The following is an 88,964-nucleotide window of genomic DNA, read 5'->3' as shown; positions in this document are numbered from 1 at the left end:
ATGGACGAGCCGGAGCTGAAGATCATCGACGTCTTCATCTGCAAGCTGCGCAAGAAGCTCGCCAACGCCAGCCAGGGCAAGAACTACATCGAGACCGTCTGGGGCCGCGGCTACGTGCTGCGCGAGCCGATGGACGGCGAGGAGCGCATGGCGGTCTGATCCGCCGGTCGCACCGTCTCCTGAAAAACCCCGCGCGGTCCGGCCGCGCGGGGTTTTCGCGTTCCGGCGGTATCCGCAGCCCTCACCGCGTCCCGGTGGCCGAGAAGACCTGCGCGGCGGGCGCGATCACCACGTAGCCGCCGCAGGGCGCGGCCCGGCTGATCACCGCGCTGGCGACACCCCAGATGTACGTGCCGCGGCGATCCTGCGCGACGACCGGGCCGCCGGAATCGCCGAAGCAGACCCGGGCACCGTTGGCCCGCGCGATAGTCAGCCCGGTGCTGCTCGCCGCGACCGGCGTCAGCGTGGCGGTGCGCAGGCGCCCGACCGTCCGGCCGGAGAGGCCGGCGCCGGCGATGCGCAGGCTCTTGGGGACCCGGCCGGGATCCGCCGCCAACGGAACCGGCCGCCGGTCGCGCACCGGCTCGGTCAGGCGCAGGACCGCGAGGTCGAGGGAGAGGTCGGAGAGGCTGACGCCCGACGCCTCATTCGGCAGCATCTCACCAGGATCGGGACTGTAGCGGGCCGCGACCCGCGCCCCGTAGACCGGCCGCGCCGGCTCGCTGCCCCGGAAGAACACCACGAGCGCGCCGAGCGGATCGCCGTTCACGCAATGGGCCGCGGTGAGCACGAGATCCGGCGCGATGAGCACGCCGGTGCAGCGGGTCAGCTTCAGCGCCTCCTCGGGCTGGGTGATCGTGCCGATCGCCACGGTGGCCTGCGCCAGGGCATCCCGGCCGGCGGCCGAGCCGCCGTCGATCGCGGCGGCCGGGCCCGACAGGCCCAGACCGAGGGTGAGCGCCGACGCGGCGGCGGCGCGTCGCGCCCCGATGGTCGCGAAAGTGGTCCCGAAGCTGATCACGTGCTGCTCATCTCCGCCGCGAGCCCCCGGACCACAGATGCCGCACGCGCCGCGCCGCGCAAGCGGGCGCGAGGACGCGGCCGCCGTCACGTCCGTGTCATCGGCAGCCGGCTCGGCGATCAGCGCGCCACCGTCCAGGTCGTGGTGCCGTCCTTGTTGTCCTTCACGGCGACGCCCATCCCCGCGAGAGCGTCGCGCGCCCGGTCCGAGGCGGGCCAGTCCTTGGCGGCCCGCGCCGCCCGGCGCTCGGCGATCAGCGCCTCGACCGCCGCGACGTCGACCCCGGACGCCGCGACCTGATCCTGCTCGCGGTCGCTGCGGGTGCGCGCGAGGAAGCCCAGCAGGTTCGCGCCGGCGCGCAGCGCCCCGGGCTGCGCCTCCGCACCGCTCCCGAGCCGGTGCAGCTCGTTGATCGCGGCCGGCGTGTTGAGGTCGTCGCAGAGCGCCTCGACGACCCCGGCGGGGATGTCGGGCGCGGCGGGCGCGTCCCCGGCGGCGTTGTACCAGCGGTCGAGCACGCGGGCCGATTCCTCGAGGCCGCGCAGGGTCCAGTCGATCGGCTGCCGGTACTGGGTCTTGAGCATGGTGAGGCGCACGACCTCGCCCGGCCAGTCCTTCAGAACGTCGCGGATGGTGATGAAGTTGCCGAGCGACTTCGACATCTTCTCCCCCTCCACCTGGAGGAAGCCGTTGTGCAGCCAGACGTTGGCCATCACCGGCGTGCCGAAGCAGCAGCGGGACTGCGCCACCTCGTTCTCGTGGTGCGGGAAGATCAGGTCGATGCCGCCCGCGTGGATGTCGAAGGTCCGGCCGAGATGCTTGGCCGACATGGCCGAGCACTCGATGTGCCAGCCCGGGCGGCCGGCGGCGGCGAGGCCGGCCGGTGACGGCCAGGACGGCTCGCCGGGCTTCGCCGGCTTCCACAGGACGAAGTCGAGGGGCGAGCGCTTGTAGGGGGCGACCTCGACCCGGGCACCCGCCTCCATCTCGTCGAGGGGCCGCTTCGACAGGCCGCCGTAATCCGGCATCGAGGGGACGTCGAACAGCACGTGGTCCTCCGCCACATAGGCGTGGCCGGCCCGGACCAGGGCCTCGATCATCGTCACCATCTCGGCGATGTGGTCGGTGGCGCGGGGCTCGACGAAGCGGGCTCGCGCGCCCGGCACGTTCACGTCCTCCGGCATGAGCACGCCGAGGTCACGCACGTCGCGGTGGAACTGCGCCAGCGTTCCGTCGGTGAGTTCGCGGATGGTGATGCCGCGCTCTGCCGCCCGGGCGTTGATCTTGTCGTCCACGTCGGTGACGTTGCGCGCGTAGGTGACGTGCTCCGGCCCGTAGAGGTGGCGCAGCAGGCGGAACAGCAGGTCGAAGACGATGATCGGCCGAGCGTTGCCGATATGGGCGGCGTCGTAGACCGTCGGGCCGCAGGCGTAGACGCGGACATGCTGCGGGTCGATCGGCGCGAACGCCTCCTTGGCGCCGGTGAGCGTGTTGTAGAGCCGCAACATCGGCGCCATGAAACCCATCCCTTCTCCGGCGCCGGGGATGACGTCCGGCCCGGAGCCGTGGCCGGAAATCCGGCCCTGCCTTCAACGACCTGAGGGCCCCGCGCGGCGAAGAGCGGCCGAAACGTGGCGGATCGGCCAGCCCCGGCACGGCACCCTGTTGCATCGCGGCGACGGCGCGGCCCGCGCGATGGGGCTAACCCAAAAGCGTGAGGAATTCGAGATGGCCTGCGCGCCATGCGGGTAAGGCTTCCTTAACCGCGCCGTCGGACCGTCCGGGCCACGATCCTCACGCCACAGATCCTGTGCCCAAGGACAATCCATGCGACGCTCGGCCGTTGGTTCCCTCGCTCTCGCCACCGTTCTCGCCTGCGCGGGCCTGACCCACGCCGCGCTGGCCGGCACCGACGGCGAGACGCCCGCGAAGGCGCCGGCCCGTGTCGAGAAGACCTTCCTGATCCCGTCGAGCGACGGCTACGGCGTCGGCGAGTGCCTGACGACGCCGGGCAGCGCCTGCGGCCAGGTGGTCGCCAACGCGTGGTGTGAGGCCCAGGGCTACGCCGCGGCGAACTCCTACGGCGTCGCCGCCGCCGACGAGTATACCGGCGCGATCAGCCAGCCGGTCCCGGCGCCGTCCGAGCGCCCGATCCGGATCACCTGCCAGGACTGAGCCGACCGCGGACGGCCCGTCGCCGGGCCGCCGCGCGGAAAGCTCGCGTCACCGGGTGCCGCTCACTTCATGAAGTCGGCGCATTTCTGCGCCGGTTCGGTGCCCCAGGGCGCCAGCGGCACCGCCGAGGTCGAGTTCTTCGGCGAGCCCTGAATGACCTTGTCCGAGTAGACCATGTAGATCAGCGTGTTGCGCTTCGCGTCGCAGCCGCGGACGATCTGCATCGACTTGAAGATCAGCGACCGGCGCTCGCTGAACACCACCTCGCCCTGGCTGAGCTTGCCCTTGAAGGCGATCGGCCCGGTCTGCCGGCAGGCCAGCGAGATGTCCGAGACATCCTCGGCCAGGCCCAGTGTGCCCTTGATCCCGCCCTTCTCGGGCTGGGTGTACCAGCACGACACGCCCGAGACCGCCGGATCGTCGACGCCGTAGACCACGAGCTTGTCATTGGGCGTCAGCGGGCGCCAGACCGTCGACTTGTCGAAGATCCGATCCGGCTCCTGCGCCGCGGCCGGACCGGCCGCTGCCAGGCCCAGTGCGAGAAGCCCAACATAGGTGAGACTCCGAAACAACATCGCCGGTCAATTCCCCCTCACGCTTGCGGGCCGGATGTAGGAGGGGTGTCGCGGTCTTGCGAGGGGGCGTAGAATGGCCCCGCTTCCGTCCCGAAGCGCGGATGCGCGCGGGCTCCGGATACTCCGGATCGCCGCGCACCCGATCAACGCGATGCAGCCTATGCCTCACCGCCCGATCGTCCGTACGCTCGGCCGCCTCATCCTGAGCGCGGCCATAGCCCTCGGACTGTCCTCTCCGCTCGCGACCTCCGCCAGCGCGCAGGAGACCGCGCCCGCCCCGGCGCCCGCCGAGGCGCGGCCGGCGCCGCAGCTGCCGTCGCCGCAGTGCCGGCGCTACCGGGCTGAGCTGGCCTCGCTCCAGAGCGGCGCCAGCACGACGCGCGCGCTCAACGACGAGATCGGTCGGCTCGAAGCCTATTTCCGCGGCCTGAACTGCGAGGGCGGCAAATTCCTGTTCTTCGACACCCGGCCGCCCCAGTGCGGCGCGGTGGAGCAGCGCATCCGCGCGCTCAAGGCCACCTACGGCGGCGCCGTGATCGACGACAGCGGCGCCCGGAAGCGGGAGCTCCAGGGGCTGGTCGCCTCCACCTGCCCGCCGCGCGAGGCCTATGCCGGCTCCGGTGAGGCCTACGGCCGGGGCGGCCCGCAGATGGTTTGCGTGCGGACCTGCGACGGCGGCTACTTCCCGATGAAGAACCTGCCAGAGGGCCGCGGCGGCGCCGACGAGATGTGTCAGGCGCTCTGCCCGGGGACCGAGGCGCAGGCCTATTCCATGCCGTACGGCGACGACGCCCTGAAGCACGCCGCCACGGTGAAGGGCAGCCGCGCCTACACGAACCTCGCCAACGCCTTCAAATTCCGCAAGGAATTCGTGCCGAACTGCTCCTGCAAGCCGGAGGGCAAGTCCTGGGCGCAGTCTCTGGTGAAGGCCGAGAGCATGCTGGTCCGGCACAAGGGCGACATCTTCGTGACGCCGATGCAGGCCGAGGCCCTGTCCCGGCCGAAGGTGCGCCTGACCCTTGTCGGCCGGGCCGACCGGACCGCGGCGGAGCTCGCCGCCGACGCCGCCGGCCGCGCGGGCGTCGACACGAAGGGCAGCGCGGGACCCGGCCGCGACGATGCGGCGAAGATCCAACCTGCCGCGGCCGACGGCACGAAGGCCGCGGAAGCCAAGCCGGATCACGTTGCCGTGCGCATCATCGCGCCCGACGTCATCGCGGTGCCCCAGCGCCTCACCCCCTGAGACTGGTTTCGCGCCGACGGGCGCGGAACCATACGCGACGTCCGGTGTTCGGCTCGGCCTGAACCGACACGAGACCGCGATGCGCCTGCTCCGCCTGATCCTCCTCACCGGCACGGTGCTGCCGGGCCTGACGCTCGTGCAGCTCGCAGACGCCGCGCCGGGCCGGATCCAGGTGGCGCAGGGCGGACCGGAGGAGCGCGGCCCCCGCGGCGGCGAACCCCCGCACGGCGGCCCGCGCCCCGAGCGGCCGCCGCAGGAGCGTCCCGGCCCGCCGCCGGGCCCACCGGCCGCGCGCGAGCGGCCCGAACCCCGGCCGGAGCGGGCGCCGCCGCCCCCGCGCGAGCGGCCCGAACCGCCCGCCCAGCGCCAGCCGCAGGCCGAACCGCCTCCGCGGGAGCGCGCGCCCGAGCGCCGGCCGGAGCCGCCGGCGGCCCGTCCCCCGGCGCCGGACCGGCAGGACCGGCAACCGGAGCGGCAGCAGGACCGGCAGCAGGACCGGCGGGATCAGCAGCCGGACCGTCCGGACCGCGGGCCGCAGGATCGGCCCGGCCCGGGGCGGTCCGAGCGTCAGCAGGCGCCGGATCGCGATCAGGCTCCGCCGCCCCAGGGGCGGCCCGCGCCGGAGCGTCCGCCGGCCCCGCCGCATCAGCGCCAGGCGCCCGACCGGGATCGCCCCGGTCCCGACGACCAGCCGAACCGTCCCGCGCAGCGCGACGCGGCCCCCGACCGGTCCGCGCCGGATCGCGGACCGCCGGGTCAGCGTCCGGGCGGTCCGGGTGCGCCCGGCGACCGGTCTCAGCCGCCGAACGCGCCCCCCGGCGCACCCGGTCGACCGGCCCAGCGCCCAGACGCGCCGCCCGACAACCGCCTGCCCGAGAACCGCGCCCAGCCGAATGGCGGTCCCGGCGCCGAGCCCGGCCGGCCGCAGGCGCCCAACGCCGCTCCGGGCGTTCCGGGACGACCGTTCCAGCCGCAGGGAGCCCAGCCCGAGGGACGGGCGCCGGCCCAGCCCAACGGTGCTCCCGGCGCCGAGCCCGGACGGCCGGTGCCGCCCAACATGGCCCCCGGGATTCCGGGACGGCCGTTCGTGCCGCCGGGCCAGGCTCCCGCCCCCGGACAGGCCCCGCCGCCCGGCGGCCCGCAGCCCGGGACGGCGCCGGCACAGCCGGGACAGCCGCCCGCGGGCGGCCCGGGCCGTCCGGCCGACCCGAACGCCTTCAACCGGCCGGGACAGCCCGGCTACGTCCCCGGCGGTTTCCGCCAGAACGACGGCGTGCGCGACTTCGATCAGGTCCGCACAGACCGGCGCGAGTTCCGGGAGGATGGCCGGACCTATTACCGGGAGCCGGGCCGCATCATCGTGCAGGACCGCGACGGCTACCTGATCCGCCACGACGAGAACGAGCGCTTCCGCACCCTCGACCCGCGCGGCTACCGGTTCGAGCGGCAGGGCGCGGACTTCTACAGCTACGTCGACCGGCCCGGCGGCGAGCAGATCGTCACCGTCACGAACGACGACGGTCGGATGCTGCGCCGCTACCTCCGCTACCGCGACGGTCGCGAGCTCGTCCTGATCGACAACAGCTACGCCGGCCCGCTCCGCCCGATCTACGAGGACGTGGTGGTGCTGCCGCCGCCGGAGATCCGCATCCCGCGGGACCGCTACATCGTGGATTACGCCCAGGCCGACGAGGCGGAGGTCTACGAGGCGCTGACGGCGCCGCCCGTGGTGCAGGTCGACCGCCGGTACACGCTGGACCAGATCCGCTACAGCCCGGACCTCCGCGCCCGCCTGCGCTCGGTCGACATCAACACGATCACCTTCGACACCGGCTCGTTCACCGTCACGCCCGATCAGGCGGCCAAGCTGTCGGTGATCGCCGCCGCGATGAACCGCGCCATCCAGGCCAACCCCCGGGAGGTGTTCCTGATCGAGGGCTTCACCGACGCCGTCGGCTCCGCGCTCGACAACCTGTCGCTGTCCGACCGGCGCGCCCAGTCGGTGGCGACCGTGCTGACCGAGCAGTTCCGCGTGCCGCCGGAGAACCTGACTACCCAGGGCTACGGCGAGCAGTACCTGAAAGTGAACACGCAGGGTCCGTCGCGGGAGAACCGCCGCGTCGTCGTCCAGCGGATCACGCCGCTGCTGCAGCAGGGGCAAGGTCAGGGGCAGGGCCAGGCAGCGCCTCCGCCGCCTCCGCCGCCGCGCTAGGGCGGCCGCCGCGCGGGCCTGTCCTGCGCGGCAGTTGACCGTGCGGCCACAGCGCCTCACCACCGGTTGAGGACAGCGGCGCGGGACGGTCATGAACAGCGAGGCGGAGGACGGGCTCATCCGGTCGGGCACACCGGTCTTCCGCCGCACGGCTCTGGCCCTGGCGGCGGCCGGCTTCTCGACCTTCGCGGTGCTCTACGCGGTCCAGCCGCTCCTGCCGATCTACGCGGAGGATTTCGGCGTCTCGCCGGCTGCGAGCAGCCTCGCCCTGTCGCTGCCCTGCGGGCTGCTGGCGGTGGCGCTGCTCGTCGTCAGCCCGCTCTCGGAGATCTGGGGGCGCAAGCCGGTGATGCTGGCCTCGCTGGTCGCCTCGGCGGTGCTCACGGTCGTAGCCGCCCTGGTCCCCGGCTGGTACGGCTTCCTGGCGCTGCGCGCGCTCACCGGGCTGACGGCCAGCGGACTCCCGGCCGTCGCCATGGCCTATCTCGCCGAGGAGATGGACGCCAAGGCCATCGGCCTGTCGATGGGCCTGCTCGTCGGCGGCAACGCGCTGGGCGGCATGTCGGGCCGCCTGATCAGCGGCGTGATGGCGGACTTCGTCAGCTGGCGCGCCGGGCTCGCGGTGATCGGCGGCCTCGCGCTCGCCGCCGCGCTGGCGTTCTGGCGCTGGCTGCCGCCCTCGCGCCGCTTCGTGCCGCGCCGGCTGGCCTGGGCGGAAGTCCCGGGCAGCTTCGCCCACCATTTCCGCGACGCCGGCCTGCCCTGGCTCTTCGCCGAGGCGTTCCTGCTGATGGGCGGCTTCGTCTGCATCTACAATTACATCGGCTTCCGCCTGCTCGACCCGCCCTACGCGCTGAGCCAGGCGGTGATCGGGATGATCTTCTCGGTCTACCTCGCCGGTATGGTCAGCAGCCCTGTCACCGGCGAGTTGGCGAGCCGCTTCGGCCGCCGCCGTGTCCTCTGGGTCGCCACCGCCGTCGGCCTGGCCGGCATCGTGATGACGCTCTCGGACCGCCTGCTGGTGATCCTGGCCGGCATCGTAGTGACGACGGTAGGCTTCTTCGGCGCCCACGCGGTCGCGAGCAGCTGGGTCGGGCGGCGGGCGCTGCGCGACAGGGCCCAGGCCTCGGCGATCTATCTCGGCCTCTACTATCTGGGCTCGTCGGTCCTCGGGACCGCGGGCGGCTGGTTCTTCGCCCATTCCGGGTGGAACGGCGTGGTGCTGTTCGTGGGCGGGCTGTACGGTCTGGCGCTGATGATCGCCCTGCGGCTGTCCCGCCTGAAGCCGCTCGCGACCTGATCCGGGAGATCCGCCGATGAACGCCCGCAGCCACGCCCGACACGTCGTCGACCAGTTCGGCGCGCAGGCCTCCGCCTACGTGACCAGCGCCGTGCACGCCGCCGGCGCCGATCTCGACCGGATCGGCGAGCGGGTCCGCGCGCGACCGGGTCTGCGGGTGCTCGACCTCGGCTGCGGCGGCGGCCACGTCGCCTTCGCGGCGGCCGCCACTGGCGCCGCCGTCACGGCCTACGACCTGTCGGCCGAGATGCTGGCGGCGGTCGCGGCCGAGGCGGCCCGGCGGGGACTCGACCGGATCGAGACCCGTCAGGGCGGCGCCGAGGCCCTGCCCTTCCCGGACGCGGCTTTCGACGCGATCCTGACCCGCTACAGCGCCCACCACTGGCGCGACGTGCCGGCCGCCCTGGCGGAGGCGCGGCGGGTGCTGCGGCCGGACGGGTTCCTCATCGTCAGCGACATCGTCGCGCCCGAGGATCCGCTGCTCGACACGCACCTGCAGGCGGTGGAGCTGCTGCGCGACCCCTCGCACGTCCGCGACTACCGGGTGTCGGAATGGCGGGCCCTGCTGGAGGCGGCCGGATTCGCGCCCGGCGACGCGACGCCGAGCCGGCCGCGCATGGAGTTCGCGAGCTGGATCGCCCGGATGCGGACGCCAGAGACCCACGTCGCGGCGATCCGGGCGCTGCAGGTCACCGCGCCCGCGGAAGTCGCGGCGCATTTCGCCATCGAGGCCGACGGCAGCTTCCTGCTCGACGCCGCGCTGATCGAGGCGCGCCCGAAGCCCGGCCGCTGATCGCTCAGGCGGCGGCGCCGGAGAGCCGGCGCGCCGCCCGCTCCCGCCCGATCAGCGGCAGCAGGCCGGCGAGGTCCGGCCCGTGCTCCAGGCCGGTGAGGGCGAGCCGGAGCGGCCTGAACAGGCCGCGGCCCTTGGCCCCGGTGCGGGTCCGGATCTCGGTCGTCCACGCCTTCCAGGTTTCCGGGTCGAACGGCTCGGGCGGCAGGGTCTCGCGGGCGGCCGCGATCACGGCGGGCTCGGTGAGCACCGGCTCGACGGGACCGGCCACGACCCGCCACCAGTCGGCCGCCTCCGCGACGCGCCCGAGATTGGCCCGCACCGCGATCCAGAACGCCTCGGCCCGATCCTCCGGGATCCCCAGAGCCGCGAGGCGCGTGGCCGCCTCCGCGTACGGCATGGCGTGGACCAAGCGGGTGTTGAGGCCGTCGAGCTCCGCCGGGTCGAACCGGGCCGGCGCCCGCGAGATCTCGCCGAGATCGACGAGGCTCGCGAGGGTGTCGAGGTCGGGCACCGCCCGCACCGATTCGGCCGAGCCGGTGAGCACCGCCAGCGAGCGCACCGCCGCGGGCTCGTAGCCGGCCTCGCGCAGGCCGCGCAGCGACAGGTGGCCGAGGCGCTTCGACAGCCCCTCCCCGTCGGCCGTCGTCAGCAGGTTGTGGTGGCCGAAGACCGGGACGGGCGCACCCAGGGCCTCGAAGATCTGCACCTGCACGCCGGTGTTGGTGACGTGGTCCTCGCCGCGGATGACGTGGGTGATCCCGAGATCGGCGTCGTCCACCACCGACGGCAGCGTGTAGAGGTAGCTGCCGTCGGCGCGGATCAGCACCGGGTCCGATAGGGACGCGCAGTCGACATGGGCCGGCCCGCGGACGAGGTCGTCCCAGCCGACGGTCCGCGCCTCGAGCAGGAACCGCCAGTGCGGCCGGCGGCCCTCGGCCTCCAGCGCCGCCCGCTCCTCGGCGGTCAGCCGCAGCGCCGCCCGGTCGTAGATCGGCGGCTGGCCGCGGCCGAGCTGACGCCTGCGGCGGCGCTCCAGCTCCTCCGGCGTCTCGTAGCAGGGGTAGAGCCTCCCCGCTGCGCGCAGGCGGCCGGCGGCGGCGTCGTGCTGCGCCGTGCGGTCGCTCTGCCGGGCGAACAGGTCGGGCACGATGCCGAGCCACGCGAGATCCTCGCCGATCGCCTGGGCGAAGGCCTCCGTGGAGCGCTCCGCGTCGGTGTCGTCGAGGCGCAGCAGGAAGCGGCCGCCGGTCCGGCGGGCGAACAGGGCGTTGAGCAGGGCCGGCCGGGCGTTGCCGATATGGAGATACCCGGTCGGCGAGGGTGCGAAGCGGACGAGAGTCATGGCCCGCTCTCTAGCCGATCTGCGCGGGAATGTGCGCGGGACTTCGCGATCACACCGGCCGGATGCGTCCCCCGCAGCGCCCGCTACCCAGGACGCGGGAAACCCGGCAGAAGGGCGCGCGTGGTGCGGTGCAGGATGTGAGCGGCATGGCGACGGACGAGACGGCCGACATCGTGGTGGTCGGCGGCGGGATGGTCGGCCTCGCCAGCGCCATCGCGCTGAGGGACCGCGGGCTCGACGTGGTGCTGCTGGATCCCGGCGAGGCGCGGGCCCGGACCTCCTACGGCAATGCCGGCGTGGTCAGCCGCGGCTCGATTCTGCCGATGTCGAGCCCGGCCCTGTGGGGCAAGCTCCCGGCCTACCTGCGCAACGCCGATCGCGGCCTGCGGCTGCACTACGGGCATCTCCCGCGGATCGTGCCCTACACGGCGCACTTCCTCGCCGCCGCGCGCGCCTCGCGCTGGCGCCGTGCCGCGGAGGCGCTGCTGCCGCTGACCAGCGCCGCCTATCCGGCCCACGAGCGGCTGGCGGCCCGGGCCGGGACCGGCGACCGGCTGCAGCGGACGGGTTGGATCAAGGCCTACCGCACCGAAGCGGCCTTCGCGTCCGCCGCCCTCGAGCGCGAGATCCTGGCCGGGCACGGGGTCGCCTTCGACATCCTCGACACCGCGGCGCTGCGCGCGCTCGAGCCGGCGCTGGTGCGGCCCTACGCGCGGGCCATGCTGCTCACCGAGACGGGGTCGGTCCGCGAGCCCGGCCGGCTCATCGAGGCGTGCGAGGCCCTGTTCACCGGTCTCGGCGGCCGCCGCCTGCGGGGCAGCGTCGCCCGGCTGGAGCCCCAGACGGACGGCTGGCGCGTCGATCACGACGGCGGCGCGGTGCGGGGCCGACAGGTGGTCCTCGCGGCCGGCGCCGCGTCCGGGGCGATCGCCCGGACCCTGGGCTACCGTTTCGCCGTTGCGGCCGAACGCGGCTACCACCGCCACTACGCCCTGCATCCGGACAGCCCGCCGCTGACCCGGCCGATCCTCGACACGGGCGCGGGCTCGATCCTGTCGCCGATGAGCGAGCACCGGGTCCGGGTCCTGTCCGGTGTCGAGCTCAACGCGCGCGCCGCCGCGCCCGACCACACCCAGATCGATGCGGCGTCCCGGGAGGCGGCCTCCACCCTTCGGCTCGGCGGCCCGCTGGACAACGCGCCGTGGCTCGGCTCCCGGCCGTCGACCCCCGACGGGATGCCGGTGATCGGCAGCGCCCCCCGGCACGACGGCCTGCTCTTCGCCTTCGGCCACGGCCATATCGGCCTGTCCACCGGCCCGATCACCGGCGAGATCGTCGCCGACCTCGCCACCGGCCGGGAACCGGCCGTGCCGGTCGCGGCCTTCGCGCCGGAGCGGCTCCTGCGCTGGCCGCGGCTGCTCTGAGAGCCGCCTCCCTCAGCGCCAGTCGTAGGGGTTGTAGGGCTCGAGCGCGGCCTCGACCTTCCGCAGGACGTCCGGCTGGTGCTGAAGGTCGGCCTCCCGGGCGAGTGCCCGGAGGAAGGCCTGCGGGCCGTGCTCCAGGTCGCGCGTCAGGCCGCTGTAGCGATCGGCCGGCTCGACATGGGCGGGATTGACCGCGACGCGGTAAGCGAGGCCGCAGGTCGGCGGGTCGATCCCCAGGCGATAGCAGATCCGCACCCGGGCGAAGGGGACGTCCGGGCGGTAATCGACGCGGTAGCCGCCGAGACGGAAGGCGCCGCCGGTCGCGCGCTCGGCATAGGCCAGCGTCCGCGCCACCGTGGTGAAGCCGGCGGTGCGCCGGTCGCGCACGAGGTCGATCGCCGCCCGTTCCGTCGGCACGAAGGATTGCGCGCAGGCGGGGCCGGACACCAGCGCGACCAGAAGAGCGGGGACGGCGAGTCTCATGGCTTCTTCATGCAGACCGCGACGGGCTGGGCATCCTTGGCGGCCTTGGCGGTCATGTCGAGGCAGCCGACCGTGGACACGCCCTCCGTGACGGTCACCGACGGCACCACCGCCATGCCTCGGCAGTAAGCGCCAATCAATTCCTCGTCACGGCGGCACGCCACGTCGAGGCGCACCTGGCTGTTCAGGGACGGTCCCGGCGGACCGGCCGGTCCGGCCGGGCCCGGGTCGCCCGCGGGGCCGCGGGCGCCGGTGGCGCCGTTCACCCCCGCCGGCCCGGCCGGCCCCGCCGGTCCCCGATCACCCTTCGCACCGGGAGGTCCGGCCGGTCCCGGCTTCGGGGCATCGCAGGCGGCGAGCGCGAGCGCCACCGCGCCGACCACGAGCGCGATCAGGGGGGATCTCATGGGGTTCTCCGGCACGCTGCGCGGGGAACTGGCGCGCGCAGGCGGTGCGTCAACACCGCGTCGCCGACACGCCGGCGCTATTACAACCGAAAGTAGTGGCCCTTTGATAACCCTGGTCTAGTCGATTGGATTAAGAGTTTCGCAAAAGCTTGGCGTCACATCGGATGAGATGTCTACTTCCGAGTGATCTGCTCGCATATGAACAGCCGAGGACTTGTAGGAACGCAGGTCAGAGTGACGCCAGGTTGCCTTCTGGCGCGCCTCGGGCGCGACACCGGGGGCGCGGCCGCGGTGGAGTTCGCCCTCGTGGCCCTGCCCTTCCTGGCGCTGTGCGGCGCGATCATCCAGATCGTGTTCCAGATGTGGGCGACGCAGAATTTCGATCGCGCGCTCCAGAACGCGGTCCGGACGATCTTCACCGGCCAGTTCCAGCTCGACACCGCGGGCCAGACCAATCCGGGGACCGTGCTCGCGACCCTGAAGGCGCGGATGTGCGGATCGCCCGTCAGCCCCGTGCCCACCGTGTTCAACTGCCAGAACGTCAAGATCGACGTCGCGACCTCGAGCAGCTTCGCGAGCGCGACCGCGAACAAGCCGATCGACACCGCCACGGGCACGTGGAGCACGAGTTTCGGCTCCAACTACAAATGCGCTTCGCCCGGGACGATCGTGATCGTCACCGCGGCGGTGCCGTTCCCGACCTTCTTCAACCTGATGGGCCTCAACACGAAGCAGTTCACCAGCGGATCCGCGGAGGGATCGAGCCTGCTGACCTCCACGGCGGTGTTCCGCACCGAGCCCTACCAGATCGTCGGAGCGAGCCCGTGCCCGTCCTCACCGTCCTGACCCGGCGGGCGGCGCGGCTCCGGCACGACAGGCGCGGCGGCGCGGCCGTCGAGTTCGCCGTCATCCTGCCGATCCTGCTCGCGATCTGGGCGGGCATGACCGAGGTGACGCACGCCATCGACGAGTGGCGCAAGCTGACGCAGCTCGGCCGCACCGTGGCGGACCTGACGGCGCAGGGCGACACACAGAACCCGATCAGCACCACCGTGATGAACGACATCCTCGCCTCCGCCACGGCGGTGATGCGCCCGTTCGACACGTCGAAGGTCAAGATCGTGGTCAGCGCGATGGGCACCGACGCGAAGGACCCGAGCGGTCCTCCGGTGGTCTGCTCCAGCGTCGCCAACACCAACGGGACCGCGCGGAGCCCGGGCCCCGCGCCCAGCCTGACCGTGCCGGACGGCTATCGGATGCCGGGCATGCGCTACGTGCTGGCTGAGGTCAGCATCAGCTACACGCCGATGATCGGGAGCGCGCTGGTCAAGCTCGCCAAGGGCGTGAGCAACACGATCACGTTCACCAGCAGCGCGCCGTGGCCGACCCGCGGCGGCCAGGCCTACGGCACCAGCACCTACACGGAAGTCGTCCTGCCGGACGACAAACAATCGAACTGCGATGGCACGAAGATCGTTCGCAAAACCTGACGGCCGCCCCGAGCGGCGCCGCGACATCCTGCGCGACCGCGGCGGCAACGTCGCTCTGCTGTTCGCGTTCCTGAGCGTGCCGATGGTGATGGTCGGCGGCGCGGCGATCGATTACGGCTTCGCCACGCGGCTGGAGACGAAGCTCCAGGCCGCGGCCGACGCCACGGCGCTGCTGCTCTGCCAGACGCCGCTGACGACGTCCGAAACCGAACTCAACGCCCTGGCGCAGACGACGATGACCGGTGCCATGGGGGCGGCGAGCCTCGTGGTCGACCGGCTGGCCATCACCAGCAGCCCGCGCAAGATCACGCTGACCGCTCACAAGCAGTCGACGACCTTCTTCGGCGGCCTGACCGGGACCCAGCGCATCAACCCGGGCGCCGTCTCGCAATGCGCCACGCCGCTGCCGAAGACTTTCGAGATCGCGCTCGTGCTCGACAACACGGGCTCGATGGCCGCCTCGAGCGGGGGACAGTCGAAGCTTCAGGCCGTCCAGACGGCCGCGACCGACTTCGTCAACTACGTCTACACCAGCCCGGCCTTCTCCAGCGCGAGCAAGATCTCCATCGTGCCGTTCGCCGCGTCTGTGGCTGTCAATCCAGCCACCTATCGTTACGCGACCTGGATCGATCAAGCTGCGCAATCCAGCTATCACTGGCTCAACGTCAACGGCCTTCAGGGCACGGGCATCACCAATCGCTTCGACATCTTCTCGAAGTTGCAGGCGGCCAACTCCGGCTGGGCCTGGGCGGGATGCCTCGAAACACTGCCCTATCCCCTGAATGTTCAAGACGGCGCACCGACCGCGAGCAACAAGGATTCTTATTATCTCCCGCTCTTCGCCCCCGACGAGCCGGGTGACGGCTCGTCGGAATATAGCGAATACTCGACTAAAAACTCATCGAGTATCAGCTTTAACAGCTATATCGACGATTATACGAACAGCCCCGATTGCCCCAAGCCGACCCGGGACACGTCATTCTCGACGGCCGAGGCGCGTGCATGCAAGTATCTCAGCCCCCGCGATCCGTCACCCACCTCGCGAAACCGCTACACGGGTATTCCCAACGGGCCGAATTTCGGCTGCACGACCCAGCCGCTTCAGCGACTGACCAGTGATACCACGACGCTCAAGAACCTGATCAACCTGATGGTAGCCTCAGGCTCGACCAATATTCATGAAGGTTTCATGTGGGGATGGCGCACGCTTTCCCCGAACAGCGTGTTCGCAGACGGCGCGCGCTACTCCTCGAACAGCGCCAATTCCGACCTCAGCACGATCAACAAGATCATGATCCTCATGACAGACGGGGAAAATACCTGGCCCGTAAATTCGAACCCGTCCTACAATAAATCCATGTACTTTCCCTTCGGCTATTTTACGAACGCCGATGGATCGAACCCGAATTCGCGGCTTCCGCCCAGCAATCAAAATATTTCGAATGCCCGCACAGCGCGGGATGCGCTCGACAAACTGACAGCCCTCGCGTGCAGCAACGCGAAGACAAATAATATATCGATCTACACGATCGGCTTCAGCGTCCCGGCGGATCCGATCGACTCGGCCGGCCAGACGCTGCTGCGGAACTGCGCCTCGTCACCGGACCAGTTCTACCTCGCCAACTCGTCCGACGACCTGATCAAGGCCTTCAAGTCGATCCAGGCCAGCATCGGCGCGCTGCGGCTGACGCAGTAGGCGCCGCGCCGGCGCTGCGCGGGATCCGGCGCGCGGGCCGGACCCGGTCAGTCGTCGCGGTAGACCCGCTCGCGGCGCTCGTGCCGCTCCTGCGCCTCGAGGGACAGGGTGGCGATCGGGCGCGCGTCGAGGCGGCGCAGGGAGATCGGCTCGCCGGTCTCCTCGCAGAACCCGTAGGATCCGTCCTCGATTCGGGCCAGCGCCGCGTCGATCTTGCCGGTGAGCTTGCGCTGGCGGTCCCGGGCCCGCAGCTCGATCGCCCGGTCCGTCTCGGAGGACGCGCGGTCGGCGAGGTCGGGGTGGTTCTCGTTCTCGCTCTGCAGAGCCACCAGCGTATCCTGCGCCTCGCGCAGGATGTCGTTCTTCCAGCTCAGCAGCTTGCGCCGAAAATATTCGCGCTGCCGGTCGTTCATGAAGGGCTCGTCGTCGGACGGGACGTAGCCGTCCTCCAGCTGCACCTTCGCCATGCGTCACCCTCGCTGGATGGTAAACCGCCCACCAGGGGATGGCCGGTGTGCGGCGATAACGTGAGGTGCCGTATAGTCGAGGTGCCTCATCGCCACAACGCACACGGATGCAGGGGCTGTAACTGGCTGTCACTGCATCGCCGCGTGCGGCAAACAGGCCACGGTACAGATGTTTTACGCTGTCATCTGGTCCGCAACCGTACGATCGCCTCGGCGATCTCGGTCGTCAGGCTCCGGGCGATCGGCAGCCTGTAGTGGGTCTGGTCGAAGAACTGGTCGGGATCGGCCGCCGCGGGGCGGCCGTCGCGCCAGTCGACCACCGTGCTGAGCGCGTGAGTCGCCAACACCGTGCGCACCTCGGCCCGGCAGGCGGCCTCGGCCCGCGCCCGAGGGCTGCCGGGCGGCGGCTCGCCGCGGGCGTAGACCGGCGGGAACACCACCACGACCGGCGTCTCCGCCGGGATCCGGGTCAGTTCGGCGCGCAGGCGCGCCGCGATCGGGAACGGCCCGCCGTGCCGCGGCTCCGGCTCGGGCCCGACCGGCTTCTCCAGCGCCGCCTTCTTGGCGGGATCGACGCCGAAGCCCTGGCTCAGGTAGTTGCGCTCGTAATCCCACCAGCCGTCGGCCGCGGCGGTCTTGCGGCGCGGGTTCAGGAGCCAGCCGATGCGGTTGACCGTCTCCTGCGCGGCCGAGAAGCGGATCAGCCCGCGCAGGTAGGCGGGCCAGTCCCCCACGAGCCAGTAGGGAAAGCCGTGCTCGCTCGGGAAGGACGGGTCGTCCGCGCACCAGAACGCGTCGGCCGAGAGCACGATCGCGGCGGGGCGGGCGTGGTGCTGCAGGTACCATCCCAGCAAGGCGAACTGCTCGGACGGGCCGGTGGCCGGCACCGAGAGCTGGAGGAACGGGATGCCGGTGAGCCGGGTCAGTGCCGCCGGCTCGATGAGTTGGATGTGCGAGTTGCCGATCACCACGCCCGCATAGGCCGGATCGCGGCCGCGGACGGCCGAGGCCGTGCGGGGCCCCTGCGGCCGCACGGCCCCCCGGGACAGCAGCGTCGAGCGGCCGGTATCGTAGGGGTCGACCAGCACCGCGAGGGCCAGGTAGCCCGCGAAGAGGCCGACCATCGACAAGGCCAGGGTGCGGGCGAAGCCGCGCCAGTCCCTGTCGGTCGTGGGGGGTGCGGGCGCCATCCTCAGAACTGGAAGTAGATGAACTCGTAGTTCGCATCGTCGCCGATCTTCAGCAGGACGAGCACGAACAGCAGCGCGAAGCCGAAGGCGAGGAGCCGGCGCGGCGGCAGCCGGTGCACCGCGTTCCAGGCGGTGGGCCCGACCGTCGCGACCAGGGCGGCGATGGCGATGGTGCGCCACTTGAAGCCGGAGCCCTTCGGCGCGAGCCCGAAGAGTCCTTTGAAGATCGCGAGGGCCGCTTCGAAGCTCGTCGCGCGGAACAGAACCCAGGTCAGCACGACGAACAGGCTGGTGAGCACCCAGCCCAGCGGCGCGGGGATCGCGATCCGGGCCCGGCGCGCCAGGACACCGGCCCCGAGGCCGATCCCGTGCAGCGCCCCCCAGGCGAGGAAGGTCAGGCCGGCCCCGTGCCAGAGGCCGCCGAGCGTCATCGTGGCGACGAGCGCCCCGACCTGCCGCGGAAGCCCGCGGCGGTTCCCGCCCATCGGGATGTAGAGGTAGTCGCGCAGGAAGCGCGACAGGGTCATGTGCCAGCGCCGCCAGAAGTCGCGGAGCGACGTGGCGCGGTACGGCGCGTCGAAGTTCTGCGGCAGGACGAGGCCGAACAGCAGCGCGATGCCCAGCGCCATGTCGGTGTAGCCGGAGAAGTCGAAGTAGATCTGGAAGGTGAAGCCGAGCGTCGCCTGCCACGCCTCGACCACCGTGACGGCCTTGCCGGCAGCGGCGGCCTGGAACACCGGGTTCACGTACTCCGCGAGCGGGTCGCCGAGGAACACCTTCTTGGCGAGGCCGACGGTCAGCAGCATCAGCCCGCGGGCGAAGCGCTCGGCGGCGTCGGGCCGCGCGTAGGGCGCCTCGTCGAACTGGTGCATGATCTCGCTCCAGCGCACGAGCGGGCCGGCGAGAACCTGCGGGAAGAACGCGATGTAGAGGGCGTATTTCACGAGCCCGAAGCCCGGCGCCCGGCCGGCCCGCAGGTCGGCGAGATACATGATGTGGTGGAAGGTGAAGAACGAGATGCCGAGCGGCAGGGCGAGGCCGAGCCGCTGCGCCTCCAGGCCGGGGATCAGGTTGGCGAGGTCGGCCGCGAAGTCGAGGTACTTGAACACGCCGAGCAGCGCGAGGTTGGCGGCGATCGCCGCCGGGATCAGCCAGCGGCCGGGCCACCGGCGGTAGGCGCGCGCCACGCACCAGTTCGCCAGGATAGAGCCGGCCAGCAGCGGCACGAACCGGACGTCCCACCAGCCATAGAACACGAAGGACAGGGCGACGAGGAGCGGCAGCCGCCACGCGGGCGCGGCGCGCGCCACCAGCCCGTGCAGGATCAGCGCGGCCGGCAGGAAGGCGAGGAGGAAGACGAAGGAGTTGAACAGCATCGGGCGAGGCGGCGCGGAGGAGCCCGGATGGGCCGCCGTTGTCTCCGAGCGGGAGGGACCGCCTTGTCGAGGATCAGGGCCGGCCCGTCAATCGTCGCAGAGGCGGCGCGCCCGGCCGGGCGCGGCCTCACGCTCCGCGGCTGGCCGCCTCGATGGTCAGGCCCAGCCCCACCGAGCCGAACGTGTCGCCCTCCACCACCCGGGCGGCCGGCAGCGCGGCCGTCAGCGCGGCGCGCAGGTGCGGCAGGCCGGTGGAGCCGCCGGTGAGGAACAGGGCGTCGACCCGGTCGGCCGTCAGTTCCGCCTGCGTGAGGCAGCGCGCGATCCGGGCCGCGACGGCGCGGGCGAGGTCCCCCGTCTGGGCGGACAGGGTCGCGCGATCCACCGGGACCGCGAGCCCGGGCTCCAGGAGGCCGAGGTCGAGCAGGGTCGCGTCCTGTTCGGACGCCGCGATCTTGGCGCTCTCCACTGCCCCGGCCAGGGCGTGACCGCGCTCGCCCTCCACCGCCTCGCGCAGCCGCGCGAGCAGGTCGGGCCGGGCGCCGTCGCGGATGACCTCGTCGATCTCGCGCAGGGTCTTCTGATTGTAGAGGCGGTTGATCGCCGACCACGTGGCGAGGTCGTGGTAGTAGGCGTTCGGCACCGCGAGGTCGCCGCGGCGCATCGGGCTTCCGAGGCCCAGGAGCGGCATCACCGTTCCGAGGCTGAGCTGTCGGTCGAAATCGGTGCCGCCGATCCGCACCCCGTCGTTGGCCAGGATGTCGCCGGCCCGGTCCGGCCGCCCCCGCCGCTCCGGCGCGAGGCGCACGATGGAGAAGTCCGAGGTGCCGCCGCCGATGTCGGCGACGAGGGCGATCTCCTCCGCGCGGACCTGGCGCTCGTAGTCGAGTGCCGCGGCGATCGGCTCGTACTGGAACGAGACCTCCCGGAAGCCGACGTCGCGGGCGATGTCGCGCAGCGTGTCCTCCGCGCGGCGATCCGCTTCCGGGTCGCCGTCGACGAAGTGGACCGGGCGGCCGTGGACCACCGTGTCGAGGCTCTGGCCGCTGGCGGCCTCCGCCCGCGCCTTCACGGCGGTGAGGTAGCGGGCGATGACGTCGCGCAGGCGCAGCCGCTGGCGGCCGACCGGGGTCGCCTCATCCATGAGCGGCGTGCCGAGCACGGATTTCAGCCCGCGCATCAGCCGGCCGGACCGGCCCTCGACATAGGCCGCCGTGGCGGCCCGGCCGATGATCGGCTCCCGTCCGAGCTCGAAGAAGATCGCGCTCGGTATTGTCCGGTGCGCGCCCTCCAGGGGCAGCAGCGTCGGGCCGTCCGGGCCGATATGCCCGAGCGTGGTGTTCGACGTGCCGAAATCGAGGCCGCAGGCCGCCATCGTGTCGTGGATCCGGGAGTGGAGAGAAGGGCCGTGGGCCTACAGGGCCGCCATGCCGGGGTCCAGGGCGGAAGAGCGGGGCCCGGGGCTCCCGGACGGGGGTTGACGGCCCGATCGCGCACCGGCGGCGGAGCCACGCCTCGGACCGACGCCCACATGCGGCCCACACGCGGCCCATATGCGGGAAGCGTGGACAGTGCCGCGGCGGCACACCCGGACCCGCCGGGCCGTGCTATGAGGCCCCATGCGTTCCGACATCGATCTCGGCCTGACCGGCGAGCGCCCCGCGCTCCTCGACCTCACCGAACTGCTCGCCACGCGGCTCCTGGTTCAGGGCAATTCCGGGTCCGGCAAATCGCACCTGCTACGGCGGCTGCTCGAGCAGAGCGCCGGCCTCGTGCAGCAGGCGATCATCGATCCGGAGGGCGACTTCGCCAGCCTCGCCGACCGCTACGGCCACGTCGTGGTGGAGGCCGACGGCGACGACGTCGCCCTGCAGCGGATCGCCGCCCGGGTGCGGACCCACCGGGTCTCGGTGGTGCTGTCGCTGGAGAATCTCGACGCCGACGGCCAGATGCGGGCCGCCGCCGCCTTCCTGGGCGGCCTGTTCGACGCCGACCGCGACCATTGGTACCCGATGCTGGTGGCCGTGGACGAGGCGCAGCTCTTCGCGCCCGCGGCCGCCGGCGAGGTCTCGGACGAGGCCAGGCGCCTGTCGCTCGGCGCGATGACCAACCTCATGTGCCGCGGCCGCAAGCGCGGGCTCGCCGGCATCATCGCCACGCAGCGCCTCGCCAAGCTCGCCAAGAACGTCGCGGCCGAGGCCTCGAACTTCCTGATGGGCCGGACCTTCCTCGACATCGACATGGCACGCGCCGCCGACCTCCTCGGGCTGGAGCGCCGGCAGGCCGAGACGTTCCGCGACCTGCCGCGCGGGCATTTCGTGGCCCTGGGACCGGCCCTGTCCCGGCGCCCGCTCACCATCGCGGTCGGGCCGACCCAGACCGTGAGCCGGAGTTCCTCGCCGGTCCTCGTGCCCCTGCCCGACGCCCTGGAGGATGCCCGCGCGCTGATCCTCACAGCGAGCCCCGCCGAGATCGTCGCGCCGCTGGCGCCGCGGCCGAAGCCGCGCCCCGCGCCGGCGCCAGACGTGCTCGTCCAGCTCGCCAATTACCGTCCGCCGGCTCCGGCGGAGGAGGTGGAGGAGGAACCCATGGACCCGGAGGCCCGCGAGGCGGCGCTCGCCGAGGTGCTGGCCTCCGTGCTGGCGGATGCCGACGCCGCCGCCTGCACTCCCGCCACGCTCTACCAGGACTTCACGGTCCGCTGCCGGATCCGGCGCCTGCGCGGCGACACGATGGGTCTGCCCGAGTTCAAGCGGCGCCTCGCGGTCGCGCGGGCCGAGGCCGGCGGCGCGGTCGCGGACAATTCCGGCTGGGAGCAGGCCCAGGCGATCGCGGCCGGCCTGCCGGACGACCTCGCTGGCCTGTTCCTCGTGGTCGCGCGGGCTGCCATCGAGGGCGCCCCCTGCCCCACCGACACCGTGCTGGCCGAGGCCTACGGCACCAGCTCGGGCGGCCGGGCGCGGCGGATGCTGGCCTATCTCGAGGAGCGCGGCGCCATCGTCACCCGCAAGGACCTGCGCGGCGCACCGATCATCGCGGTGCCGGATCTCGGCGTCGAGACCGGACCGGGCGAGCCGCAGATGTTGCCGACGGGTCCGAAGCGGCGGGCGGTGTAGCGGGCGGGGTAGCGGGATCGGGCGCTCGCCGGGCGCAGTACCGGGATGCGCCCAGGGTGAGGTGCGGAAGCCCGGTCAGACGCGCCGGGCCATCTCCAGCTTGGCGAGTTCCACCGCGGCGCGCAGTTCGATCTCGGCCATCAGGCCGTCGAGCCGGGGATCCCCCGAGAGGCCGGCACGCTCGTTCAGGCGGCCGGCGATGGCGCGCAGATCCTGCGGCGCGACGCGGCCGCCGAGCAGTGCCGCCTTCAGCCGGTCGAGGCCGTCGAGGAGGTCCTGGCCGCGCTGGGCGGAGCGCCGGCGCCGCTCCTGGGGCGTGTCGGCCTCGGCCTGGAGAAGCAGGACCGCGTCGAGCCCGGCGAGCGTCGCGGCGGCGGCCGGCGCGCCGGCAGACGTCGTCGACGACGGGGCCGCGCCGAGGCTGAAGGCTGCGCCGCCCTCGGGCTTCCGGGCGGACGCGACACCGCCGGCGCTCTGGATCGGCTGGCGAGTCTCGACACGCATGATCCGGTTCGCGTTGCTCCAAGCGCCCCCGCGCAGAACCGGAAATTCGGCCGCCAGGGTTAAGCGCGGGTAAACAAGCCGGCAGAAGCTGCCGGGTCGGCAGGTTCGGTGCCGGCACCGCGAGGCGCGGGGCCAGACCTGGCCCGGAAAAACTTTGTTTTCTTCAATGGCTTGCACAGATCGGGCGGCTGGCACGACCCTGGCAGGATGGGGGCAGGTCCGTCACGGTCGAAACACGGCATGCGCCCGCGTCACGCGTTCAGTCCTCTCCGGTCTCTCTCGGTCGCCCTCGCGGGCGCCCTGCTTCTCGCCGCGCTGTCCGTGCCGGCGCTCGCCCTGTCGCGCGTCAAGGATCTCGCCTCCATCGAGGGCGTTCGCCAGAACCAGCTCGTCGGCTACGGCATCGTGGTCGGCCTCAACGGAACCGGCGACACGCTGAACAACATCCCGTTCACCAAGCAGTCGCTCCAGGCCATGCTGGAGCGCCTCGGCGTCAACACCCGCGGCGCCACGATGCGCACGCAGAACCTCGCCGCCGTGATGGTGACCGCGAGCCTGCCGCCCTTCGCCGCGCAGGGCACCCGGATCGACGTGACGGTCTCGTCGCTGGGCGACGCCAAGTCCCTCCAGGGCGGCACCCTGCTGGTGACGCCGCTGCTCGGCGCCGACGGCGAGGTCTACGCCCTGGCGCAGGGCTCGGTGGCGATCGCCGGCTTCGCCGCCGAGGGCGATGCCGCGAAGATCACCCGGGGCGTGCCGACCAACGGCCGGATTTCCAACGGCGCCAATATCGAGCGCGAGATCGCCTTCAAGCTGAACGACGCCCGCTCGCTGCGTCTGTCGCTGCGCAACCCGGATTTCACCACCTCGAAGCGGATCGCCGCGGCGATCAACGACTTCATGGGCGCCGACACCGCCGAGCCCACCGACCCGGCCACCGTCACGATCCAGATCCCGTCCCGCTACAACGGCAACATGATCCGCCTCATCACCGAGGTGGAGCAGCTGAAGGTGGAGCCTGACCAGACCGCCCGGGTCGTGGTCGACGAGCGCTCCGGCATCATCGTCATGGGCCGGGACGTGCGCGTGTCGACGGTGGCCATCGCCCAGGGCAACCTCACCGTCACCATCACCGAGCAGCCGCAGGTCAGCCAGCCGGCGCCGTTCTCCGACGGACGCACCGTCGTGGTGCCGCGCACGGGGGTGAAGGTCGATACCGGGGACGGAAACAAGCTCGCCCTGGTGAAGGAGGGTGTCAGCCTGCGCGAGTTGGTCGACGGTCTCAACGCCCTGGGCGTCGGCCCGCGGGATCTCATCTCGATCCTCCAGGCGATCAAGGCCGCTGGCGCGCTCCAGGCCGATATCGAGCTGATGTGACCGAACGGACGCGAAGGGACGATCCATGCTGCAACTCGCCAGTCTCGCGGCCAGCGCCGCCGCCAGCGTCGGAACCTCGGTGGCCGGGAGCGCCGTCGACGGGATCATCAAGACCGCCAACAAGGCCAAGGCCTTGAAGACGGCGACCGAGTTCGAATCGATGTTCCTGGAGAACAGCCTCGACCGGCTGACCCAGTCGGAGGGCACCGACGGGCCGCTCGGCGAGAACGGGACCGGCGGCGGTGTCTACCGCTCGATGCTGACCAAGGAATACGCGAAGCAGATCGTGAAGAGCGGCGGAGTCGGCATCGCCGATTCGGTTTTCCGTGAGATCATGAAGATGCAGGGCGCGGCGAGCGAGGGAGCGATCCATGCAAAGGGCTGAACCGCTGCGCGTCGGGGACCAGATCACCGCCGAGGCCCTGGTGGCGGGCGTGCTCGGCAACATGGCCGCGCTGGAAGCCGTGCTCGCCGAAGAGGCGGCCTACGTCCGGGAAGGGCGACTGCAGGAGGGCGTCGCCGCGGCCGAGCCGAAGGCCGCGCTGGCCGCCGCCTACATGCAGGGTCTCGAGGTCGCGAAGGCGAACGCCGTCGCACTGAAGCGCTTCCATCCCGACGGGGTCGAGGCCCTGCGCACCGCCCACCGGCGGTTCACCGCGGCCGTGGAGGCGAACCAGACGGTGCTCGCCAGCGCCAAGACCGTCTCGGAAGGGCTGATCAAGACCCTGGCGGAGGAGATCGGCCGGGCACAGCTCCCCTCCGGCTACGGGCGGCAGACGCCAGCGCCGTCCCCGTACGGCCGCGGCGTGCGCAGCGGGCCGCTGGTCCTCTCGCGCAACCTCTAGGGCCCGCCCGGACGGCGGCCGGCGCCGATCCGGACGTAGGTCCGCACCTCGCCGAGATCGGTGTCGACGCGGTTGTCGACCGCGATGCGGCCGGCGACAACTGGCGCTGCCGCGACGCCGCTCCCCGCGGCCAGATCCGCCCCCGCGACGACGCGGCCCGAGACGCGGAGGCAGCTGCCGCTCCCCGGCAGCCGCACGAAGCCCTGGCCCTTGGACGGGCACGGCACCGGCCCCGGGATCACGGGCAGATCCCGCAGGTCGAGGGCCTCGGCCGGGCCAGCGCCGGCCACGATCGCCGCGAGGGCAGCGCAGACCGGGATCCGGCCGCGCATCTCAGGCGGCCTGGCGGGCGAGATCTCGGTGGAGCAGGTCGATGTAGTGCTCGACCTCGCCGACGAACCCGTCGAGGTCGGGCTCGTGGATGCGCAGGCGGGCGAGGTCCCGCAGCAGGATGTCGAGGGCGATGGCGCGCTCTTCGGGATGCGCGTAGCCCGCGAGGTAGGTGTCGACGGCCTGCTCGACCAGGACGATCGCGCCGCTACGCGGGACGGCTCCCAGGCGGAGGACGAGTTCGATGGGTCCGGACAGCGCCATGCCGACCTCTCCTCAATCGAATGACGGCGCGTGGGCGCGACCGCACGCTGCGCTTCATTCCCGGAAAGCGGCAAGACTATGGTGAACCCGACACGTCGCGAGATTTTTCGAGCGTCAGGCGCGCGTTGACCGGTCTCGGCGATCAGCTCAGCTGATGTAGTTCACGAGGGAGAGCTTCGAGAGCGTCGCGGTCACCTGATAGCTGGCCTGAAGCCGGTTCTGCACGTCGAGCAGCTTGGTGATGACCTCCTCGGGGGAGATCTGCTCGATCCCGTCCAGGGTGTTCTGGACGGTGTTCTGGAGCGCCTTGTTGGTCGTGCCGGCATTCGAGAGCCGCGTCGACGCGACGGTGAGCTGCGTGACCGTGTCCTGGACGCTGGGGGTCTGGTTGGCGGACGAGAGCAGGCTGCCGGCCTTCGTCGCCACCGTCTGGTAGGTGTTGTAGGTGTTGGCGTCGTTCGTGGTGGGCAGGCCGAAGGCCATGGTCGCCAGGCCGGCGAGCACGTTCTGGACCGCGGGATCGTTGGCGCGGGCGCCCGTCCCGACGCTCCCGGTCGCGCTCACCTGGACCGACTGCGTGTCGATCGCCGAGGTCGGCTGTGGCACTGCCGGCGGCGCGGGCTGCGTGTAGGTGTTCTCGCCCTGGTACCACAGCACCGTGTCCTGGGGCGTGGCCGCCCTGTAGCCGACCGGGGTGGTGCCGTCGTACAGGATGCGCTGCGGCATCACGCCGGACCCCGACGGGCCGCCTTCCGCCGCGCCCGAGAAGAAGTTCGACGCGGTCGCCGCGGTGGCGTTCACCGCCAGCGTGCTGTTGGCCGCACCGGTCAGCGCGTTGCTCAGTGTCGCCGACAGGTTGGCCATCGTCTGGGCGGGCGTCGAGCCGATGGCGAAGTTGGTGATCGATTTCGGGTCCGCGCTCGTCGCGGCCGTGAGCGTGATCGTCGTGGAGGTGCCGTCGGCCATCTTCAGCGCGAACGACACGGTATCGCCGGCGCTCGGCTGCGTCGTCATGCTGAGGCTGAAGCTGCCCGGGCTCGTAGCCGTGCCCGCCGTATAGGTCGCGCCGATCGCCGAGCCGGTCGTGGTCGGCGCGCCCGCCAGGGTGAAGCCGAATTGCCCTCGGGTCAGGTTGTTCGACTCTTCGGTGACCTGCACGCTCGTGGCCGGGCTGGCCAGAGTCTGCGTCAGGCGGCCGTTGCCCCCCGCGCCGAGCTCGGCGGTGACCCGCTGCGAGATCAGGGTCGAGAGGCCGTCGAGCGTGTTGCCGCTCGCGTCGGTCGTGCCGTTGAGGATCTTGCTCGAATCGACCACCGGCTGGGTCGTGGTGTCGGTGCCGCCGAACAGGTAGTTGCCCGCCGCCGATTCGTTGAGCGTGTCGAGCGCCGTCTGCAGGTTGGCCAGCGCCGTCGACCGGCCGGAGACCGAGTTCGCCGCCACGCTCTGCAGGCCGTTCTGGAGCATCGTCCCGGTGGAGGTGCCGAGGGTCGCCACCTGCGTCAGGCTCGTGACCGCGAGGTCGGTCCGGGTCTGCGCGGCGGTGATGCCGGCGGCGTAGCCGGAGAGCGCGCTCAGGGCGGCCTGCGCGGACAGAGCCGTCGACCGCCCGGAGCCGAGGCCGCCATAGGTCTGCGAGACCTGACCGCTCGAGAGCTGGTTGGTCAGGTCGTTGAGCTGGCTCTTCAGCGCCTGGAGCTGCGAGGCGTTGCGGTTGGTGATGTAGGAGCCGGCCGCGAAGGGCGTGATCGTCGTCATGATCAGATCTGCAGCAGCTGGTTGAGCATGTCGCGGGCCGCGGTGAGCACGCGGGCGTTGGCACCGTACGCGGTCTGCAGGGCGATCAGGTTCGACATCTCCTGGTCGATGTTGACGCCCGCCCCGGCGGAGAACCGGCTCTGCGCGGTGGAGAGCGCCGTCTGCTGGGTGGCGTCGAGGGCGGCGGCGTTCGACGCGTTGGCCCCCTGCGTGGACACGATGTCCTGCGCGAAACCGATCACGGTGGCGCTGTAGGGGGCCGAGACGCCGCCGATACCGCTCGACGACGAGAAGGTCTGCTGGTTCGCGGTGAGCGCCGTGAACAGCTTCTGGGCGCGGGCGCCCGACGTGCTCGTGTCCGTGGCGCTCGTCGCCGTCAGCGCGGCGGTGTTGCCCGCCAGCGCGCCGTTGACCGTGATGCGCTGGGCGAAACCGGTGAGCTGCGAGCCGCCGTCGAACGTGCCGGTGTAGAGCTTGTTGCCCGTACCGTCGACGAACATCGCGATCGACGGGTTGCCGGTGTTCAGGTCCGACGCCGAGACGGCCGTGACGCTGGCGCTCGCCGCGCCGGCGACCTTGCCGGCCGCCCCCAGCGTCAGCGTCGCGCTGGTGGCGGTCGAGGAGACCGGACTCGCCGACAGTGTCGGCAGCTTGTAGGTGCTGCCGGAGGCGTTGAACGTGGCGAAGGCGGACTGGATCGCCGCCGCGTAGGTGCCGGGCCCGACGCTGGCGTTGAAGGTCAGCGTGAGGCCGCTGGCATCCGTGGTCTGCGCGGCGGGCACGACCGCGCCGCTGGAGGTCGCGGACGCCACCAGCGTCACGTTGCGCACGGCCCCGGTGTTGTCGGTGACCGGGAAGGTGATCGTATTCCCGGGCTGCATCGTCGAGACGCTGATCTGCGTGTCGGTCCCGCTGTACGTCCCGGTGGTCGCGGTATTCGTGAGCGCCTTCGAGAGGCCGGCCGCGAGATCGTCGAGCTGCCGCTGCGCCTGCGGCAGGGTCTGGTCGCGCATCTCGATCTCGGCGGCCAAGCTGCCGGACCGCAGCACGCCGGGGGCGCCGAGGTCGATCTTGCCGCCGCCCGGCAGCGTCGCCGTGATGGTTCCGACCGTCCGCTGGGCGGGGTCGGTCGAGTAGCTCGCGGTGGGGCTGAGCACGCCGCGTCCATCGAAGGTCAGGGTCGCGGCGTTCCCGCGGTCGACCAGCGTCACCCCCGACTGGGTCATGACCGAGACCGTGCCGTCGCGCTGCTGGACCGTCTGTACGTCCATGTAGCTCGACAGGCTGTTGATCGCCTGGTCGCGCTGGTCCTGAAGATCGGTCAGCGAGGTGCTGTCAGTGGTGTTCTGGATCTTGCCGTTGAGCGTCGCGATGTTGGACAGGATGGTGCTCGCCGCGCTCGTGTCGGTGCCGAGCTGCGACTCGAGGCCGGTGCGCAGGTTCTGCACCGTTCCGGCGGCGCTGTTGATGAGGCTGGCGACGGCCGCGGCATTGCCCAGCACCGTCGTGCGGGCGGCCGCCGAGGTCGGGTTCGCGGCGAGTTCCTGGAGCGATTGGGTGAAGGTGTTCAGCGTCCCGTCGAGGGAGGTGGAGCTGCCGGGCACGCCGTAGAGGGCGTCGAGCTGGGCGGCGATGCCGGACTTGGTGCCCGTGTAGGCGGCCCCCGAGGTCTCCAGCCGGAGCTGGTTCAGCGCCGCGGCATCGAAGCTGCGGGTGATGGTGCCGGCGGCCACGCCGGAATTGTTCGTCCCGGTGGCCACCGTCGAGAGCGTGCGCTTGACGTAGCCCGCCGTCCCAGCATTGGCGACGTTCTGCGAGACGATGTTGATCGCCGCCTGGGTGGCGGCGAGGCCTGCGCTCGAGGTGGAGATCGCATTCAGCGACATGTCACGGCCTCCGCGGCTCGAATCGCACCCTCACTCAGCGGATCACGTTGAGCAGATCAGACATCATCGTCTGGGCCGTCGACATGACGCGCGTGTTCGCAGAGTAAGCCTGCTGGGTTACGATCATCTTAGAGAATTCGGTCGCAATGTCGGTGTTCGATTGCTCGTTGCTCGCGCCCGAGATCGTGCTGCCGTTGAGGCCCGCGAGCGGAGGCCCCGAATCGACCGTCTGGAGATAGTTCCCGTTCGTATCGGCCTTCAGACCGTCGGCATTGGCGAACTGGACGACGCCGACCGAGGCGAGAGCCACGACCGAACCGTTGGAGAAGGTGCCGTTGACCTTGCCGTCCGGACCGACGGCCACGCTTGTGAGCGTCCCGGAGCTGTTGCCGTTCTGCGTCAGCGCGTTGGTCGTCGCCGCACCGGTCGTGTCGGCATACTGCGTCAGGCCTGAGGCGCTGAGATTCATGTTGAGGCTGGGGAATGTGTAGTCACCCATGGTGATCGGCCCCAGCGGGATCGGGTTCGTCGAGGGCGAGGTGAGCTTCCCGGTGGAATCGAAGGTGAAGGCCGTGCCCACGTTGTTCCAGTCGGACGTCGTGAGCGCGCTCGGGTTGGTGGAGTAGTACAGGTTCCACACGGCCGGCTGAGCCGGCGTGGTCGTCGCGTCCTGGACCTTGGCCCAGCGGGTCGTCAGCGTGAGCGGCGCGCCGGTCGACGTGTAGACCGGCAGCGACGGGCCGGCGATGCTGTTGCTCATGAAGGTCGAGACGGCACCGGTCTGAGTCGAATCGACCTTGACGCCGGTCTGCCCCGATCCGGAGGTCACGACGGCCGCGGTATTCTGATTGTAGAGATCGGATCCCGACGTCGCCGAGGCCGACGTGCTCGGCGTCGAGGGCAGGTTGGCGGCGTAGGTGATCGTCGTGGTGGCCTGCGCCGGCAGCGCCGAGTTGCCGATCTTGATCGGACCGATGCTGGTCGTCTGACCGGTGATCGGATCGAGGTTGGATCCGGTCAGGTATCCGCCGGCGCCGTTGACGAGATAGCCGTCCTTGTCCTGGGCGAAATCGCCCCGGCGCGTGTACAGGCTCGTGCCGCCGAAGGATGTGGCGCCGTTCGCGTCGCCGGTCTTCTGCACGACGGTGAAGAAGCCCTGGCCGTTGATGGCCATGTTGGTGGGCACGCTCGACGAGACCACGTTGCCGGCCAGGGTGTTGGTGAGCTGCGACTGGGGCAGCACCGAACCCGCGACCTCGCGGCCCGGCGTCTTCTCGGACATCAGGTCGACGAAGCTGGTGTCGATGCGCTTGTAGCCGGTCGTCTGCGAGTTCGCGATGTTCCCGGAGATGTTGCTGATGGCGTAGGACTGCGCCTGGAGTCCGGAGACCGAGGTCTGCAGGGCGGTGAAAAGATCCATTGCGAACGATCCCGATGCGCGCCGCACTGGCCCGCAGGCCGGACCGGCCGCAACCGGCGTGCCAGGGCTAAGTCCTTGAGAATCCTGGACCGGATTGTCGACGACCCGGCAGGGTTGACCGGTCATGGCCGCGCGCCCGGCAGATCCTGCCGGGTCGGTAACGCAGGCGCGGAGATCCGGACCGGAAGTCCCGTCCGCCGCGTTTACGCGGTGTTATTCGACACGCGCGAAGATGCCGCCGGGCCGGGGCCACGCGCGGTGCGTCCTGTCCGGAAGCGCTCAACGGGTACGGATTGCGGATCTCGGGATCATGCGGGCGAAACGGACAAGCCTCGTCCACATCATCTACTTCTCGCGTCTCAACCTGTCGTCGGACGCGGCGAAGAGGTCCGAGCAGATCAGCGATATCGGTCGGATCGCTCAGAAGAAGAACGAGTTCGCGGTGATCACGAGCTTTCTGGTCATCGAGGGGAACTTCGCCTGCCAGGTCATCGAGGGCGAGCGCACATCCGTGCACGAGACCTTCGACCGGGTGAGTGCCGACAGCCGGCACCGCGAGGTCCAGATCAGCGAGTGGCGGGAGATCACCAAGCGCGAGTTCGTCCACTCGTTCAAGAGCGCGCAGCGCACGGCCGGGAACGACACGCTGTTCGCCAAGGCCAACCTGCTCCCGATGCTCCAGCGCGGAACGCCGAAGGCGTCCGCGATACACGGGCTGTGCCTGTCGCTGCAGTCCGACGCGATGTCCCGTCAGGGCATCGACCACCTCTTCATCTGAGCCGCCGATGTCCGAGAGCGATACGCCCCCGATTCTCATCGTCGACGATCAGGAGAAGCTCCTGCGGCTGATCGTGATGCTGATGACCCGCATCGGCTTCCCGGATGTCGAGGGCGTCACCAACGCGCCCGAGGCGCTGGAGCGGATGCGGCAGCGCCGCTACGCCCTGGTGATCTCCGATCTCGACATGGAGCCCATGGACGGGCTCACCCTGCTGCGCGAGATCCGCGCCGACGACGCGCTGATGAACACGCCCTTCATGCTCACCGAGTCGTCCTTCGACTTCGAGGACATCAATCTCGCCCACCAGGCGGGCGCGGACGCCTTCATCCTCAAGCCGTTCGACATGGCGGTGCTGAAGACCAAGCTAAAGCAGGTCCTCAACCGCAAGCCGCGCAAGCGCGAGGCGCCGATCGCGTCCGAATCGACCCTGAGCGTCGAATTCCCGATGCTCGGCAAGTTCTGACGCCGCGCACCCCTCGCGGGCCCGGCGACGCGGAGGCGCCGCCGAAGCGCGTCACGCCGCCCGCTTCTGGTAATCCTTCACGTCGGTGAAGCGCACGGCCGGGTAGCGCTCCTCCTCGTAGCGGAGCGAGAAGGCCGTGGTCGCCATGAAGACCGGGGCACCGTCGAGGTCCTTGGCCATGGCCGAGCCGTGCGAGTCGATGAACTTGTCGAGCTCGGCCTCCGAATCGGACGACACCCAGCGGCAGACCGAGAATCGCGAGGTCTCGTAATCCACCGGCAGGCCGTACTCGGCCTGGAGCCGCTCCTTCAGCACGTCGAGCTGCAGCGCGCCGACCACGCCGACGATCGCCTGGCTGCCGTCCTGCGGCACGAACACCTGGACGACGCCCTCCTCGCCCATCTGCTGGAGCGCCTCACGCAGCTTCTTGGCCTTCATGGCGTCGGTCAGCTTGATCCGGCGCAGGATCTCGGGGGCGAAGCTCGGGACGCCGCGGAACACGATGTCCTCGCCCTCGGTGAGCGTGTCGCCGATGCGCAGCGTACCGTGATTCGGGATGCCGACCACGTCGCCCGCGTAGGCCTCGTCGGCGATCGCGCGGTCCTGGGCGAAGAAGAACTGCGGCGCCGAGAGCGAGATCGGCTTGCCGGTGCGCACCAGCCGGGCCTTCATGCCCCGGTTGAGCTTCCCCGAGCAGACCCGCATGAACGCGATCCGGTCCCGGTGATTCGGGTCCATGTTCGCCTGGATCTTGAACACGAAGCCGGTCATGCGCGGCTCGGTCGGCTCGACGAGGCGCTTGTCGGCGTCCTGGCCGCGGGGTGGCGGCGCCACCTTGGCGAGACCGTCGATCAGGTCGCGCACGCCGAAATTGCGCAGCGCCGAGCCGAAGAAGACCGGCGTCAAGTGGCCCTCGCGGAACGCGTCGAGGTCGAACGGCTTCAGGCCGCCCTCGGCGAGTTCCACCTCCTCGCGCCACGCGTCGGCCGCGCCGTCCTCGGTGAGCAGCTCGTCGAACAGCGGGTCGTCCGGGCCGGTCACCGCGACCATGCCGGCATCCTCGGCCGCGTCGAGGCGCCGGACGCGATTGCCGCCGAGCTCGTAGGTACCGGAGAAGTTGCGGCCGGTGCCGATCGGCCACGTGACCGGGGCGACGTCGAGCGCGAGCGTCTTCTCGATCTCGTCGAGCAGCTCGAACGGGTCGCGCGCCTCGCGGTCGAGCTTGTTGACGAACGTGACGATCGGGATGTCGCGCAGGCGGCAGACCTCGAACAGCTTGCGCGTGCGCGCCTCGATGCCCTTCGCAGCGTCGATCACCATGACGGCCGAATCGACCGCCGTCAGCGTCCGGTAGGTGTCCTCCGAGAAGTCCTCGTGGCCTGGCGTGTCGAGGAGGTTGAAGACGCAGTCGCCGTACTCGAAGGTCATCACCGAGGTGACCACCGAGATGCCGCGCTCCTTCTCGATGCCCATCCAGTCGGAGCGGGTCGAGACCCGGTTGCGCTTGGCCTTCACCTCGCCGGCGAGCTGGATCGCGCCCCCGAACAGCAGCAGCTTCTCGGTGAGCGTGGTCTTGCCCGCGTCCGGGTGCGAGATGATCGCGAAGGTGCGCCGCCGCGACACCGGATCGGCCGGCCTCGCCTCGGTCTTGGTCTGCATCAGCATGGAGCGAACGCTCTGGGTCGGCGAAACGTGGTGGTGCGCGGCGCGGCACTCGCGCGGTCTCGGGATCGTGTAGCGGCAAGCCCCGATATTGGCAAAGACGGCGGCAGAATGGGGCCGCCTTTCAGGCACCGTACAGGGGCGTGACACCACGCTTCCCCGGTCGATCCACGCTTCGCGAGGCCCCGATGTCGCGCGCCGCAGCACGCTGCTGTCTGGTCACCGCTCTGCTGTTCGCCTCCGCGGGCCCCGGGCCCCGCGCGGCCGAGGCGCTGCAGCGCGCCGCAGCGGCCGACGCCGCCTTCCTCGATGCCCTGACCTGGGGCGCCACGCCCTCGGCCTTCGCGCAGCTCACCTCGGAGGGGCGGACGCGCTGGCTACACGATCAGCTTCACCCGCCCGCCGAAATGCGCCTGCCCCCCGACGCCCAGGCGCAGGTCGACGCGCTGACCCCGCCGGGCAGCCTGTTCGAGCGGGCCCAGGCCCTGGACGCGCAGGCCAAGGCGGCGAAGGACATCGCCGATCCCGAGGCCAGGAAGGTTGCGCAGCAGGCTTTCCAGGCGGCGCTCAACGCGGCCGCGCGGAACGCCGCCTCGGTTTGGGTGCTGCGGGCGCTCTACAGCCCCGACCAGCTGCGCGAGCGGCTGACGTGGTTCTGGTTCAACCGGCTCAACGTCCACCAGGGAAAGTCGATGCTGCGCGCCGCCGTGGGCGACTACGTCGAGACGGCGATCCGCCCGCACGTCCTCGGGCGCTTCCGCGACCTGCTGATGGCGAGCCTGCGCCACCCGGCGATGCTGCGCTACCTCGACAACGACGCCAACGCCGCCGGTCGCCCGAACGAGAACTACGCCCGGGAGATCATGGAGCTGCACACGATGGGTGTCGGATCCGGCTACACGCAGGGCGACGTCGAGGCCCTGGCGCGGATCCTGAGCGGGGTCGGCATCGACCTGAAGCCCGAGAACCCGAAGCTCCGCCCCGAGCGCGCCGCCGACTTCCGCCGGGACGGCCTGTTCGCGTTCAACCCGAACCGGCACGATTACGGCGACAAGGTCTTCCTCGGCACGCGCATCCGGGGGCGCGGCTGGCCCGAGGTCGAGGAGGCGGTCGACCTGATCGCCCGCAACCCCGCCACCGCGACCAACGTCTCACGGGCGCTGGCGACCTACTTCCTCGGGCAGGCACCCGACGACGCCCTCGTCGCCCGGCTCGCCGCCGTCTTCACGCGGACCGACGGCGACATCGCCGCGGTGATGGAGGCGCTGGTGCGCGAGCCGGCCTTCACGGCCGAGCGCGGCGGCGCCTTCAAGGACCCGGTGCGCTATGTCTTCTCGGCCCTGCGCATGGCCTACGACGGGCGCGTGATCCGCAACGCCGGCCCGGTGCTCGGCTGGCTGAACCGCCTCGGCGAGGGCCTGTTCAACCGCTCGACGCCGGACGGCTACCCCCTCGACGCGGCCGCCTGGAACGGACCCGGGCAGCTCGCGACGCGGTTCGAGATCGCCCGGCAGATCGGATCCGGCTCGGCCGGCCTGTTCAAGCCGGCGCTGCCCGATCAGGCCGAGGAGCCGGCCTTCCCGGTGCTCGCCAACGGGCTCTATTTCTCGGCGCTGTCCGGCACCCTGTCGGCGGCGACGCGCGCGGCGCTCGCCCAGGCGGTCTCGCCGCAGGACTGGAACACCCTCTACCTCGCCTCGCCGGAGTTCATGCGATGAACCGTCGCGACCTGATCCGCGCCTCGGCGGCGCTCGGCCTGTCCACGGTGGCCGGCCGCGTCTGGGCCGCCCCGAAGGCCGACGCGCGCCTCCTCGTGGTGTTCCTGCGCGGCGCCTACGACGCCGCCAACGTGGTGATCCCGACCGGCAGCGACTTCTATTACCGGTCGCGGCCAAACCTCGCGATCCCGAAGCCCGACGCGTCGGACCCGAAGGCAGCGCTGGCGCTCGACGCCGACTGGAGCCTGCACCCGGCTTTGCGCGACACGCTCCTGCCGCTCTACGCCAAGGGTCAGGCCGCCCTCGTGCCGTTCGCCGGCACCGACGACCTGACCCGGAGCCATTTCGAGACCCAGGACACGATCGAGATGGGCCAGACGGTCGGCGCGGCCCGCGACTACAATTCCGGCTTCATGGCCCGGCTCGCCGCGGAGCTGACCCGGGTCCGGCCGATCGCCTTCACCGACCAGATGCCGCTCATCTTCCGGGGCGGCGAGACGGTGCCCAACATCGCCATCAACGGAGTCGGCAAGCCCGGCATCGACGACCGGCAGGCCCGCCTCATCGCGGCGATGTACAGCGACACCAAGCTGGCCGCCGCCGTGACCGAGGGGTTCCGGGTGCGCGACGCGGTCTACCACACGATCTCCGATCATGCCGGGCAGGCCGACCGCGGGGCGGTCTCGCCCAAGGGCTTCGAGCTGTCAGCCCGGCGCATCGGCCGCCTGATGCGCGAGACCTTCAACCTCGGCTTCGTCGATGTCGGCGGCTGGGACACGCACGTGAACCAGGGCGCGGGCACCGGCTACCTCGCCGACCGACTCGGCGAGCTGGGGCGCGGACTCTCGGGCTTCGTCGAGGAGATCGGGCCGGGCTGGTCCGACACGGTGGTGGTGGTGCTGTCGGAGTTCGGACGCACCTTCCGGGAGAACGGGAGCCGCGGCACCGATCACGGCCACGGCAGCGTCTACTGGATCCTCGGCGGCGGCGTCCGGGGCGGCCGGATCGCGGGACCGCAGGTGCGGGCCGACGAGGCGCACCTGTTCCAGAACCGGGACTATCCGGTGCTCACCGACTATCGCGGCCTGCTGGGCGGCCTGTTCCGGCGGCTCTACGGACTCGACCAAGCGATCCTGCGGCGGATCTTCCCCAGCGCGGACCCGGCGGATCTCGCGCTGCTGTAGGGAGCGGGCCGTCGCAGCGTCGCGCCGTCCCAGCACTCGCGAGCCCGGGCTCTCAGCCCCTCCGTCATCGCGAGCGCAGCGAAGCGACCCAGGGCCGCACGAGTTCGGCAGGCGTCGCGCGACGCTGGGTCGCTTCGCTGCGCTCGCAAGGACGACCAAGCGCATGTCGTGCCGACGTATCGATGCTCCTCAGCGGATCCCGACATCAGCGCGCGAAACACCTTCGACGGGTTGGCTCCGCGCCCCTCTGTCCGCGCGCTCAGGCCGCGGCGGCCGCCAGGGTGCGCAGGTCGCCGACCAGCTCGTCGACCCGTTCCGTCCGGGCATCCCAGGCGAACATGAAGCGCGCCCCGCCGCCGATGAAGGTGTAGAACCGCCAGCCCCGGGCGCGCAGGCCCTCCATCGTGGCCGCCGGCATCGTCAGGAAGACCGCGTTCGCCTCGACGGGAAACAGCGCTCGCACCCCCGGCAGCCCGCCGACCGCCTCGGCGAAGCGGCGGGCGCAGGCGTTGCCGTGGGCCGCGTTCCGCAGCCACGCGCCGCTCTCCAGCATGCCGACCCAGGGGGCCGCGAGGAAGCGCATCTTCGAGGCGAGCTGGCCGGCCTGCTTGCAGCGGTAGCCGAAATCCTCCGCGAGCTTGGCGTCGAAGAACACCACCGCCTCGCCGGCATGCATACCGTTCTTGGTGCCGCCGAAGCACAGGACGTCGATGCCCGAGCGCCACGTCATGTCGGCGGGGCTGCACCCGAGGCTCGCGCAGGCATTGGCGAAGCGCGACCCGTCCATGTGCAGGGCGAGGCCCAGCTCGCGGCAGGTCGCCGACAGGGCCCGCAGCTCGGCGAGGCTGTAGACCTGCCCGGTCTCGGTGGGCTGCGTGATCGTCACCACGCGCGGCCGCGGGAAGTGGATGTCGCTGCGGTTCTGCGCCAGCCCGCGGATCGCCTCCGGCGTCAGCTTGCCGCCCTCGGTCCGGACGGTCAGCAGCTTCGAGCCGTTCGAGAAGAATTCCGGCGCGCCGCACTCGTCGGTCTCGACATGGGCCGAGTCGGCGCAGATCACGCTGTGGTAGGACTGGCACAGCGCGGCCAGCGCCAGCGCGTTGGCGGCCGTGCCATTGAAGGCGAAGAACACCTCGCACGGGGTCTCGAACAGGTCCCGGAAGGCGTCGGCCGCCCGGGCGGTCCAGGTGTCCTCGCCGTAGGCCTGGGCGTGGCCGCGATTGGCCGCCTCCATCGCAGCCCAGGCCTCCGGGCAGATGCCGGAATAGTTGTCGCTGGCGAATTGCTGCGAGTCGTCGTGTCTCATCCGCGCAGCCTAGCACGGCGCAGGCGCGGATGGATCGCGCGGACAGGTTGGAACTGGTGCGCGCTTGGTGTAATAGCCCCGTCAAGGCGTGAGCTCCACGCCGATTCGGAAACCGACGTTCCCGTCCCTCCCGGGTTCAAACCGGGCGAGGGACGTTGCCGGTTTCCAGATCGGCGGCGGGCCGCGTGAACCCAGAACTTCAGGTCCAGAGGATCAAGTCCGTTGCAGGTACTCGTTCGCGACAACAACGTCGATCAAGCGCTCCGCGTCCTCAAGAAGAAGATGCAGCGCGAGGGCATCTTCCGCGAGATGAAGCAGCGCAAGGCTTATGAGAAGCCGTCCGTGCGCAAGGCTCGCGAGAAGGCCGAGGCCGTCCGCCGCGCCCGCAAGCAGGCCCGCAAGACCGCGATCCGCGAGGGCCTGATCGCCGCGCCGAAGCCGAAGCCCCGCTTCCCCGCCGGCGGCCGTCGTCCCGGCTTCCCGTCGCCGTCCGCCGCGCAGGGCCAGGGCGGCAACGCCGCCGGCCAGACCCCGGTCAGCCCGGCTCCCGCCGCCTGAGCGACACCACGTCAGTCATGAGAGAGCCCGGCCTGCGCGCGCAGGCCGGGCTTTTTCTTTGCGTCGCGTCCGGATGAAGGCGCCCGGGCACGCGAGCCGCACGCGGCGCGGGTTCCCTCTCCACCCGAGTCGAGCTTGCCCCGAGTCGGGCTTCTCAGGACGGATCTCGGGCAGGCCCGAGATCCGTCTGGAGAGGGGGAAGGTCGCGCCTGTAGCGCCGAGCCGGGGCTCTGCGCTCGCGATGACGTGAAGAGCTTCGAGCGCCGGGCGCTCAGGCCGCCAGCTCAGGCCGCTAGCTCAGGCCGCCTTGGCGGCCATGGTGGCGTGCTCGGCCTGGACCAGCACGTCGAGGGCCCGCCAGGGCTTCTGCATGTAGACCGCCTGATCGGGGAGACGCGCATCCCGGCTCGCGCCCGAGGTGACGACCACGCGCACGTCCGGCCACCGCCGCTTGACCGCCTGCGCCAGCGACACGCCGTCCATGGCGCCCGGCAGGCGCACGTCCGCGAAGAGCAGCGCCACGGTCACGTCGGACCGCTCCAGCACCGAGAGGGCCGCCTCGGCGCTCTCGCAGGCGATCACGCCGAGATCGGTCTCCTCGAGCACCGCCGTCGCGAGATCGCGCACAGCCGCATCGTCCTCCACGACGAGCGCCACGGGGGCGGAACTATCGGGCGTTGCGCGATCCATCAAAGTCTCCTGCTGCCGGTACCTTGCCCCGCGTCGGGTGGCCGCCTGTGCGGCGAGCTTCTGATTCCCCGATTCGGCCATGCTGACCCTTCATGAGGCGGCTCACAAGAGTCGCGTCGCTCCGGAGGCGAATGCCTGCCCTGCGGACAGGCGGCGCCATTTTCATGCGGAACGCACGAAAATGGCGCAGTTTCCGGGCGGTTAAGAAACTGTTCACCGGAGTGGACCGACTGTTAACGTCCTGCGGCGGAACGTCTCCACCCGCGCGGGGCGTTTCGCCGGATCGAACGCGGCCCAGAGCTGAAGGATCATCGTCCGACATGTGCCGTTTCCTCGCCTACAGCGGTGAGCCGGTCTTCCTCTCCGACCTCGTCTGCGCGCCGACCCACTCGCTGGTGCACCAGTCGCTGCACGCGGACGAGGGGAAGACCGAGACCAACGGCGACGGTTTCGGCATCGGCTGGTACGCCGAGCGGCCCGAGCCGGGTGTCTACCGCGACATCTCCCCGGCGTGGTCGGACGAGAACCTCGTGAACCTCTGCGGGCAGGTGCGGGCGCGGACGTTCTTCGCGCACGTGCGCGCCTCGACCGGGACGGCCACCGCCCGAGCCAACTGCCACCCCTTCGTGTTCGGCCGCCACCTGTTCATGCACAACGGCCAGATCGGCGGCTACCACCGGATCAAGCGGCGCCTCGAGGCGCTGATCCCGGATTCCTACTACGACCATCGCCGCGGCAGCACCGACTCGGAGGCGATCTTCCTCCTGGCGCTCGCCAACGGCCTCGAGGCGGACCCCGTCGGCGCGATGGCGCGGACGCTGAAGACCGTCCGCGAATTGATGGAGTCGGCGAATGTCTGCGAGCCGCTGCGCTTCACCGCGCTTCTCACGGACGGCGAGACGCTGACCGCCTATCGCTGGGCCTGCGACGGCCGGCCGCCGAGCCTGTACTATCGCGAGGGGCCGGGCGGCATCGTCGTCGTCTCGGAGCCCATCGACGGCTGCCGCGAGGGCTGGCGGGTGGTTCCGAAGGGCGCGACACTGCGCGCCCGCCACGGGAGCGCGACCCTCGTCGAGGCGCCGGAGCCCGCGCGCGCCGCCGCCTGAATACAGACGGCCCCAGCCATGCCGCCGCGGGGATTGCCGGGGCGCGCCACATCGCCACATTCCGCCTGCGGCCGATGGTGCGGCCGAGCGGGAATCGACCGATGTATCCGGATACCGAGCTTCACATCGCCGGGCGCTGGCGCGCGGGTGCCGACCGGGACACCCTGGGGGTCCTGAACCCCGCCACGGGCGAGACGATCGGCCAGTGCGCGGTCGCCACCACGGCGGATCTCGACGAGGCCCTGGCGGCCGCCGCCCGCGCCTTCCCGGCCTGGCGCAAAGTCGCGCCCTTCGAGCGCGCCAAGGTGATGCGCAAGGCGGCCGACCTGCTGCGCGCCCGGGTCGACGAGATCGCCCGGATCATGACGCTGGAGCAGGGCAAGCCGCTCGCCGAGTCGCGGGTCGAGACCCTGGCGGCGGCCGACATCATCGACTGGTTCGCCGAGGAGGGTAAGCGCGCCTACGGCCGCGTCATCCCGGGCCGCGCCGACGGCGTGCTGCAGGCGGTGGTCCGCGAGGCGGTCGGGCCGGTGGCCTGCTTCACGCCCTGGAACTTCCCGATCAATCAGGCGGTCCGCAAGATCTCGGCGGCGCTCTGCACCGGCTGCACGGTGATCCTGAAGGGCCCGGAGGACACGCCGGCGAGTTGCGCCGCCCTGGTCCGCGCCTTCCTGGATGCGGGCATCCCGGGCGATGCGCTCTCGCTGGTCTACGGCGATCCCGAAGCCATCTCGACCTACCTGATCCCGCACCCGGTCATCCGGAAGATCTCGTTCACCGGCTCGACCGTGGTCGGCAAGAAGCTCGCGGCGCTCGCGGGCGAGCACATGAAGCGCGCCACGATGGAACTCGGCGGCCACGCCCCCGCGATCGTGTTCGGCGACGCCGACGTGGAGAAGGCGGTGGCCGTCCTGGCCCCGTCGAAGTTCCGCAATGCCGGCCAGGTCTGCGTCTCGCCGACCCGCTTCCTCGTGCACGATTCGGTCTTCGACCGCTTCGTCGAGGGCTTCACGACCTTCGCCAAGTCGGTGAAGGTCGGCGACGGGCTCGATCCCGAGACCAAGATGGGCCCGCTGGTCCACGGGCGGCGCCTCGACGCCGTCACGGCGCTGGCGGCGGACGCCGAGTCCAGCGGGGCGACGCTGCGGGCGGGCGGCAAGCGCCTCGGCAACCAGGGCAACTTCTTCGAGCCGACGGTCTTCACCGAGGTGCCGCTGACCGCCCGGATCATGAATGAGGAGCCCTTCGGCCCCGTGGCGATGATCAACCGGTTCTCCGACGACGAGGAGGCGCTCACCGAGGCCAACCGCCTGCCCTACGGGCTCGCGGCCTACGCCTACACCCGCTCCGCCGAGCGCGCGGCGCGGGTGTCGAACGCGGTCGAGAGCGGCATGATCTCGATCAACCACCACGGCCTCGCCCTGCCCGAGACGCCGTTCGGCGGCGTCAAGGATTCGGGCTACGGCAGCGAGGGCGGCCCGGAGGCCCTCGACGCCTACCTGGTCACCAAGTTCGTCACGCAGGCGAATTTCTGACGCACCGGCCGGCGCGCCGCGGCGCGCCGGCCCCTTCCCTCAGTAATGCGGCGGCGGCGGTTCCGGCCCGCGCGGCGCCGCGCGGGCGGCCGCCTCCTCCACCTGCTCCCGCAGCGCGTCGAGCTGCCGGACGAGCCGGTCGATCACCCGCCACTGCTCGGTCACGGTCCGGTTCAGATCCTCGATCGTCGCATCCTGCTCGGTCAGTCGCATCTCCAGGCGATCGATCCGTGTCGCCTCGTCCATGTCGGGTCTCCAGGCAGTGCCGTGTCGCGAGCTGTCCCCGACCCGATCGTCTCGGACCGCCGGCGCTCGACGCTCCTCCTAACGCAGGCCGCGCGCCGAACAACCCGACGGACCGCCTACAGCCATGACCAGTCGAGAACGTCCATCAGTGATGTATAGACTCGAAGACCTATAATTGCGCGAAATTGATTTATATCTCGCGTGTCTTTGCAGTCTGAATAAATGCATTTTGCGATGATCGACAGCGCTCCTACAACTTTCTCGCGCTCTCATTGAGCCTTTTTCATGACGAGAGCACGCCATTGACGGTTTTTTAAGCGCGTCTCCTCATGATCGTCCGAATTTTACAGATCAGTCGGGCACGGGCTCCGATGGCGATGTTTGGTTCACGCGACGACGCCCTCCTCGCGGCGATCGACCGGACGATGGCGCGGGTGGAATTCGACCTCGACGGCACCGTCACCGACGCGAACGCCGTGTTCCTTGACCTCGTCGGCTACACGCTCGACGAAGTCCGGGGCCAGCATCACAGAATGTTCGTGCCTGAGGCCGACAGGTCCGGTCCGAACTACAGCGCCTTCTGGGACCGGCTGCGCGCCGGTCAGCACGAGGCGCGTGCCTTTCCGCGGGTTACGAAAGCCGGCCAAACCGTGTGGATCCAGAGCTCCTACAACCCGATCCTCGACCGCCGCGGCAAGCCCACCAAGGTCGTCAAGCTCGCCACCGACATCACCGCGGAACGCGCCCGCAACGCGCTCCACGCCGGTCAGGTCGAAGCGCTCAACCGTTCGCAGGCGGTGATCTGCTTCGCCCTCGACGGGACGATCACGGACGCGAACAGCAACTTCCTGTCCACGATGGGCTACACGCTGGAGGAGATCCGCGGGCGGCATCACCGCATGTTCATGGCGCCGGCGGAGGCGGCCAGCCCGAACTACACGGCGTTCTGGGCCGCGCTCGGCAACGGCCAGTACCAGGCCGGCGAGTTCCGGCGCGTCGGGAAGGACGGCCGCATCGTCTGGATCTTCGGCGCGTACAATCCGATCCTCGACGCCGACGGCAAGCCCTGCGCGGTGGTGAAGTTCGCTACCGACGTGACCCGGCAGGTCGAAGACCGCCAGCGCCGGGCCGAGGGGCAGCGCGCGATCGACGCCGACATCGCGGCGATCCGCGATTCGATGAGCCGGGTGGTCCGGCAGGCGGACGAGACCGCGGAGGCCTCGAGCCGGACAAGCCGCAACGTCGATGCGGTCGCTGCGGGTTCGGAGGAGTTCGCCGCCTCGATCGAGGAACTCAGCCGTCACGCGATGCAGGCGAAATCCTCCGTCGATCTGGTCGTTTCCCGCGCCGAGGAGGCGGGGGCGATCGTCGTGGGGCTGACCGGCGCCGCGGACCGGATCGGGGCGGCGGTGAGCCTGATCCGGTCCATCGCCGACCAGACGAACCTGCTGGCGCTGAACGCCACGATCGAGGCGGCCCGGGCCGGAGCGGCCGGCAAGGGCTTCGCGGTCGTCGCCGCCGAGGTGAAGGCGCTCGCCGAGCAGACCGCCAAGGCCACCGGCGAGATCGGAACCCAGATCGCCGCCGTGCAGGCCGAGACCTCCCGGGCCGTCTCGGCGATCGACGGGATCGGCGCCACGATCGAGCAACTCAGCGCGATCTCGCTCAGCGTCTCGTCGGCCGTGACCGAGCAGGCCGCGGTGACCCGCGACATGACCGAGAACATGCAGTCGGCGGCGCAGGGCGTCGCGGCGATCCACACCGCCATGGCGGAGATCGCCTCCTCGGCGAGCGTCGTCGACGCCTCGGTGCGCAAGGTCTCGGAGGCGGCACGCGCCCTCGCGTGAGCCGGCCCGGCAGGGCCTCAGGCCGCGCGGGTGGCGACCGGATCGGCCACGGAGATCCGGTCCCGTCCGCCATTCTTGGCGGCGTAGAGCGCGGCGTCGGCCCGCTGCATCAGCAGGTCGAACGCGATGCCGGGGCGCGCCTGCGCGATCCCGATACTGACGCTGACGCGCAGGGCCGGAAGCTCGGGAACCGCGAGTTGCGCGAAGGTCTGGCGCAGCTCCTCGGCCCGGGCCAGAGCCTCGGCGGGCGAGACGTCCGGCAGGAGGCACGCGAACTCCTCACCGCCGAGGCGGCCCAGCAGGGCCTCCCGCGGCAGCAGGGTCGACGCCATGGTGCAGAAGCCGATGAGGACCGCGTCGCCGACCCCGTGGCCGAAGCGGTCGTTGACGGCCTTGAACCGGTCGAGGTCGAACAGCAGCAGGGCGGCGTCGCCGTGCCGCGCCATCGCGTCCGCGGCGGCCCTGGCGAAGGCCCGGCGGTTGCGCACGCCCGTCAGCGCGTCGGTGGAGGCGGCGATGCGCTGCTCCCGCTCCGCCCGCTCCTTGACCAGCGCCATGAAGGTGAAGGCCGAGGCGATCGAGAACATCAGGGTGACGAAGCACAGGATCGCCACCCAGTGCGACGCGAGCGGGCTGAGACCCGGCTGCGGGGGCGCCACCAGCGTCGCGGGGATCCGCACGATGTAGAAGCTGCCGTGCAGTCCCAGGATGGTGGCGGCGGCGATCCGGGAGGCGAGCCGCTCGGCGCGACCGCGCCAGATCTCCGCGGCCGCGGCGCAGCAATAGAGCGCCGCGGTCCCCGAGGCGTAGATGATGCGGGCCTCGATCGACGCGTAGAAGGTCGGGATCAGGCACAGGACGCACCAGCCGAGGGCGCCGGCCATGGCGATGCCCACCCGCGGCTCCCGATGCTCGAAGGAGCGGACGCCGCTCCAGATGAGGCCGTAGGCGGCGAGCACCACGGCATTGGCCAAGCCCACCGAGATCAGGTCGGGGATCTGGTTGCGCAGCGCGAGGCCGGCCGATCCGGCCGCGCCCACGAGATGCGCCGCGCCCCAGTAGGCGAGCACCCGGGATTCGGGCGCCTGCCGCCACGAGGCCATGAAGAGCGTGCCGACCAGGAAGGTCGTCGCCGCGCTGACGACCAGCAGGGTGGCGGGATCGAGTTGCACGGACGCCTGTCTATCCTCGACCCGGACGTTAGCCGCCCCCGCCCCGCGTCGCGCCGCACTATGGCCGAGCAACGATACGAGCCGGCAGAGTATATCGCTCTATCTTGCCGGAAGCCACTGTAAGCTAGATTAGAACGACCAACCGGGACGAGGGTGCTAGTACACCGGCATATTCGTCCCGGAGCCTGCCGGGTCTCTCGTGCTGAGTGCCGCAGAGTCGCCGACTCTGACCTCGGCGCGGGCCCGCCCCCGCACGGTCCCGGGACGCCGGGGCCGGAACGCGCGGTGCGGCCCGCCCGTCAGGCGCGGTGGATCACCGGGACCGCGGGCGCGCCCTCCCACTCGGTGTTGGCGGGGATCGACTCGCCCTTCATGACGATGGTGAGCGGGCGCAGCCGGGCGAAATCGCCCACCTTGGTGTCGTAGAGCACGGTCGAGAACGCACCCACCGAGACGCCGCGCCCGACGACGACGCGGCCGATCTTCATGATCCGGTCCTCGTAGAGGTGCGTCTGCAGTGCCGAGACGCGGTTGATCGTGGCGTAGTCGCCGATGGTGACGCAGTCGAACTCGGTGATGTCGGTGGTGAGCATGCAGACGCCCTTGCCGACCTTCACGCCGAACAGCCGGAGCACCCAGGGCAGGAAGGGCGTGCCCTGGAGGTGCTCGAGCAGCACCTTGCCGGCGAGCCCCCAATAGGCCACCGCGATCGCCTCGGTGCGCATCGCCCACCACGACCACATCGGCTGCATGCCGGGCTTGTAGACGCCCATCAGCAGCCACTTCATCGCGATGACCGCCGAGGACTGGATCAGCGCGATGGCGACGCTCGCACCGACGAAGCTGTAAGCCAGACCCCACCAGTCCTGCTCCAGGATGGCCGGGTAGAAGTACCAGTCGATCGCCGTGATCGCGAGGGTAATGTAGAGCATCGGCGAGAACGAGGTCGCGAAGGCCTCGAAGACGCCGCGCCGGATCTTCGGCCACGCGCCGGGCTCGTAGGTCTGGGCGGTCGAGCCGAGATCGACCTTCTGGCGGGCCGGCAGCCGGATCGGCGGCGAGCCGAACCATGTCTCGCCGGGGCTCATCGCGGCGTTCTCGGGCGGCTTCGACTTGATGCCGATGAGAACGTCGTCGGGGATGACGGCGCCGGGCGGCACAACGGCGTCGTTGCCGACGAAGACCCGGGCGCCGGTGCGCACCGGCTCCAGGTGCATCCAGCCGCGCCGGATCTCCTCCTCGCCGTACACCACCTCGTCGGCGATGAAGTTCTTCGCGCCGACCTCGGCGAGGTCGTAGCGGCCCGCGAGGTTGGTCGAGATCTCGGCGCCGTGGCCCATATTGGCGCCCATCAGCCGGTACCAGGCCCGCATGTAGACGGTCGCGAACAGCGACGAGAGCGTCTCCAGGGTGACCTCGACGGCGAGCGCCAGCGACCATTTCCGCAGGTAGAACAGCGAGTGGACCGAGTAGGTGCCGGAGCGGGTCCGCGGCAGCACCACCCAGCGGATGCCGGCGATCAGCAGCACCGTGCCGGCGGTCATCAGCATGGCGGTCGGCCAGGTGAGGATCGGCAGGTACCAGTGGTAGTCGATGTCGGTGATGTCGGAGAGCGAGTCCGAGATCTGGTCGAAGATGAAGAAGGCTGGGAAGATCGGCAGCAGACCCACCGCGGGGATCGCGCCGAGCAGCACCACGTAGGCCGCCATGAACGCCGCGCGGCGCGCGAAGGAGGCCTCGGCGGGCGCGGGCAGTTCCGCGGGGTCGGCCATCCCGACCTTGCGGCCGGGCGAACCGTCCCACCGCTCGGCCGCGCCCACCCGCGAGCCCGTGGGGATCGTGGTGAGGTCGGCGATCTCCGCCTGCGGCCCGATCACCGCGTCGTGGCTGATCACGCAGGAGGTGCCGACCGCCGCGTCCGCGCCGATCTCGACCCTGCCGATGACCAGCTCGTTGCCGACGATCTCCGCGTTGGCGATGACGAGGCGGCCGCCCAGGGACGCGCCGTCCCCGATGGTCAGGAGGTCGGCCGCGCCGATCTCGATGTCGGAGATGAGCGTGTCGCGTCCGACCTTCGCACCCATCAGCCGGAGGTAGACGGCGATCGCGGGCGAGCCCTGGAGCCACTTCACGTGGACGAGGGGCGCCAGCCGCTGCGCGAGCCACCAGCGATAATAGTAGGTGCCCCAGAGCGGGTACCGGCCCGGCTTGGTCCGGCCGAGGATCAGCCACTTGCCGGCGACCGCCGCGACCGCGGTCACGCCGTTGATCGCCACGTAGACGAGGAGCAGCACGCCGAGTTCGGCGAAGAAGCTCAGGCCTCCGCCGGTGAGCAGCAGGTAGGTCACGAACATGCCGAGCCACTGCGCGGTGGCCAGCGCGATCACGAATGGCAGCGCGACGAGCTGCCCGAGGCCGCACAGCGCCCGGCGCAGCAGCGGCGGCGGCGCGAAGCTCAGGTCGCGGGTCGCGGCCCCGGCGCCCATGCCGCCCGTCCGGGCGATGAGCGCGTCGGCCATCGCCCGCACGGTGCGCAGGGCGTAGACGTCCGGCAGCGTGATCCCGGCCAACGGCGGGTTCTCGCGCACCGCCGAGACGAAGCGCGCGGCGAGCAGCGAATGGCCGCCGAGATCGGCGAAGAAGTCGCCCTCGAGGGCGATCGGCTGGTTGCCGAAGATCTGCTTGGCCGCGGCGACCAGGGCCGCCTCGGTCTCGTTGGCGGGCGTCTCCTGCTCGCCGTCGGCGGCGACCACCGTGAGCGGGGCGACCTTGAGTGCCTTGCGATCGACCTTGCCGGACGTGAGTCGGGGCAACGTCTCGGCCACCTCGAAATGGCCGGGCACCATGTAGGGCGGCATCTGCCCGGCGAGGGTCCGGCGGAGGGCGGCGGCGTCGATGGACCGGCCGCGCTCCGGGATCAGGAAGGCGACGAGGCGGTCGACGCCGTCGTCGTTCCGCAGCACGACGGCGGCCTGGTTGATGTCGGGCGCCGCCCGGATCCGGGACTCGATCTCGCCGAGTTCCACGCGGAAGCCGCGGATCTTCACCTGGTCGTCGATCCGGCCGTGGAACACGATCCGGCCGTCGGCGTCGAGGGAGACCGCGTCGCCCGAGCGGTAGAGCACCGGGTCGGTCCCGTCCGACGCGAACGGGTTGGCGATGAACTTCTCCGCCGTCAGCTCGGGACGGGCGAGGTAGCCCCGCGCCACGCCGGGACCGCCGATCAGCAGCTCGCCCTGCTGGTCTCGGCCGAGCAGGGTCAGATCCTCGCCGGCGACGTAGACGGAGTAGTTCGGGATCGGGCCGCCGATGGTCACCGGCTCGCCGGGCCGCATCTCGGCCGCGGTGGCCACCACGGTGGCCTCCGTCGGGCCGTAGGTGTTGAACAGCTGGCGGCCGCCGGTCGCCCAGCGGGCGATCAGCGGCTCGGGCAGCGCCTCGCCGCCGAGCAGGACGAGGCGCACCCGCGGCAGGTCGCCGGAGATCATCGCCAGGAGCGTCGGGACGGTGTCGAGCACCGTGATCTTCTCGGCCTCCAGGATGCCGGGGAGCGATTCCAGGTCGCCCATCATGGCGGGGCTCGCCACGAACAGGGTCGCGCCCACGAGATACGGCACCCAGATCTCCTCCATGGAGAGATCGAAGGCCACCGAGGCGCCCTGGAAGACCACGTCGTCGGCGCGCATTCCGTAGAGGGCGTTCCCGGACCGCAGGAAGTGGCAGATGTTGGCGTGGCTGATGACGATGCCCTTGGGCACGCCGGTCGAGCCCGAGGTGTAGATCAGGTAGGCGGGGTGCTCGGGCGTCAGCCCGGCCGCGCGCGGATCGGGCAGCGGCGCGCCGGCGGGCGTCCCGGAGTCGAGATCGGCGGGCGTCAGGGCCGGGGCGGCGTCGGGCGCCGCCGCGGCGAGCGCCGGGGAGACCAGCAGCGCCTTCGCGCCCGCGTCGGCGAGGCACACGCCCACCCGGTCCGCCGGCGCCTCGGCGTCGAAGGGCAGCCAGGCCGCGCCCGCCATCGTGATGCCGATCTGCGCCACGAGGAGGTCCGGGCCACGGGCCATCCAGAGGCCGACGATGTCACCCGGCCCGATGCCGCGATGGGCGAGGCCGGCGGCGATCCGGCCGGCCCGGGCGGCGACCTCCGCGTAGGTCAGGTGCGGGTGGACGCCCCCGGCGCCGACGCTGGCGCCGTCGACCAGGCAGGGATGATCGGGCCGGGTCTCGGCCGCGTGCAGGAAGATCTCGGCCAGGACCTCGTCGCGGATGAGGTCGGGCCGGTGGTCGCCGCGCAGGATCGCCGCCGCGGCTCCGAGAGGCGCGGGCTCCCCGGCCGTCGGTCCGGGCCGGGTCTTCTCGGCGACGTCGCTCATCCGCTGCTCCGCTGGCCGCCCGCTCGGGCCGGCGCCTGTCCTGGCCGCCGCCCTATAGCCTGCCGATCATGCCGTTATCGAGGCGGCTTTGCACTGCGCCGGCGCACGGGATCAAGCCCAGCGCCAGCCACCGGGCTCGAGGATCAGGACCTCGCCCTGGCGGATGCCCAGGCGGGGCGCCGCGTAGACGTCGAGGTGGCCGAGGGCGACCAGCGCGGCCCGCGCGACGCCGCCATGGGCGACGATGACCGTGTCCCGCTCCAGCCCCGCGATCATCGGCCCGACGCGCTCGACGAGGCCGGCATAGCTCTCCGCGCCGAGGCCGGGCGGGCGGTAGTGCCAGCGGTCCCGGTCGCGGCCGGCGGCCCCGGCCGGGTCGCGGCGGCGGATCTCCGCCCAGGTGGAGCCTTCCCAGCTGCCGAAACCGATCTCCCGCAGGCGCGGGTCGACGCGGTACGCCTCGGGCGGCAGGCCGAGGGCGCCCCGCAGGATCTCCATGGTGCGCCGGGTGCGCTTGAGCGGGCTCGCGACGAAATCGGCCTCTGCCAGGGCCGGCCCCGCCGCGGCGGCGAGGCGCTCCGCCACGGCCGCGGCCTGTGCCTCCCCCTGGGCATTGAGGTCGGTGTCGCGCCCGCCCTGGAGGCGCCCCTCGGCGTTCCAGGCGGTCTGGCCGTGCCGGATGAAGTAGATCGTACCCAACCGTCTCAACCCCGTCCTGCACAGGCGTCCGGAACAGCCTGGACTACCGGCCGTTCTCGCCGGCGGTCGGCAATATCCGGAACTAGGTCCTGCCCCATGTCCAAGAAGCACGGCAAGCATCATCGCGGCCACAAACGCGGTGACGGCATGACAGGTGAGGCCGATCTGCATGGCGCCACCGTGGATCACCGCCCGTCGACGGCCCGCTGGGCCGGCAGCGTCGACAGCGTGGCCGAATCCGTCCCGGCGGCGCTCGGCCGGCACGGGCCGGTACCGATCCGCCCGGCGCCCGGCATCGTGGCGGTCGAACCGGGGGCGCCCTTCGATCTCGGCTCGGTCGATCCCGACGACGTCGGCGGCCTCGAGAAGGACTGGGCCAAGGACGCCCTCGCCCAGGAGCGGGCGCGCATCGTCGCCCTCCAGGAGCGCCTCTACGCGGAGCGCGCCCGGAGCCTCCTGCTGGTGTTCCAGGCGATCGACACGGGCGGCAAGGACGGCACGATCCGGTCGGTGCTCAAGGGGGTGAACCCCCAGGGCTGCGCGGTGGCCTCGTTCAAGGTGCCCTCGAGCGAGGAGCTCGATCACGACTTCCTGTGGCGCTACCACGCCCGGGTGCCGGGGCGCGGCATGATCGGTGTGTTCAACCGCAGCCACTACGAGGACGTGCTCGTCGTGCGGGTGAAAGGCCTCGTGCCGGACGCGGTCTGGCAGAGCCGCTACGGCCGGATCAACGATTTCGAGCGCCTGCTCACCGAGTCGGGCACGACGGTCGTGAAGTTCTTCCTGCACATCTCCAAGGCGGAGCAGAAGCGGCGCCTGGAGGCCCGGATCGCCGACCCCGAGAAGCACTGGAAGTTCGACCCGGCCGACCTGGTCGAGCGGAAATCCTGGGACGCCTACCAGCAGGCCTTCGCGGACGCCCTCGGCCGCTGCTCGACGCCCGAGGCGCCCTGGCTGGTGGTGCCGGCCAACCACAAGTGGTTCCGCAACTACGTGATAGCCCGGACCGTGGCGGATACGCTGGAGGCCATGGACCCGCGATTCCCCGAGGCCGCCAAAGGCATCGCGGATCTGACGGTCCCCGACTGACGCGGGAGAATCCGGGATGCTGGTGGTTCGAGAGGTCGCGGTCTCGGGCTACCGCTCGCTGCGGCGGATCGGCTTCCCGGTCGACGCGCTATCGGTCTTCGTCGGCGGCAACGGCACCGGCAAGACCAACCTCTACCGGGCCCTGGAGTTGCTGCAGGCCGCCGCCCGGGGCACCCTCACCCGCGACCTCGCCGCCGAGGGCGGCATGGACTCCGCCCTCTGGGCCGGCCGCCGGCGGCAGGGCGAGGCCGCACGGATCCGCCTGTCGGCCACCCTGCGCCACGACACGATCGGGCAGGAATTCGTCTACGCCGTCGAGATCGGGCTGGTGCAGCAGGTCGGCGGGACGACTTTCGGTGCCGCCTTCCGGAAGGAGCCGCAGGTCAAGGCCGAGCGCCTGACGGTCCGCACCCGCGGCCGCGCGGCCGTGATCCTCGATCGCGACGGGCGGAGCGGCTTCGTCCGGGACGCGGAGGGCCGCAAGCGCACCCTCGGCGGTGACCTGCTGCCGACCGAGACCGCCCTCGGCAGCCTCCTCGACGCCACCGGCCATCCCGAGATCGCCGTGGTCCGCCTCGCCCTGGCGGGGTGGCGCTTCCACCACGATTTCCGGACGGATGCCGAGTCGCCCCTGCGCCGGCCCTGCCTCGCGGTGACGACGCCGACCCTCGCGTCCGACGGCGCGGACCTCGCCGCCGTCTTCGCCACCCTGGCGCATATCCGGGAGGACACGACCGAGATCGACGAGGCCGTCGACGGCGCCTTCCCGGGCGCGGCGCTCGTGCTGCCGGAGCCGGGCCGTCACGCGCGCTTCGGCCTGCGCTTCCCCGACTTCCCGGGCCGGACCTTCGATCCGCCGGAACTGTCGGACGGCACCCTGCGCTACCTCGCCCTGGCCGGCGCGCTGCTCGGCTACCGGCTGCCGCCGTTCATCGCGCTGAACGAGCCCGAAACCAGCCTGCATCCCGATCTCATGGATCCGCTCGCGCGGCTGATCGCGCGGGCCGCGGAGCGCACGCAGGTCTGGCTCGTCACGCACTCGGAGCGGCTGGCGGCCGGCATCGCGGAGCACGGGAAGGTCCGGCCGCGCACCGTCATCAAGCGCGACGGCGAGACCTGGATCGACGGGCTCACGCTCTCGGGAGAGTTCGACGAGGCGGAAAACGCGTGAGCTACGCCGGGCCGCTCACGCCTCAGGTCCGGGCCGCCGCGACGACCGACCCGTCTCAGTCCTTGTCGAGGGTGAGATCCGGTGCCTCGGGATTCTTCATGCCGACGACGTGGTAGCCGGCATCCACGTGGAGGATCTCGCCGGTCATGCCGGCCGCCATGTCGGAGACGAGGTAGGACGCGGTCTCCCCGACCTCCCCGATCGTCACTGTCCGACGCAGGGGCGCGTTGTACTCGTTCCACTTCAGGATGTAGCGGAAATCGCCGATCCCGGAGGCCGCGAGGGTCTTGATCGGGCCGGCCGAGATGGCGTTGACCCGGATGTTCTTCGGGCCGAGATCGGCCGCGAGGTAGCGCACCGACGCCTCCAGGGCCGCCTTGGCGACGCCCATCACGTTGTAGTGGGGCATCCACTTCTCGGCGCCGTAATAGGTCAGCGTCACCAGCGAGCCGCCCGGGCGCATGATCTTCTCGGCGCGCTGGGCCACGGCGGTGAACGAGTAGCAGGAGACCAGGAGCGACTTGGTGAAGTTGTCCTCGGAGGTCTCGATGTAGCGGCCGGTCAGCTCGTCCTTGTCGGAGAAGGCGACGCAGTGGACGACGAAGTCGATGCCGTCCGGGAAGACCCTGGCGGCCTCCGCGAAGACCGCGTCGATCGTGGCCGCCTCGGTGACGTCGCAGTGCCCGATCACGTGGGCGTCGAGTTCCTTGGCCAGGGGCTCGACACGCTTGCGCAGGGCGTCGCCCTGGTAGGTGAACGCCAGTTCGGCCCCGTGGGCGCGGGCGCTGCGGGCGATGCCCCAGGCGATCGAGCGGTTGTTGGCGACCCCGAGGACGATGCCCCGCTTGCCCGCCAGAAGGCCCTGCCCGTGTTCCGCCATGATCGATCCCGAAGCCGCGCGACCCCTCTCGGGGCCGGGGGGCCTCCTTAGCGGAGGCGGCCCGGCGACGGAAGTCCGGGACGCCGCCGAGCACCTTCATGCGCGCCCCGGTGGCTACGCCGGCGCGTCAGGCCGCGTTGGCCGCCCGGCGGCCGCGGGCGAATTCGGTCAGTGCCGCATCCTCGCCCTCCGGCAGGACGATCGCCGTCGTGGCGAACAGGTCGCCGCGGGTGCCGTCCTTCTTCGGAAGCCCCTTGCCGCGCAGGCGGAAGGTGCGGCCGGAACTCGTCATCGCCGGGATCTTCATCTCGACGGCGCCGGTGAGCGTCGGCACGCGGATCGTGCCGCCGAGCACGGCATCCTCCAGCGGAACGTCGACGCTGGTGCGCAGGTCGGCCCCCTCGACGGTGAAGCGCGGGTGCGGCCGGATCCGGATGGTGAGGAGGGCGTCGCCCGGCTCGGCCCGGAGGCCGCCACTCTGGCCGAGGCCGCGAAGCCGGATGGTCTGGCCGTCGACCACGCCGCGGGGAATCACGACGTCGACCTCGCGGCCCGTGGGCAGGGCGAGGCGCAGCTTCTCCTCGCTGGCGACCTGCTCCAGCGTCACCAGCAGCTCCGCGGCGACGTCCTCGCCCCTGGCCGCTTGACGCTGGCCGCCCGGACCGGCCCCGCCGGCGCGGAAGGCCTCCCCGAAAATGTGCGAGAAGATATCCTCGCCCATTCCGCCACCGCCGCCGCGCTGCGCGCGCGCCATGTTCTCGAAATCGAAATTGCCCCCGCGCCCGCCGCCGAAGCCGCCGAACCCCTCGAAGCCGGTCGCGCGCGGCTTGCCCTCGGCGTCGATCTCGCCGCGGTCGAACTGCTTGCGCTTCTCGGAATCGCCCAGGATCTCGTAGGCCGAATTCGCCTCGGCGAACCGGTCCTTGGCCTTGGCGTCGTTCTTGTTGCGATCGGGGTGGAAGTCCTTGGCGAGCTTGCGATAGGCCTTCTTGATCTCGGCCTCGCTCGCCCCCTTGGCCACGCCCAGCACGTCGTAGGGATTGCGCATGGATCTCTTGGCTGTGCGGTTGCCTGTGCGATGTGGGTACGCAACCGGGATGTGGGATGGATGTTGCATCCCTGCAACGGTTCTGGCGGCGAAAGTCTGCGGGTTCGGGCCGAACGTCAAGCGGCCGATCTCGCCGCGGCTCCGCGCCGGCCCTATCGTCGGACACGGCGCGGAACGGCGCCTCCGGGCCGAGGGCCGCGCCCGTCTGGATCACCTGAAACCGGAGAGCCGATGCACTACGCCTGCGACCACCTCCACCTGCGCAGCCGCGACGCTGTCGCGGCCGCCTCCTTCTACGTCGACACCTTCGGGGCCCGGGAGGTGAAGCGCGTCGGCGCGGACCCGGTGCAGCGCGTCGTGCTCGACCTCGGCGGCCTCGCCGTCTTCATCGAGCAGGCCCCGGACGAGATCGCGCCGGCGACCGCCACGCCCTGCCTCGGAATCGAGCATTTCGGGCTGCGCGTCGCCGACATCGAGGCCGCGATGGCCGATCTCACCGCCCGGGGCGTGCCCGTGCGGACCGGCATCACGGAGCGCGGCCCCGGCCTGCGGATCGCCTTCGTGGAGGGCCCCGACGGGGCGCTGATCGAGATCCTGGAGCGGAAATCCGCCTGATGGCGCCGCGACCCGCGCGCCGCCGCGCCCTTACCGCGGCGCTGATCCTGCTGCTGGCGGCGTCCGGCGGGGCGGCGGCGCGCCCGTTCACGGACGCGGCCGGCCGCACGGTCGAACTCCCCGAACGGGTCGGGCGGGTGCTCGCCGCGGGACCGCCGGCCGCGGTGCTGCTCTACACGCTGGCGCCCGACCTCATGGCCGGCTGGGTGAGCGCCCCGCATCCCGAGGCGCTGCCCTTCCTCGCGCCCCGGACCCGGGCCCTCCCCGCCTACGGCCGCCTGACCGGGCGCGGCGGCACGGCGAACGTCGAGGCGGTGCTGGCCGCCAAACCGGACCTGATCGTGGATTCGGGCAGCCTCGGGCCGACCTACGCGTCGCTCGCCGACCGGGTCCAGGCGCAGACCGGGATCCCCTACATCCTGCTCGACGGCAGCTTCGCGAAGACCCCGGAGGCGTATCGGCAGCTCGGCGCGGCCCTGGGCCGTCAGTCCGACGCGGACGCCCTGGCGGCGGAGGCCCAGAGTCTCGCCGACACGGTGGACCGCGCCGTCGCGACGGTCCCGGAGGACAAGCGGCCGCGGGTCTACTACGCGCGCGGGCCGCGCGGGCTGGAGACGGGGTTCGCCGGCTCGATCAACACCGAGCTGGTCGAGGCCGCCGGCGGCCGCAACGTCGCGCAGGACGGGGGCGGCCGCCTCGGCAACGTCTCGCCCGAGCAGGTTCTCGCCTGGAACCCCGACGTGATCGTCACCCTCGACCCGGCCTTCGCGGCCGGGCTGCGCGCCGACCCGCTGTGGCGGGACGTCCGGGCCGTGCAGACCGGGCGGGTCTACGTGGCGCCGCTCCAGCCTTTCCCGTGGTTCGACGCCCCGCCGGGGGTCAACCGGCTGATCGGCCTGCGCTGGCTGGCGGCCCGGCTTCATCCGGACCTGTTCCCGCAGCCGATGCCCGAGGTGGTGCGCGCCTTCTACGGCCGCTTCTACCATGTCGACCTCGATGCCGGTCAGGCCGACGCCCTCCTCGGCCCGACGCCGCCGGGCGGCCCCCCGGGCCCGGCGCGGTGAGTCGCGTCCCGGCCGCCGCCGAGACGATCCGGGCGCGCAGCCGCCTCCGCCTGCCCGCGGCGCTGCTGGCCGGCCTCGCCCTGCTGACGCTGACCGCCGTCGCGCTGGCGGTCGGCAAGTACCCGGTCGCGCCCGCCGACCTCGCCGCGATCCTCGGGCACCGCCTGCTCGGGCTGCCCCTCCGGGTTCCGGCGACGGCGGAGACGGTCGTGATGCAGGTGCGCCTGCCCCGGGTGATCGCCGCGCTGGTCGTCGGCGCGGCCCTGTCGGCCGCGGGGGCGACCTACCAGGGCCTGTTCCGCAACCCGCTGGTCTCGCCCGACATCCTCGGCGTCTCGGCCGGCGCCGGGCTCGGCGCCGTCCTGGGGATCTATCTCGGCCTGCCGGTGGCACCGATCCAGGCCCTGGCCTTCCTGGGCGGGCTCGGCGCCGTCGCGGCGGTCTACGGCGTCGGCCTCGCCGTGCGGCGGCACGACCCGGTCCTGACGCTGGTCCTCGCCGGCGTCGCGGTCGGCGCGGTGCTCGGGGCGGGCATCTCGCTCCTCAAGGTGCTGGCCGATCCCTACAACCAGCTGCCGGCGATGACCTTCTGGCTCCTCGGCAGCCTGTCCTCGGTCACCCTCGGCGACGTCGCCGCCACCCTGCCGATGCTGCTTCTCGGCCTCGTGCCGCTGGTGCTGCTGCGCTGGCGCATGAACCTGATGAGCCTCGGCGACGCGGAGGCGCGGGCCCTCGGCGTGGAGACGCGGGTGCTGCGGCCCGTCCTGATCGCCGGCGCGACCCTGATCACGGCGGCGGCCGTGGCGATGACCGGGGTCATCGGCTGGATCGGGCTGATCGTGCCGCACGTCGCCCGGCTGCTGGTCGGGCCGGATTACCGCCGCCTGCTGCCCGCCTCGCTGGTCCTCGGGGCGGGCTACCTCGTGCTGGTCGACCTGATCGCCCGCAATCTCGGCACCGTCGAGGTGCCCCTCGGCATCCTGACGGCCCTGGTCGGGGCGCCGTTCTTCCTCTGGCTGCTGGCGTCCGGGCGCCGGGGCTTCAGCTGATGCTGCTCCGGGTCCGGGACCTCGCCTTCGGCTACGGCAGCCGGATCGTCGGCCACGACGTGTCGTTCGACCTCGCCGCCGGCGAGGTGCTGTGCCTCGTCGGGCCGAACGGCGGCGGCAAGACCACGCTGTTCCAGACGCTGCTCGGCCTGCTGCCCGCCCGCGCCGGGCGGTTAATCCTCGACGGCACCGACCTGTCGCGCCTGTCGCGGAAAGCCGTCGCCCGCACCATCGCCGCCGTGCCGCAGGCGCACGCGGCGTACTTCCCGTTCACGGTGCGCGAGGTCGTGGTGATGGGCCGGGCGAGCCGGCTCGGCCCGTTCGCCGCCCCCGGCCCGTCGGACGTCGCGGCCGCCGAGCGGGCGCTGGCCGCGCTCGGGATCGGGCATCTCGCCGATCAGGTCTACACCGAGATCAGCGGCGGCGAGCGCCAGCTCGCGCTGATCGCGCGGGCGCTCAGCGGCGAGCCGCGGCTCCTCGTCATGGACGAGCCGACCGCGAGCCTCGATTTCGGCAACCAGGCCCGCGTCCTCGGGCAGGTCCGCCGCCTCGCCGAGGCCGGCATCGCCGTGCTGTTCTCGACGCACGATCCCGGGCACGCCCTGCTCTGCGCCGACCGCCTCATCGCCCTGCACGCGGGCCGCCTCGTCGCCGACGGACCCGCCGCCGCGACGGTCACGCCGGAGCTGCTGCGCCTGATCTACGGGATCGACGTGGTGGTGGCGCCGGTGCCGGGCCTCGCGGCGCCGGTCTGCGTGCCGGTCGTTGCCTGACGTGGTCGACGGATCGCGGGCCGGTCCCTCACCCGGCGCGCGACAGCGTCTCGACCGGCTCGGTCCGGCGGGGCTCCTCGGCCCGGAAAACCGCGCCGAGCACCGCCTCGCACTGCATCCGCACGCGGGCGTGGCACTCGCAGGCGGCGTTCGAGACCGCCCGGCGGTCGAGGATCGTGATGCGCCCGCGGCCGACCCGGATGAGGCCCTGCTCCTGCAGCACCCGCAGGATCCGCGTGAGGTAGGTCCGCTGGACCCCCAGCATGGAGGCCAGGACCTCGTGCGTGATCGGGAGGGTGTCGCCGCCCGTCCGGTCCTGCAGCGACAGCAGCCAGCGCAGGCAGCGCTGCTCGATCGGGTGCAGGGCGTTGCAGGCCGCGATCTGGAACAGCTGAGCCAGGAAGCAGTCGGCGTAGCGCGCGAACAGGTCGCGGAGCGTCGATGACTCGAGCTCGGCCTGCCGGAGCCGCGCCGCGTCGAGGCGCAAAGCCGCGCCGCCGATCTGCGCCAGCCCGCTGACCGCGGGCGGCAGCCGCCCCTCGCCGATGATCCCGCCGATCGCGCCCTCGTGCCCGACGCTCGCGACCTCGGCCGTCCGGCCGTCCCGCGTGGCGACGATCAGCGCCACGACGGTCTGGTCACGGGGAAAGATGACGTGGCTCGCCGCGGCGCCCGCCGCCAGCGCCGTGTCCCCCTTGGCGAAGGTCACCGGCTCCAGGTGGGGGGCGATCAGGGCGCGATCCGAACCCGGCAGCGCGTCGAGGAGCAGGTTGCCGGTGGAGGCGGCAGAGTCGATCGGCATGGGGGACGGAGAGGTGCGGGAGGAGAGTCTCCCGTCAGGATCCTCTCGGGCTCGCCCGCCGGTGCGCGGGCCCGTCAGCCATACCCCGCGCTCTACGTCCTTGAACTAACCTAGGTTTCGCCGACGCCTTTCATCTACTTGTCCGTGCAGAGCCCCTGCTCGGAGAGCCGCTTGTGCTCGCGCGGGTCGCAGTCGGTCGTCAGGAACGAGGCCCATTCGGACGGGGTGCCGTAGAAGGCGTTGCGGTCGACGTCGCCGCGCACGCCCGGAACCCGGCCCGTGGACGTGAACTGCCACAGCATCCACTTGCGGTTGACGAAGCGCTGCTCCGGCTCGGCCGCGGTGGAGCGCAGCCAGTGCGGGTAATCGGGGAGCTCGCCCTCCAGGACGTCCTTGTGGAACGTGATGTCGGTGTAGATGATCGGGCGCTTGCCGGTGTAGCGCTCCATCTCCTCCAGCATCTCGGTGACCATCGCCAGGGCCTGGGCCTTGGGCAGCTTCTTCGGGCAGGTCTGCGAGTGGCCGTTCCACTCGACGTCGAGGACCGGCGGCAGGGCGGTGGGGTCGTTGGGGACGTTCTTCTTGAACCAGTCCATCTGCTCCCGGGCGGAGCGGCACCAGAACACGAAGTGGTAGGCCCCGCGCGGCACGCCGGCCCGGGCCGCGCCGTCCCAGTTGGTCCGGAAGCGCTCGTCGACGTGGTCGCCGCCCTCGGTGGCCTTGATGAAGGCGAACTGGGTGCCGGCGGCGCGGACCGAGGCCCAGTCGACGTTGCCCTGCCACTTCGAGATATCGATGCCCTGGATCGGGTGAAGCTTGGCCTTGGCCACGCCCGGATGGGGCTTGGCGTCGCCCTTCGTCGGGTAGAAGTCGTTGTTCGACGCGCAGGCGGCGAGGCCGGCCAGGATCGCGGCGGCGGCGAAGCGCCCGGCGAGACGCCGGGCCGGCTTGAGGCGACTGATCAGGCCCCGAGCGAGATCTTCGATCGGTGACCGCGAAGGCGTGTAGATCCGCGACATCAGTGTTTAGCCCGCCACCGAAGATGCGCCACAGACAGGCGTATTCGATGGCCCTGGCGCGGTTAACGGAGCTTTGCGATCATTGCGGCGGAATTCCGGGACGCGTTGCATCCCCGCGACATACGGCGTCGATCCCCGGCTGGTTCACAGGGCCGCATACGGCTAAGTCGCGGTCCCGCAACGCGAGTCCGGACGGGGCACCGTGAGTAAGCAACTCTTTACCATAGGCTATGAAGGCCTCGACTCGGAGCGCCTCGTCGGCGTCCTGCGCTCGGCCGGGGTCGCGGTGCTGGCGGATGTCCGGGCGGTGGCGAACTCGCGCAAGCGCGGCTTCTCGAAGGGCGCACTCGGCACCTCCCTGCGCGAGGCCGGGCTCGGCTACGCGCATCTGCGCAGCCTCGGCACCCCGAAAACCGGCCGGCAGGCGGCGCGGGCCGGGGACGCGGCGCTGATGCGCCGGATCTACTGCGAGGAAGTGCTGGACACCGCTGCCGGGATCGCGGCGCTCGACGAACTCGCCGCGCTCGCCGAGGCGTCGCCGATCTGCCTGCTCTGCTTCGAGCGCGATCCGGCCGGCTGCCACCGGCGCGTGCTGGCCGAGCGCCTCGCGCCGCGGGGCTTCGTGGTCAGCGATCTCTACGGCTGAAGCGTCTCAGCGCCCGGGCAGCGGTCGCGGCTGCGGCTGCGCGCGCATGCCCAGCGCGCCGGCGAGGCGCCGGACCGGGCCGAGGGCGGCCGTCAGTCCCCGCGGCGCGGCCCCGCGGGGCGTGCGCGGCCGGCGCCGGTCGGCGTCGGGCACCGGCTCGACCGGCAGGTACAGCGTGTCGAAGAAGGACATCTCGAGCAGCATGGCGCCGTCGTCGCCGGTGATCACCATCGCGGCCTCCATGAGGCGCGGGTCGCCGCCGTGCTGACGCATCAGCCCCTGCACGATCGTGCGCGCGGTCGACCGGGCGGCCTCGACATCCTCGACCCACTGGGCCGCCGAGGCCGGGAGTGAGGCGTTGCCGAGGCGGATGGTGAAGTGCGCGCGGACCATGGAGCGCTCCTGGGAGGGGACCGGCGGGGCGCCGCCGGCAACGGGTGTCAGGCGGCCTGGGCGTCGTCGACCGCTTCGGCGACGCTCGCGCCGTCGGCCTCGGATCTCTCGGCCGCGGATTTCGGATCGAAGGCGTCCGCGAGCAGGCCGAGGCGCCGCGCCATGTCCCGCACCTCGTTGAGGGCGATCGACTTCTGGCCTTCCTTCACCGCCCGCGTGATGTCGCTGACCTGGGTGGTGGCGATCCGCTTCAGTTCGTCGGCGAGCTGCTGGCTGGTCATCATCGCATCCGGACTCGGCTTGTCGGGCTGAGCCGGGACCGTGGGGCGGCGGGGCTTACCAAGGCGTTTCGCCGGGGATCGACGCCTGTGGACAAGCTTGGGGATCCGCGGCCGGCGCAACCCTGCCGACCGGCCTCCGCGCGGGCTCAATCCTGCAGGTGCCGCGCCGCGATGATCGAGGCGGCCGTGCGGTTCTCCACGCCGAGCTTCGCGTAGATGCTCTCGAGGTGCTTCGTCACGGTCCGGTGGCTGAGCCCGAGGATCTCGCCGATGTCGCGGCTCGACTTGCCCCGGGACAGCCAGAGGAGGACCTCCGCCTCGCGCCCGGTGACCGGCAGGCGCACCCGCAGCCGCTCGACCCCCGCCGACAGCGCGTCGCGCGACAGGCGGAGCAGGATCTCGTCCGGGGTGCGGCCGATGAAGCTCAGGGCGTAGGCGACGCCGTCGCGATCGGTCAGCGCGAGGGGCTGGGCGGCGCCGGCGAGGCAACCGCGCAGCCACTCGCGGGCGCCGGCGGGCAGCGCGGGGGCGCCGGAGGGTACCGCGCCGAGCCCGGCGAGCAGGCGTCCGGCCTGCGGGGTCGACCACAGGATCGTGCCATCCTCGGCGACCGCGAACAGGGTCCGCCCGGCCGTGTCGAGGGCGGTCCGGGCGCTCTGCGCGGCGCGGGCGCTCGCGAGATGCACGCGGATCCGGGCCAGGATCTCGTCGGGGGCGATGGGCTTCGTGACGTAGTCGATCCCGCCGGCGGAGAGCCCCTTCACGATGTGCTCGGTCTCGCTCAGCCCGGTCATGAAGATCACCGGAACGCCGGCGAGCTGCGGCTTGGCCTTGAGCCGCCGGCAGGTCTCGAACCCGTCGAGGCCCGGCATCACCGCGTCGAGGAGGATCACGTCGGGGGTGATCTCGTCCACCAGGGTCAGGGCGAGGTCGCCGCCGACCGCGACCAGCACGGTGGCGCCGGACCGCTCGATCGCCTCGGTGAGGAAGCTCAGCGTGTCGGGCGAATCGTCGATCACCAGGACGATGTCCCGGTGCGGCCGGACCTTCGGCGCCTCAGTCATGGCGGGCGAGTTCCTGCAGGACCGCGAGGTAGCGGCGAAGGTCGTATCCCTCGACGAGCCCGCGCATCCGGGCGACGAAAGCGGGCGGCACGGTCGGGTCCTGCTCCATCTGGGTCAGCTTGGCCTCGATGGCGCGGATATGCCCGATCCGGCCGAGGCGCAGGAGCTCGCCGACATGCTCGGGCCCCGGCCCCGGGACGTCCGCCGTGGCCGCGGCCGCCCCGGACCGCCCCGGCGCGGCGCCCTCGGTCCATTCGAGGTGCAGGAGCTTGCCGATCCGCTCCATCACGTCGCGCAGGTCGAAGGGCTTGGCGAAGATCGCGTCGTGCGGGGCGTCGTCGCCCCGGGTCGGGCTGATCTCGTGGACGTTGGCGGACATCATGGCGATCGGGCCGGTATGCCCGGCCTGCCGCAGGGCCGCCGCCGCCGCCCAGCCGCTCATCCCGGGCATCGCGATGTCGAGGAGGACGAGGTCGACGCCGCCTTGCGCGACCGTCGCGAGGCACTCGGATCCGGAGCCGGCCTCCCGCACGGAGATGCCCTGCGGCTCCAGGATCGCCCGCATCAGCGCGCGGTGAGCGCTGTCGTCGTCGGCGACCAGAACGGTGCGGCGCGCGCCCGCGTAGGCCCGCTCCGGGGGTGCGGCCGGCGCGGCCGGGGCGATCGGCGCGGGCTGGGCCACGGAGGCCAGCATCAGGCGCAGCCGCGCCTGCGTGCCGCCGCCGGGGGCGGCGGTCACGGTGATCTCGCCGCCCAGGAGCTGCGCCAGCAGGTTGGCGATGGTGAGCCCGAGCCCGGTCCCCGGCGTGCTGCGGGCGGCCGGGGTCGAGCCGCGCTCGAACGGCTCGAAGATCCGCGCGAGGTCCGCCTCCGGGATGCCCGGCCCGGTATCGCGGATCGTGAACACCGCGATCTGGCTCCGGTAGCTGAGGTCCAGCGAGACGGTGCCGGCTTCCGTGAACTTGATGGCGTTCGACAGGAGATTGAGCAGCACCTGTCGCAGGCGCTTCTCGTCGGTGGCGACCACCGCCGGCAGGATCTCGGGCCGTGAGAACCGGAACTCCAGTCCGGCCTCCCGCGCCTGGAGGCGGACCATGTCGACCAGCTGGTCGAGGAAGTCGGTCAGCCGGACCTCGTCGCGGTGGATCTGGAGGCGCCCGGCCTCCATGCGCGAGATGTCGAGGAGGCCGTCGATCAGGCCCGACAGGTGCTGGGCGCTGCGCCGGATCACCCGCAGGCCGTTGACCCGGTGGGCCGGGATCGCCGGGTCGGATTCGAGGAGCTGAGCGTAGCCGAGCACCGTGGAGAGCGGCGTTCGCAGCTCGTGGCTGATCCCGACCACGTAGCGGCTCTTGGCCTGGTTGGCGGCCTCGGCCCGCTCCTTGGCCTCCTGCAGCTTGGCGTCGGTGATCTTATGGGCGGCGATCTCGGCCTGGTAGAGCGCGGTCTGGCGCATCGTCTCGGCCTGGGCGACGCGCCGGCTCTCCTGGGCGAGCACGAACAGCCACGCCACGACGCCGAGGATCACCACCAGGGTGAAGAACACGCTGGTCAGCGCCGTGCGCAGGAACGCGCGATTCTCCGGGTGGGCGATCGTCGCGCCCGCGTGCACGATGCCGAGGATCAGGCCGATCACCGCGCAGAGCGTCAGCATCACCGCGAGGTAGCGGCCCAGCGGCGCGCCGATCCAGGCAGCGGTGCGGCCCGGCAGGATCCGCGCGACGGCGGCCTGCGCCTGCACCTCCAGGCGCCCGTGGGGCTTGCACAGGTCGCCGCAGCGGGCGTCGAGCGAGCAGCAGAGGGAGCAGATCGGGGCGTCGTAGGCCGGGCAATGGGCCATGTCCTCGCCCTCGAAGGGCAGCTCGCAGACCCGGCAGACCACCTCGGCCGCGCCCCAATCCCGCTTCGGGACCCGCGCCAGGTACCAGCGCCCCGCCGTCGCCCAGGCGATCGCCGGCGCGGCGCAGAACGCGATCGCCAGGGTCAGCAACGGCGCGAAGGGCTGCAGGGTCGCGCCGAGCCAGCCGACATAGGCCGCGCCCCCGGCCGCGAGGGCCAGCGCCATGGCGCCGGTGCCGACGGGGTTCACCGCGTAGAGATGGGCGCGCTTGAACTCGATGCCCGGGGGCGAGAGGCCGAGCGGCTTGTTGACCGCGAGGTCGGCGGCGAGCGCGCCGACCCAGGCCGAGACCACGGAGGCGTAGAGCGGCAGCGTGCTCTCGATGGTCTTGTCGATGCCGAGCTCCATCAGGAGCACCGCGATGGCGACGTTGAACACGAGCCAGACCACCCGTCCCGGATGGCTGTGGGTCAGGCGCGAGAAGAAGTTCGACCACGCGATCGAGCCGGCATAGGCGTTGGTCAGGTTGATCTTGAGCTGCGACACGAGGACGAACAGCCCGGTGAGCAGCAGCGCCGCCCGGCTCCCCTCCCCCGTCAGGTAGCCGAAGGCCACCGCGTACATGCGGGTCGGCTCGGCGGCGTGCTCGGCGGGGACGCCGTGCCCCAGCGCAAGGACCGCCAGCGCGGCGCCGAGCAGGATCTTCAGCATCCCGGGCAGGATCCAGCCGGCGCCGCCCGAGAGGACGGCGAGCCACCAGCGGCGGTCGCGCGGGCCCCGCGGCTCCGGCACGAAGCGCAGGAAGTCGACTTGCTCGCCGACCTGGGCGAGCAGCGCCAGCAGGACGCCGGTGGCGAGACCGAAGCGCGCGAGGTCGAAGCCGCTCCCGCCGCCGTCGAGCCCCGGGTAGCCGGCGAGCGCCCGCAGCGGCCCCGCGCCCTGCGCCGCCACGAAGATCAGCGGCAGCAGGCTCAACCCGATCCAGATCGGCTGCGTCCAGATCTGGAACCGGCTGATCAGCCGGATCCCGTAGACGACCAGGGGAATCACCGCCCCGGCGCAGAGCAGGTAGCCGACGCCGAGCGGCAGCCCGAAGCAGAGCTGCAGCGCCAGCGCCATGATCGCCGCCTCGATGGCGAAGAACAGGAAGGTGAAGCTCGCGTAGATCAGCGAGGTGACGGTCGAGCCGAGATAGCCGAAGCCGGCGCCTCGGGTGAGCAGGTCCATGTCGACGCCGTAGCGGGCGGCGTAGACCGTGATCGGCGCCGCCGTGGCGAAGATGATCAGGCCGACGACCAGCACGGCCGCCACCGTGTTGGGAAATCCCGCTGTGAGCGCCAGCGTCCCGCCGATCGCCTCCAGCGCGAGGAACGAGATCGAGCCGAGGGCCGTCTGCGCCACCTCAAGGCTCGACCAGCGCCGCGCCTTCTTGGCGGTGAAGCGGAGGGCGTAATCCTCCAGTGTCTCGTCGGCGACGAAGCGGTTGTAGTCCCGGCGGATGGGGATGATGCGCTGCGGACCGCTCATCGGGCCCCGGCCGGGACGATCAGCCCGTCGTGCCCGGGCAGCGTCGCGCACGGGCGGCCGCGCGACGCGCGCGCGCGCGAAAGACCGGGCACCGGAGCGGTGCTCCCACTATTCGCGCTCTCAGCCACCCCGACCTCAAAGTATTCCGCCGCGATGGTGCGGCGCATGCAAGACCACGGCCATACGCAAAATCGCGTATAGGCCGCACTGCAACCCAGGACCTAGCCTGCGCTCGTCGATCCGGGCCGCCTCTCAAGGCCCGGACGCGAACAGGGTCAGGCACATGGCAGACGACACCGAGACCGGCGCCGATCACGGCTTGCGCTCCCCGCTGCGGCGCAGGCTGCTCATGGGATTGGCCGGCGCCCCGGCGCTGGCGCTGTTGCCGCGCACCGCCTGGGCGGCGCCGCCGACCGCGGCGGTCAACACCACGGGCCTCGCGGTGACCGACAGCGAGGTGACGGTCGGCATCCTGCACTCGGTCACCGGCACCATGGCGATCTCGGAGACGGGCGCGCAGGAAGCGGAGAAGCTGGCGATCCAGCAGATCAACGACGCCGGCGGCGTGCTCGGCCGCAAGATCAAGATCATCCAGGAGGACGGCGCCTCCGACTGGCCGACCTTCGCCGAGAAGGCCAAGAAGCTCCTCGTCAACGACCACTGCGCCGCCGTGATGGGCTGCTGGACCTCGGCCTCGCGCAAGGCGGTGCTGCCGGTCTTCGAGCAGTACAACGGCCTGCTGTACTATCCGACCTTCTACGAGGGCCTGGAGCAGTCGAAGAACGTCTTCTACACCGGCCAGGAGGCCACGCAGCAGATCCTCGCCGGCCTCGACTGGGTCCACAAGGAGAAGGGCGGCGACAGCTTCTACTTCATCGGCTCCGACTACATCTGGCCGCGCACCTCCAACAAGATCGCCCGCAAGCACGTGGAGAACGTGCTCAAGGGCAAGGTCGTCGGCGAGGAGTACTTCCCCCTCGGCCACACGCAGTTCAACTCGGTCATCAACAAGATCAAGCTCACCAAGCCCAAGGTGATCTTCGCCGACGTGGTCGGCGGCTCGAACGTGGCGTTCTACAAGCAGCTCAAGGCGGCGGGCATCGACCTGTCGAAGCAGGTGCTGATGACGATCTCGGTCACCGAGGACGAGATCGACGGCATCGGCGGCGAGAACATCGCCGGGGCCTACGCCTGCATGAAGTACTTCGAGTCGATCCAGAACGAGAACAACAAGGCGTTCGTGGCCGCGTTCAAGAAGATGTGGGGCGAGAAGACGGTCATCGGCGACGTGACGCAGGCGGCCTATCTCGGCCCGTTCCTGTGGAAGATGGCCTGCGAGAAGGCCGGCTCGTTCGACGTCGACAAGGTGGTGGCGGCCTCGCCCGGGATCGAGTTCAAGGGCGCGCCGGAAGGCTACGTGAAGATCGACGAGAACCACCACCTCTGGTCGAAGACGCGGGTCGGCCGGGCCAAGCCCGACGGCCAGTTCGAGATCGTCTACACCAGTCCCGAGCTGATCAAGCCCGACCCGTTCCCCAAGGGGTACCAGTAGTCACCTCGTTCGGAGGGGCGAATTCGCCCCTCCCCAGCGTCATCGCGAGCGCAGCGAAGCGACCCAGGGCAGCGAGACTTTCCGGGACGTAGTGCGACCCTGGATTGCTTCGCTCCGCTCGCAAAGACGGTTCCGTCTGTCCCAGGGGCCGTGACGATCCGGCACGAACCACATTCGCTTTGCGGAAGACCGAAACCATGCTCGGCGACTACTCCCTCGGCGACCTCGGCGCGATCTTCGCCATGCAGGGCTTCGCAGGCCTGATCCTGTTCTCCGTCTACCTGCTGATGGCGCTGGGGCTCGCGATCATCTTCGGGCAGATGGGCGTGATCAACATGGCCCACGGGGAGTTCATGATCCTCGGCGCCTACGTCACCTATCTCTGCTCGACCTTCTTCCAGACCTACCTGCCGGCGCTGTTCCCGATCTACTTCTTCATCGCGATGGGCTTGGCGTTCCTCGCCTCCGGGGCTCTGGGCATGCTGGTGGAATGGGGCCTGATCCGGTTCCTCTACAAGCGCCCGCTCGACACGCTGCTCGCCACCTGGGGCCTGTCGCTGATCCTCCAGCAGGCCTACCGGTCGATCTTCGGCGCACGCGAGGTCGGCGTCGAATTGCCGTCCTGGCTGATCGGCTCGGTGCAGGTCACCGACACGATCGAGATCCCGATCAACGGCCTGTTCGTCATGGCCGTCACCATCCTGATCACCGTCAGCGTCGCGCTGCTGATCTTCCGCTCGCGCTTCGGCCAGCAGGTCCGCGCCGTGATGTCGAACCGCGCCATGGCGGGGGCGGTCGGCATCGATACCGAGAAGGTCGACCGCTACACGTTCGGCCTCGGCTGCGGCATCGCGGGCATCGCCGGCTCGGCCTTCACGATGATCGGCTCGACCGGGCCGACCTCCGGCCAGCTCTACATCGTCGACACCTTCCTGATCGTCGTGTTCGGCGGGGCCGCGAGCCTGCTCGGCACCATCGCGTCGGCCTTCTCGATCTCCCAGACGCAGTCGACCCTCGAGTTCTTCCTCTCCGGCTCGATGGCCAAGGTCATCACCCTGCTCGCGGTGGTCGGCATCCTGATGCTGAGGCCGCAGGGCCTCTTCACCCTCAAGGTCCGGCGCTGAGGATTTTCGACCATGACGAACCCGGTCCAGACCCTCACCAAATCCGTCACCGTCAACGATAACCCGTTCATGAAGCCGGTGGAGTGGCTGAGCCTGCTCCTCCTGGCCGGGGTGATCCTGGTCGTCCTGCCGCTGGCGCTCGACAGCTTCCGCCTCAACCTCGTCGGCAAGTACCTCACCTACGCCTTCGTCGCCCTCGGACTGGTGATCTGCTGGGGCTACGCGGGTATCCTCTCCCTCGGCCAGGGCGTCTTTTTCGGATTGGGCGGCTACGGCATGGCGATGTACTTGAAGCTGGAAGCTTCGAGCATCGAGAATACGAAAATCCAGTCGACTCCCGGCATCCCGGACTTCATGGACTGGAATCAGATCACCGCCCTCCCCTGGTTCTGGCAGCCGTTCAAGAGCCTGCCGCTGACGCTGATCCTGGCGGTCGCCGTCCCGGTCCTGTTCGCGATGCTGATCTCCTTCGCGATGTTCAAGCGCCGGGTCGGCGGCACCTACTTCGCCATCATCACCCAGGCGATCGCCGCGATCCTGACCATCCTGATCGTCGGCCAGCAGGGCTACACCGGCGGCATCAACGGCATCACCGACCTGCGCACCCTCCACGGCTGGGACATCCGCACCGACTCGGCGAAGTTCATCCTGTACTTCGTCAACGGCGGCCTGCTGATCGCCTGCATCCTGGCGGCGCAGTACGTGAAGAAGTCGAAGCTCGGCCGCATCCTCGTCGCCATGCGCGACAAGGAGGACCGGGTCCGGTTCTCCGGCTACTCGGTGGCGGGCTTCAAGGTCTTCGCCTTCTGCTTCGCCGCCGGGTTGGCGGCGATCGGCGGCGCGATGTTCACCCTGCAGGTCGGGTTCATGTCGCCCTCCTTCGTGGGCATCGTCCCCTCGATCGAGATGGTGATCTACGCCGCGGTCGGCGGGCGCCTGTCGCTGTTCGGCGCGGTCTGGGGCACGCTCTTGGTCAACTGGGCCAAGACCAGCTTCTCCGAGAGTTTTCCGGACCTCTGGCTGTTCGGCCTCGGCGCCCTGTTCATCGCCGTGGTGCTGGCCTTCCCGAACGGCCTCGCGGGGATCTGGCGGGAGCACATCGAGCCCCGCCTCACCCGCCGCGCCAAGAGCCTGCAGGCGCCCGCGCCCGCCATCGCCCCCCACGGCGCCCCGGCCGAGTGAGTCCCCCATGAACGCCGCGATCCTCTCCTCCCCCGTGGTCGGCGCCGAGGCGGCCCCGCCCGACTACCTCCTCGCCGTCGAGGCGCTCACGGTCTCGTTCGACGGGTTCAAGGCGGTGAACGACGTGTCGTTCTACGTCGACCCGGACGAGATCCGGGTGATCATCGGCCCGAACGGCGCCGGCAAGACCACGGTCCTCGACCTGATCTGCGGGCGCACAAAGGCCAGCGGCGGCTCGATCAAGTACAAGGGCCAGGAGCTGACCAAGCTCTCCGAGAGCGCGATCGTGCAGGCCGGCGTCGGCCGCAAGTTCCAGACGCCGTCGATCTACGACGACCTGACGGTGTTCGAGAACCTGGAGATCTCGTTCCCCCGCGGCCGCTCGGTCTTCGGCGCCCTCACGTTCAAGCGGGACGCGGAGGTCCGCGACCGGATCCACAGCATCGCCGAGACCATCTTCCTGAAGGACCAGCTGAAGGAGCGGGCCGAGTTCCTGAGCCACGGCCAGAAGCAGTGGCTGGAGATCGGCATGCTGCTGATCCAGGACCCGGAGCTGCTGATGCTCGACGAGCCGGTCGCCGGGATGAGCGTCGGCGAGCGGATCAAGACCGCCGAGCTGCTCAACCAGATCATCAAGGGCCGCTCGGTGCTGGTGATCGAGCACGACATGAAGTTCGTCGAGGACATCGCCCACCGGGTGACCGTCCTGCACCAGGGCAAGGTGCTCTCCGAAGGTTCGATGGAGCGGGTCAAGAACGACCCGAAGGTCATCGAAGTGTATCTGGGACATTGACGATGGCCTCGCTCCAGACCGCGCACACGCCCGGGATCCAGGCGCCCCCGCTCGCCGCGATCCCGTCCGCGACGCCGGCGCTCGCCGTCGAGGACCTGCACGCCGCCTACGGCCAGAGCGAGGTCCTGCACGGGCTGACCTTCTCGGTGGCGCCCGGCGAGATCGTCGCCGTGATGGGCCGCAACGGCATGGGCAAGACCACGCTGATGAAGACCCTGATGGGCCTCGTGCCGGTCAGGGCCGGCTCGATCCAGGTCGAGGGCGCGGACGTCGCCGGGCTGAAGAGCCACGCCCGGGTCGCCAAGGGCCTCGCCTACGTGCCGCAGGGCCGCATGATCTTCTCGACCATGACGGTCCAGGAGAACATCGAGACCGGCCTGACGGTCACCGGCACCCGGAAGGTGCCGCAGGACCTGTACGACATGTTCCCGGTGCTCCTGGAGATGAAGGGACGGCGCGGTGGCAACCTCTCGGGCGGGCAGCAGCAGCAGCTCGCCATCGCCCGGGCCCTGGCGAGCCGCCCGAAGGTCCTGCTCCTCGACGAGCCGACCGAGGGCATCCAGCCCTCGATCATCCGCGAGATGGGCCGGACCCTGAAGGCGATCCGCGACGCGCGCGGCCTCTCCATCGTCGTGTCCGAGCAGGTCCTGAGCTTCGCCCTCGACGTCGCCGACCGGGTGATCGTGCTGGAGAACGGCGCCATCGTCCACGAGGCCCCGCGCGACGGGATCGACGAGGCGGCGGTGGCCCGGTTCCTGTCGGTCTAGCCGCCGACCGTCCCACGCGGTCCGTCATCGCGAGCGCAGCGAAGCGACCCAGGGCAACGCGAGGCCTCAGGACGGTGCGCTGCTGGATCGCTTCGCTGCGCTCGCGAAGACGCCGACGCCAAAGATTTGACCATCGTAATCGCAGCAGGGAGTCGAAAAGAATGCCCGAGACGCTGATCAAGGTCGATCTCACGCAATCGGCCTACGACAACGACATGGTGCACAACCGCTGGCACCCCGACATCCCGATGGTGGCGTACGTGAAGCCGGGCGCCGACTTCATCGTCGAGACCTACGACTGGACCGGCGGCTTCATCAAGAACAATGATTCCGCCGACGACGTGCGCGACATCGACCTGTCGATCGTGCACTTCCTCTCGGGACCGATCGGCGTCGAGGGTGCCGAGCCCGGCGACCTGCTGGTGGTCGACCTCCTCGACATCGGCGCCAAGCCCGAGAGCCGGTGGGGCTTCAACGGCTTCTTCTCGAAGAAGAACGGCGGCGGCTTCCTCACCGAGCATTTCCCGCAGGCCCAGAAGTCGATCTGGGACTTCGAGGGCATGTTCACGAAATCCCGCCACGTCCCGGGCGTGCGCTTCCCCGGCCTGATCCATCCCGGCCTGATCGGCTGCCTGCCCGATCCCAAGATGCTGGAGACCTGGAACACCCGCGAGAAGGCGCTCTACGACACCGATCCGGAGCGCGTGCCGGCGCTCGCCACCCTGCCCTTCGGCCCGACCGCCCATATGGGCCGCCTGAAGGGCGACGCGAAGGACGCGGCCGCCGCCACCGGCGCCCGCACGGTCCCCCCGCGCGAGCACGGCGGCAATTGCGACATCAAGGACCTGTCGCGCGGCTCGAAGATCTACTTCCCGGTCTACGTCCCCGGCGCCGGCCTCTCGATGGGCGACCTGCATTTCAGCCAGGGCGACGGCGAGATCACCTTCTGCGGCGCCATCGAGATGGCCGGCTGGGTGCATCTCAAGGTCGAGCTGATCAAGGACGGCATGGCCAAGTACGGGATCAAGAACCCGATCTTCAAGCCGTCGCCGATCACGCCGAAATACGACGATCATCTGATCTTCGAGGGCATCTCGGTCGACGAGAGCGGCGGCCAGCACTACCTCGACGTCCATATCGCCTACCGGCAGGCCTGCCTGAACGCGATCGAGTACCTGAAGAAGTTCGGCTACTCGGGCGCGCAGGCCTACTCGATCCTCGGCACGGCGCCGGTCCAGGGCCACATCTCGGGCGTCGTCGACATCCCGAACGCCTGCGCGACGCTCTGGATCCCGACCAAGATCTTCGAGTTCGACATCAACCCGGGCGCCGACGGACCGACCAAGTTCCTCGACGGCTCGATCCAGATGCCGCTCTCGCCGGATCTGTGATGGTTCGTTTCCCTGCCGGTCGCGGCTGACGCGACAGGCCTCCTCTCCCGTGCGGGAGAGGGGGCCCGCGATCCTTCGGAACCGTTCGTACCTCTCAAGTTCATTCCGGGAGCCTCCCATGCCCGTCTACGACTACGCCTGCGAGGCCTGCGGGCCCTTCACGGTGATGCGGCCGATGGTGGAGTTCCGCGAGCCGCATGCCTGCCCGGATTGCGGCGGGGACAGCCCGCGCGCCTTCCTCACCGCGCCGCGCATCGCCGGCATGGATGCGGGCCTCAGGACTGCCCACGCCACCAACGAGCGCAGCCGCCACGCGCCCAGGCGCTCGGGCAGTCACGGGGCCGGGTGCGGCTGCTGCTCACCCAAGAAAGCGAGCGCCGCTCCGGCCGCCGCCAAGAGTTTCCCGAAGGCGCGGCCCTGGATGATCAGCCACTGAGCCGCCCTCAACCGGGGGGACGATCAAGGTCAGGAGGACATCACGCCATGATGCACGGAGACATCTCGTCCAGCCAGGACAGCGTCGGCGTCGCCGTCGTGAACTACAAGATGCCGCGCCTGCACACCCGCGCGGAGGTGCTGGAGAACGCCAAGGCGATCGGCAAGATGATCGTCGGCATGAAGACCGGCCTGCCCGGCCTCGACCTCGTGATCTTCCCCGAATACTCGACCCACGGCATCATGTACGACGCCGCCGAGATGTACGAGACCGCCTCGACGGTCCCGGGCGCGGAGACCGAGGTGTTCGCCGCCGCCTGCCGGGAGGCCAAGGTCTGGGGCGTGTTCTCGCTCACCGGCGAGCGCCACGAGGAGCACCCGCACAAGGCGCCCTACAACACCCTGATCCTGATGAACGACCAGGGCGAGATCGTGCAGAAGTACCGCAAGATCATGCCCTGGACCCCGATCGAGGGCTGGTATCCGGGCGACCGCACCTACGTGTCGGACGGGCCGAAGGGGCTGAAGATCAGCCTGATCATCTGCGACGACGGCAACTATCCCGAGATCTGGCGCGACTGCGCCATGCGGGGCGCCGAGCTGATCATCCGCTGCCAGGGCTACATGTATCCGGCCAAGGAGCAGCAGGTCGTCATCTCGAAGGCGATGGCCTTCGCCAACAACACCTACGTGGCGGTGGCCAACGCGGCCGGCTTCGACGGCGTCTACACCTATTTCGGCCACTCCGCGATCATCGGCTTCGACGGCCGCACGCTCGGCGAGTGCGGCGAGGAGGAGATGGGCATCCAGTACGCCGCCCTGTCGAAATTCCTGATCCGGGACTTCCGCGCCCACGGCCAGTCGGAGAACCACCTCTTCAAGCTGCTGCATCGCGGCTACACGGGCATGATCAACTCGAAGGAGAACCGGCACGGGATGTCGGAATGCCCCTACGACTTCTACCGGCGCTGGATCGAGGATCCCGACGGAACCCGCGACGCCGTCCGGGCCATTACCCGCCAGAGCGTCGGCACGGAGGAATGCCCGATCGAGGGCATCCCGTTCGTGGGCAAGGGCGCGGGCGCGCCCGACCCAGCGCGCTGACCAGCCGGCCGGCCGCGCGACCAGGAGGACCATGGACACGACTCCCCTCGGCCCCACCGCCTTCCGGGCCCCGGCCGTCCTGCTCTCCGGACCGGTCGACTACGACATGTACAAGGACTTCCGCCGCCAGCTCGACGCGGCGGGGGACCGCGACCTCGTCGTCGTCGAGCTGACGACGCTCGGCGGCGACCCGGAGGTCGCCCGGATGATGGGCGAGGACATCCGCTTCAACAGCGCGATGGATCCGAACCGGCGATTCGTCTTCCTCGGCAAGGCCGCGATCTACTCGGCCGGCACGACCTTCATGAGCTTCTTCGCCCGGCCCAACCGATATCTCACCTGCGGGACGCGGCTGATGATCCACGAGCGCAAGATGAACAAGCAGCTCCAGGTCGAGGGACCGCTCACCACCTGCATCGCCTCCGTGAAGGCGACGCTCAACGAGATCCTGTGCTCGATCGAGATCCAGAACGAGGGCTTCGCCAACCTGATCCAGGGCTCTGACGTCACCCTCGACGAGGTGCTCGAGAAGGCACCGTCGAACTGGTACCTCGAGGCCGAGGAGGCCAAGCGGCGCGGCCTGATCGAGGCGGTGATCTGAGCCGCGTCTTTGCCAACGCAGTGAAGCAACCCAGGGCGGCGCGACACCGGCGCGCGCGGCGCTGCTGGATCGCTTCGCCCCGCCCGCGAGGACGATGAGATTTCACAGCGCCGGGTAACAGGGCCCGAGGCTGACCAAGACCGGGGTGAGGGTCCGCGACATGGGAGATCCGGCTCGCGGGCGGCGCGGTCAGGGCGTCGCGGCCGGCTCCGTCAGGCGATCGACCGAGAGCAGGTACGCGATCAGCGCCGTCTGCTCTTCGCGCGAGACGCCCGAGCCGGCATCCACCCAGTAGGCGTGCCCCTTGCCGGTCACGCGGGCGATCCGCGCCGTGTCCGAGGCCGCGTTGGCGGCGATCACCTTCGCCCGGAGATCCCGGTCGACCAGGGCGCGCAGGCTGTTGGCGGGATCGGGGGTGACGCCCCGGTACAGCGTGCCCGGGACGCCGAGCTGGCCCTCGGCATCGGGACCGACCGCGACGCCGGAATCGTGCAGGTACGGCGCCGTCCAGGCGAGGCCCACGAGATTCGGCACCTTGTAGCCGCCCTCCGTGCCCCCCTGCCCCCAGGCGAGCTGCACCTGGGCGAGGGCGTCGCCCGCGAGCGGCACCGGGACGATGACCGGGTCGGCCGGGGTCGGGAACGGCGTGTCGGCGGCGAACATCGCCGGCGCCGACAGGCGCGCCTCCATCTTGGCGCCCGCCCGCGCCCGGGTCGGCTCGGTACCGATCTCGGCCTCCGGTACGACCCGGTGGTTGGTGAGCGCCGGGCCGGAATGGCAGCTGCCGCAGCCGGCCTTCTCGAACACCGCGCGGCCCGCGCGGACCCGGTCGGGATCCTGCCCGGCGGCCGGCGGGTGCAGCAGGTTCTGGAAGGCCGACATGGCGTTGTTGGCGTGGTTGACCGGCTCCCCGGGCACGGACGTGAACAGGCCGTTGTCGGTGACGTAGTTGGTCGCCGGATAGGTCGGCAGGACCGCGTAGCTGTTCAGCCCCGGCGAGGCCGGGGTCGGATCGACGCTGCGCAGCACCTCCGACGGGCTCCGGCCGCCGTCCGGCCTGTAGCGGAACGCCTCCGTGGCCGACCCGCGCAGCACGATCCCGAGATACGTCTCGGGATCCATGCCGAACAGCCAGGGCGCGGCGGCGGCGAGCTGGGTCGTGTCGGAATTGGCCGCGTGGACGTTGTTGTTGAGCGAGGACAGGCCCGCGAAGGGCCCGATCGCCTCGCGCCCGCTCCAGCTGTAGGGCTCGCCGTGGGCCGAGAAGCTCGACGGGATCGAGGTCGGGTTGGTGACCCGGTCGGCGGACGAGTCGAAGCTGCCCGGCGGCCAGCTCGCCACCTGCACCTTCGTGGCCGCCTCGACGGAAGCGGCGTCCGGGAGCGCCGGCCCCGTGCCGGTCGAGCCGGTATGCTGCGGATCGGCGGGGGGCTTGGCATCGGCCTCCGGCACGCTGGCGTGCATGAAGTAGGCCGAGGAGTTCTTCGCGAGCGCCATCAGCAGCCCGGCATTGAGGTCGGTGTTGGGCGCGCCCTCCACGACCCTGCCGGTGCCGGGATCGACCGCCGCGTGGCACAGGGCGCAGGTGATCCCCATGCGCAGGTGGCCGCGGTCGTAGAAGGTCTTGATCCCGATGATGAAGGCGCCGCCCTTCGGCACGTCGAGCCCGGTCGGGACCAGCTCGCCCGCCCGGTAGACGCGGTCGCCGACGCGCACGTCCCTGGCCATGGCAACTTTGAGATCGGTGGTGCCCTGGCCACCGAGCTTGGCCACCGCCAGGGCGACCTGCGTGGGAGTCAGGCCGCCGTCGAGCATGCCCGTGACGTCGGTGAGGAAGACCTCGTTGCCGAACGTCTCCTGATAGAAGGCCTGCCGGCCGCGCTCGACCATCGCGGGATCGATCGCGACCGCGCCGCTCTTCGGCGAGAGCGCCTTCCGTCCGGCCTCCGTGCCGGTGAGCCCATCGGCCTCCGCGCGCGAGACGCGGCGGCCGAGGATGTCGAAGGCGGTCTGGATCGGGTAGCGGTCCGGGTTGAGCAGGTCCGCCCGGTCGGGCATCGGCGCGTAGCTGAAGCGGCCGACGCCCAGGGCGACGCCGGCCGCGACGGTCGCCAGACCGGCGGTGATCAGGATGCGGCGCGGCCAACCCATGGAAACCTTTTGTCCTTCCCGGCGCCCGCCCGCGAGGAAGCGGGACCGGAGGGCCGGGCCTTTAACCGCCGGCCATTGCCAGGGTTCACGGGGGCGGCCGGGACCGGGTGTCGCGTCCCGGCCGCCCCGGATCCTCAGATCTGGACCTGCCCGCCGTCGGCGAACAGCTCGACGCCGTTGACGAAGCTCGCCGCGTCCGAGGCGAGGAACAGGACCGCCTGGGCGATCTCCTCGGGCCGGCCGACGCGGCCGGCCGGGATCTGGCCGGCGAGGACGTCCTTGGTGGCCGCCGCCTGATCGCCGCCGCCGAAGAGCTCGTCGAGGCCGGCGGTCTCGGTCACGCCCGGGCTGATCGTGTTCACCCGGATGCGCCGGTCCTTCAGGTCGAGGATCCAGTTCCGGGCGAAGTTGCGCACGGCCGCCTTGGTGGCCGAGTAGACGCTGAAGGCCGGCGTGCCCGAACTGCCGGTGGTCGATCCGGTGAGGACGATCGCGGCTCCGTCCCGCAGGAGCGGCAGCGCCTTCTGGACGGTGAAGAGCACGCCCTTCACGTTGGTGTCGAAGATGCTCTGATAATGCGCCTCGGTGATCGCGCCGAGCGGCGCGAAGCTGCCGCCGCCGGCATTGGCGAAGACCACGTCGATCTGCGCGTGCTTCTGCTGGACCGCGTCGTACAGGCGGTCGATGTCGGCGAGGTTCGCCATGTCGCCGCGCACGCCCGTGATCCGGCCGCCGATCCGCTTCACCGCCGCGTCGAGCGCCTCCTGGCGGCGACCGGTGATGAACACCGAGGCCCCCTCGGCCACGAAGGCCTGGGCGGTCGCGAGGCCGATGCCGCTGGTGCCGCCGGTCACCACCACGACCTTGTCCTGAAACCTGCCGGTCATCGTCGTTCTCCGCTGTTCGGCGCCGTGCGCGCCGCTGGTCGGAGAGATGCCGCCGGAACGATGGTGCGGGTAGTCGGCGAATGTGGCACTCAGCGTTCCACAGGAGGAACGATGGTCCGCGCCGATCTCAACGACTACGTCTACTTCGCCGAGGTCGTCGCGCATGGCGGCTTCGCCGCGGCCGGCCGGGCGCTGCACCAGCCGAAGTCGAAGCTGAGCCGCCGCATCGCGGCCCTGGAGGCGCGCCTGGGCGCCCGCCTGATCGAGCGGTCGAGCCGGCGCTTCCGCGTGACCGAGGTCGGCCAGGGGTTCTACGAGCGCTGCCGGGCGATGATGCTCGAGGCGGAGCGGGCCGAGGCGCTGGTCGCGGAGGCGCAGACCGAGCCGCACGGGCGGATCCGCATGAGCTGTCCCACGGGCCTCACCGACATCGTCGCGGCGCGCGTCCGCGGATTCCTAGTCCGATACCCGAAGGTGCGGCTGCAGCTGGTCGTGACCGACCGGCCCGTCGACCTGATCGAGGAGCGGATCGACGTGGCGCTGCGGGTCCGACGGGACCTGACGAGCGACGCGTCGCTGACCATGCGCACGCTCGGAACCTCGCGGTGGATCCTGGTCGCCGCGCCGCGGATCGCGCGCGGCCTCGGCCCCGACATCGCCGCGCTCGGCGCGGTCCCGACCCTCGGCACACGCGACGATCCCGGCGAGGCGGAGTGGCGGCTGGAGCACCGGGACGGCACGATCTTCACCCTGCGCCACGAGCCGCGCCTGACCTGCGGCGACTTCGCCGCGCTGTGCGACGCGGCCGCCGACGGCCTCGGGGTCGCGTTCCTGCCCGACCACGCCTGCACCGATGCCGTCGCGGCCGGCCGGCTCGTGCCCGTCTACCCGGACTGGCAGGGTCAGCCCGGGATCGTGCACATCGTCTTCACGACCCGGCGCGGGCTGCCGCCGGCCGTGCGGGTGCTGATCGACCACCTCGCGGCGACATTCCCGAAGCTGTGAGGCGCGCGCCCTAGTATCCGCGCGCCGAGTCGACGCCGTCCGGCACCTGGCCGGTCCGCCGATAGGCCCTCAGGTTGGCCGCCACCGTGGCGGCCGCCGAATCCATGTCGGTCGGCCCCGAGACGTGCGGCAGCACCGTCACGCCGGGATGCGACCACAGCGGCGACTCCGCCGGCAGGGGCTCGACCGCGAAGACGTCGAGCACGGCGTGGGCCAGATGGCCCTTGTCCAGGGCGGCGATCAGGTCCTCGGTGACGACGATCGGTCCGCGGGCGAAGTTGATCAGCGCGGCGCCGGGCTTCAGGGCGGCGAGGCGCTCGGCGTTCACGAGGCCCCGCGTCTCCGGCGTCAGCGGCACGAGGCAGACGAGGATGTCGCACCGGCCGAGCATCGCCGGGAGGTCGTCAGCGCCGTGGAACGTCTCGAGGTCCGGCACCGCCTTGGGGCTGCGGCTCCAGCCGACGACGCGGAAGCCGGCTCCAGTGAGCCGCTCCGCCGCCGCGGTCCCGAGCGCCCCGAGGCCGAGCAGGCCCACCGTCGTCTCGGACGGCTTGCGGTAGGCGTGCGGGCGCCAGACTCGGTCGCGCTGCTGGCGGGCGTAGGCCGGCATGTCGCGCTGGAGATAGTAGGTCCAGGCCAGCACGGCCTCGGCCATGGTGCGGGCCATCTCGCGGTCGACGAGGCGGACGATCGGCAGCGGCCGGTCGAAGGCACCGACGAGCTTCTCGACCCCGGCCCACAGGCTCTGCACCCAGACGAGGCCCGGCAGCGCCGCGACCTCGGCCGGATCGGGGTTGGCCACGACGGCGACCCGCGCCGCCGCCCGGGCCGCGTCGTCCATCGACCGGAACGGGATCAGGCGTTCCTCGGGCATGGCCGCCGAGAGGATCCGCAGGTACTCCGCCTCCTGATCCGGCCCCTTGCACCCGACCAGGGCGATCGCCTCCGCCATCTAAATCCTCCGCACCGTACCGCTCGGCCCGTCCACGCGCGGGCGAAGCAGGCGCTGTGCCTGACGGGATCCGGATCGTCGAGATGGGTCGGGCGCCGGCTCCGTCAGCGCGCCTCGATCAGCGCCGGGTAGACGAGGCGGACGTTGCGCCGATCCTCGGGGATCGCGGTCTCCGCCCGCTTGCGGATGCTGCCGGTCGTCGCCGCCACGACGGGCTCGGTCGGCCGCAGGCGCCAGCGCTCGGCCGCCTGGATCGCGACGCGGGGCTTGGGCCGTTCGAGGTGCCGGTCCGCGCCCTCGGTGGGGGCGGTCGCGAGCCCGCCGAGCGTCATCGCGGCCAGCAGGGCGTAGCGGGGCCAGGATCGGCGGGGACGGGCGGGACTGGAAGGCATGGGAGGGGCACCGCGTGGACCTCCCTGTTCTGCGCCGCGCACGTGAAGACGAAATCGAACCGAATCGATTTCCAACCCGTTCCCAACACCTGCCTACAGTCGCGGTAAATGCCCGCTGTCCAGGCACGGTTAAACAGGTGAATTGGGAGGACACGCGGACATGGCGAGCAAGGTCGAGGGGGGATCCGGGACGCCGGAGCGCGCGGAGATCGGCCGCGTGATCGACACCGACATCTCCGCGCGCCTGGACCGGCTGCCCTGGGGCCGCTTCCACGTCCTCGTGATCGTGGCGCTCGGCATCACCTGGGTGCTGGACGGCCTCGAGGTGACGCTCGCCGGCTCCCTGGTGGGCGCGCTGCGCCAGCCGCCGATGTCGTTCTCGGAGTTCGACGTCGGGCTCGCCGCCTCCTGCTATCTCGTGGGCGCCGTGACCGGCGCGATCGGCTTCGGCTGGCTCACCGACCGGATCGGCCGGAAGAAGCTGTTCTTCATCACGCTCGCCCTCTACCTCGTCGCCACGGCGGCCACCGGCCTGTCGTGGAACATCTGGAGCTTCTGCTTCTTCCGCTTTTTCACGGGCGCGGGGATCGGCGGCGAGTACACGGCGATCAACTCGACCATCCAGGAGCTGGTCCCGGCCCGGGTGCGCGGGTGGACCAACCTCGTCATCAACGGCTCGTTCTGGATCGGCGCGGCGCTCGGCTCGTTCATGTCGATCGTGCTCCTGAAGCCCGAGGTGATCGACCCGGCCTGGGGCTGGCGCGTCGCCTTCTTCACCGGCGGCGCCATCGGCCTCGTGATCCTGCTCCTGCGCACCTGGATCCCCGAGAGCCCGCGCTGGCTCGCGACCCACGGCTACGCGGCGGAGGCCGACCGCGTCGTCACCGGCATCGAGAAGCGCTTCACCGACGAGGGCGTGACCCTGCCGCCGGTGGACGAGAGCAAGCGCATGAAGGTCCGCACCCGCGACCACACCCCGCTCTCCGAGGTGTTCAAGGCGCTGTTCGTGACGAGCCGCAAGGAGACCATGGTCGGCCTCGCGCTGATGATCGCGCAGGCCTTCTTCTACAACGCGCTGTTCTTCACCTACGCGCTGGTGCTGGAGCGCTTCTATCAGGTGCCCGGCAACCATGTCGGCTGGTACCTGCTGCCCTTCGCGCTCGGCTCGTTCCTCGGCCCGCTGCTGCTCGGGCGGCTGTTCGACACGATCGGTCGGCGCAAGATGATCGCCTTCACGTATGGCATCTCCGCGCTGCTGCTCGCCGGCGTCGGCCTGCTGTTCCGTCTTGAGATCCTCGGGCCGGTCGGCCAGACCGCGGCCTGGATGGTGGTGTTCTTCTTCGCCTCGGCGGCGGCGAGCTCGGCCTATCTCACGGTCTCCGAGACGTTCCCGCTGGAGATCCGGGCGCTCGCCATCGCGGTCTTCTACGCGGTCGGCACCGGCATCGGCGGCGTCTCGGGCCCGCTCCTGTTCGGCACGCTGGTCGAGACCGGCTCGCGCGACTGGGTGCTGTTCGGCTACGGCCTCGGCGCAGTGCTGATGCTCATCGCGGCGGTCATCGGAGGCATCTGGGGCACCGCCGCGGAGGGCAAGTCCCTGGAGGAGGTCTCGAAGCCGCTGGCGGCGGCCTGAGGGCGGGCCCGGCGCGACAGCGGGACGCGCGCGGAGCGGAGCCGTCCGGCCTCGCTCCGCGCCCGGCCGACGCCGCGGGCGCTCACGCCCCCTTCCGCCACACCTGCCCGTGGTAGACGAACTTGGCGCCCTCGTTCGCCAGGGCCGCCAGGCCCCGGAAAGCGGGGTCGTGGACGGTGATCACGCTGGTCGGGATCTGGCGCATCATGGCGGCGAAGGGCGCCTTCTTCTCGAAGGCGTCGCGGAAGCCGCTCTCCTCCAGCACCTTGAGGATCCGGGGCGCGATGCCTCCGCCGATATAGACCCCGCTCGTCGCCAGGAAGGTCAGAGCGAGGTCGCCGCAGACGCGTCCGAGCACCCGGCCGAACAGCGCGAGCGTCTCCGCGGCGTGCGGATCGGTGGCGTTCAGACCGGCCTCGGTGACCGCGGCCGGCTCGATCTTCTCGTGCGGCTGCCCGGTCCGGACATGGGCGACGGCCGCGTGGAGCCGCGACAGGCCCGGTCCCGACAGCACCGTCTCCACGGTGATCCGGTCCTCGACCCGCTCCAGCGCGTGCCAGACCTTCTCCTCGAAGGCGTCGGCCGGACCGATATCGGTGTGGCCGACCTCGGTGGAGACGATGGCGAGATGGGCCGCATAGGGGACCAGCGCGGCCGCGCCGAACCCGGTCCCGGGGCCCAGCACCACGCGGGCGCCGCCGGGCACGGGGGGACAGGGGCCGACCGGCGTGAGGTCGTGGGGCGCGATATCGGCGGCGCCGGCCGCTACCGGCACGTAGTCGTTGACCACCGTCGCCGAGGAGAGCCCGAAATCCTCGGCGATGCGCTGGCCCGCGATCTTCCAGTGCGCGTTCGTCAGCTGGATCTCCGGCCCGTCGACCCGGCCGGCGATCGCCAGGATCGCCGAGCGCGGTGCCGGGCCGCCGCCCTTGGCGAGCGACGCCTTGATGGCGCTCGACGGATCGGGATGGTCGGCGGTCGCCTCGTGCGCGAGGAGGCGGGGCTGGTCGCCGGACGTCTCGATCAGACCGAACCGCGCGTTCGTCCCGCCGATGTCGCCGACCAGAACCGGAAACTCGAACATCGCAACTTGCCCCTGCTCTCTGGCCCGCCGCGACGGGACTCGCGTCCAGCACGGCTCCGGCGATTCATCGGCCGCGCGACACCGCGCGGGCAAGTCCCAATCGGCGGCATCCGCCGCTCAGGATTGCGCGATCGTCTTGTCACGCGCCCGGCCGATCACGCCGAGATGGGTATCTCCGAAGCCGCTGCCGTATTTGAGACCGTAACCGAGGGCGCGGTCGAGGCCGATATGGGCCAGCCAGATGAGGACCGGCCCGACGGCCTCGGGGCGGCCTGAAGCGATCGCCAGGGACAGGCCGACGAGCGGCAGCGCGAGCGTGTGGGCCGCGTTGTAGAGCACCGCGCCGACCACGGGACCGGCCGCGTAGCTCAGCATGCTCAGGTCGGGGACGAAGAGCAGCGCCGCGAAGAGCCACCACGACGGCCCGAGCCAGCCATAGGCGAGCAGGGCGGCGACGAGGATGCAGGCTCCCTCCAGCCGCAGCAGCAGGCGCGGCCAGCCCGTGACGGAACGCCCCGACATCGCGATCTCCCCTGAACGGCGCGGCGCGTCAGGCCGGCGGCAGCGCGTCCGGGTCGATCGCGCCCCCGGCAGCCCAGTTGCTGAGCAGGGCACGGACGGCGGCGGGGTCGGGCAGGCGCCGCCGGGCGACGGTCTCGCCGTCACCGACGCGCACCGCGACCCCGCCGTCCTCGTTGATCGACGCGAAGGCGATCTCGTCGGTGCGGTCGTCGCCGAAGAAGACGGGGACCCGTCCGGCGTAGGGCGCCTGCGCCATGAAGGCGCGGATCGCGTGGGCCTTGGTGGCCTGCGCGGGGACGATCTCGCCGACCGCCTTGCCGAGCTGCAGGCGGTACTCGGCGCCGAGCGCCTCCGCCGCGCCCTTCACCAGCGTCTCGGCCCGCAGGGCATCGTCCGGGTTCGCGAGCCGCCAGTGGACCGCCACCGAGGCGCCCTTGTCCTCGATCAGGACCTGCGCGAGCGCGGCGGTCTCGGCCTGCAGGCGCGCGACCTGCCGGCGCAGATCCGGATGGTCCTCCGCGCGGCCGCCCGTGAGCGCGCCGGCGACCCGGCGCTCGACGCCGTGGAGACCGGCCGCATCCAACCGGGACGGCGCCAGGAAGCCGTCGATCACTGTGACCGGCCGGCCGGTGACGATGGCGAGGGCGCCGTCGAGTCGCGCCCGGAGCCGCTCCAGATCCTCCACGAGGCCGGGCTCGACCCGCACGGCGTCCGGACGCGGCGCGATCTCGGCGAGCGTGCCGTCGAAGTCGAGGAAGAGGGCGATGTCCATCGCGGGGGATCCCGGGCTCGAGTGTCGGCGACGGGCTAGCACGGGCGCGCCGGACGACAAACGCCGGCAGCACTGCCCTATCTGGATCCGAAGCGGCACAGCACGAGGTTCTCCATGCGCGGATCGCCCTTCCGGCCCGTCCCCGATCCGGTCAGACCCGGCGAGGAGAGCGTCTGGGACTATCCGCGGCCGCCCCGGCTCGAATCCGTCCCGGACCGGCTGCGGGTCGTGCTCGGCGGCCGCGTCATCGCCGAGACGGGCTCCGGGTTCCGGGTGCTCGAGACCTCGCACCCGCCGACCTACTACCTGCCGCCCGCCGACATCGCGGACGGGACGCTCGTGAACCGGCGGCGCGGCGGGATCTGCGAGTGGAAGGGACAGGCGGTCCTGTTCGACGTGCGCGGCGGCGACCGTCTCGTGCCCGGGGCGGCCTGGGCCTACCCGGATCCGACCCCGGATTTCCGCGCGATCGCCGGCTACGTCGCGTTCTACGCCGGCCCCATGGACGCCTGCTTCGTCGGGGCGGACCCGGTGACCCCGCAACCGGGAAACTTCTACGGTGGCTGGATCACGCCCGGCATCGTCGGCCCGTTCAAGGGCGGTCCCGGAACGATGGGCTGGTGATTTCGTCCACCGCCCCTTCTACGTTCGCGGAAAGCCACCACGAGGAGACCGCATGACCGCGCTGACCGAGACCGATCCGACCGGCGCCGGGTTCAGCCCGGAGGGGCTCGCCCGGATCGTGCCGTGGATGGACCGCCTCGTCGGCGACGGCCGGCTGGCCGGACTGTCGGTCACCGTGGCGCGGCGCGGGCGCATCGCCTTCGCGCGCGCCTGCGGGCAGGCCGACCTCGCCCGGGCAACGCCGTTCACCCTCGACACGGTCACCCGGATCTACTCGATGACCAAGCCGCTGACCTCGGTGGCGGTGATGCAGCTCTACGAGCAGGGCCTGTTCCAGCTCGACGATCCGATCGCCCGGGTCCTGCCCGAGTTCGCCGAGATGCGCGTCGCCGTGGGCGGCAACCGGGCGAAGCTCGAGACCGAACCGGCCCGCCGGGCGATCACCGTGCGGGACCTGCTGACCCACACGGCCGGGCTGACCTACGGCTTCATGGAGGCGACCCTGGTCGACGCGCAGTACCGCGAGCAGGGCGCCGACTTCCTGGCGCGCGAGGGCACCCTCGCCGAGATGACCGCGCGGGTCGCGAAGCTGCCGCTCCTCGCCCAGCCGGGCAGCGCCTGGAACTACAGCGTCGCCACCGACGTGCTCGGCCAGTACGTGGCCGCGCTGACCGGCCGCCCGTTCGCCGACCATCTCCGCGACGCGGTGATCGGGCCCCTCGGCATGGTCGATACCGACTTCCATGTGCGGCCCGAGCTGATGCCGCGCTTCTGCGCCACCTACGCGTACGACCGCGCGCGGCAGCTGCGCCTGTTCGACGATTCCGTGGACACGGCCTTCGCGCGCCCGCCCGCCATCGCGTCGGGCGGCGGCGGCCTCGTCTCGACGGCGGCGGACTATCAGCGCTTCTGCCGGATGATCCTCAACCGGGGCACCCTCGACGGCGCGCGCCTGCTGGGCCGCAAGACGGTCGACCTGATGCTGGCGAATCACCTGCCGGGCGACCTCGCGGCGATGGGCACGCCGCGCTTCGCCGAGACCTCCTACACCGGCATCGGCTTCGGCCTGGGCTTCTCGGTGATGCTCGACCCCGCCCGGGCCCAGATCCTCGGCACGCCCGGTGAGGTCGCCTGGGGCGGCCTCGCTTCGACGGCGTTCTGGATCGACCCGGCCGAGGACCTGTCGGTGGTGCTCATGACGCAGCTCGTCCCGTCCTCGGCCCTGCCGATCCGGCGCGAGCTGCGCGTCCTGACCTACGCGGCCCTGGCCGAGTGAGGGCCGGCCACGCGCGGGTCCGCGCCGGTCACTCCTCCTTGGGCGCCTCGGCGGCCGGCTTCTGAGCCGGCTTCGCGCCGGCCTTGGCGGTCGGCTTCGGGGCGGCGGTGGCGTATTCGGGATCGCTGCGCGGACCGTTCGCACCGTTGGTCGGGCCGGGGAGCTGGCCCGGCGCGAGATCGGTCACCTTGGTCCAGGTCTGCGACTTGCACAGGAACGCGATCAGGCAGCCGCGCACCGTCAGCTCGCCGGCCGTCTCGGTCCAGATGGTGACGTCGTAGGACTTGCCGTCCTCGGAATTGTAGATCTTGCCCTCGTAATGGGCGTCGGCATTCGGCTTCAGGCCCAGGATCAGCTGGTGTCCGAGGGACGGCCGGGCCTGCTTCTTGGGATCGGGGTTCTTGAAGTCGATCCGCGGCTCGCCCTTGTCGTTCAGCGGGACCTTCAGCCAGACCACGTATCCGCACAGCCGGTCACCCGCGGTCCCGCACTTCTCGAGGCGCACGCGCGCGCGGCCGTCCTCGGTGAGATAGGTGCCGCTGGGATCGGTCGGCGTCTTGGCCTGGGCCGTGCCCGCCAGCGCCGAGAGCGCCAGGATCGCGAGCGGCGCAACCCGGCGACCGATCGATGTAAACCGCATACCCGAACTCCCATCCCTCGCGAGTCGTGATGGAGCCTTGACCGCCCGTCCTCGCGTGTGCCGCTTCCGCGCAGGAAGGATCGCTCCCTCCGCGTCATCGCGCCCGCGCCGAGAACCGGACGGCGTGCGCGTCATGCCCGCCCTCTCCCGCGCGAAGTTGTCCGCATCATGACAACTCAGCCGGGGCTCTGGACGGGAATCGACCCGGCGATACTGGGATCGGTGCGCGTTGAACGGTCAGATCCGGGTCGGCGGAAGGCTGCGGCCGGGTCCGAGGCTGCGCTGCATGAGCGTCACGTCGAGCCAGCGCCCGTGCTTGTGGCCGACTCCCGCGAGCGTTCCGACGGGCGTGAAGCCGAGGCTCGCGTGCAGCGCGATCGAGGCGGGTGAGCCGCTCTCGGCGATGATGGCGACCAGGGTCCGGCAGTCGATCTGCTCGCTCGCCGCGATCAGGGCGGCGAGCAGGCGCCGGCCGACTCCGCCGCCGCGGGCCGTCCGGGCGACGTAGATCGAATCCTCGAGGGTCGAGCGATAGGCGGCGCGCTGGTGATAGGGGCCGGCATAGGCGTAGCCCGCGACCGCGCCGTCCCGTTCGGCCACGAGGTAGGGAAAGCCGCCCGCGCGCAGCACCTCGAAGCGGCGCGTCATCTCGGCCAGCGTCGGCGGCTCCGTCTCGAAGCTGGCCGTGCTGGAGGCGACGGCGTCGCCGTAGATCGCCGCGATGGCGGGAAGGTCGGCCTCCGTGGCCGGGCGTATCACGTCTGTCACGGCCGCAGGTTACGCGAGGCGGCGCGGCTCCGGCAATCTGCCCGCACGAGCCGGGCGCGGCTCGATCCCGTGGACGGTGGCGGAGCCTCGGCGGGACCGGCGCCTCGGCGCAGATCCCGCACGGCTCGAGGATGCGATGACTTACTCGGCGGCAGACATCTCGGCCGTGAAGTGGCCGCACCAGTCCTTCGAGGCCACGACCGGCCAGAGACCCTTCGACTCGGGGGCCGGCTGGCTGACCGGCGGATTGAAGCGGCAGAGGCCCTCGTCACCCTGCGCCTGGGCACCGTTGAGCTTGTGATCGTCGAAGAAGCGGCAGCTTTCGCAAGCGGCGTTCGCGGAACCGGCCATCGGGTCTCTCCATCGGGTATCTCGGAGGGAGGGGACCGCATCGGCGGCGCGCCCTCCACAGTTCTTAATTAGAATAGCTCGAAAGTAAGGTCAACGGCCGGCTTGCGCGGGGCTTGCGGGCGGGGGGCCGAGCGCGACGCGGTGCGAAAGGGTGGAGCGAGGGCGACTGGAGACGTGGACGCGCGGGCGGTCCGGGTCGGCGGTCGCCGCGCCGACGGTCCCGTCATCTGGGTGAGAAGGTCAGGTGCCGCGCGAACCGATCTCGCTGGCGCCATGGCCCGGAACGCAGCGAAGCCGGATTCCGCTGGGAATCCGGCTTCGGAGAAGCGGCGATGACTTGGTCATCACCCTTTAGCCGATCCGATCGCCGTCAAAGTAGACGGCGTCGGGACGGTCAGCCCTGCTTGGCCTTCTTGTTGGCGTTGTGGTGACCGATCGCGCAGCCCGCGGCCGCGCCCATCTTGCCGTGTCCGGCCATGTGCCCGGCGACGCCGCCGACCACGGCGCCCTTGAGGCAGCCCTTCGCCTGGGCGGGCGCGCCGGCCAGCAGGCCCGCGACGGCCAGGGCGGAAACGAGTGCGATCCGATTCGTCATCGAGACATCTCCTGTCGTTCCTGCGGCAACCGGCGGCCGGCCCCACCCGTTCCGGCGCCGACGCGACAGGGCCGCGCGCCTCTCGGAACCGTGACCCCTCAGCGCGCGAGCCCGGCCACGAGCCGCACGAGATCCGACTGGCGCGTCGCTCCGGTCTTGGCGAAGATCGCCTTCAGCTGCGAGCGCGCGGTCGCGGCGGTGATCGCGAATCGCGAAGCGGCTTCGGCCAGCGAGATTCCGCTCGACAGCGCCTGGGCGAGGCGCGCCTCCGCCGGGGTCAGCCGATAGGCCGCCTGGAGGATCGCGGTCGCGGGCGCGGCCGGGGCCCCGGGCACGCTCCCGAGGAGCAGCGTGCTCGCCCCGGCGAACAGACCGCGGCTCGGCCCGACCAGCGGCACGACGTGGATCACGAGCGGCGGCCCGTCCCGTCGCGCGGCGACGACCGCCGAGATCGGCGGGCGGCCGGAGGGCCGCGCCAGGGCTTCGAGCTGCCGCGCGGCGTCCGGATCCTCCGCGGTGAGGCGGCCGCCCGAGAGCTTCAGGTCGCGCCCGAGGAGGGCGCCGAACGCGTCGTTCCAGCGGAGCGCCCGCCCGTCGGCGTCGAGGATCAGGGCGGCGCGGTCGATCAGCTCGAAGGCCTGCGTCAGCCCCGCGAGCCGGGCCCGCTCGACCATCGACGTCAGCAGGCCCGCGCGCTGCAGGAGCGGCGACAGGGTCGCGAGGCGCCGCTGCTCGTGCAGCTCGTACGGTCCCTGCTCCACGGTCCGCTGCAGGGAGAGGCACCACAGGCGTCCCTTCACGGAGAAGCCGATCCCGGCGAACCAGCGCAGGCCGCGGGAGGCCAGCAAATCCTGGTAGAAGGGCAGGCGCGCGATCTCCTCCGGCGTGGTGAAGTCCTGATCGACCGCGATCCCGCGCGTCCGCATGAGCGGGATGCCGCGGAGGCGATGGTCGTCGCGGTGCCAGCCCTCGTCGAAGTAGCGGCGCGAGGCGTCGGCGAGGGAGGCGGTGCAGAGCGATTCGAGGCCGGTCCGGTCGGAGCGCAGCAGCAGGGCGCCCTCGCTGCCGGAC

Annotated in this window: 85 protein-coding genes (1 of these 85 only partly in view); 42 read left to right on the top strand and 43 right to left on the bottom strand. The window is 71.3% G+C overall.

The annotated features are described in order from the left end of the window. A partial coding sequence (locus ACQKQD_RS03155) for a winged helix-turn-helix domain-containing protein (RefSeq protein ID WP_427507465.1) occupies positions 1–159 on the top strand: 159 nt, incomplete at its 5' end. Between the two features lie 82 nt (positions 160–241). Here ACQKQD_RS03155 and ACQKQD_RS03150 read toward each other — a convergent pair. Next, a complete protein-coding gene (locus ACQKQD_RS03150; protein ID WP_427507457.1) occupies positions 242–1,021 on the bottom strand; it encodes a trypsin-like serine protease in 780 nt (259 codons plus the stop codon). A 119-nt stretch (positions 1,022–1,140) separates the two neighbouring features. Then, complete coding sequence (gene cysS, locus ACQKQD_RS03145) at positions 1,141–2,538, bottom strand: cysteine--tRNA ligase (RefSeq protein ID WP_427507456.1); 1,398 nt, start codon at positions 2,536–2,538, stop codon at positions 1,141–1,143. A gap of 310 nt (positions 2,539–2,848) precedes the next feature. Between cysS and ACQKQD_RS03140 the strand changes: the two genes are divergently transcribed. Further along, a complete protein-coding gene (locus ACQKQD_RS03140) occupies positions 2,849–3,196 on the top strand; it encodes a hypothetical protein (RefSeq protein ID WP_042672904.1) in 348 nt (115 codons plus the stop codon). A 62-nt stretch (positions 3,197–3,258) separates the two neighbouring features. Here the strand turns inward: ACQKQD_RS03140 and ACQKQD_RS03135 are convergent, their stop codons facing one another. Continuing rightward, a complete protein-coding gene (locus ACQKQD_RS03135; RefSeq protein WP_020092910.1) occupies positions 3,259–3,771 on the bottom strand; it encodes a CreA family protein in 513 nt (170 codons plus the stop codon). A 160-nt stretch (positions 3,772–3,931) separates the two neighbouring features. Between ACQKQD_RS03135 and ACQKQD_RS03130 the strand changes: the two genes are divergently transcribed. The 4 genes from ACQKQD_RS03130 to ACQKQD_RS03115 all read left to right on the top strand — a co-directional run bounded on the left by ACQKQD_RS03130 (position 3,932) and on the right by ACQKQD_RS03115 (position 9,319). Then, on the top strand, positions 3,932–5,014 hold the full coding sequence (locus ACQKQD_RS03130; RefSeq protein WP_427507455.1) for a DUF2865 domain-containing protein: 1,083 nt from the start codon (positions 3,932–3,934) through the stop codon (positions 5,012–5,014). 79 nt (positions 5,015–5,093) lie between these two features. Further along, entirely contained in the window at positions 5,094–7,226 is a 2,133-nt protein-coding gene (locus ACQKQD_RS03125; protein WP_427507454.1) for an OmpA family protein, read from the top strand. A 91-nt stretch (positions 7,227–7,317) separates the two neighbouring features. After that, positions 7,318–8,526: an MFS transporter gene (locus ACQKQD_RS03120; protein WP_100250752.1), complete on the top strand. Its 1,209-nt coding sequence runs from the start codon at positions 7,318–7,320 to the stop codon at positions 8,524–8,526. Between the two features lie 16 nt (positions 8,527–8,542). Then, positions 8,543–9,319, top strand: a complete 777-nt coding sequence (locus ACQKQD_RS03115; RefSeq protein ID WP_427507453.1) for a class I SAM-dependent methyltransferase — start codon at positions 8,543–8,545, stop codon at positions 9,317–9,319. A gap of 4 nt (positions 9,320–9,323) precedes the next feature. Here the strand turns inward: ACQKQD_RS03115 and ACQKQD_RS03110 are convergent, their stop codons facing one another. Further along, on the bottom strand, positions 9,324–10,664 hold the full coding sequence (locus ACQKQD_RS03110) for a glutamate--tRNA ligase (protein ID WP_427507452.1): 1,341 nt from the start codon (positions 10,662–10,664) through the stop codon (positions 9,324–9,326). Between the two features lie 146 nt (positions 10,665–10,810). Here ACQKQD_RS03110 and ACQKQD_RS03105 point away from each other — a divergent pair, with 146 nt between their 5' ends. Then, positions 10,811–12,088 carry an NAD(P)/FAD-dependent oxidoreductase gene (locus ACQKQD_RS03105; protein ID WP_427507451.1) on the top strand — a complete coding sequence of 426 codons (1,278 nt, stop codon included), beginning with the start codon at positions 10,811–10,813 and terminating at the stop codon, positions 12,086–12,088. A 12-nt stretch (positions 12,089–12,100) separates the two neighbouring features. On the opposite strand, the gene ACQKQD_RS03100 is transcribed toward ACQKQD_RS03105, so the two are convergent. Both ACQKQD_RS03100 and ACQKQD_RS03095 read right to left on the bottom strand, forming a co-directional pair. Beyond that, a complete protein-coding gene (locus tag ACQKQD_RS03100) occupies positions 12,101–12,571 on the bottom strand; it encodes a hypothetical protein (RefSeq protein WP_427507450.1) in 471 nt (156 codons plus the stop codon). Further along, positions 12,568–12,978, bottom strand: a complete 411-nt coding sequence (locus ACQKQD_RS03095) for a hypothetical protein (RefSeq protein ID WP_427507449.1) — start codon at positions 12,976–12,978, stop codon at positions 12,568–12,570. The genes ACQKQD_RS03100 and ACQKQD_RS03095 overlap by 4 nt, the downstream gene beginning before the upstream one ends. A gap of 234 nt (positions 12,979–13,212) precedes the next feature. On the opposite strand from ACQKQD_RS03095, the gene ACQKQD_RS03090 reads away from it, so the two are divergent. The 3 genes from ACQKQD_RS03090 to ACQKQD_RS03080 are packed head-to-tail and all read left to right on the top strand — an operon-like array spanning position 13,213 to position 16,164. Then, on the top strand, positions 13,213–13,824 hold the full coding sequence (locus ACQKQD_RS03090; protein ID WP_427507448.1) for a TadE/TadG family type IV pilus assembly protein: 612 nt from the start codon (positions 13,213–13,215) through the stop codon (positions 13,822–13,824). After that, positions 13,803–14,468 carry a TadE/TadG family type IV pilus assembly protein gene (locus ACQKQD_RS03085; protein WP_020092920.1) on the top strand — a complete coding sequence of 222 codons (666 nt, stop codon included), beginning with the start codon at positions 13,803–13,805 and terminating at the stop codon, positions 14,466–14,468. The genes ACQKQD_RS03090 and ACQKQD_RS03085 overlap by 22 nt, the downstream gene beginning before the upstream one ends. Continuing rightward, positions 14,440–16,164 (top strand): pilus assembly protein TadG-related protein, encoded by a 1,725-nt coding sequence (locus ACQKQD_RS03080; RefSeq protein ID WP_081636474.1) that lies wholly within the window; start codon positions 14,440–14,442, stop codon positions 16,162–16,164. The genes ACQKQD_RS03085 and ACQKQD_RS03080 overlap by 29 nt, the downstream gene beginning before the upstream one ends. A gap of 47 nt (positions 16,165–16,211) precedes the next feature. Here the strand turns inward: ACQKQD_RS03080 and dksA are convergent, their stop codons facing one another. The 4 genes from dksA to ACQKQD_RS03060 all read right to left on the bottom strand — a co-directional run bounded on the left by dksA (position 16,212) and on the right by ACQKQD_RS03060 (position 20,572). After that, the gene (gene dksA / locus ACQKQD_RS03075) at positions 16,212–16,631 is read right to left on the bottom strand and encodes an RNA polymerase-binding protein DksA (RefSeq protein ID WP_012322444.1); all 420 of its coding nucleotides are present in this window, start codon (positions 16,629–16,631) and stop codon (positions 16,212–16,214) included. A gap of 182 nt (positions 16,632–16,813) precedes the next feature. Continuing rightward, entirely contained in the window at positions 16,814–17,821 is a 1,008-nt protein-coding gene (locus tag ACQKQD_RS03070; protein ID WP_427507447.1) for a hypothetical protein, read from the bottom strand. A 2-nt stretch (positions 17,822–17,823) separates the two neighbouring features. Next, positions 17,824–19,197 (bottom strand): MBOAT family O-acyltransferase, encoded by a 1,374-nt coding sequence (locus ACQKQD_RS03065; RefSeq protein WP_427507446.1) that lies wholly within the window; start codon positions 19,195–19,197, stop codon positions 17,824–17,826. Between the two features lie 127 nt (positions 19,198–19,324). Continuing rightward, the gene (locus ACQKQD_RS03060) at positions 19,325–20,572 is read right to left on the bottom strand and encodes an Hsp70 family protein (RefSeq protein ID WP_427507445.1); all 1,248 of its coding nucleotides are present in this window, start codon (positions 20,570–20,572) and stop codon (positions 19,325–19,327) included. Between the two features lie 244 nt (positions 20,573–20,816). On the opposite strand from ACQKQD_RS03060, the gene ACQKQD_RS03055 reads away from it, so the two are divergent. Continuing rightward, positions 20,817–22,313, top strand: coding sequence for a helicase HerA domain-containing protein (locus ACQKQD_RS03055; RefSeq protein ID WP_427507444.1), 1,497 nt, complete (start codon positions 20,817–20,819; stop codon positions 22,311–22,313). 75 nt (positions 22,314–22,388) lie between these two features. Here ACQKQD_RS03055 and ACQKQD_RS03050 read toward each other — a convergent pair whose 3' ends face one another. Further along, complete coding sequence (locus ACQKQD_RS03050; RefSeq protein ID WP_020092926.1) at positions 22,389–22,817, bottom strand: flagellar assembly protein FliX; 429 nt, start codon at positions 22,815–22,817, stop codon at positions 22,389–22,391. A 240-nt stretch (positions 22,818–23,057) separates the two neighbouring features. Between ACQKQD_RS03050 and ACQKQD_RS03045 the strand changes: the two genes are divergently transcribed. From ACQKQD_RS03045 to ACQKQD_RS03035, 3 genes are read left to right on the top strand one after another with little or no spacing between them, the layout of a single operon-like run. Beyond that, on the top strand, positions 23,058–24,194 hold the full coding sequence (locus ACQKQD_RS03045) for a flagellar basal body P-ring protein FlgI (protein WP_042672916.1): 1,137 nt from the start codon (positions 23,058–23,060) through the stop codon (positions 24,192–24,194). Between the two features lie 25 nt (positions 24,195–24,219). Then, positions 24,220–24,579, top strand: coding sequence for a rod-binding protein (locus ACQKQD_RS03040; protein WP_020092928.1), 360 nt, complete (start codon positions 24,220–24,222; stop codon positions 24,577–24,579). After that, positions 24,566–25,039: a hypothetical protein gene (locus tag ACQKQD_RS03035; RefSeq protein WP_427507443.1), complete on the top strand. Its 474-nt coding sequence runs from the start codon at positions 24,566–24,568 to the stop codon at positions 25,037–25,039. Before ACQKQD_RS03040 ends, ACQKQD_RS03035 begins: the two co-directional genes overlap by 14 nt. Here the strand turns inward: ACQKQD_RS03035 and ACQKQD_RS03030 are convergent. The 5 genes from ACQKQD_RS03030 to ACQKQD_RS03010 form a co-directional block, all read right to left on the bottom strand. Beyond that, on the bottom strand, positions 25,036–25,371 hold the full coding sequence (locus tag ACQKQD_RS03030; protein WP_020092930.1) for a hypothetical protein: 336 nt from the start codon (positions 25,369–25,371) through the stop codon (positions 25,036–25,038). The two genes, ACQKQD_RS03035 and ACQKQD_RS03030, sit on opposite strands and share 4 nt — an antisense overlap. Before the next feature lies 1 nt (position 25,372). Beyond that, positions 25,373–25,633: a hypothetical protein gene (locus ACQKQD_RS03025; RefSeq protein ID WP_056531919.1), complete on the bottom strand. Its 261-nt coding sequence runs from the start codon at positions 25,631–25,633 to the stop codon at positions 25,373–25,375. Positions 25,634–25,780: 147 nt separating this feature from the next. Beyond that, positions 25,781–27,388, bottom strand: a complete 1,608-nt coding sequence (locus tag ACQKQD_RS03020) for a flagellin (protein ID WP_427507442.1) — start codon at positions 27,386–27,388, stop codon at positions 25,781–25,783. 2 nt (positions 27,389–27,390) lie between these two features. Continuing rightward, complete coding sequence (gene flgK, locus ACQKQD_RS03015; RefSeq protein WP_427507441.1) at positions 27,391–29,274, bottom strand: flagellar hook-associated protein FlgK; 1,884 nt, start codon at positions 29,272–29,274, stop codon at positions 27,391–27,393. A 34-nt stretch (positions 29,275–29,308) separates the two neighbouring features. Beyond that, a complete protein-coding gene (locus ACQKQD_RS03010) occupies positions 29,309–30,694 on the bottom strand; it encodes a flagellar hook protein FlgE (RefSeq protein WP_020092934.1) in 1,386 nt (461 codons plus the stop codon). A gap of 310 nt (positions 30,695–31,004) precedes the next feature. Here ACQKQD_RS03010 and ACQKQD_RS03005 point away from each other — a divergent pair, with 310 nt between their 5' ends. Together ACQKQD_RS03005 and ACQKQD_RS03000 are read left to right on the top strand one after the other, a co-directional pair. Beyond that, positions 31,005–31,472 carry a BLUF domain-containing protein gene (locus ACQKQD_RS03005; RefSeq protein ID WP_020092935.1) on the top strand — a complete coding sequence of 156 codons (468 nt, stop codon included), beginning with the start codon at positions 31,005–31,007 and terminating at the stop codon, positions 31,470–31,472. Positions 31,473–31,479: 7 nt separating this feature from the next. After that, on the top strand, positions 31,480–31,938 hold the full coding sequence (locus ACQKQD_RS03000) for a response regulator (protein WP_020092936.1): 459 nt from the start codon (positions 31,480–31,482) through the stop codon (positions 31,936–31,938). Positions 31,939–31,989: 51 nt separating this feature from the next. On the opposite strand, the gene ACQKQD_RS02995 is transcribed toward ACQKQD_RS03000, so the two are convergent. After that, entirely contained in the window at positions 31,990–33,603 is a 1,614-nt protein-coding gene (locus ACQKQD_RS02995; RefSeq protein WP_331299775.1) for a peptide chain release factor 3, read from the bottom strand. A gap of 185 nt (positions 33,604–33,788) precedes the next feature. Between ACQKQD_RS02995 and ACQKQD_RS02990 the strand changes: the two genes are divergently transcribed. Then, complete coding sequence (locus ACQKQD_RS02990) at positions 33,789–35,318, top strand: DUF1800 domain-containing protein (protein ID WP_427507440.1); 1,530 nt, start codon at positions 33,789–33,791, stop codon at positions 35,316–35,318. Then, positions 35,315–36,502: a DUF1501 domain-containing protein gene (locus ACQKQD_RS02985; protein ID WP_427507439.1), complete on the top strand. Its 1,188-nt coding sequence runs from the start codon at positions 35,315–35,317 to the stop codon at positions 36,500–36,502. The genes ACQKQD_RS02990 and ACQKQD_RS02985 overlap by 4 nt, the downstream gene beginning before the upstream one ends. Positions 36,503–36,761: 259 nt before the next feature. Here the strand turns inward: ACQKQD_RS02985 and ACQKQD_RS02980 are convergent, their stop codons facing one another. Then, positions 36,762–37,808, bottom strand: coding sequence for a threonine aldolase family protein (locus ACQKQD_RS02980; protein WP_427507438.1), 1,047 nt, complete (start codon positions 37,806–37,808; stop codon positions 36,762–36,764). Positions 37,809–38,030: 222 nt separating this feature from the next. Here ACQKQD_RS02980 and rpsU point away from each other — a divergent pair, with 222 nt between their 5' ends. After that, a complete protein-coding gene (gene rpsU / locus ACQKQD_RS02975) occupies positions 38,031–38,366 on the top strand; it encodes a 30S ribosomal protein S21 (RefSeq protein WP_012322424.1) in 336 nt (111 codons plus the stop codon). Positions 38,367–38,663: 297 nt separating this feature from the next. On the opposite strand, the gene ACQKQD_RS02970 is transcribed toward rpsU, so the two are convergent. Next, positions 38,664–39,056, bottom strand: coding sequence for a response regulator (locus ACQKQD_RS02970; RefSeq protein ID WP_026604893.1), 393 nt, complete (start codon positions 39,054–39,056; stop codon positions 38,664–38,666). A 320-nt stretch (positions 39,057–39,376) separates the two neighbouring features. Between ACQKQD_RS02970 and ACQKQD_RS02965 the strand changes: the two genes are divergently transcribed. Beyond that, positions 39,377–40,162, top strand: a complete 786-nt coding sequence (locus ACQKQD_RS02965; protein WP_056531902.1) for a class II glutamine amidotransferase — start codon at positions 39,377–39,379, stop codon at positions 40,160–40,162. Positions 40,163–40,263: 101 nt separating this feature from the next. Next, positions 40,264–41,697, top strand: coding sequence for an NAD-dependent succinate-semialdehyde dehydrogenase (locus ACQKQD_RS02960; RefSeq protein ID WP_427507437.1), 1,434 nt, complete (start codon positions 40,264–40,266; stop codon positions 41,695–41,697). A gap of 39 nt (positions 41,698–41,736) precedes the next feature. On the opposite strand, the gene ACQKQD_RS02955 is transcribed toward ACQKQD_RS02960, so the two are convergent. Next, positions 41,737–41,943: a SlyX family protein gene (locus ACQKQD_RS02955; RefSeq protein ID WP_020092944.1), complete on the bottom strand. Its 207-nt coding sequence runs from the start codon at positions 41,941–41,943 to the stop codon at positions 41,737–41,739. Between the two features lie 371 nt (positions 41,944–42,314). Here ACQKQD_RS02955 and ACQKQD_RS02950 point away from each other — a divergent pair, with 371 nt between their 5' ends. Next, positions 42,315–43,790 (top strand): methyl-accepting chemotaxis protein, encoded by a 1,476-nt coding sequence (locus ACQKQD_RS02950; RefSeq protein ID WP_427507436.1) that lies wholly within the window; start codon positions 42,315–42,317, stop codon positions 43,788–43,790. Positions 43,791–43,807: 17 nt separating this feature from the next. Here the strand turns inward: ACQKQD_RS02950 and ACQKQD_RS02945 are convergent, their stop codons facing one another. The 3 genes from ACQKQD_RS02945 to ACQKQD_RS02935 form a co-directional block, all read right to left on the bottom strand. Then, positions 43,808–44,962: a GGDEF domain-containing protein gene (locus ACQKQD_RS02945; protein WP_020092946.1), complete on the bottom strand. Its 1,155-nt coding sequence runs from the start codon at positions 44,960–44,962 to the stop codon at positions 43,808–43,810. A 299-nt stretch (positions 44,963–45,261) separates the two neighbouring features. Next, positions 45,262–49,332, bottom strand: a complete 4,071-nt coding sequence (locus tag ACQKQD_RS02940; protein ID WP_427507435.1) for a Pls/PosA family non-ribosomal peptide synthetase — start codon at positions 49,330–49,332, stop codon at positions 45,262–45,264. Positions 49,333–49,443: 111 nt separating this feature from the next. Continuing rightward, a complete protein-coding gene (locus ACQKQD_RS02935; RefSeq protein ID WP_020092948.1) occupies positions 49,444–50,031 on the bottom strand; it encodes a histidine phosphatase family protein in 588 nt (195 codons plus the stop codon). Between the two features lie 96 nt (positions 50,032–50,127). On the opposite strand from ACQKQD_RS02935, the gene ACQKQD_RS02930 reads away from it, so the two are divergent. Both ACQKQD_RS02930 and ACQKQD_RS02925 read left to right on the top strand, forming a co-directional pair. After that, positions 50,128–51,120 (top strand): polyphosphate kinase 2 family protein, encoded by a 993-nt coding sequence (locus tag ACQKQD_RS02930; protein WP_132366066.1) that lies wholly within the window; start codon positions 50,128–50,130, stop codon positions 51,118–51,120. Between the two features lie 16 nt (positions 51,121–51,136). Then, on the top strand, positions 51,137–52,291 hold the full coding sequence (locus ACQKQD_RS02925) for an AAA family ATPase (protein ID WP_427507434.1): 1,155 nt from the start codon (positions 51,137–51,139) through the stop codon (positions 52,289–52,291). A 55-nt stretch (positions 52,292–52,346) separates the two neighbouring features. Here the strand turns inward: ACQKQD_RS02925 and fabI are convergent, their stop codons facing one another. Then, on the bottom strand, positions 52,347–53,171 hold the full coding sequence (gene fabI / locus ACQKQD_RS02920) for an enoyl-ACP reductase FabI (RefSeq protein ID WP_020092951.1): 825 nt from the start codon (positions 53,169–53,171) through the stop codon (positions 52,347–52,349). Between the two features lie 127 nt (positions 53,172–53,298). Then, a complete protein-coding gene (locus tag ACQKQD_RS02915) occupies positions 53,299–54,219 on the bottom strand; it encodes a DnaJ C-terminal domain-containing protein (RefSeq protein ID WP_056531888.1) in 921 nt (306 codons plus the stop codon). Between the two features lie 231 nt (positions 54,220–54,450). Between ACQKQD_RS02915 and ACQKQD_RS02910 the strand changes: the two genes are divergently transcribed. The 4 genes from ACQKQD_RS02910 to ACQKQD_RS02895 are packed head-to-tail and all read left to right on the top strand — an operon-like array spanning position 54,451 to position 57,720. After that, positions 54,451–54,834 carry a VOC family protein gene (locus tag ACQKQD_RS02910; RefSeq protein ID WP_091678973.1) on the top strand — a complete coding sequence of 128 codons (384 nt, stop codon included), beginning with the start codon at positions 54,451–54,453 and terminating at the stop codon, positions 54,832–54,834. After that, positions 54,834–55,898 (top strand): iron ABC transporter substrate-binding protein, encoded by a 1,065-nt coding sequence (locus tag ACQKQD_RS02905; protein ID WP_427507433.1) that lies wholly within the window; start codon positions 54,834–54,836, stop codon positions 55,896–55,898. Before ACQKQD_RS02910 ends, ACQKQD_RS02905 begins: the two co-directional genes overlap by 1 nt. Beyond that, a complete protein-coding gene (locus ACQKQD_RS02900; RefSeq protein WP_427507432.1) occupies positions 55,895–56,947 on the top strand; it encodes a FecCD family ABC transporter permease in 1,053 nt (350 codons plus the stop codon). The genes ACQKQD_RS02905 and ACQKQD_RS02900 overlap by 4 nt, the downstream gene beginning before the upstream one ends. After that, a complete protein-coding gene (locus tag ACQKQD_RS02895; RefSeq protein WP_427507431.1) occupies positions 56,947–57,720 on the top strand; it encodes an ABC transporter ATP-binding protein in 774 nt (257 codons plus the stop codon). Before ACQKQD_RS02900 ends, ACQKQD_RS02895 begins: the two co-directional genes overlap by 1 nt. 28 nt (positions 57,721–57,748) lie before the next feature. Here ACQKQD_RS02895 and ACQKQD_RS02890 read toward each other — a convergent pair whose 3' ends face one another. Beyond that, positions 57,749–58,522 carry a Crp/Fnr family transcriptional regulator gene (locus ACQKQD_RS02890; protein ID WP_427507430.1) on the bottom strand — a complete coding sequence of 258 codons (774 nt, stop codon included), beginning with the start codon at positions 58,520–58,522 and terminating at the stop codon, positions 57,749–57,751. Positions 58,523–58,656: 134 nt separating this feature from the next. Next, complete coding sequence (locus ACQKQD_RS02885) at positions 58,657–59,541, bottom strand: glycoside hydrolase family 25 protein (RefSeq protein ID WP_020092958.1); 885 nt, start codon at positions 59,539–59,541, stop codon at positions 58,657–58,659. Between the two features lie 202 nt (positions 59,542–59,743). Here ACQKQD_RS02885 and ACQKQD_RS02880 point away from each other — a divergent pair, with 202 nt between their 5' ends. Beyond that, positions 59,744–60,187 (top strand): DUF488 family protein, encoded by a 444-nt coding sequence (locus ACQKQD_RS02880; RefSeq protein WP_427507429.1) that lies wholly within the window; start codon positions 59,744–59,746, stop codon positions 60,185–60,187. A 6-nt stretch (positions 60,188–60,193) separates the two neighbouring features. Here ACQKQD_RS02880 and ACQKQD_RS02875 read toward each other — a convergent pair whose 3' ends face one another. The 4 genes from ACQKQD_RS02875 to ACQKQD_RS02860 form a co-directional block, all read right to left on the bottom strand. Further along, positions 60,194–60,580, bottom strand: coding sequence for a catalase (locus ACQKQD_RS02875; protein WP_427507428.1), 387 nt, complete (start codon positions 60,578–60,580; stop codon positions 60,194–60,196). 47 nt (positions 60,581–60,627) lie between these two features. Further along, the gene (locus ACQKQD_RS02870; protein WP_020092961.1) at positions 60,628–60,864 is read right to left on the bottom strand and encodes a hypothetical protein; all 237 of its coding nucleotides are present in this window, start codon (positions 60,862–60,864) and stop codon (positions 60,628–60,630) included. A gap of 143 nt (positions 60,865–61,007) precedes the next feature. Next, positions 61,008–61,925 (bottom strand): DNA-binding response regulator, encoded by a 918-nt coding sequence (locus tag ACQKQD_RS02865; RefSeq protein WP_427507427.1) that lies wholly within the window; start codon positions 61,923–61,925, stop codon positions 61,008–61,010. After that, on the bottom strand, positions 61,918–65,292 hold the full coding sequence (locus tag ACQKQD_RS02860) for a hybrid sensor histidine kinase/response regulator (RefSeq protein ID WP_427507426.1): 3,375 nt from the start codon (positions 65,290–65,292) through the stop codon (positions 61,918–61,920). The genes ACQKQD_RS02865 and ACQKQD_RS02860 overlap by 8 nt, the downstream gene beginning before the upstream one ends. 283 nt (positions 65,293–65,575) lie before the next feature. On the opposite strand from ACQKQD_RS02860, the gene urtA reads away from it, so the two are divergent. From urtA to ACQKQD_RS02815, 9 genes are all read left to right on the top strand, one after another. Next, the gene (gene urtA / locus ACQKQD_RS02855; RefSeq protein WP_042669481.1) at positions 65,576–66,844 is read left to right on the top strand and encodes an urea ABC transporter substrate-binding protein; all 1,269 of its coding nucleotides are present in this window, start codon (positions 65,576–65,578) and stop codon (positions 66,842–66,844) included. Positions 66,845–67,041: 197 nt separating this feature from the next. After that, the gene (urtB, locus tag ACQKQD_RS02850; protein WP_012322399.1) at positions 67,042–67,968 is read left to right on the top strand and encodes an urea ABC transporter permease subunit UrtB; all 927 of its coding nucleotides are present in this window, start codon (positions 67,042–67,044) and stop codon (positions 67,966–67,968) included. A 12-nt stretch (positions 67,969–67,980) separates the two neighbouring features. Next, a complete protein-coding gene (urtC, locus tag ACQKQD_RS02845) occupies positions 67,981–69,150 on the top strand; it encodes an urea ABC transporter permease subunit UrtC (RefSeq protein WP_427507425.1) in 1,170 nt (389 codons plus the stop codon). 7 nt (positions 69,151–69,157) lie between these two features. Further along, the gene (gene urtD / locus ACQKQD_RS02840) at positions 69,158–69,943 is read left to right on the top strand and encodes an urea ABC transporter ATP-binding protein UrtD (protein ID WP_427507424.1); all 786 of its coding nucleotides are present in this window, start codon (positions 69,158–69,160) and stop codon (positions 69,941–69,943) included. A gap of 2 nt (positions 69,944–69,945) precedes the next feature. Continuing rightward, positions 69,946–70,710, top strand: coding sequence for an urea ABC transporter ATP-binding subunit UrtE (gene urtE, locus ACQKQD_RS02835; RefSeq protein ID WP_427507423.1), 765 nt, complete (start codon positions 69,946–69,948; stop codon positions 70,708–70,710). 161 nt (positions 70,711–70,871) lie between these two features. Beyond that, the gene (gene fmdA, locus ACQKQD_RS02830) at positions 70,872–72,101 is read left to right on the top strand and encodes a formamidase (RefSeq protein ID WP_427507422.1); all 1,230 of its coding nucleotides are present in this window, start codon (positions 70,872–70,874) and stop codon (positions 72,099–72,101) included. A 118-nt stretch (positions 72,102–72,219) separates the two neighbouring features. Further along, the gene (locus ACQKQD_RS02825) at positions 72,220–72,537 is read left to right on the top strand and encodes an FmdB family zinc ribbon protein (protein ID WP_427507421.1); all 318 of its coding nucleotides are present in this window, start codon (positions 72,220–72,222) and stop codon (positions 72,535–72,537) included. A 47-nt stretch (positions 72,538–72,584) separates the two neighbouring features. Then, positions 72,585–73,640: an aliphatic amidase gene (locus tag ACQKQD_RS02820; RefSeq protein WP_020090552.1), complete on the top strand. Its 1,056-nt coding sequence runs from the start codon at positions 72,585–72,587 to the stop codon at positions 73,638–73,640. A gap of 31 nt (positions 73,641–73,671) precedes the next feature. Beyond that, positions 73,672–74,241 (top strand): ClpP family protease, encoded by a 570-nt coding sequence (locus ACQKQD_RS02815; protein WP_020090553.1) that lies wholly within the window; start codon positions 73,672–73,674, stop codon positions 74,239–74,241. Between the two features lie 189 nt (positions 74,242–74,430). On the opposite strand, the gene ACQKQD_RS02810 is transcribed toward ACQKQD_RS02815, so the two are convergent. Continuing rightward, a complete protein-coding gene (locus tag ACQKQD_RS02810) occupies positions 74,431–76,392 on the bottom strand; it encodes a cytochrome C oxidase Cbb3 (RefSeq protein WP_427507420.1) in 1,962 nt (653 codons plus the stop codon). A 134-nt stretch (positions 76,393–76,526) separates the two neighbouring features. Beyond that, positions 76,527–77,279: an SDR family NAD(P)-dependent oxidoreductase gene (locus ACQKQD_RS02805; protein ID WP_427507419.1), complete on the bottom strand. Its 753-nt coding sequence runs from the start codon at positions 77,277–77,279 to the stop codon at positions 76,527–76,529. Positions 77,280–77,390: 111 nt separating this feature from the next. Between ACQKQD_RS02805 and ACQKQD_RS02800 the strand changes: the two genes are divergently transcribed. After that, on the top strand, positions 77,391–78,284 hold the full coding sequence (locus ACQKQD_RS02800) for a LysR substrate-binding domain-containing protein (protein ID WP_020090556.1): 894 nt from the start codon (positions 77,391–77,393) through the stop codon (positions 78,282–78,284). A gap of 10 nt (positions 78,285–78,294) precedes the next feature. Here ACQKQD_RS02800 and ACQKQD_RS02795 read toward each other — a convergent pair whose 3' ends face one another. Next, a complete protein-coding gene (locus ACQKQD_RS02795) occupies positions 78,295–79,236 on the bottom strand; it encodes a 2-hydroxyacid dehydrogenase (protein ID WP_427507418.1) in 942 nt (313 codons plus the stop codon). A gap of 104 nt (positions 79,237–79,340) precedes the next feature. After that, positions 79,341–79,628, bottom strand: coding sequence for a hypothetical protein (locus ACQKQD_RS02790; protein ID WP_244492186.1), 288 nt, complete (start codon positions 79,626–79,628; stop codon positions 79,341–79,343). 160 nt (positions 79,629–79,788) lie between these two features. Here ACQKQD_RS02790 and ACQKQD_RS02785 point away from each other — a divergent pair, with 160 nt between their 5' ends. Beyond that, complete coding sequence (locus tag ACQKQD_RS02785) at positions 79,789–81,261, top strand: MFS transporter (RefSeq protein WP_427507417.1); 1,473 nt, start codon at positions 79,789–79,791, stop codon at positions 81,259–81,261. Between the two features lie 82 nt (positions 81,262–81,343). Here ACQKQD_RS02785 and ACQKQD_RS02780 read toward each other — a convergent pair whose 3' ends face one another. From ACQKQD_RS02780 to otsB, 3 genes are all read right to left on the bottom strand, one after another. Continuing rightward, the gene (locus ACQKQD_RS02780; RefSeq protein ID WP_427507416.1) at positions 81,344–82,345 is read right to left on the bottom strand and encodes a glucokinase; all 1,002 of its coding nucleotides are present in this window, start codon (positions 82,343–82,345) and stop codon (positions 81,344–81,346) included. A 117-nt stretch (positions 82,346–82,462) separates the two neighbouring features. After that, a complete protein-coding gene (locus ACQKQD_RS02775; protein WP_427507415.1) occupies positions 82,463–82,867 on the bottom strand; it encodes a DUF4260 domain-containing protein in 405 nt (134 codons plus the stop codon). Positions 82,868–82,895: 28 nt separating this feature from the next. After that, positions 82,896–83,639, bottom strand: coding sequence for a trehalose-phosphatase (gene otsB, locus ACQKQD_RS02770; protein ID WP_091925265.1), 744 nt, complete (start codon positions 83,637–83,639; stop codon positions 82,896–82,898). A gap of 114 nt (positions 83,640–83,753) precedes the next feature. Between otsB and ACQKQD_RS02765 the strand changes: the two genes are divergently transcribed. Both ACQKQD_RS02765 and ACQKQD_RS02760 read left to right on the top strand, forming a co-directional pair. Next, positions 83,754–84,263, top strand: a complete 510-nt coding sequence (locus ACQKQD_RS02765; RefSeq protein ID WP_091679018.1) for a DUF427 domain-containing protein — start codon at positions 83,754–83,756, stop codon at positions 84,261–84,263. Positions 84,264–84,315: 52 nt separating this feature from the next. After that, positions 84,316–85,539 carry a serine hydrolase domain-containing protein gene (locus tag ACQKQD_RS02760; protein WP_427507414.1) on the top strand — a complete coding sequence of 408 codons (1,224 nt, stop codon included), beginning with the start codon at positions 84,316–84,318 and terminating at the stop codon, positions 85,537–85,539. Positions 85,540–85,567: 28 nt separating this feature from the next. Here the strand turns inward: ACQKQD_RS02760 and ACQKQD_RS02755 are convergent, their stop codons facing one another. From ACQKQD_RS02755 to ACQKQD_RS02735, 5 genes are all read right to left on the bottom strand, one after another. Beyond that, on the bottom strand, positions 85,568–86,179 hold the full coding sequence (locus ACQKQD_RS02755; RefSeq protein ID WP_020090565.1) for a DUF2147 domain-containing protein: 612 nt from the start codon (positions 86,177–86,179) through the stop codon (positions 85,568–85,570). Positions 86,180–86,416: 237 nt separating this feature from the next. Beyond that, complete coding sequence (locus ACQKQD_RS02750) at positions 86,417–86,947, bottom strand: GNAT family N-acetyltransferase (RefSeq protein ID WP_020090566.1); 531 nt, start codon at positions 86,945–86,947, stop codon at positions 86,417–86,419. Positions 86,948–87,088: 141 nt separating this feature from the next. Beyond that, positions 87,089–87,298 carry a hypothetical protein gene (locus ACQKQD_RS02745; RefSeq protein WP_020090567.1) on the bottom strand — a complete coding sequence of 70 codons (210 nt, stop codon included), beginning with the start codon at positions 87,296–87,298 and terminating at the stop codon, positions 87,089–87,091. A gap of 394 nt (positions 87,299–87,692) precedes the next feature. Beyond that, positions 87,693–87,893: a hypothetical protein gene (locus ACQKQD_RS02740; protein WP_012322375.1), complete on the bottom strand. Its 201-nt coding sequence runs from the start codon at positions 87,891–87,893 to the stop codon at positions 87,693–87,695. Positions 87,894–87,991: 98 nt separating this feature from the next. Then, positions 87,992–88,964, bottom strand: the 3' portion of a protein-coding gene (locus ACQKQD_RS02735; RefSeq protein ID WP_100250715.1) for a helix-turn-helix transcriptional regulator. The gene runs 131 nt beyond the window's last position; the window shows 973 of its 1,104 coding nt (coding positions 132–1,104); its start codon lies off the right edge, out of view; the stop codon is at positions 87,992–87,994.

It is taken from the genome of Methylobacterium sp. NPDC080182, from assembly GCF_050281105.1.
In the GTDB taxonomy this organism is placed as follows: domain Bacteria; phylum Pseudomonadota; class Alphaproteobacteria; order Rhizobiales; family Beijerinckiaceae; genus Methylobacterium.
This window is presented reverse-complemented; position numbering and strand designations above follow the sequence as displayed.

What these genes read in the sequence shown, in the direction of transcription:
- ACQKQD_RS03110 (WP_427507452.1), bottom strand. Translation starts at nt 10,664, where the DNA reads ATGACTCTCGTCCGCTTCGCACCCTCGCCGACCGGGTATCTCCATATC.
- ACQKQD_RS03105 (WP_427507451.1), top strand. Translation starts at nt 10,811, where the DNA reads ATGGCGACGGACGAGACGGCCGACATCGTGGTGGTCGGCGGCGGGATG.
- ACQKQD_RS02960 (WP_427507437.1), top strand. Translation starts at nt 40,264, where the DNA reads ATGTATCCGGATACCGAGCTTCACATCGCCGGGCGCTGGCGCGCGGGT.
- ACQKQD_RS02875 (WP_427507428.1), bottom strand. Translation starts at nt 60,580, where the DNA reads ATGGTCCGCGCGCACTTCACCATCCGCCTCGGCAACGCCTCACTCCCG.
- ACQKQD_RS03060 (WP_427507445.1), bottom strand. Translation starts at nt 20,572, where the DNA reads ATGGCGGCCTGCGGCCTCGATTTCGGCACGTCGAACACCACGCTCGGG.
- urtC (WP_427507425.1), top strand. Translation starts at nt 67,981, where the DNA reads ATGACGAACCCGGTCCAGACCCTCACCAAATCCGTCACCGTCAACGAT.
- urtD (WP_427507424.1), top strand. Translation starts at nt 69,158, where the DNA reads ATGAACGCCGCGATCCTCTCCTCCCCCGTGGTCGGCGCCGAGGCGGCC.
- ACQKQD_RS03005 (WP_020092935.1), top strand. Translation starts at nt 31,005, where the DNA reads ATGCGGGCGAAACGGACAAGCCTCGTCCACATCATCTACTTCTCGCGT.
- ACQKQD_RS02995 (WP_331299775.1), bottom strand. Translation starts at nt 33,603, where the DNA reads ATGCTGATGCAGACCAAGACCGAGGCGAGGCCGGCCGATCCGGTGTCG.
- ACQKQD_RS02990 (WP_427507440.1), top strand. Translation starts at nt 33,789, where the DNA reads ATGTCGCGCGCCGCAGCACGCTGCTGTCTGGTCACCGCTCTGCTGTTC.
- ACQKQD_RS03045 (WP_042672916.1), top strand. Translation starts at nt 23,058, where the DNA reads ATGCGCCCGCGTCACGCGTTCAGTCCTCTCCGGTCTCTCTCGGTCGCC.
- ACQKQD_RS02760 (WP_427507414.1), top strand. Translation starts at nt 84,316, where the DNA reads ATGACCGCGCTGACCGAGACCGATCCGACCGGCGCCGGGTTCAGCCCG.
- ACQKQD_RS02810 (WP_427507420.1), bottom strand. Translation starts at nt 76,392, where the DNA reads ATGGGTTGGCCGCGCCGCATCCTGATCACCGCCGGTCTGGCGACCGTC.
- ACQKQD_RS03120 (WP_100250752.1), top strand. Translation starts at nt 7,318, where the DNA reads ATGAACAGCGAGGCGGAGGACGGGCTCATCCGGTCGGGCACACCGGTC.
- ACQKQD_RS02865 (WP_427507427.1), bottom strand. Translation starts at nt 61,925, where the DNA reads ATGACTGAGGCGCCGAAGGTCCGGCCGCACCGGGACATCGTCCTGGTG.
- ACQKQD_RS02985 (WP_427507439.1), top strand. Translation starts at nt 35,315, where the DNA reads ATGAACCGTCGCGACCTGATCCGCGCCTCGGCGGCGCTCGGCCTGTCC.
- ACQKQD_RS03140 (WP_042672904.1), top strand. Translation starts at nt 2,849, where the DNA reads ATGCGACGCTCGGCCGTTGGTTCCCTCGCTCTCGCCACCGTTCTCGCC.
- ACQKQD_RS03115 (WP_427507453.1), top strand. Translation starts at nt 8,543, where the DNA reads ATGAACGCCCGCAGCCACGCCCGACACGTCGTCGACCAGTTCGGCGCG.
- ACQKQD_RS02950 (WP_427507436.1), top strand. Translation starts at nt 42,315, where the DNA reads ATGGCGATGTTTGGTTCACGCGACGACGCCCTCCTCGCGGCGATCGAC.
- ACQKQD_RS02795 (WP_427507418.1), bottom strand. Translation starts at nt 79,236, where the DNA reads ATGGCGGAGGCGATCGCCCTGGTCGGGTGCAAGGGGCCGGATCAGGAG.
- ACQKQD_RS03100 (WP_427507450.1), bottom strand. Translation starts at nt 12,571, where the DNA reads ATGAGACTCGCCGTCCCCGCTCTTCTGGTCGCGCTGGTGTCCGGCCCC.
- fabI (WP_020092951.1), bottom strand. Translation starts at nt 53,171, where the DNA reads ATGGCGGAACACGGGCAGGGCCTTCTGGCGGGCAAGCGGGGCATCGTC.
- ACQKQD_RS03035 (WP_427507443.1), top strand. Translation starts at nt 24,566, where the DNA reads ATGCAAAGGGCTGAACCGCTGCGCGTCGGGGACCAGATCACCGCCGAG.
- ACQKQD_RS02825 (WP_427507421.1), top strand. Translation starts at nt 72,220, where the DNA reads ATGCCCGTCTACGACTACGCCTGCGAGGCCTGCGGGCCCTTCACGGTG.
- fmdA (WP_427507422.1), top strand. Translation starts at nt 70,872, where the DNA reads ATGCCCGAGACGCTGATCAAGGTCGATCTCACGCAATCGGCCTACGAC.
- ACQKQD_RS03095 (WP_427507449.1), bottom strand. Translation starts at nt 12,978, where the DNA reads ATGAGATCCCCCCTGATCGCGCTCGTGGTCGGCGCGGTGGCGCTCGCG.
- urtB (WP_012322399.1), top strand. Translation starts at nt 67,042, where the DNA reads ATGCTCGGCGACTACTCCCTCGGCGACCTCGGCGCGATCTTCGCCATG.
- ACQKQD_RS03080 (WP_081636474.1), top strand. Translation starts at nt 14,440, where the DNA reads ATGGCACGAAGATCGTTCGCAAAACCTGACGGCCGCCCCGAGCGGCGC.
- ACQKQD_RS03020 (WP_427507442.1), bottom strand. Translation starts at nt 27,388, where the DNA reads ATGACGACGATCACGCCCTTCGCGGCCGGCTCCTACATCACCAACCGC.
- ACQKQD_RS02740 (WP_012322375.1), bottom strand. Translation starts at nt 87,893, where the DNA reads ATGACGAATCGGATCGCACTCGTTTCCGCCCTGGCCGTCGCGGGCCTG.
- ACQKQD_RS02955 (WP_020092944.1), bottom strand. Translation starts at nt 41,943, where the DNA reads ATGGACGAGGCGACACGGATCGATCGCCTGGAGATGCGACTGACCGAG.
- ACQKQD_RS03025 (WP_056531919.1), bottom strand. Translation starts at nt 25,633, where the DNA reads ATGGCGCTGTCCGGACCCATCGAACTCGTCCTCCGCCTGGGAGCCGTC.
- ACQKQD_RS02980 (WP_427507438.1), bottom strand. Translation starts at nt 37,808, where the DNA reads ATGAGACACGACGACTCGCAGCAATTCGCCAGCGACAACTATTCCGGC.
- ACQKQD_RS02765 (WP_091679018.1), top strand. Translation starts at nt 83,754, where the DNA reads ATGCGCGGATCGCCCTTCCGGCCCGTCCCCGATCCGGTCAGACCCGGC.
- ACQKQD_RS03030 (WP_020092930.1), bottom strand. Translation starts at nt 25,371, where the DNA reads ATGCGCGGCCGGATCCCGGTCTGCGCTGCCCTCGCGGCGATCGTGGCC.
- ACQKQD_RS02870 (WP_020092961.1), bottom strand. Translation starts at nt 60,864, where the DNA reads ATGATGACCAGCCAGCAGCTCGCCGACGAACTGAAGCGGATCGCCACC.
- ACQKQD_RS02775 (WP_427507415.1), bottom strand. Translation starts at nt 82,867, where the DNA reads ATGTCGGGGCGTTCCGTCACGGGCTGGCCGCGCCTGCTGCTGCGGCTG.
- ACQKQD_RS03065 (WP_427507446.1), bottom strand. Translation starts at nt 19,197, where the DNA reads ATGCTGTTCAACTCCTTCGTCTTCCTCCTCGCCTTCCTGCCGGCCGCG.
- ACQKQD_RS02780 (WP_427507416.1), bottom strand. Translation starts at nt 82,345, where the DNA reads ATGTTCGAGTTTCCGGTTCTGGTCGGCGACATCGGCGGGACGAACGCG.
- urtA (WP_042669481.1), top strand. Translation starts at nt 65,576, where the DNA reads ATGGCAGACGACACCGAGACCGGCGCCGATCACGGCTTGCGCTCCCCG.
- ACQKQD_RS02925 (WP_427507434.1), top strand. Translation starts at nt 51,137, where the DNA reads ATGCTGGTGGTTCGAGAGGTCGCGGTCTCGGGCTACCGCTCGCTGCGG.
- ACQKQD_RS02890 (WP_427507430.1), bottom strand. Translation starts at nt 58,522, where the DNA reads ATGCCGATCGACTCTGCCGCCTCCACCGGCAACCTGCTCCTCGACGCG.
- ACQKQD_RS02910 (WP_091678973.1), top strand. Translation starts at nt 54,451, where the DNA reads ATGCACTACGCCTGCGACCACCTCCACCTGCGCAGCCGCGACGCTGTC.
- flgK (WP_427507441.1), bottom strand. Translation starts at nt 29,274, where the DNA reads ATGTCGCTGAATGCGATCTCCACCTCGAGCGCAGGCCTCGCCGCCACC.
- ACQKQD_RS03010 (WP_020092934.1), bottom strand. Translation starts at nt 30,694, where the DNA reads ATGGATCTTTTCACCGCCCTGCAGACCTCGGTCTCCGGACTCCAGGCG.
- urtE (WP_427507423.1), top strand. Translation starts at nt 69,946, where the DNA reads ATGGCCTCGCTCCAGACCGCGCACACGCCCGGGATCCAGGCGCCCCCG.
- ACQKQD_RS03000 (WP_020092936.1), top strand. Translation starts at nt 31,480, where the DNA reads ATGTCCGAGAGCGATACGCCCCCGATTCTCATCGTCGACGATCAGGAG.
- ACQKQD_RS03040 (WP_020092928.1), top strand. Translation starts at nt 24,220, where the DNA reads ATGCTGCAACTCGCCAGTCTCGCGGCCAGCGCCGCCGCCAGCGTCGGA.
- ACQKQD_RS03055 (WP_427507444.1), top strand. Translation starts at nt 20,817, where the DNA reads ATGCGTTCCGACATCGATCTCGGCCTGACCGGCGAGCGCCCCGCGCTC.
- ACQKQD_RS02905 (WP_427507433.1), top strand. Translation starts at nt 54,834, where the DNA reads ATGGCGCCGCGACCCGCGCGCCGCCGCGCCCTTACCGCGGCGCTGATC.
- ACQKQD_RS02785 (WP_427507417.1), top strand. Translation starts at nt 79,789, where the DNA reads ATGGCGAGCAAGGTCGAGGGGGGATCCGGGACGCCGGAGCGCGCGGAG.
- ACQKQD_RS02820 (WP_020090552.1), top strand. Translation starts at nt 72,585, where the DNA reads ATGATGCACGGAGACATCTCGTCCAGCCAGGACAGCGTCGGCGTCGCC.
- ACQKQD_RS02805 (WP_427507419.1), bottom strand. Translation starts at nt 77,279, where the DNA reads ATGACCGGCAGGTTTCAGGACAAGGTCGTGGTGGTGACCGGCGGCACC.
- ACQKQD_RS02930 (WP_132366066.1), top strand. Translation starts at nt 50,128, where the DNA reads ATGTCCAAGAAGCACGGCAAGCATCATCGCGGCCACAAACGCGGTGAC.
- ACQKQD_RS02815 (WP_020090553.1), top strand. Translation starts at nt 73,672, where the DNA reads ATGGACACGACTCCCCTCGGCCCCACCGCCTTCCGGGCCCCGGCCGTC.
- ACQKQD_RS02970 (WP_026604893.1), bottom strand. Translation starts at nt 39,056, where the DNA reads ATGGATCGCGCAACGCCCGATAGTTCCGCCCCCGTGGCGCTCGTCGTG.
- ACQKQD_RS02940 (WP_427507435.1), bottom strand. Translation starts at nt 49,332, where the DNA reads ATGAGCGACGTCGCCGAGAAGACCCGGCCCGGACCGACGGCCGGGGAG.
- ACQKQD_RS03070 (WP_427507447.1), bottom strand. Translation starts at nt 17,821, where the DNA reads ATGGCGCCCGCACCCCCCACGACCGACAGGGACTGGCGCGGCTTCGCC.
- ACQKQD_RS03050 (WP_020092926.1), bottom strand. Translation starts at nt 22,817, where the DNA reads ATGCGTGTCGAGACTCGCCAGCCGATCCAGAGCGCCGGCGGTGTCGCG.
- dksA (WP_012322444.1), bottom strand. Translation starts at nt 16,631, where the DNA reads ATGGCGAAGGTGCAGCTGGAGGACGGCTACGTCCCGTCCGACGACGAG.
- ACQKQD_RS02895 (WP_427507431.1), top strand. Translation starts at nt 56,947, where the DNA reads ATGCTGCTCCGGGTCCGGGACCTCGCCTTCGGCTACGGCAGCCGGATC.
- ACQKQD_RS03130 (WP_427507455.1), top strand. Translation starts at nt 3,932, where the DNA reads ATGCCTCACCGCCCGATCGTCCGTACGCTCGGCCGCCTCATCCTGAGC.
- ACQKQD_RS02800 (WP_020090556.1), top strand. Translation starts at nt 77,391, where the DNA reads ATGGTCCGCGCCGATCTCAACGACTACGTCTACTTCGCCGAGGTCGTC.
- ACQKQD_RS02885 (WP_020092958.1), bottom strand. Translation starts at nt 59,541, where the DNA reads ATGTCGCGGATCTACACGCCTTCGCGGTCACCGATCGAAGATCTCGCT.
- ACQKQD_RS02745 (WP_020090567.1), bottom strand. Translation starts at nt 87,298, where the DNA reads ATGGCCGGTTCCGCGAACGCCGCTTGCGAAAGCTGCCGCTTCTTCGAC.
- ACQKQD_RS03125 (WP_427507454.1), top strand. Translation starts at nt 5,094, where the DNA reads ATGCGCCTGCTCCGCCTGATCCTCCTCACCGGCACGGTGCTGCCGGGC.
- ACQKQD_RS02965 (WP_056531902.1), top strand. Translation starts at nt 39,377, where the DNA reads ATGTGCCGTTTCCTCGCCTACAGCGGTGAGCCGGTCTTCCTCTCCGAC.
- ACQKQD_RS02915 (WP_056531888.1), bottom strand. Translation starts at nt 54,219, where the DNA reads ATGCGCAATCCCTACGACGTGCTGGGCGTGGCCAAGGGGGCGAGCGAG.
- ACQKQD_RS02860 (WP_427507426.1), bottom strand. Translation starts at nt 65,292, where the DNA reads ATGAGCGGTCCGCAGCGCATCATCCCCATCCGCCGGGACTACAACCGC.
- cysS (WP_427507456.1), bottom strand. Translation starts at nt 2,538, where the DNA reads ATGGCGCCGATGTTGCGGCTCTACAACACGCTCACCGGCGCCAAGGAG.
- ACQKQD_RS02755 (WP_020090565.1), bottom strand. Translation starts at nt 86,179, where the DNA reads ATGCGGTTTACATCGATCGGTCGCCGGGTTGCGCCGCTCGCGATCCTG.
- ACQKQD_RS02790 (WP_244492186.1), bottom strand. Translation starts at nt 79,628, where the DNA reads ATGCCTTCCAGTCCCGCCCGTCCCCGCCGATCCTGGCCCCGCTACGCC.
- otsB (WP_091925265.1), bottom strand. Translation starts at nt 83,639, where the DNA reads ATGGACATCGCCCTCTTCCTCGACTTCGACGGCACGCTCGCCGAGATC.
- ACQKQD_RS03135 (WP_020092910.1), bottom strand. Translation starts at nt 3,771, where the DNA reads ATGTTGTTTCGGAGTCTCACCTATGTTGGGCTTCTCGCACTGGGCCTG.